Origin of the sequence: Nonomuraea polychroma (genome assembly GCF_004011505.1) — a bacterium.
In the GTDB taxonomy this organism is placed as follows: domain Bacteria; phylum Actinomycetota; class Actinomycetes; order Streptosporangiales; family Streptosporangiaceae; genus Nonomuraea; species Nonomuraea polychroma.
In genome coordinates this window covers 2683221-2798563 of sequence record NZ_SAUN01000001.1, presented here as the reverse complement: position 1 = coordinate 2798563, position 115343 = coordinate 2683221, and the positions used below count along the sequence as shown (strand labels likewise).

The following is a 115343-nucleotide window of genomic DNA, read 5'->3' as shown; positions in this document are numbered from 1 at the left end:
TGTCGCTCGCCGCATGCGGTACGTCGCAGTCCGCCACCAGCACGGCGGCCGAAGGAGCCGACACGGTGCTCAAGGTGGGCGCCAGCCCCGTGCCCCACGCCGAGATCCTCAACTACGTCAAGGAGAATCTGGCGCCGGCCGCCGGCCTGAAGCTGGAGGTCGTCGAGTTCACCGACTACGTCCAGCCGAACGTGCAGCTCGACGAGGGCCAGCTGACCGCGAACTTCTTCCAGCACAAGCCGTACCTGGACGACTTCAACTCCTCCAAGGGCACCGAGCTGAGCTTCGTCACCCCGGTCCACCTGGAGCCGCTCGGCGTGTACTCCAAGAAGATCACCGCGCTGTCCGCGCTGGCGAGCGGCGCCACCGTGGCCGTGCCCAACGACGCCACGAACCTCGGCCGCGCGCTCAAGCTGCTCGCCGACCACGGCCTCGTCACGCTCAAGGACGGCGCGGGCACCGCGGCGACCGAGCGCGACGTGGTAGAGAACCCGAAGAACCTGCAGTTCAAGCCGCTGGAGGCGGCGCAGCTGCCGCGGTCGCTCGACGACGTGGACGCCGCGGTGATCAACGGCAACTACGCCATCGAGGCCGGGCTCAAGCCCGCCACCCAGGCTCTGGCCCTGGAGAAGACCGAGAGCAACCCGTACGTCAACGGGCTCGTCGTCAAGACCGGCCACGAGAAGGACGCGAACATCGTCACCCTCGGCAAGCTGCTGCAGGACCAGAAGGTCAAGGACTTCATCAAGCAGAAGTACGCGGGTTCCGTGATCGCCGCGGAATGATATTGAAAACGCGCCGCCGAAACAGGAATAATCTCTTATCACACTGGTTCAGGCGTCAAGTGAATTGCAAGTGCGGCGCAATTAGGCGGACGTAGGAATGCCGGGTCAGCAAAACCTCTCCCGAGGAGGACCCAAAGTGCGATTCGTTTCACGAATCCTGCTCGGCGTCACCGCCGCCACGTTGGTGGCGATCGGCGCACCGGTCGCCGCCAACGCCACCACCACGTCGGCATCATCCGCCGCGAGCTCGTACGACGCGGCGTGGGGACCCTATTACTCCGGCGATCACAAGGCCAAGGCCTACGGCCACGTGAGCGTCGAGAAGAAGGCGTTCAAGTTCTGGTACTGGAAGTGGATCACCGTCAAGAAGGAGATCTGCTGGAAGGACAAGAAGGGCGACAAGCACTGCAAGTGGGTGGAGAAGAAGGTCAAGAAGCGCTTCTGGGAGTGGCGCCACGACCACTTCTTCAAGGTCCACAGCACGCTCCACAACGCCAAGTGGTGGGGCAAGAAGAAGTGCGCGTGGGAAACGTTCAAGGTCGTGAACAAGAACGGCTCGGCGTACTTCAAGAGCTTCCGCAACTGCTCGAAGCACCCGCAGGAGTTCACCTTCTACGGTAAGAACGCCGCGCACATCTACGTGGACGTGAGCCGGGGCAACCGGCACCAGCCGACCGGCTACCACTCCGGCTGGAAGGACGTCTACCACGCGGCGGCCTGACCGCCCCCTTCTCGGAGCCGCGGCCTCAAGGGCGAGGTCGCGGCTTCCGTGCTGCCGGTCGGCCGAATAGTGTTCGGATCATGTATCCGGGAGCCATCGCAGCAGTCAGCCCAGACAAGCCCGCTGTGATCATGGCGGGCTCCGGACGGATCATCACCCACCGCGAGCTGGACGAGGAGTCCAACCGCCTGGCCCACCTGTTCCGCGCGGCCGGGCTGCGCCCGGGCGACCACATCGCCTTCATGCTGCCCAACCATCCCCTCTTCCTGGCCGTCGCCTGGGCGGCGCACCGTTCGGGCCTCTACTACACGCCGATCAACTCCCGGCTGCGGACCGACGAGGTGGCGTACATCATCGGCAACTGCGGCGCGCGGGCGTTCATCTCGAGCGCGGACCTGGCCGGCGTCGCCACCTCGATCACCGCCACCACGCCCCGGGTCGAGCTGCGTCTCATGATGGACGGCACGGCCGACGGGTTCGACTCGTACGAGGAGGCGGTCGCCAAGCAGCCGAGCAGCCCGATCGACGACGAGTGCACCGGCGCGGACATGCTCTACTCCTCCGGCACCACCGGCCGGCCCAAGGGCGTCAAGGTGACCGCCACGCACGGCCCGCTCACCGAGCCCGGCATGCTGTTCAAGCTCATCCAGGCGTTGTTCGCGCCGTCGGCGGACAGCGTCTACCTCTCGCCGGCGCCGCTCTACCACGCCGCCCCGCTGCGGTACTGCCTGACGTTCCAGCGCTTCGGCGCCACCGTGGTGGTGATGGAGCGCTTCGACCCCGAGCGGTATCTGCAGGCGGTCGAGCGGTACCAGGTGACGCACTCGCAGCTCGTGCCCACGATGTTCATCAAGATGCTCAAACTGCCGGAAGAGATTCGGACAAAATACGATATTTCATCGCTCCAGCATGCGATCCATGCCGCCGCTCCCTGCCCCGTCCCCGTCAAGGAGCAGATGATCGACTGGTGGGGGCCGATCATCCACGAGTACTACGCGGGCACCGAGGGCAACGGCTTCCTCTACGTCAACGCACAGGACTGGCTGCGGCACAAGGGCACGGTCGGCCGCTCCCTCCTCGGCGTCGTGCACATCCTCGACGAGGACGGCGACGACCTGCCGCCGGGCGAGCACGGCACGGTCTACTTCGAGAACGGCGGCACGTTCGAATACCACGGCGACCCGGACAAGACCCGCGCCGCACGCGACCCGCAGGGCCGCGGCTGGACCACGCTGGGCGACATCGGCTACCTGGACGACGAGGGTTTCCTGTATCTCACCGACCGCCGCTCGTACATGATCATTTCCGGCGGGGTGAACATCTACCCGCAGGAGGCCGAGAACGTGTTGTCGGTGCACCCGAATGTGGCCGACGTGGCGGTGTTCGGGGTGCCGGACGAGGAGATGGGCGAGCAGGTCAAGGCCGTGGTCGAGCCGATGTCCATGGACGAGGCGGGGCCGGAGCTGGAGGCGGAGCTGATCGCGTACTGCCGCGAGCGCCTGGCCCACTACAAGTGCCCCAAGTCCGTGGACTTCCGCGCGGAGCTGCCCCGCCACCCGACGGGCAAGCTCTATAAGCGGCTGCTCAGGGACGAATACTGGCCGGCCCGTACGTAGGCATGCCGCTGCCCGCCGCACCTGGTGGGGTGGGGCGGGCAGCGGGTGCCACGGTCACGCCGCGGCGGTGGCGACCTGCGCCGGGGCGAGCGCGAGGTCCAGGACCTCGCGCACGTCGCTGACCGGGTGGATGGTCAGCTCGTCGCGGACCTCCGCGGGCACGTCGTCCAGGTCCGGCTCGTTGCGGGCCGGGATGAGGACGGTGGTGATGCCCGCCCGGTGCGCGGCCAGCAGCTTCTGCTTGACGCCGCCGATCGGCAGGACCCGCCCGGTCAGGGAGATCTCGCCGGTCATGGCCACGTCGCTGCGGACCAGCCGCCCGGACAGGAGCGAGGCCAGCGCGGTCGTCAGCGTCACGCCAGCTGACGGCCCGTCCTTGGGCACGGCGCCCGCCGGGAAGTGCACATGCACGGAGCGGTCCTTCAGCGCGGTGACCGGCAGCTCCAGCTCCGCGCCGTGCGAGCGCAGGTACGACAGCGCGATCCGGGCCGACTCCTTCATCACGTCGCCCAGCTGGCCGGTCAGCGTGAGCCCGGTCTCGCCGGTCTCCGGGTCGGCCAGCGACGCCTCGACGTAGAGCACGTCACCCCCGGCCCCGGTGACCGCCAGGCCCGTGGCCACGCCCGGCACCGAGGTGCGCTGCGAGGTCTCGGGCAACGAGGACTCGGGCACGAACCGCGGCCGGCCGAGGTAGCCGACCAGGTCGCCCTCGCCGACGGTGACGGGCAGCTCGTCATTGGCCGCCACCTTGCGCAGGATCCTGGCCACCGCGCGCTCCAGCGAGCGCACGCCGGCCTCGCGGGTGTACTCGGCGGCCAGCTTGCGCAGCGCGCCGTCCTCGACGCTCACCTCCTCGGCGCTCAGCCCGGCCAGCTCCAGCTGCCGCGGCAGCAGGTGGTCGCGGGCGATCGCGACCTTCTCGTCCTCGGTGTAGCCGTCGAGCGTGACGACCTCCATCCGGTCGAGCAGCGGCCCGGGGATGGCCTCCAGGACGTTGGCCGTGGCCAGGAAGAGCACGTCGGACAGGTCGAGCTCGACCTCGAGGTAGTGGTCGCGGAACGTGTGGTTCTGCGCCGGGTCGAGCACCTCCAGCAGGGCGGCCGTCGGGTCGCCGCGGTAGTCGGCGCCGACCTTGTCGACCTCGTCGAGCAGGACGACCGGGTTCATCGAACCGGCCTCGCGGATGGCGCGGACGATGCGGCCGGGCAGCGCGCCGACGTAGGTGCGCCGGTGGCCGCGGATCTCCGCCTCGTCGCGGACGCCGCCGAGCGCGACGCGGACGAACTTGCGGCCCATCGCGCGCGCCACGGATTCGCCCAGCGAGGTCTTGCCGACCCCGGGAGGACCGGCGAGGGCGAGCACGGCGCCGCTGCGGCGGCCGCCCACCACGCCGAGCCCCTTGTCCTGGCGGCGCTTGCGCACGGCCAGGTGCTCGATGATGCGGTCCTTGACGTCGGACAGACCGGTGTGGTCGGCGTCGAGCACAGTCCGCGCGCCGGTGATGTCGTAGTTGTCCTCGGTCCGCGTGTTCCAGGGGATGTCGAGGACGGTGTCGAGCCAGGTGCGGATCCAGCCGGTCTCGGGCGACTGGTCGGAGGTCCGCTCCAGCTTGTCGACCTCCTTGAGCGCGGCCTCGCGCACCTTCTCAGGCAGGTCGGCGGCCTCGACGCGGGCCCGGTAGTCCTCTTCCTCGGTCTCGGTGTCGCCGTTGAGCTCCTTGAGCTCCTTGCGCACGGCGGCGAGCTGCTGGCGCAGCAGGAACTCGCGCTGCTGCTTCTCCATGCCCTCCTGGACGTCCTTGCGGATCGTCTCGGCGACGTCGAGCTCGGCCAGGTGCTCGCGGGACCACTCGATCAGCTTGGCCAGCCGGTCGGCCGGGTCGGCGGCTTCGAGCAGCTCCACCTTCTGCGCCGTGGTGAGCCAAGGGGTGTAGCCGGAGCTGTCGGCCAGCAGCGACGGGTCCTCGATCTGGTTGACCTGGTCGACCACCTGCCATGCGCCGCGCTTCTGCAGGATCGTGGTGGCCAGGGCCTTGTACTCCTTGGCCAGCTCATGCGCGCGCTCCCCGGCGGGGACGGTGTCGATCGTGTCGGCCGCGACCCACAGCGCGGCACCGGGGCCGGTGGTGCCGATGCCCACGCGGACGCGGTTGACGCCGCGGACCACCGCGGCGGGCTCGCCACCGGGCAGCCTCCCGACCTGCTCCACAACGGCCTGCACGCCGATCGGGCCGTAACGGCCGTCGATCCGGGGAACGAGGAGGACCCGCGGCTTGTTGCCACCGGATGCACGGGCCGCGTCTATGGCTGCGCGCACCTCGGAGTCGGACAGGTCCAGCGGGACCACCATGCCCGGCAGGACGACCTCGTCGTCCAGCGGCAGGACCGGGAGGGTCAAGCTCTCACTCATGCGAACTCCAAAGGGTTGAGTTATACCGACTCAATTCATTGGAGCCTCACATTGTTCCCTTCCTTGTTGATGTTCGCTCACGGCGATCGTAATCATGTAAGCGATACCTAAAGGTGATACCTGGGATCAGACCTTGGTCTGACGCCATCGAGGGGTCGCGATCGTAAGCTTGAGCAGGTGATCTCCGTCCAAGCTGGGCGCGCCCCCGGCCGGCGGTGGCAGGCGGATGGCCGAGCTGACCGAGCGCGAGACGGAGGTGCTCACGCTGGTCGCGCAGGCGCTGCCCAACCAGGAGATCGCGGAGAAGTTGTTCGTGGCGGAGCAGACGGTCAAGACGCATGTCGGGCGAGTGCTCATGAAACTGGGGCTGCGTGACCGGGCCCAGGCGATCGTGTTCGCCTACGAGAGCGGGCTGGTGCGTCCTGGGGAGTGAGCGCCGTACAGTCGGTTGATGGACCCGGTTGAGCTCTTCCATCAGGTGGCGGCGACCGTTCCCGCCTACAGGGCCTTTCTGGCGGAGCACGCCATCGATCCCGCCGAAGTCACGACATTTCAAGACTTCGAGCGGTTGCCGATGACCACGAAGGACTCCTACACCCTCCGCCACCCCCTGCCGGACCTCTGCAGGAACGGTGAGATCGGCGACATGATCGCGGTGTCGTCGGGCTCGACAGGCGAGCCGTCGTTCTGGCCGCGCTCGGCGGCGGACGAGCGCGTGATCGCCGCCCGGTTCGAGGAGGTCTTCCGCGACTCGTTCGCCGCCCGGGAGCGCCGGACGCTGGCCGTGGTCTGCTTCGCGCTCGGCACCTGGGTGGGCGGCCTGTTCACCGTCAACTGCTGCCGCCACCTGGCCGAACGCGGCTACCCCATCACCGTGGTCGCGCCCGGCACGGACCGCAGGGAGATCGCGCGCGTGCTGCCGGAGCTGGCCCCGTACTTCGACCAGGTGGTGCTCCTGGGCTACCCGCCGTTCCTGAAGAACGTCATCGACACCGAGCACCTGCCCTGGGCCGCCTGGAACATCAAACTCGTCACGGCGGGCGAGGTGTTCAGCGAGCAGTGGCGCACGCTGGTCGCCGAGCGGGCCGGGATCGCCGACCCGGTACGCGGCATCGCCTCCCTGTACGGCACCGCCGACGCGGGCGTGCTGGGCAACGAGACCGCGCTGTCCGTCGAGATCCGCCGCTTCCTGTCGGACCGCCCGGACACGGCGAGGGCGCTGTTCGGGGAGTCGCGGCTGCCGACGCTCGTCCAGTACGACCCGGAGGTGCGCTTCTTCGAGGAGCACGAGGGCACGCTGCTCTTCTCGGGCGACAACGGCATTCCGCTCATCCGCTACCACATCGCCGACGAGGGCGGCGTGATCCCGTACGAGCGCCTGCTGGACTTCGTCCGGCGGCACGGCTTCGAGCCGACCGTGCCGGGCCCGGAGCGGCCCTTCGTGTACGTGTTCGGCCGCAGTCATTTCACGGTCTCGTACTACGGCGCGAACGTCTTTCCCGAGAACATCGCGGTCGGCCTGGAGCAGCCCGAGGTCGCCGGCTGGGTGACGGGCAAGTTCGTGATGGAGGTGGTGGAGGACGCCGGCCGCGACCGGCATCTGACGGTGACGGTGGAGCTGATGCCGGGCGAGAAGCCCTCGGACGAGACGGCGCAGGCCGTGGGCGCGTCGATCCTGGCCCAGCTGCTGCGGCTGAACAGCGAGTTCGCCGCCTACGTGCCGCCGGCCCAGCAGATGCCCTTCATCCGCCTCCGCGAGGCCGGCGACCCGGAGTACTTCCCCCCGGGCGCCAAACACCGCTACGCCCGCTGACCGCGTTCGGGTACCTCTCGCCCCCTCCTCCCCAAGTCCAGCGGATGGAGGGGACGCAGGCAGTCAGCCCTTCCCGGGCCCGCGCCGCCTCCCCCTTCTCCCGAAGGACCCGCATCCGAGTACGGCGGGTGGCGAGGAGGGGGTGTGGCGCTGAGGTTCATCGCCCACGACCCGGCAGTGATGCGGCACGTGTCGCATCGGGTGGCGGTGATAGATCAGGAGGCGGCCTGCCATGACACGGAACGCCCGGCATGACCTCGGTCCCCCTCCAGTACGACGGGGAAGTTCAGACCTCACGGTGACGCGAACGAACGGCCACGCTCCGTAATGTCGCGGCATGCTCAGACGGCTTGCACTCGTGGGACTCCTGACGGCCGGCACGTTCCTCGTGTGGCCGGGGCAGCCCGGCGGACGGTTGGTGAGGACCTACGGGGATCTCGTCACGGCCGACCGGGTGGCGGTCATCGTGCCCGGCGCCGACACCACGGTGGCGACGTTCGACGACAGCACGAGGCGGCCGGGCGGCGCGGCGCGGGCGCTGCTGGCGGAGGCGGCCCGGCTGGCGCCCGGGGAGCGACTGGCGGTGGTGGCCTGGCTCGGCTACGACTCTCCCCCGACGTTGAGCCTCGGCGCGGTCACCCACGCCGCGGCGGACGAGGGCGCCGTCGAGCTACGCCGCACGGTCGCCGCTCTCCGCACTCGCACGTCCGCCCCGATCGTGCTGCTGTGCCACAGCTACGGCTCGGTGTTGTGCGCCAAAGCCGCCGCTCCCGGCTTACCGGTCAGCGACCTGGCCATCTTCGGCAGCCCGGGTCTCGACGTCTCCTCGGCCGCCGCCCTGGGGCCGCGCGTATGGGCAGGGCTCGGCGACAACGACTGGATCCGGTTCATCCCGAAGACCAAGCTCGGCCCGCTCGGCTTCGGCACCGACCCCATGAGCCCCGGCTTCGGCGCCCGCGCCTTCGAGGCAGGCGCCGGCGGGCACAGCGACTACTTCGCCCCCAACACCCTGTCCCTGCGCAACCTGGCGCTGATCGCCCTCGGCCACCCCGGCCGCGTGACCTCTTGACGTGTCGTTTTCGGGGTAAAGAAGAAGGGAGGCGAGCTTTGATGACAGGCTGTCGTCAAAAGCTTGACGCACCACGGCGATGTTTGTGACACTTTGTCATGAAACACCAGCGCGAGTTGAGGTGGGTTGTGACGACGCCGTTCTCCGAGATCTTGAGGAACGCCACTTGGGGCGACCACCAGTCTGCCGAGTCCGAAGGCTATCTGGCGGCGCTGATGGGCGGCCGGCTGAGCGAGCACGAATACGGCGAGATGGTGGCCCAGCACTACTTCGCGTACGTCGCGCTCGACGGGGTGTCGCGCGGACTCGCCGACCACCCGGTGGCCGGCAGCTTCGTGTTCCCCGAGCTCTACCGGGAGCCGTCGCTGGAGCGCGACCTGACGACGATCTACGGTCCCGCCTGGCGCGACCGGATCACCCCGTCCAAGTCCACCCGCACCCTGGTCGCGCGCATCCATCAGGTGTCCGACTGGCCCGGCGGCTACATCGCCCACCACTACACCCGCTACCTGGGCGACCTGTCCGGCGGCCAGTTCATCCGCATGGAGCTGCAGAAGATCTACGGGTACGGAACGGGCGGCGGCGTCGACTTCTACCGCTTCGAGGAGCTGGGCAGCCTGCCGCGCTTCAAGAACGAATACCGCGCCCGCCTGGACGCCCTGGACCTGGACGAGCGGGAGCGACAGAGGATCATCGGCGAGGTCAAGCTCGCGTACCAGCTGAACGCCGAGGTGCTGGCGGAACTCCAGCACGTCGTCAAGACCGCCGCCTGATCAGGCGCGGTAAGGGTCCCGCAAGGGCGTGACCCGCTCGGCGAAGTCGGCCTTCAGCGCGGCCATCCGAGGGCCGGCCTCGTAGTAGCGGCCCTTCGTCTCGCCGTACGGCTGGAGCCAGCCTTTGGCGGCCAGGTCCCGGAGGTCGCGGGCGGCCTGTCCCTGACTGAGGCCCTCGTCGGATTGATACCTGCTGCGGCGCAGGCGCCTGCTCACAAACGCCTCGTAGAGCGCGGAGACGCAGCGTGTGTTGAGCCCGTCGGCGTCGACCTGCTCCTCCAGCAGCATCCAGATCTCGCCGGCCTCGGTGAGACGCTGGCGCACCCGCTGCGCCTGCATGTGGTGCGCTCTCAGACAGAAGCGCACCCAGTCGAGGGTGTCGCCGTGAGGGCTCCACCGCTGGCGTCCGACCGCGCCGAGCACGTCGTAGTACTCAAAGGTGGTGCGCTGCTCGCCGAGCCATTCCTCAATGGAGGAAAACTCAGGCGTCAGGATCCGGTCCCGGCCGAGGACCAAGGTCTGCAGAGCACGCGACATCCGGCCGTTTCCATCGCGCCACGGATGGATCTTTACGAGATTGAAGTGGGCCATGGCGGCCCGCACATAGCTCGGCGCCTCCAGCTCCCCCTCGTTGAGCCAGAGGACCAGCTCGTCCAGAAGCCCTTCGACCAGTTCGGCATCCGGTCCCTCGTAGACGACTTGCCCTGTCCCCGAATCCCGGACATAGATGCCTCCTGGCCGTATCACACCAGGAGTTTTGTTGCGGTGGTGGCCGATCATCATGAAGTTGAGTGCGTTGAGCAGACCCACGTCATAACGGAACACGGAAGCGCGCGACAGCATCCCGATATAGGTCAGCGCCTGCTGGTAGCCTGCGATTTCCTTCGCTACATTGGCGGATGCGTCAAGGGGCTCCTCGCCGGCCATGATCGACTGAATGTCCTCAACGCTCGCCTTATAGCCCTCGATGGAGTTCGAGCCCTGGATCGCCCGTGCCTGGAGTTGCCTGCGGAGCTGGCCGTCCCACCGGTGCGTTTCCGCGAGGCGGTATTTGAGGTCTTGCCGCATGTCCTCGATTTCGGCCAGCACCGTCTTGTCGGGCGTCTGGAGGGCGGGAGTGCCGTAGAGCATGGAACCCATGGAACCCATGGAAGCATGAATCAATCATCCACGCAAGCGAACGAATGATTTGACCATCTATGCCCGCTTTGGTCGCAACGGGTGGATGGCCGCGGACCGCAGCAGCGCCGTGCCGCTGTCGGCGAACAGGCCCACCTGGGCCGAGCCGGGCTCGGCGAAGATCTGTTCGGTGAAGACGATCTGACCGCGGTCGGAGAAGACCTCGACGCAGGAGGCGTCCACGATGACTGTCAGGCGCAGGCCGTCCCCGGAACGGCGCACGCCGTCCGCGGAACTACGCACGCCGTCTGTGGAACTACGCACGCCGTCCGCGGAAAGCGGGGCGGCGTGCCTGCCGCTGGGCGTCCCCTCCACGAACGCCTCGCCACGGACGATGTCGTACCCGATGCGCACTCCCTCGTGGATCACGAGCCCGAACCGCTCCGCCGTACCCGGCGCGAACTCCGCCGTGATCTCCAGCGCCCCCTCGGGGACGGAGCGGAACAGGACGCCCGGCGGGATGTCCAGGCCGGCGACGTGGATCGAGTCGGGCGAGCGCAACGCCTGGAGGGCGGCCACGGGCCGCTGGACCAGGCACGGGCGGCCGCCGATGTCCTCCAGCAGGAGCTCGCGCGGCAGACTCTGCGCACCACGCCACGGGTCGGTGGGGTGGGTGGCGGCGTCGGCCCAGTTGCTCATCCAGCCGATCCAGCGGCGCCGCCCGTCTGGGGTGTTGTTCCAGGAGAGCGCGGCATAGAAGTCACGGCCGTGGTCCACCCAGGCGGCGGGCCAGTCGCTGGTGAAGGTGACGCCGTCGAAGCGGCCGACGAAATACTGCACGCCGGAGCCGCCGGCCGGACCGCCGGGATTGAGGCTGACGACCAGCACCCACCTGCCGTCCAGCTCGAACAGGTCGGGCACTTCCCAGATGCCGTCCACGGATCCGGCGGGTCCGAAGTCGCTCAGCCAGGTCCAGGAGAGCAGGTCGTCGGAACGGTAAAAGCTCACCTTCCACTCCAGGGCCAGCACGACGGCCATGACCCAGTAACCCCCTTGGCCGTACCAGAAGACCTTGGGGTCACGGAATTCCTTCGAGCCGATGTCGAGGACGGGATTGCCCGGGTGGCGGGTCCACGTCCTGCCCCGGTCGGTGCTGCGGGCCAGCGATTGCGCCTGCAGCCCCGACGCGGGGTGGTAGCTGGTGTAGACGGCGACCATGGTCCCGTCATGGTCGATCACGGCGCTCCCGGAGAAGACGTGCTCGTCATCGGTGGCCTCGATCGCGACGCCGAGTTCCTCCCAGTGGACCAGGTCGGTGCTGACGGCGTGTCCCCACGACATGTTCCCCCAGTCGTTCCCGTACGGGTTGTACTGGTAGAAGAGGTGGTATTCGCCGTCGTGCCAGACCAGGCCGTTGGGGTCGTTCATCCAGTTGCGCGCGGGCGTGTAGTGCAGCTGCGGCCGGTACGGCGCGCAGGGTCGCACCCCCTGTTGGGGGGGCAGGTGCATGAATCCTCCTTGGGAGATGTCAACCACGCGTCTCGAGGGTCTCTATGGTCTCGAAGATCGCGGGGCGTAGTGGCCAGGCCGTCAGCTCGCGCACGGTCGTCGTGCCGTGGGTGACGAGGGTGACCCCGAGGGCGTCGGGTCTTGTGGGGTAGGACCGGGTGGTGATGCTGCGTCGCTCGTCGGCGTAGGCCTCGACCATCGAGCGGTCGACGAAGACGCGCAGGCGCAGCCGCCCGTTCTCGAGCGCGAGCGGGCCTTGGCGGTCGCCGGTGCCGAAGGACTGGCGGGCGGCGTCGTAGAACAGGGTGGTGGCTTCGGCGCCGTCCGGGCTCCGCCGTACCTGGAGCTCGATGCGGGCGTCGGCGGCGAGGTCGGCCTCCAGGTAGACCTCCAGGAGGTCGCCGCTGACCTCCCCGGTGAACGCCGGTCCGCGAAGGACGGCCAGCTCGGCGACGGGCGCGATGCGCTGGTCGCCGTCGTCGCCGAGGGTCAGCTCCAGCGGCAGGCCGGCGTTGTGCGCCCAGCCCGCCGCCTCTTGCTCGGCATCGGTGCGGCGGTCCTGGGCGATGCTCCACACCAGGGTCCGCCCCTTCGCGTCGACGGTCCCGGTGGCGCCGGTGAAGTGGGCGCCGTAGTCGAAGTGGCGCGGGTCGGGGTGGTCAGGAGTCCAGGTCATGGACGTCGGGTCCCAGACGCCGATCCAGTACCACGCGTACGTGAGCCAGTGCGGGCTCTCGCCGCGCCACCACGGGCTGACCATGAAGACGTGCTTGCCCGAGTCGCCGAGCGGGAGCAGCAGGGGCAGCTCCCACATGATGCCGGTCTCCGGGAGCCGTTCGGCGTCACCGACGGCGAAGGGGCCCTCGAAGGTCCAGGCGGTGAGGTCTCCGGAGGAGTAGAGGAGAGCGGTCCCGCCCTGCTCGTGCTCGGCGCCGACCAGCATGAACCACCGCTCGCGGTCCTTCCACACGAACGGGTCCCGGAATTCGGTGTGCCCGTCGGGCGCGTCCAGGACGGGCTCGGCCGTCCAGTGCACGAGGTCGGCGGAACGTGCCAGGCCGATCGACTGCTTGCCGCCGTTCCCCGCGGTGAAGAACAGCACCGGGTTGCCATCGGCGTCCACGCTCGCGCTGCCCGACCAGACGCCGTCGGGGGCGATCTTCACGTCCTCCGGGGTGAGGGCGTCGGGCAGGTGCCGCCAGTCGACGAGGTCGGTGCTGACCGCGTGGCCCCAGCGGATGCGGTCCCACCGCGGGGCGTACGGATTGCGCTGGTAGAAGAGGTGGTGCAGGCCGTCGTGGTGGAAGGCGGCGTGCGGCTCGTTCATCCAGTTGGCCGGCGGCATGAAGTGGTAGGCCGGCCGATGGGTGTCCACTACTGGCCCTTCCGGTAGCGGTCGAGCGCGGTCTGGTAGATCTCGACCATCCGCTTGAGCCCGATCTGGTCGAGCTGGGCCACGTAGGCGTCCCACTCCGTCTCCACGCCGCCCTTCACGATCGCGCTGCCGCCGCGACGCGCCGTCCATCTTGGCCGCCTCGTGCAGCGACGGGTCCACGCCCGCCAGCGCCGCCAGGTAGACGACCATCTGGAAGCCGGCCTCCTGCCACAGGCTGGAGGCGACGTAGACCGGGCGGAACCACTCCGCTTCGCCCATGAAGAAGATCGGCTCGCCGCCCAGCAGCACGATGACGTTGTTCACCAGCCCGGTGCGCGGCGCGAGGAAGACGTACAGCATGCCGACCACGACCACGGTGGAGATGAACGTCGGGGCGTACAGCACGGTTTGGGTGAAGCGCTTGAACCGCTCACTCGGTAGCTGGTTGACCAGCAGCGCCAGCAGGATCGGCACCGGGAAGACGATCGCCAGGTTGAACAGCGCCAACAGCACGGTGTTGGTGAAGACATCCCAGAACTGGAAGGAGTTGAAGAACCTGGCGAAGTGCTTGAACCCCACCCACGAGCTCCCGAGGAAGCCCGCGTCCGGCCGGTAGTCGCGGAAGGCGATCTGCACGCCGTACATCGGCCAGTACTTGAAGACCGCGAAGTACGCCAGCACCGGTGCCAGCAGCACGTACAGCTGCCACGACCGCCGCACCCGCGTCCACACCCCGAGCTTTCGGGGCTGTGCTCTCTGCCGTACGGCAGGCCGCGGGGTCGCCGTGAGGGTCACCGCGGCACCGTCACCGAGTCGCGGACGACCAGCGGGCAGGGCATGAGCTTGTGCTCGCGCTCGTCGCCCTCGGCCCTCGTCAGCAGGCGGGATGCCGCCCACGCGCCCATCTCGTAGTGCGGCAGGGCCACGGTGGTCAGCCCCGGCTCAAGCGCGTCGGCGATGTACTCCTGGTCGTCGAAACCGACGATCGACACCTCGTCCGGCACGGCGAGCCCCAGGTGGCGGGCGGCCCGGTAAGCCCCCATCGCCACGCGGTCGTTGTAGCAGAACAGCGCGGTCGGCCGGTCGGGCCGTGACAGCAGCTCCCGCGCCGTCCACTGCCCGGTGTGGACGTCTCCGGCCGCCCCGCGCATCACCAGCGACGGTTCGAAGTGCTCGCCGAGCGTGTCCCGGAACCCCTCCAGCCGCTGGTGGGCGGCCGGTATGTCCTCATCGACCGTGCAGAACCCGATCCGGGTGTGCCCGGCGGCCATCAGGTGCTCCACCGCGGCCCGCGCGCCGCCGCGCTCGTCGGGGACCACCCAGTCGAAGTCCCCCTCGACGGGCCGCCCGTCCAGCACGATCAGCGGCAGTCCTTCGGGGATCTCCGGCAGCTCGATCTCGCGGTGGTACATCGAGGCGTAGATCAGCGCATCGACATTGCGCTGGACCAGTGCCTGCACCGCGCTCTGCTCCATCTCGGCGTGGCCGCCCGTGTCGATGAGCAGCAGCAGGCAACCCTGCTCCCACGCCGCCTCCTGGGCGCCCTTGAGCATCCGGCCCGCGAACGGCGTGCTGGCCACCATGTCCGACAGCAGGCCGATGGAGTTGGTCTGGCGGGTACGCAGACTGCGGGCGAGCAGGTTGGGCGCGTAGCCGAGCTCGGCCGCCGCGCGCCGGACGCGCTCGCCGATGGCCGGCTTGACCCGTCCGGCGTCCCTGCCGTTCATGACGAGCGACACGGTGGAGACCGACACGCCCGCTCTCGTCGCCACGTCCTTCAGCGTCGCCACCAGCCGCACTCCCCACGTCAAACGATTTACGTAGAACGATTGACGTGATTGTGAAGCAGAGATTTCTCCGGTGTCGAGAGGGAGGCATCGGACGTGACCGGACCGTTACAACGGGCGGCTGACCCGCGATGTGAGGATCGGGAGACCCGGGGGAATCAGCCCGGCTGCGCCTACCATGGTCCTATGCCCCGCATCTCGGCCGCCACGATCGGCGAGCATCGCGCCCAGACGCGTGACCGCATCCTGCAGGCCGTCTCGCGGCTGTCGCGCGTGCAGGGCATCGACGCCATCTCCATGACGGACGTGGCCGGGGAGGCCGGGATCACCCGGACGGTGCTGTACAACTACTTTCCGGACAAGGCGGCGTTGCTGCTGGCCTTCACCGAGCGGGTGACCCACTACTTCATCGACAGCTACGAGCGGGAGTTGCCGGAGGACGCCTCGCCTGCGGATCGGTTGCGGGCCTTCGTGCGGCTGCAGCTGGCCGGGTTGCTGGCGCATCCCCATCCGGGGGCGGCCGATCTCAGTGCGGCACTGGGGCCGGATGCCTACCAGCAGCTGGCCGAGCACGTCGCGCCCATGCAGCGCATTCTCGTGGAGATTCTGGAGAGCGGCATCGCGTCGGGCGACTTCCGGGTGGCCGACGTCCCGGCCACCGCCCGCATGGTCCTGGCCGTCATAGGGGCCGAGCGGGTGCCGCTCATCAGCGGGGCCGTCACGGTGGAGGCGGCGCAGGCGCTGGTGTGCGAGTTCGTGTTGCGGGCGCTCGGCAGTCGATCCGCCGCCTGACCGCTTCTGCCGCCCCGGCAGCCTGACCGCGTCAGGCACGATGACACCATGGGGCCCATGACATCGGGCCCCAAAGAGCTCCACAACGGCGACCACCTGGAGCTGAAGTCGGCGAGCGGCCGGTGGGTGTTGCTGGCGACCGTGCTCGGGTCCGGGCTCGCGCTGCTCGACAGCACCGTGGTCAACGTCGCGCTGCCCTTTCTGGGCGGGGAGCTCGACGCGGGCATGGACGGCCTGCAGTGGACGATCAACGCTTACACGCTCACCCTCGCCGGGCTGATCCTCCTGGGCGGGTCCCTCGGCGACCGCTACGGCCGGCGGAGGGTCTTCCTCGTCGGCACGGTGTGGTTCGCCGTGGCGTCCGCGTTGTGCGGTCTGGCGCCGAACATCGAGGTCCTCATCGCGGCCCGGGCCCTGCAGGGCATCGGCGGGGCGCTGCTGACTCCGGGGTCGCTGGCGATCATCCAGGCGTCGTTCGTGCGGCACGACCGGCCGCGGGCGGTCGGGGCGTGGTCGGGGCTCGGCGGGGTGGCCGCCGCGATCGGGCCGCTGCTCGGCGGGTGGCTGGTGCAGACGGCGGGGTGGCGCTGGGCGTTCCTCATCAACCTGCCGTTCGCGCTGGTGGTGGTGCTCGTCACGCTGCGGCACGTGCCCGAGAGCAGGGACGAGCAGGCGGTGGGGCGCTTCGACGTGCTGGGCTCGGTGCTGGCGGCCCTGGCGCTGGCCGGCATCACGTACGGGCTGATCGAGCAGGCCGCGGCGGTGCCGCTGATCGCGGGGCTCGCGCTGGGGGCGGCGTTCGTGGCGGTGGAGATCCGGCGCTCGCCCGACGCGCTGGTGCCTGTCGGGATCTTCAGGAATCACGTGTTCACGGCGGTCAACGTGGTGACGCTGATCATGTACGCGGCCATGGGCGTGGTGTTCTTCCTGCTGGTCGTGCAGTTGCAGGTGGTGTCCGGGTTCTCGCCCATCGCGGCGGGCCTGGCGATGCTGCCGACGACGATCCTGATGATCCTGCTGTCGGCCAGGGCGGGCGAGATCGCCAAGCGGTACGGGCCGCGCGTGCCGATGACGATCGGGATCCTGATCGCGGGCTGCGGGTTCCTCTGGATGAGCACGATCGGTCCGGGCGCCTCCTACCCGCTGCAGGTCCTGCCTGCGGCGTCCGTCTTCGGGCTGGGGCTGGCGGCGGCGGTGGCGCCGCTGACGGCGACCGTCCTGGCCACGGCCGACGAGCGGTACGCGGGCACCGCCAGCGGCGTCAACAACGCGGTCGCCCGCACCGGCAGCCTGCTCGCCGTGGCGGCGGTGCCGCCGCTGGTGGGGCTGGTGGGCGACGCGTTCAGGAATCCGCCGGTGTTCGACGCCGGGTTCCGGATGGCGATGCTGATCAGCGCCGGGATGATGGTGGTGGCGGCCCTGATCACGTTCTTCACGATCAGACAGAACGTCCTGGCGGCCGAGGACTAGAAGGTGAACGCCTGACTGCGGACGCTGTTGTCGAAGTTCGACAGGAGCAGCTCGGGCTCGCCGACCGAGCGGATGCCGGGGAGTCTGGTGAGCAGCTCGCGGAACATCGTCCGCATCTCCTGCCTGGCCAGGTTCGCGCCGAGGCAGAAGTGCGGTCCGGGGCCGCCGAAGCCGACGTGCGGCTTCGTGTCGCGGGTGATGTCGAACGTGTCCGGGTCCGGGAAGACCGACTCGTCCCGGTTGGCGGAGCCGTAGAACAACACAACCTTGTCGCCCTTCTTCAGCTCCAGGCCGCGCAGCGAACAGTCCTCGGTGACCGTGCGGCGGAACTGCATGATGGGCGAGACGTAGCGGACCATCTCCTCGATGGCCGCGTTGATGTGCGTGTCGAAGTCGCTCATGAGCAGCTCGCGCTGCGCCGGGTTGTCGGTGAGGAGCTTGATGCCGTGCGCCATCGTGTTGCGGGCGGTCTCGTTGCCCGCGACCAGCAGCAGCGCGAAGAACGAGCCGAGCTCCTTGTCGGTCAGCTTCTCCCCGTCGGGGTTGGCGTTGACCAGGAGCGAGACGAGGTCGCCCTTGGGGTTGGCGACGCGTTCGTGGCCGAGCTTGATGACCATGCGCTGCAACGCCAGCAGGGCCAGCATGTTCTGGCCGGCCATCTGGACGCTGCGGGCCAGGCTGGGGCGTACGCCGGTGTAGGCGGTGGAGATGTCGACGTGCTGGTGGACCTTGGCCCGCAGCTCCTGCGGGATGTCCAGCATGTCGCAGATGACGTGGATCGGCAGGCGGGCGGCGACCTGGGTGACGAAGTCGCGCGGGCCCTCCTTGACGACGTCGTCGACGATGCGGGCGCAGGCGTCCTCGATGTCGCTCTGCAGATTGGCCAGCATCTTCGGGCTGAACGAGCGGGTGACGATGCGTCGCAGGCGGGCGTGGCGCGGATCGTCCATGTTGACCATCGACTCGCCGAACACCTGCTTCACCCAGCTGGGCGGCTCCGGGTTGGTGACCGCCGGCTCGCTGGAGAAGATCTTGGCGTTGCGGCTGGCCTCGACCACGTCCGCGTGGCGTACGAGCGCGTAGAAGCCCTTGCCCGAGCGCAGGAGCGGCACCTTCTTCTCCGGGAAGAACACCGGATGCTCTAATTGCCGGAGCCGGGCGAACGCCTCATTCCGCTCTTTGAGCGGCCTGCGCCAGAAATCCAGATCAGCGAGGTCGATGTCCACCCGTCTATCCTGGCACGTTCCCACGGCGTTAAAGCCTGGTTCGTGCGCGGCGGACATACCTGTAGGTATGAATGCGCTGCTCGCTGCCTGCCTGGTTCTCCCCCTCGCGTCCGGCGCCACTCCCGCCGCCCGCTCGTGCGGCGGGCACCCTCTCGACTTCGACGGCGACAGCCGCCCCGACCTCGCCGTGGCCGCCCCGTACGACGACCGCAGGGCCGGTTCGGTGACCGTGATGTACGGGTCGGGAAAGACGGTGAAGCTCGCCCAGGACGGCGCGGAGCCGGGCGACTCGTTCGGGTCGGCGCTGGCCGTCGGCGACTTCAACGGCGACAGGTGCTCCGACCTGGCCGTCGGGGTGTCGGAGGAGTTCGCCGGGGAGCGGGTGCACCTCGGCGACGGCAACGGGGTCGTTCAGCTCTTCAACGGGTCCGTCGGCGGTCTGGTCAAGGGCAAGGAGCTGGCGCTCGCGAAGCCGTCCAGCGACCGGTTCGGGGCCTCGCTGGCCGCCGGGGACCTCGACGGGGACGGGCGGGACGAGCTCGTCGTGGGCGCGCCCAGCCACCGGTCGGGCGGCGCCGTGACGGTGTACTGGATGAAGGGCCGCAAGCCGTACCAGATCACGCAGAAGACGCCGTGGGTGCGGCAGGCGGCGAACGTGACCGACCAGTGGGGCGCCGCGCTCGCGACCGGGGACTTCGACGGGGACGGCCGCGACGAGCTGGCCGTCGGGGCGCCTGCCGACAGCGTCACGCTGGACGGGCAGGGGTCGGTGACGGTGATCGACGTACGGGGCAAGCGGGCGCGGCAGCTCACCCAGAGCAGCCCGGGGATCAAGGGCGTCTCGGAGAAGTGGGACGGGTTCGGGGCGGCGCTGGCCACCGGGGACTTCAACGGCGACGGCAAGGCCGACCTGGCCATCGGCGTCCCCGGCGAGGGCATCACCAAGAACCAGCGCGCCCTGGACTACGGTGACGGCACCGTCGACGTCCTCTACGGCTCCCGCAACGGGCTGCGGACCGACAAGACCGAGGCCTGGTCGCAGAACACCCTCGACGGCAAGCCGCGCTACTACGACCGGTTCGGCGCGTCGCTGGCCGCCGGGGACTTCAACGGCGACGGCCGGGACGAGCTGGCCATCGGCGTACCCGGCGAGCGGGCGGTCCAGGTGCTGGCCGGGCGGTCCTCCGGCGGGCTCACCAGGGTCGGGAACCTGCTGATCAAGGGCAAGGGGCGGGACTTCGGCGCGTCGCTGGCCGCGCTGCCGCTGGGCGAGCGCTACCGGCCGCTGGAGAAGCGCCGGCCGCTGTACGGACTGGTGGTGGCGGCGCCGGACCAGGGGCTGGTCATGTACGCGCCGGGTTCCCGGAAGCCGGGCCTGCGGCTGGGCAAGGTCCGCCAGCTCAGCAAGGGCGCCGGCCTGTACGGCTACGCCTTCGGCTGAGGAGCCGGGAAGGCGGCTCAGTCTGGTGAGCCGGCGCCGACGGGCAGGATGACCCGGAACAGGGCGCCCTTGCCCGGCTCCGACTCGGCTGTGACGATCCCCCCGTGCGCCTCGACCAGGGTCGCCGCGATGGACAACCCCAGGCCCGACCCGCCCGCGCTGCGCGCCGGGTCGGCGCGGTAGAACCGCTCGAACACCCGCTCCGCCACCTCCGGCGGGAACCCGGGCCCTTCGTCGGCCACCTCCACCACGGCCTGGTCGCCGTCCACGCCGACCCGCACCTGGAACGCCGTGCCGGGCGGGGTGTGCGTGAGCACGTTCGGGCGGCCACGACGTGGCGAAGGTGGTGAGGACGGGAGTGCGTGGGGACCAGTACGTCGAGATCACCTCGGGCCTGGGCGAGAGCGACCAGGTGGTCATGGCGGACAGCACGACGGGCGAGTTCCCGGACGGCACCTGGCCCGGTGCCTGACCCCGGCCTGACCGGCGCAACTGGCCCGGTGCCTGACCCCCGCCTGACCGGCGCAACTGGCCCAGCACCCCCCACACGCCGACCCGCCGAAGGGCAGGCCCGCCAAACGCGGCCACGCAGGCGCGCCGCACGATGCCTGGACACCGCGCCCGGACATCCGTCGGCGAGCATGCTTCACCGCTCGTCACCGACGCGCCTCAAGGCGAGGCGACGCGAGGCAACGCGTCCCGATGGGAGGCGGGGGTGGGTTGAGGGGATCTTCAGGTGGTTCTCAGCGGACGTTCAGCCGACGCGGGGCGCGCCTGCCTGGCCGGCCGCCGCCGCGCCGGTGAGGGCGGGGATGGTGAAGCGGTGGGCGGTCTTGGCCTTGGCTCCGCGGCGCGAGATGTAGTCCAGCGTCCGGAAGTCGACGGACAGGTCGTCGCGGGTCAGGCGGGCCATCAGGTAGCCGCGGCGCTGGTCGATGTAGGAAATGTGGGGATTCTCCTGGAGGGCCTCCCCGATCCACGTCCGGTCCCGGTACCCGTCGCCGTCGCTCGCGATCGACGACGCCACCAGTTCCCTCGCCACCACCGGCGAGTCCGGGTCGTCGAAGTCCGTCTTGAGCTCGGCCAGATGGTGCATGTGCGCGTCCCCCGTCAGCACCACCGGGTTGGACGTGCGCGCCAGCGATTCCAGCAGCCGGGTGCGCTCGGCCGCGTACCCGTCCCACGAGTCCAGGTTGACCTCGCGCCCCGGCCCGATCTTGTAGTCGCGGTGCGTCATCATGATCTGCTGGCCGAGCAGGTTCCAGCGGGTGGTGGAGCCGCGCAGCCCGTCCTCCAGCCACCGCCACTGGCCGGCGCCGAGCAGCGTGCGCCGGTCCTCGAGCCGGTCGTCGCACCCGGCCCGCACACCGTCCAGGCACGCCTGGTCGTCGCGGAACTGCCGGGTGTCGAGCAGGTGGAAGCGGGCCAGCGTGCCCCAGGAGATGCGCCGGTTCACCTTCAGCACCGCCCCCTGGAGGCTGGCGCGGCGCAGCGGCATGTTCTCGTAGTATGCGCGGAACGCCTCCGCCCGCATCCGGGCGAACCCGGGCGTCTCCCTGCTGGAGACCGGCCCGGCCCAGTTGTTCTCCACCTCGTGGTCGTCGAAGGCGACCAGCCACGGCGCCGTCGCGTGCGCGGCCTGGAGGTCGTGGTCGCTCTTGTACTGGGCGTGCCGGAGCCGGTAGTCGGCGAGCGTCTGGCACTTGCCGGGCGTGTGGGTACGGACGCGGCCGGCCAGCGCCGTGTAGCCGCTGGGGCCGTACTCGTACATGTAGTCGCCGAGGAACACCACCAGATCCGGCTCCTGCTCGGCGAGGCGGCGGTAGGCGGTGTAGTAGCCGTGCTCGTAGTGCGCGCACGCGGCCACCGCGAACGTGAGCGGCGTCGTCTCCCCGGTCGGCGTCGTCCTGGTGCGGCCGGCGGGCGAGACGCGGCCCTCGCTCCTGAACCGGTAGAAGTAGTCGCGCCCCGGCTCCAGGCCCTGCAGCTCGACGTGCACGCTGTGGGCGTCGCGGGCCCGGGCGGTGGCCGTTCCGGACTTGACGATCGTGGAGAAGCGTTCGTCGGCCGCGACCTGCCAGTCCACCTCCACGTCGCGGGCCGGCATGCCGCCGCGGCCGTCGCCGCTCAGCGGGTCGACGGCCAGCCGCGTCCACAGGACGAAGCCGTCGGACGAGGGGTCCCCGGAGGCCACGCCGAGCGTGAACGGGTCCGATCTGAGTGTCCTGGCCGAGGCCGGGGAGGTGAAGGTCTGGGTCGTGAGAAGGCCGGCTGTCGCCGCTGTCAGGAAGGCTCTGCGGTCCACGTTTCCAGGTATGTCCGGCCGCGCTGACCCCGCCGTGACTGCGGAGTCAAGGGCGGGTGAACAGCATCAGTCGTCCTGTTCGCGAAGTTCCTCCAGGAGATAACCCACCGCCCGCGACACCTTGGATCACAAAGCTGACATTTCGCCGTGGAATCAGCGGGCGGCCTCCCGGATGTCGGGCAACGTTTCGCGCAGCGTCGCAGCATCGGTGAAGTGCACGCCGCGCATGCCCGCGCGTTCGGCGCCCTCGACGTTCTCCAGGCGGTCGTCAATGAAGACGATCTCCGAGGGGGCGGCGCCGAGCGCGCGGGCCATCTCGTCGAAGATCTCCCGGTCGGGCTTGACCAGGCCCATCCTGCCGCTGTAGAAGCGGTGGCCGATGGCGGCGATCCAGGGCAGCTCGTCCAGACCGTCGCCGATGCAGACGGGCGCGTTGGACAGCAGCGCGACGTCGTGGCCGAACTCGATGAGGTCATCGAGCAGGGCGACCGTGCCCTCGTTGGGATGGGCCCAGCTGGCCACGTCCATGGCGACCAGACGGGCGACCTCGGCGTGGGTGGCGCTCCTGCCGATCACCGCGGACCAGTAGGCGTGCGGGGACAGGCCGCGGTCGAACTCCAGCCGATGCTCCCAATAGCTCTGCTGGAACGCCTCGGGATCGGCGTCCACCGCATGGGCCATGGCCACGGCGTCGGACTCGGGCTGGGGCAGCGACAGGACACCGCCGTAGTCGAAGACAATCCACGTCATGCCAAGAATGGTCGCAGATGCGGGTTCAGCGCCGGGCAGCCCAGATACTTCTCCGCGGTGTGAAAGTCGATCCAGTCGAGGTTGACCAGCTCTTCGACGTCCACGCCGGCGAAGCTGCCGCGCAGGTCGGGCGGGATGGCGGCGATGTCGTCCTTGTCGGCGATGTTCACCCAGCGCCGCACTCCGGGCGGACGCTCGCCCCGGCCGTTGATGGGGGCCGGCAGCAGGCGTTCGAAGACGACGTTGCGCATGCCGAGCGGGCTGCCGAGGGTGATCAGCAGGTCGATCCGGAGGCCAGGGTCGGCCCACAGGGCCTCGTACGTGACGACGCTGCCGAGCGAGTGCGCGATGACCACCTTGGGCCGGTTCCTGCGGATGGTGTCGGCCACGACCTGCCGGCACTTCTCGCGTTTGACCTGGTCGGTCAGGTACGCCGCCACCTCCGGCGCGAACAGCTGGGCGAACGCCGCCGACCTGCCGTCGAGCCTGGTGAGCAGCCAGCCGGTGAACGTCTTGAGCGCGCCGGTGATGTGCTCGCCCATGCCCAGGTTCTTCGCCCACTCCACGAGGACCTGCTGGGCGGAGGTCTCCATGGCGGCGATCGAGCGCGGGGCGTCCTTGCCGTCGTGCAGGTGGTGGGAGAAGTACGCGATCTCGCTGAAGTAGGCCCCCGTCTCTCCCCCGAGCGCCGTGTGCAGGTAGCGGTCCCATTTGAGGCGCATGGCCTGCGCCGCGCCCGCCGCGGACCGGCCGGCCTCCACGTAGTAGGTGTACTTGCCGATCCCGTGCACGCCGACGATGACCGTCACCTTGCCTCCTCACGCTCTCCTCGTCTCCTCGCGCGATGCTGGCACACGCCGCTTGCATCCGGCCATCACACGCGGCCGAGGCACGGAAATGCCGTTGCGTACGGCATACGACGCACAGATACGGTGACACTCACCTACATGAGGCGTATCTCTCGACAGGAGCCCCGCGCATGTCCCGCCCGCTGGTCGTCAACGACTCGGTCGTCATCCCCGACGCCGAGCTCGTCTGGCGTTTCTCCCGTTCGTCAGGCCCGGGCGGCCAGGGCGTCAACACCACCGACAGCCGCGTGGAGCTGATCTTCGACGTCGCGGCGAGCACGGCGCTGCCGCCCTCGCTGAAGGCCAGGGCGCTCGACCGGCTGGGCTCCGGCACGATCACGATCGCCGCGTCGGAGTACCGTTCCCAGCTCAGGAACCGGGAGGCGGCCGCGCACCGCCTGGCGCAGCGGCTGCGTGAAGCCATCGCCCCGCCGCCCAAGCGCCGTCGCCCGACCAAGCCGAGCCGGGGCGCCGTCGAACGCCGCATGGCCGCCAAGAAACACCGCGCCGACCTCAAACGCCTACGCCGGGACCCCTGACGCCGTCATACGACGTCGGAGCGAGCGCGGGGGGCGGATCAGAGCAGGAGCGCGGGCTCCATCACCTCGGCCGGGCACAGCTGGGCGATCACGGCGCGGACCTGACCACGCAGGGCCGGATCGGTGAGGCGGCCCTGCTTGTCGAAGTGCGGGCAGTCAGGCGAGATCACCAGCTCCGCGCCCATCACGACGGCCCCACCCGCCTGGAGCCGCTTGTACAACTCCGCCTGCGCCCACATGGCCCCGCAGGCCCGCGCGCTCGCGCTCATCACCGCCACGTGCTTGCCGGTCAGCGCGTCCCTGGCGGACATCCAGTCGAGAGCGTGGATCAGCTCGGCAGGCAACAAGCTGTGCTCGGGAGCGGTCATGAGCACCGCGTCCGACGCGGCGAGCAGACCAAGAAGATGCCGGACGGGCGCGGGCACCGGCCCGGGCGCGTACGGCGGCATCTCGCCCAGTCCCGGCCACACCTGGAAGCCGACGCCCTCGGGCAGCTCGCCGCCCGCCGCTTCCAGCAATCTGTTGATAAAGGACCCCTCGTGGAGGCCGGCGGCGATCCCGATGATTTTCACCCTCTGCTCCCAAGGGGTTCCGGTGTTACCGGGAACCTGCCCGATGCCGTGGATGTCCAAGACCATCTCCGGGTCAAGAACGGTACGGCCGCTCCTCGCCGGAGTCCCTGGGACGGCGGAAGATGAGCGCGAGCACACGCAGCACGAGAATGGCGGAGATCATCAGCAGGTTGTAGCCGATGAGCTGGTACAACGACGTGCCAGTCAGCACCTGCGGCCCGCCGCCGGCGCCGAGCAGCATGACGGCCATCAGGCCGGCCGTGGCGCCGAGGACGGTGAGCAGCACCTGGTGGAGCAGGCCGGTGACGTAGCGGCGGTCGCGTTCGTCGGCCAGGAGCCGGACGTTCATGCCGAATCTGCCGTGCTCCGCCGCGCTGGCGATGCGCTCCACGCGGCGGGGCAGGCGGCGCAGCATCGGCACCAGCGCGGCCAGCTCGTGGGTGAGCGACTCCTTGACGGTGTGCGGGGCGACCTGCTCGGCCAGGTGGCGGCCGGCGAACGCGCGGGCCTCGCCGATCAGGTCGAAGCCGGGCGACAGGCGCACCAGCGTGCCCTCCAGGGTGGCCAGCGCCCGGAACACGGCGGCCACCTCGGGCGGAATCGACAACCCGTACGCTGAGACGATCTTGAACAGGTCGGTGAACATCTGCATGCTGTCCATGCCGGGCGCCAGGTGCCTGGCCATGAACTGGCCGAGCGCGCGTTCCAGCGCGGCCTCGTCGATGTCCTCCGGCCTGGGCACCACCTCCAGCAGCGCGTCGGTGACGCCGAGCGGGTCCTGCCGGTTCATGGCGAGCAGGAAACGTTGCAACGCCGAGCGTACTGAGGCGTCGAGCCGGCCGACGGAGCCGAAGTCGAGCAGGCCGAGCGTGCCGTCGTCGAGCAGCATGAGGTTGCCGGGATGCGGGTCGGCGTGGAAGACGCCGTCGACGAGGATCTGCCTGAGCAGGCAGCCCAGCAGGTCGCGGGCCAGTCTGGGGCCGTCTTCCGCGGCGGCCGCGGTGACCGGCTTGCCGGGCAGGCGCCGCATGACCAGGATCCGTTCGGTGCACAGGGCCGGGAACGGGTCCGGGCAGGTGACCTCACCGCCTGCGGTGGCGGCGACGGCGGCCATGTTGGCGGCCTCGATGCGGAAGTCGAGCTCTTCGCGGATGGCCGTGGCGAACCCCTCGGCCAGGTCGCGCAGGCCCAGCGAGCGTCCCCATCGGGTCCTGGCCTCCAGCGTGGCCGCCAGCCGCCGGACGATGTCGAGGTCCTTGGCGACCACGGCGTCGATGCCGGGCCGCCGTACCTTGACGACGACGCTCTCCCCGGTGTGCAGCCGGGCGGTGTGCGCCTGCCCGATCGAGGCCGTGGCCAGCGGCGTCCGGTCGAACTCGGCGAAGACCCGCTCGACCGGGCCGCCCAGGTCCTCGGCGAGCACCGGCTCGATCCGCTCCCACGGCGCGGGTGCGACCTGATCCTGTAGCCGCCCCAGCTCGTCGACGAACTCGGCGGGCAGCACGTCGCGCCGGGTGGACAGGATCTGGCCGAGCTTGACGAACGTGACGCCGCCCTCGTCGAGCGCCTCGCGCAGCGACCTGGCCAGCCGTACCTTGCCGGAGCGGTCCTCCAGGCGCTCGCCCCGTCCCCGCAGGTACGGGCCGAGGCCGTGCTTGATGGCGATCCTGGTGATCTGCGAGTACCGCCTGGCCCGCGACAGCCGGCCGCGTGCCGAGCGCAGCAACTCGAGTGGCCCCGGCAGCGAGCCAGGCGGGATGAGCGCCTCGGCCAGCACCAGGAGCACCATCGGGATGAGCACCATGCACATCAGGACGAGGAGCAGGATGCCCAGCGCCGCCACGTCGGGCGGCCGTTCCTCACCCGTGACGCCCAGTGCGGTCACCAGAGGCGTGAGCACCGGCTGCGCCAGCCCGAACGCGACCAGCGCCGCCACGAACGTGCGTACCACGCCGAACCTCACGCCCAGCAGCCGCTGCGCCGCCATGGCCAGCAAGATGATCGTCAGTACCGCTAAGAGCCCGATGAACAGCTGGGTGAGAAGATCCATGGGCCCCGATCATGGCACGGGGCCGCCATGACCACGTCATCGCGGCCCGGTCGCGTCATGCCTCTTACCTCGCCGCGGCGGCGCGGGCCTTGCGCTCCTCCCGGCGCTCGACGAACCTGGCGGCCGTCGTCTCGGCCTTGGCCAGGAACGCGGCCAGCTCCTCCCGCGCCTTCTCACCCTCGGGGCCCAGGTCGCGCTTGTCGAACACCGACCACTGCCGCAGCACCGGCATGAGCACGTCGTCCAGGTGCAGACGCAGGTCGTAGATGCCCTCGTGCGCGATGATCATGGCCTTGCGGGCGAAGCCGTCGATGTTGGAGCCCGGCATCTGGAACGTGGTCACGACATCGGTCACCGCGCGCATGGTCTGGCTCGGGTCCAGCTCGAAGGCCGCCTTGAGCAGGTTGCGATAGAAGAGCATGTGCAGGTTCTCGTCGGCGGCGATCCTGGCGAGCAGCCGCTCGCAACCCTCGTCGCCGGAGGCCCGGCCGGTGTTGCGGTGCGAGATGCGGGTGGCCAGCTCCTGGAAGGAGACGTACGCGAGCTGCTGCAGCATGGTGCCGTAATCGGTGATGAAGCCGTTCTCCATGTGCTGCATGCGAGCCCGCTCCAGCGCCACGGGATCGACGGCGCGGGTGACGGTCAAATAGTCGCGGATGGCGGTGCCGTGCCGGTCCTCCTCCGCTGTCCAGCGGTGCACCCACGTGCCCCACGCGCCGTCACGGCCGAACGTGGTGGCGATCTCATGGTGGTAGCTGGGGAGGTTGTCCTCCGTCAGGAGGTTGACGATGAGCGACACGCGGGCCGCCTCAGGGATCTTCGAGTCGCTCTCCTGCCACGCCTCGCCCCCGTAGATGCCGTCGAAATCACGGCCTTCGCTCCACGGGACGTACTCGTGGGGGAACCACTCCTTGGCCATCGTGTGGTGGCGGTCAAGCTCCACCGCGACGACGGGCTCGAGCTCGTGCAGCAGCTCCGTCTGAGTCATCGCCATAAAGATCTTCTCCTTCAGGTTACGGCACCGTAGGTTAGGCTACCCGAAGGACATACCGAGCGATTAACGGCATCCGTCCCGATTTAGCAGCCGATCGAGCTTGATGCCCAGATCCAGCATCTCGGAACGCACGGAGCCGAACTCGTGGGCCCCGCGACCTCGGTCTGTTCGGCGGCGACGTCCTCGCCCAGCTCGGCCCAGGCGGTCCCCGGTTTGCGTCACCATGCGGTTGCAATCAGTAGCGATGGTAATCAGTGACCCAGTGTGGCGGGTTCCGTTTCACCCATGAATCGACAAAGCCCCCGGCCCACCGCGGACCGAGGGCTCCGCGACACCTACGCCCCGATCTTGTCCAGGACCCGATCCAGCTTGGCGTCAAGCGTCGAGACCTTGGAGTCGAGCGTCGAGACCTTGGAGTCGAGGGTCGAGACCTTGGAGTCGAGGTCCGATACATCCGAGCGAATGGCCGAGATCTCGGCGTCGACGGCGGTGAACCGCTCGTTCATCTCCTTCTGGACGCCCGTGATGTCGACCCTCACCTCCGTGATGCGACCCTGCATCCTCGCAAGGTCGACCTTCACCACGCCCATGTCGCCCTTGATCTCCGAGACGTCGAGCTGCATGGCCTCCTGTCGCCGTCGCACGTCCCAAATCAGATCCGCGTGATTGTCCAGCTCCATAGAGTGGCGTGTCACTACACCCCTCCTCCCCGCGATCACCTCTAGATCGCCTACGCGGACCTTCAAGTCCTCGATCTCGCTCTGTACGTTCACGCGTCCCTCCCGTAGGGTCACCGGAAGGGACCTGGCTACTTACTCTAGCCGGGTCCCACTTTCTGTCAGCACATGATTGCAGAGAGTGCGCGGACGCGTCGGCCGCGTGTAAGGCCCTCGGGAGCGGTTTTCTTACACCCGGTCTTCGATCTCCCACAGGTGGTCGATGACATGCCAGGCGATCCGCCTGAGGGCATACCGGGGCGGCCACTTGGCCGTCTGGGGCGGGGCCCACGGCCGGGAGAGGACCTCGGCCAGCTCGGCGCGCATGGCGTCACGGTCGGCGGTCGACGTGAAGGGCTTGTGGCGGACGCCGACCATGCGGGCGTAGCCTCGCTCGGCCTCCACCACGTGGTCCACGATCTTGGTACGGTCCCGCCCGCCCCCGCGCGGGCCCTTGCGGAGCTCCTCCGGCGAGGCCGCGGCGACCTCGTCGAACAACTCCCAGGCGGCCTTCATCAGGGCGACGCCGCGCGCGGCCTCCTCGGCAGGAAGCGGCTCCTGGTCCAGGTCGGGCACCGCGTACGGCACGCCGAAGTCGCTCGTGGGGCTCCCGGGCACCCGGGCCACCACCACCGGGTCGCCCGGTTCGAAGGGCACGCCGGCGCGCTCGGCCACGACGCGGTAGCGGGGCACGTATTCCATGAGGCGCTCGATGGCCGCCTCCTCGCCCTTGGCGATCCGGCACCAGCCGGGCCAGTCGAGCGAGCAGGCGAACACCTTCTTGGGGCCGATCTCCAGGTACAAGCGGGTCATGACAGGTCAGCTTCCCATTCATACCTGTCAGGAGGGGTCAGGTTCAGATGAGGTCAATCAGGTCGGCCACCGAGTCGACGACGAGCGAGGGCCGGTAGGGGTAGCGGTCGACCTCGTCGCGCCGGGTGACGCCCGTGAGGACGAGGATGGTGTAGAGCCCGGCCTCCATGCCGGAGACGATGTCGGTGTCCATGCGGTCGCCGATCATCGCGGTGGTCTCGCTGTGGGCCTCGATGTCGTTGAGCGCGCTGCGCATCATGCGGGGATTGGGCTTGCCGACGAAGTAGGGGGCGACGCCGGTGGCCTTGGTGATGAGGGCGGCCACGGCGCCGCAGGCCGGCAGGGAGCCCTCGGTGGAGGGGCCGATGGGGTCGGGGTTGGTGGCGATGAAACGAGCGCCGCCCTCGATGAGGCGGATGGCTCGGGTGATCTGGGTGAAGCTGTAGGTCCGGGTCTCGCCGAGCACCACATAGTCGGGGTCGAGGTCGGTGAGGATGTAGCCGACCTCGTGCAGGGCCGTGGTCAGCCCGGCCTCGCCGATCACGTACGCGGACCCGCCGGGCCGCTGGTCGTCGAGGAACTGGGCGGTGGCCAGCGCGGAGGTCCAGATGGACGCGGCGGGCACCTCCAGGCCGGCCCCGGCCAGGCGCACCGACAGGTCGCGCTGGGTGTAGATGGAGTTGTTGGTGAGAACCCTGAACTTCTTGCCGGATTCGCTGAGCCGTTTGATGAATTCGTCCGCACCGGGAACCGGCCGTCCCTCGTGGACGAGAACGCCGTCCATGTCGGACAACCAGGAGTCGATCCGCTTACGCTGAGTCACGCGGCCATCGTATCGAGCGCGCCTTGTCGACTTCCGTGCTGGTAGGTGAACAATGTTCCTCATGTCGTTCACTGAATCCGCGCTGGACATGCGGGACGAGCTGGTCCACCTCAGGCACTCCCTCCACACCACTCCCGAGCTGGGCCTGCACCTTCCCCGGACCCAGGAGAAGGTGCTGGCGGCGCTGGACGGCCTGCCGCTGGAGATCAAGACAGGCACGGCGCTCAGCTCGGTGACCGCCGTGCTGCGGGGCGGCCGGCCGGGCCCTGCGGTGCTGCTGCGCGGGGACATGGACGCGCTGCCCGTGACGGAGAAGAACGACCTGCCGTACGTCTCCCAGCTGCCCGGCCAGATGCACGCGTGCGGGCACGACCTGCACACCGCGATGCTGGCGGGGGCGGCGCACCTGCTGAGCGCCCGGCGCGACGAGCTGGCCGGCGATGTGATCTTCATGTTCCAGCCGGGTGAGGAGGGGCACGAGGGCGCCAAGTACATGATCAACGAGGGCGTGCTGGAGGCGGCGGGCGCGCGCCCGGTCGCGGCGTACGGCATGCACGTCGTGTCGGCGATGTTGCCCAACGGGCTGTTCGCGTCGCGTCCTGGGCCGATCATGGCGGCGGCGGACACGTTCCTCGTGACGGTGAAGGGGCGCGGCGGGCACGGCTCGACGCCGCACCGTGCGCTGGACCCGATCCAGGCGGGGTGCGAGATGGTCACGGCGCTGCAGTCGATGGTGACCAGGACGTTCGACGTGTTCGACCCGGTGGTGGTGACGGTCGGGAGCTTCCACGGCGGGTCGGCGGACAACGTGATCCCGGACGAGGCCAGGTTCGAGGCCACGGTGCGCACGTTCAGCCAGGACAACCGGACGCTGATCAAGCGCAGGCTGGTGGAGGTCGTGCAGGGCATCGCGGCGGCGCACGGGCTGGAGGTCGAGGCGTCGTTCGGGATGGGCTACCCGGTCACGGTGAACGACCAGAGCGAGGCCGAGTTCGCGGGGAGGACGGCGGACGAGTTGTTCGGCCCCGGCCGCTATTTCGTCTCGCCGCAGCCGATCATGGGGTCGGAGGACTTCTCGTACGTGCTGGAGGAGGTGCCCGGGGCGTTCGTCTTCCTGGGTGCGTGCCCACCGGACCGGGACCCGGCCACGGCGCCGTACAACCACTCCCCCGAAGCCGTGTTCGACGACGCGGTGCTGCCGGACGGCGCCGCGCTCTACGCCTCGCTCGCTTACTCGCGTCTCAGCTCGTGAAAGCGTGGGTGGTGGGCGAGCCGGGGCCGATGGCCTCCGGGCCGCTGGCGCTGGTCGAGCGGGACGTTCCCGAGCCAGGGCCGGACGAGGTGCTGGTACGGGTGGAGGCGTGCGGCGTGTGCCGTACCGACCTGCACCTGGCGGAGGGCGACCTCCAGCCGCGCCGGCCGCTCACCACCCCAGGACACCAGGCGGTCGGCCGGGTCGTGGGCACCGGGCAGCGGGTCGGCGTGGCCTGGCTCCGCTCCACCTGCGGAAAGTGCCGGTATTGCGCCAGGGGGATGGAGAACCTCTGCCCGCACTCGAGCTATACGGGGTGGGACGCCGACGGCGGGTTCGCCGAATACCTGACGGCCCCCGCGGACTACGTCTACGCCCTGCCGGACGACGTGCCCGCCGAACGGCTGGCGCCGCTGCTGTGCGCGGGGATCATCGGCTACCGGGCACTGGCACGCTGCGACCTGCCGGCGGGCGGGCGCCTCGGCATCTACGGGTTCGGGGCGTCGGCGCACCTGACCGCGCAGGCGGCCATCGCGCAGGGCGCCACCGTGCACGCGGTGACGAGGTCGGCCGCCTCCCGTGCGCTGGCTCTGGAGCTGGGCGCGGCCTCGGCCGGTGACCGGCCGCCTGAGCCGCTGGACTCGGCCATCCTGTTCGCGCCGGTGGGCGACCTGGTGCCGCCCGCGCTGGAGGCGCTCGACCGCGGCGGGACGCTCGCGATCGCCGGGATCCACCTGACCGACGTCCCGGTGCTGAACTACGACCGGCACCTGTTCCAGGAGCGCACCCTGCGCAGTGTCACCGCCAACACCAGGGCCGACGGGCGGGCCTATTTGGAGCTCGCTCTGGCGCATCCGCCGCGCGTGAAAATCGCGCCCTACGCCTTCGACACAGCCGCCCAGGCGCTCACCGATCTGGCGAACGACCAGGTCAACGGGGCTGCCGTGCTTGTCATCCGCTGAAGTTTTACTTGACGGCGCTTAGCTTCAGTCCGCACACTGATGAAGGAAAGTTACATTAGCCTCACAACATCTGGAGATTATTGACGCAGATGTGGGGCGCTCGTAGTGTCCGGGTCATCCCTAGATCCTCAACAGGTCCGACATCCCCCGGAGCGGCAAATGAAGCGACTGGCAGCGGTAGTGGCGTTGCTGGGCCTTGCCACCGCGACAGCGGCGTGCAGCGGCGGTTCAACCAACAATTCCAGCGGCTCAGGCGGCGGTGGCGGCCTCTTCACCACGGTCGACGTGCTCAAGCCAGGCCTCGATGCCAGCGGCCCCGCGAACCCGTGGGCGCCGAAGGGCAACTCTTTCCTGGGCTACAACGCGATGAAGCTCGGCTGGGTTAAGAACCATCTTACCGACCCCAACCAGTTCTACCCGGGCATCGCGGCGAAGTGGGACATCGCGCCCGACAACTCCTCGATCACCCTTCACCTGCAGCCGAACGGCAAGTGGTCCGACGGCAAGCCCATCACCGCCGAGGACGTCAAGCTGTCCTTGGGCATCGCCTACACGACCGGCAGCACCGCGTTCGCGGTCACGCCGGGCGCGGCCGGTGCGGCGGCCGACATCCAGGTCGTCGACGACAAGACCGTCAAGATCACCCAGGACATGAGCAACCCCAGCGCGAAGTTCGCCCGGGGCGTCATGGACAGCTTCGTCGTCCCCGCGCATGTGTGGAGCAGCGTGCTGCCCGCCGACTTCTGGGACAAGCTCAAGGCCTCCAAGGGCACCGGCGACGCGGCCGACAAGGCTCGCGAGGAGATCCTCGCCATCGGCCAGAAGGTCCTCGCCTTCGCTCCGCCGAAGGACGTCTCCGCCGGCCCGTTCGTGCTGGAGCGGGTCAACCCCGGCGAGGCGCTGCTGCTGAAGAACAAGAACTTCTACAACGCCACGAACATCGTTCCTGACCAGGTCAAGTTCCTCAACTACAGCGGCAACGAGCAGATCTGGAACTACCTGAGCGCCGGCAAGCTCGACCAGGCAGGCTTCACCGCCATGCCCAGCGACGTGATGAACCGGATCAAGCAGGCGCCCGGCTCCAACGTCATCAGGGGCTTCTCGCCGGTGGCCGTCGGCATGGCGTTCAACCAGTCGAAGAAGCCGTACGACAACGTGCACGTGCGCCGCGGCCTGGCGTACCTGATCGACCGCGAGCAGGTCACCAAGGTGGCCTCGCCCGAGGGCGGCACCCCGGCCGTGACGACCTCCGGCATCCACCAGAAGCCGGCCCAGGAGTGGATCGGCTCGGAGCTGGCCGCCCTGGAGCCGTACAAGCACGACGTGGCCAAGGCGGAGGCGGAGTTCAAGCAGGCCGGCCTGCAGAAGAAGGACGGCAAGTGGACGCTGGCCGACGGCTCGCCGTGGAAGGTCACCATGACCGCGCCCGCGCCGTTCTCCGACTGGATCTCCGCGCAGGAGAACATCAAGAGCCAGCTGGTCGCGAACGGCGTCGACGCCGAGGTCGTGACCGTCGCGGACTACCCCGTCTACCTGGAGGAGATCGCAGCAGGCAAGTATGACGTCGGCTTCTGGCTGATGGCGCTCGGCCCCGCGCCGTACGACATCTTCCAGCGCCTCTATGGCGCCTCCAACGGCTGGACCAACGTCGCCGGCAAGGTCGCGCACAGCGCGCCGGGCAAGGGCGGCAACTGGATGGGCAGCGCAGAGGAGATCGACGTCGAGGGCGTCGGCAAGGTCAACCCCGGTGAGCTGACCGCCAAGCTGAACGCGGTCTCCGCCGAGGAGGCCAAGCCCATCATGGCGCAGCTCGCCAAGACAGCCAATCAGGACCTCCCGGCGATCCAGCTGTGGGACTACGTGAACACGCAGTTCACCAACACCACGCGGTTCGGCGGCTGGCCTGAGCAGGACAGCGACGTGCTGCGCCTCCCCGCGGGGGTGTGGATGCAGCTCGGCATGGTCAAGAAGAAGCAGTAATACATGATTGCTATCGCACGCAGGCTCGCGGGCCATCTGGCCCGCGGGGTCGTCATGATCCTGGTCGTCGCCACGATCAGTTTCTTCATCGTCAGGAGCATCCCCGGCGACCCCGTCGCCGCGCACACGCAGAAACTGATCGAGCAGGGCATGTCGCCCGAGGCGGCCGAGCAGGCCACGCGTGTGCTGTACGGGTTCCAGCCGAAGGGCTCCCTCTGGGCGCAGTACGGCGACTACATCTCGGGGCTGTTCACGTTCGACCTCGGCCAGTCCGTCACCCACGCCGGCGCGCCGGTCACGGACGTGCTGGCCGAGGCGGCCAAGTGGACCGTTCTACCGGTGCTGGCCGGGACGCTGCTGAGCTTCCTCGTCGGCATCATCATGGGCGTCTACGCGGCCATCAAGCGCAGCGGCAAGCTCGGCGACGTGCTGGCGATCTCCGGATCGCTGCTGCACGGCGTGCCCCAGTACGTGCTGGGGCTGCTGCTGGGCGCGATCTTCGCCACGCTCATCCCGATCCTGCCGAGCGACGGGCCCGTGGACATCCTCTTCGAGCCCGGGTTCAACGCCGGCTACATCGGCTCGCTGGCCGAGCACGCGGTGCTGCCGGTGGCGACGTACGCGCTGTCGGCGTACGGCGGCTGGATCCTGGCGATGAAGTCAAGCGTCGTCACGGTGCTCGGCGACGACTTCATCCTGGCCGCCGAGCTGCGCGGGATGAAGCGGTCGATCATCTTCAGGTACATCGCGCGCAACGCGATCCTGCCGCTGTTCACGATCCTGGCGTTGTCGCTGGGTCTGCTGCTGGGCGGCGCGGTGTTCATCGAGCGCATCTTCAACTATCCGGGGCTCGGCAAGCTGCTGCTCGACAGCATCACGATGCGCGACTACGCGCTGATGGGCGGGGCGTTCCTGCTGATCACGGTCGCGATCATCGTGGCGAACATCCTCGCTGACCTGTTCTACAGCGTGATCGACCCGCGGGTGCGCAGCGGGGAGGAGGTGTCGGCATGAGTGTTCTCCTGGAGAGCTCATCCACCAGCGCCGCGATGCGCCGCAACTTCTGGCGGGGCGTCTGGCGGGTCATGAAGCGCAAGCCCAGCCGCCTGGTGGGCGCGGCGCTCATGATCGGGTTCGTGTTCATGGGCGTGTTCGGGCCGATGTTCTACCCGAACCCGCTGCCCGGCGACCCCGACCAGATCACCAGGCCGCCGAGCTGGGAGCACTGGCTCGGCACCGACGACCAGGGCAGGGACGTCATCGCGCTGGTGGTGACCGGGTCGCGGTACGTGCTGCTCGCGGCGCTCGTGACCGCCGTCATCACGGTGGTCGTGGGCACCGGGATCGGGCTGTTCTCCGGCTTCAAGCGGGGCCGCTGGGACACGGTTCTCATGCGGCTGACCGACATGAAGCTGACCATTCCCGGCCTGCCGCTGCTGCTGGTGCTGTCCACCGTGTGGAAGTTCAGCAGCGCCGTGCAGATGGGCCTGGTGCTGGGGCTGCTCAGCTGGGGCGGCGTGGCGCGGGCGGTGCGGTCGCAGACGTTGTCGCTGCGCGAGCGCGGCTTCATCGAGGCGGCGCGCGGGCTCGGGCTGTCCACCTCGCACATCGTGGGCAAGGAGCTGCTGCCGAGCATGGCGCCGTACATCGCGATGAACATGCTGATCGCGATCACCGGCGGCGTGTACTCGCAGGTCGGCCTGTTCTTCCTGGGCGTGCTGCCCTACGAGTCGAACAACTGGGGCCAGATGCTCAACACGGCCGTGTTCCGCTCCGGCGCGCTGACCGTGCCGAGCGCGCTCGGCTTCCTGCTCGGGCCGCTGCTGGCGATCCTGCTGTTGACGCTGGCCATCGTGCTCGTGGTCGACGCCATGGACGAGATCTTCAACCCCCGGCTGCGCGAGGAGTAGAACACGTGACCCAGCGAAGCGAGGGCACCATTAGACACAGCGCTCTTAGTCAGGAGGCCGAAGGCCGCCTGGCCAAACAAGCGCCGGGAGTGCGCGTCGACGGCCTCACGGTCGTCTACAAGACCCCCGCGGGCGAGCTGCCCGCCGTCAGGGACGTGACGCTGACGCTCGAGCCCGGCACCATCACCGGCATCGTCGGCGAGTCCGGCTCCGGCAAGTCCACGCTGGCGTTGTCGCTGCTGAACGCGGTGCAGCCGCCGGGCAGGATCGCGGCGGGCAGCGTCGACATCGACGGGCTCGGCGACGTGGTCGCGCTGCGCGGCGAGGACCTGCGCAAGGCGCGCGGCAAGCACGTCGGGTACGTCTTCCAGGCCGCCCAGAACTCCCTCAACCCGCTCAAGACGGTCGGCAAGCAGCTGCTCGACCTGGGCCGCTCGCACGGGGTGGACGACCTGCGCGGCCTGGTGCGCGAGGCCAAGGAGCTGCTCGGCCGGATGGGGCTGGACGGGGCCAGGGTGCTCGACTCGCACCAGCACGAGCTGTCCGGCGGCATGCGCCAGCGGGTCGGCATCATGCTGGCGCTGGTGCTCAACGCCCACCTGGTGGTGCTGGACGAGCCGACGACCGCGCTCGACATGATCACGCAGGCCAATATCCTGAAGATCGTGCGCGAGGTGCACGCCGAGCGTGGCCTGACCACCCTGGTGATCACGCACGACATCGGCGTGGTGGCGGAGGTCGCCGACCGGCTGGCCGTCATGTACGGCGGCCGCCTGGTCGAGCAGGGCCCCACGAGGCAGGTGCTCGGCGCGCCGCGGCACCCGTACACCAGAGGGCTGATCAAGGCCATTCCACGGCTCGTCGGCGACATCGACGAGGCACAGGCGTTGCCGGGACGGCCGCCGACGCTGGCGACCGTGCCGAAGGAGGGTTGCGTGTTCAGAGAGCGCTGCCCGCTGCGCATGGACGTCTGCGACACCGTGGACCCGGCGGCGCTGTCCGACGGGCCGCGAGTCGTGGCCTGCCATGCCGTGAACGTGAAGGAGCACGCGTGATCACCGGGACCGGCATCGTCAAGACGTTCAAGCAGCGGGGCAAGGTGCTCGGCGCGCGGGAGGTCCAGGCGCTGCGCGGCGTCGACTTCGCGATTCCGAAGGGCGGCGCGGCGTCGTTCATCGGCGAGTCCGGGTGTGGCAAGACCACGCTGGGGCGGATCATCGCGGGGCTGGAGACGTACGACGGGGGCGAGATGGTCATCGACGGCGTCGCGATGTCGTCGTTGAAGCCCAAGCACCGGCAGCCGCACTTCCGCAAGATCCAGATGATCCACCAGGACCCGTACTCGGCGCTGAACCCGACGAGGACGATCCACCAGACCCTGTACGCGCCGCTGAGCCTGCGGGCCGGCCAGACCGGACGGTCCTCGTCATGGATCGAGGAGCGGGCGGCCGAGGTGCTGACGCTGGTGGGCCTGGACCCGGGCTCCGTGCTGGCGCGTTACCCGCACCAGCTGTCCGGCGGCATGCGGCAGCGCGTCGTCATCGCGCGGGCGCTGACCGTGGACCCGGAGATGCTGGTCGCCGACGAGGCCGTCTCGATGATCGACGTGTCGCTGCGGCTGGGCATCCTGGCGCTGCTGAAGGACCTGCGTGAGCGGCTCGGCGTGAGCGTGCTGTTCATCACGCACGACGTGGCCACGGCCCGCTACATCGGCGACGACGGCGAGCTGTACGTGATCTATCGTGGGCAGGTGGTGGAGCGCGGCACGGTGGACACGGTCATCGCCGATCCCGTGCACCCCTACACGCAGGCGCTGCTGTCGGCCATCCCGGTGCTGCACGGCCTGGAGCAGCCGGGCGAGCAGCCGGTGATGCCGCTGGAGACGCTGGACGACAGCCAGGCCGACGAGGGCTGCCTGTTCGTCCGCCGCTGCCCGTTCCGGGGCGAGCGGTGCACGAGCGAGCGGCCGCTGCTGCAGCTGACAGAGGGGGTGCCGCAGGAGCACGCGTGCTTCTACCCCGAGCGCCGCAGCGTCATCGCCCGCCCGATGAGCGAGGTGTGATGACGTCTGCACAGCTCGCCGAGGCGGCGACGATCGCCGAGGCCGCGCTGACGCTGGACACCGGGGAGGGCGCGGCCCTCGTGGCGCGGCTGTCGCGGCCGCCGGCCGACCGGCGGTGGACGGCGCTGACCGTGGACGGCGGCGTCGTGATGGCGTCCCTGTCGTCCGAGGACCCCGGCGTCGGCCACCTCGACCTGCTGGCGGTGCACCCGTCGGCGCAGGGACAGGGGCGCGGCCGGGCGCTGGTGCTGGCAGCCGAGGAATGGTTGCGCGACCAGGGCGCGCGGCAGGCCCGCTGGGCCGGGAACCCGCCGTGCTACGCCTGGCCCGGCATCGACGTGCGCTACACCGCCGCCGCCTGCCTGGCCGAGAGCCTCGGCTACGAGCGCTACCACGTGGCCTGGAACATGACGGCCGACCTGACCGGCGACCTGTCCGTCGAGGAGGACCTGCCGCGCCTGGAGAAGGCGGGGGTGGCCGTGCGCGCGGCCGGCGAGGACCGGGAGCGGGTCGCCGCGTTCGTCGCCGAGCACTGGAACGAGCGGTGGGCGTGGGAGGCGGCCAACGCGGCCGGCCTGCACTACGCCGAGCGCGACGGCACGATCATCGCCTTCGCCGCCTGGGGGGCCCGGCCGGCCTGGTTCGGGCCGATGGGGACCGCGCCGGCCGCTCGCGGGCTCGGCCTCGGCCGGGTGCTGCTGCGCAGGTGCCTGGCCGAGCAGCGGGCCGCGGGCCAGGCCAGCGCGCAGATCGGCTGGGTCGGGCCGCTGCGCTTCTACTCGCGTGCCGTGGGCGCGCGGGCCGAGCGCGTCTTCTGGCTCTACCGGCGCGACCTGGTGTGATGTCACGCATAGAGCAGCCGTCCCGCCGGGCATCCGGGCGGCGGGCACAGGTCGCGGGGGTCCTCACCGGCCTTCAGGCGGCTCGTCAGCGTGCCGGAGCCCCACAGGTCGTCGAGGAACTCCAGCAGGCCGAAGTCGTCCGGGTAGAGCGTGCGGGCCACGTGCAGCATGGACAGGCCCGTCAGCACCGGCCGGAACGCATCCCGGTCGTGCACGTGCACCTGCACCCCGCGTACGGGGATCCCGGCGTGCTTGTGGAACATCGGGGTGAACCACACCTCCCGGAACCGCACGCCGGGCAGGCCGAGCGCATTGAGCTCGGAGGCGAAGCGCGCGTCGGCGTAGGGAGCTCCGACCAGCTCGAACGGCCTGGTCGTGCCGCGCCCCTCGGAGAAGTTCGTCCCTTCGAACAGGCCGGTCCCCGGGTAGACGAGCGCGGTGTCCAGGGTCGGCATGTTGACCGACGGCATCACCCACGGCAGGCCGGTCTCGGCGTAGGCCATGTCGCGCCGCCAGCCCTCCATCTCCACCACGGTCAGGTCCAGGTCGAACCCGAACAGCAGGGCCAGCTCACCGGCCGTCCTGCCGTGCCGGATCGGCAGCGGGAACCTGCCCACGAAGCTCGCGAACGCCGGATCGGGCAGGGGGCCCTCGGTAACGTTCCCGCCGAGCGGGTTGGGCCGGTCCAGCACCACGAACCGCAGCCCCAGCCGGGCGGCCGACGCCATCATGTCGTACATCGTCCAGACGTAGGTGTAGAACCGCGTCCCCACGTCGGCGATGTCGAAGACCAGCGTGTCCACGCCGGCGGCAGCCACCACCCTGTCCAGTGCCTCGCCCGACAGCTTGTGGGTGTCGTGCACCGGCAGGCCGGTCCTCTCGTCCACCGTGTCGGCCTCGCTCCCGTCCGCCTGGGCGGTGCCGCGCAGGCCGTGTTCGGGTCCGAACATGGCGGTCAGCCGCAGCCCCGCGGCCAGCAGCGCGTCCGGCGTCGGGGTCAGGTCGGGCAGGACTCCGGTGGGATTGGTGACAAGGCCGAGGCGGGCCCCTCCCGCGAGCGCGGGATCCGCCGACAGCCGTTCGACTCCGGTACGCACATAGGCCATGAGGCCATTGTGCTGAAATATATTTACAAGAGAGAAGATGAGGGTGGAAATTAGCGTCATGATTGATCCGCTACGCGAGCTGTCCACCGAGCAGAGCGATCCCCGCTACAGCCAGATCGACCGGCTGCCGACGGAGCAGATCGCCCGACTGATGAACCAGGCCGACGCCGCCGTGCCCGCGGCCGTCGCGGTGGCCATCCCTTCCATCTCGGGCGCCATCGACGCGATCTCCGCCAGGATGGCCGAGGGCGGCCGGCTCCTCTACGTCGGCGCGGGCACCTCGGGGCGGCTCGCCGTGCTGGACGCCAGCGAGTGCCCGCCCACCTTCGGCACCGACCCCTCGCTGGTGCAGGGCATCATCGCGGGCGGACCCGACGCGCTCACCCGGTCCGTCGAGGGCGCGGAGGACGACGCCGAGGCCGGTGCCGCCGCCTTGAACGACCTGGCGGTCGGCCCGCTGGACTCGGTGGTGGGTGTGTCCGCCAGCGGGCGGGCCCCTTTCGTGCTGGGCGCGCTGGCCGAGGCGGCCGTCCGCGGCGCGCTCACCGTGAGCCTGTCGTGCAACGAGGGCGCGCCGCTGTCGGCCGCCGCCGAGCACGCGATCGAGGTGGTCGTCGGGCCTGAGGTGGTGACCGGGTCGACGCGGCTGAAGGCCGGCACGGCCCAGAAGCTCGTGCTGAACATGATCTCCACGATCTGCATGGTCAAGCTCGGCCGCACGTACGGCAACCAGATGGTCGAGATGTCGGCCATGAACAGCAAGCTCGCCGGGCGGGCGCTGCGCATGGTCAGCGACATCACCGGAGCCGACGACGAGACGGCCGGCGCGGCGCTGGACGCGGCGGGCGGGCAGACCAAGGTCGCGGTGCTGATGATCCAGCACGGGCTCGACGCGGACGCGGCCCGGGCGCTGCTGACCTCGCACGGCGAGCGGCTCAGCGACGCGCTGAGCGGCTGAGGGGTCTCACCAGCGGGGGCAACGGGGCTTGTAGGGGGTACGGGGATGTCCGATCGACCGGGCCGCGGGCAGCGGCGGGGAGAACCTGCCCGGTCGCCGGACCGGCTGGGGGCGATCCTGGACGATGCGGTGCCGCGGGTCTGCTCGGCGGCGGTCGCGCTGATCGCCGTGGACGGCGCCGTGGCCGCCGCGGCCGCGACCGGCGCGCTCGTACGCTGCACCGACGCCGACGGCACCCTGGCCGCCGACCGCCCGCCCGCACGCCGCGACTCGATCTTCGACCTGGCCTCGGTCAGCAAACTCTTCACCACGGCCGTGCTGCTCTCCCTGGCCGAGGAGGGCCGCATCGCCCTGGACGAGCCGGCCGCCGCCTGGATTCCCGGGCTGGACCGGCGCATCACGCTCCGCCGGCTGCTCACCCACACGGCGGGCCTGACCCCGACCCGCCGCATCGACCTGGAGCTGCCCGCCGCGGACCCGGCCGAGCGCATGGCCGCACTGCTGACCACGCCGATCACCCACCCCGTCGGCGGCCCTTACCTCTACAGCGACGTCGGCATGATCATGGCCGGCCGGCTGGCCGAGCTGGCCGGCGGCGCGCCCCTCGACGTGCTCGTGCGCTCCCGCGTCACCGGCGTGCTGGGCCTGGCCGACACGGGCTACCGGCCGGGCGCGCAGGCGCGCGTCGCCGCCACGGAATGGAAGCGCGAGCGCCCGGGGCCCGGCTGCGTGCGCGGCGAGGTGCACGACGAGACGGCGTACGCGCTGGGCGGCGTGGCGGGCCACGCCGGGGTGTTCGCCACGGCGGACGACCTGCTGGCCTTCGGTGAGACGCTGCGGCTGGGCGGCGGGCCGGTGCTGCGGCCGGAGAGCGTGGCCGAGATGGTGCGCGACCAGGGCGCCGAGGGCGCCGCGTTCCGCCACGGGCTGGGCGTGCGGATCGGCGACCCGGCCATCACGGGCCCGCTGGGCGGGGGCGCGTACGGCCATTCGGGCTTCACCGGCACCTCGCTCCTCATCGACCCGGCGCGCCGGGTCACCGTGGTGCTGCTGACCAACGCCGTGCATCCGGTGCGGGGCCGCGACGGCATCCGCGAGCTGCGGCACTCCGTCGCCGCCGAGGCGCTGCGCCTGGCATAGCGTGGAGGTATGGCTGTCCATCTCAACCACACCATCGTGCCGGCCAAGGACAGAGACGAGACCGCCGCCTTCCTCGTCGACGTGCTCGGCCTGGACCCGGCGCCGGTCTACGGCCCGTTCCGCGTGGTCTCGCTCGACAACGACGTCTCGCTGGACGTGGTCCAGACCGACGCCCCGGTGCCCTCGCAGCACTACGCGTTCCTCGTGAGCGACGAGGAGTTCGACCAGATCCGGAGACGGATCCAGGAGCGCGGCCTCACGTACTGGGCCGACCCGTTCCACCAGGAGCCGGGGCGGATCAACACCAACGACGGAGGCCGCGGCCTCTACTGGTCCGACCCGAACGGCCACAACCTGGAGATCATCACGGTCCCGTACGGCGGCGGCTAGTCCGCTTCCCGCGCACCACCTCACCACCCGGCCGCCCCCTCCAAGGGGCCCGCACCGACGTGCGGCTCGCCTTCGCTCTCCAGGGAGCCCTGCACCGACTTGCGGGCCCCCTCCTCCCTCCAAAGGGACCCGCGCCGACGTGCGGGGGTGTGCCCGCAGCCGTGGGATGACGCAAACCGCGGCTACGGCGCCAGCGCCTCCAGTGCCTCCTCGGCGCGGCGCATGGCCTCCTTCGGGTCCGCGGTGACGATCTCGTGGTCGAAGTTGAGGTCGTGGAAGACGTCCGTCACACCACGGGCGGCCAGCTCCTCCACGTCCCGCCTGATCTTGTCGTACGGCCCCGTCAGCGGACGCTCCCCGCCGTCCCTGACCTGGGTGACGCCGCGGCACACAAACCTGAACGCACCCGCGTCCCGCCCCGACTCCGCCAGCGCCGACTTGATCAGCTCCACCCGCCCGGCGATGGCCGTCAGGTCCTCCCTGCTGGAGCTCACCCACCCGTCGGCCAGCCGCGCGGCGCGGCGCAGCGCCACCTCGGCGGTGCCGCCGAGCAGGATCGGCGGCGGCCCCGGCACGGGCTTGGGGTCGAGGTGCGCCGGCGGCACCCGGTAGAACTCGCCCTGGTGCTCGACCACGTCATCCGTCCACGCCCGGCGCAGCACCTCGACGAACTCCTCGCCCCTGCGCCCCCGCCGCTCGAAGCCCACGCCCGACGCCTCGAACTCCTCCGGCAACCAGCCGAGCCCGATCCCGGCCGTGAGCCGGCCGCCGGACAGCGTCTGCAGCGTGGCCAGTTGCTTGGCGAGCAGCACCGGCTGCACGTACGCGTTGATCACCGCCACGGCGAGCCCGATGCGGCCGGTCACGCCTGACAGGTGGGCCAGCGTGACGAGCGGGTCATGAACGCTGCGGTAGGTCGGCCCCATGCGGTGCCCGACCGGGTACAGCAGCCGCTGGAACGTCCAGAGCTCGTGGTAGCCGAGCTCCTCGGCCCGCACGGCGATGCGGCGCATGTTGTCCGGCGTGGCCCAGGGCCCTGACAGGGGTACGGCGAAACCGATTCTCATGCACCCTAGTCTGTACGAGTGGGTCTGGAGGAGGAGCTGGCGGGCATAGCCGCCAGGTACGGCGGCGCGGGAACGCCCGTGTTGCATCCGACGCGTACGGACGTCGTCGTGTTACGCAGGGGCGAGGTCGTGGTCAAGGCCCATTCCGCCCGCGACGACGCCGACGCGCTCCGCATCCGGCTGCGGGCCGCCGCCTCGGCCGCGGTCAGCGGCGTCATGCTGGCCCCGCTCCACCCCGAGGTGTTGTCGGCCGGCGGGCGCGCGGTGACGGTCTGGCCCGCGGGCAACCCCGTCTCGCAGGACGACCCGGACTCGGCGCCGTGGGAGGAAGGCGCCAGGCTGCTGGCCGCGCTGCACGCCATCCCCCTCACGTTCCTGCCGCCGCTGCCCGCCGCCGGAGGGCCCGCACGGGCCGCCCGCGCGGTGGACCGCATGACCGGTGACGGGCCCGTCGAGCAGCTCATCAGACGGGCGTTCAAGGAGCTGCCGGAGTCGACGCCGGCGCCCGGGCTGCTGACGCACGGTGACTGGCACCTGGGGCAGCTCGTCTGCCGCGACCGCTGGCTGCTCATCGACGTGGACGACCTCGGCGTCGGCGACCCGGCGTGGGACCTCGCCAGACCGGCCGCCTGGTACGCCGCGGGGCTGCTGGATCCGGCGGTGTGGGAACGGTTCCTCGGCGCGTACCTGGCGTCCGGGGGGCCCGCGCTCGGCCGGGGGGACGACCCGTGGCAGCGGCTCGACGTGCCGGCCAGGGCGCTCACCGTGCAGCTGGCCGCCGTGGCCGTCGTCAACGCCGAGCGGGACGGGCGGGAACTCGATGAGGTCGAACACTCGTTAGTCGAGTCGTGCAACAGAATCGTCCGAGCGTGGCGGGGTTGCGCGCGGTAGGTTTCATCCTGGAAGCCCCGATGCCAAGGAGAGCGACTTAGATGCAGTGCCCTAAGTGCCGCGGGAATATGCGGACCTATGAGCGCAACGGCGTCCACATCGAGCAGTGCGACAACTGCCGCGGGATCTTTCTCGACTACGGCGAGCTGGAGACGCTGACCCGGATGGAGACGCAATACCACGCGGCTCCCCCGCCGCCCGCCCCCGGGCCCGGGCCGGCCTGGGGCGCGCCGCACGGTGGCGGCTACCACCACGGCCACCACCGGCAGCGCAGCTGGGTGGGCATGCTGTTCTCGACCTGATCCGATCGCCGAGCTGATCGATCGCCGAGGGCCGCGCACGGCAGCGTGCGCGGCCCTCGGCGCACTCAGCCGGGGAAGTCGTCCGGGTCCACGGGGGCTGTGCGGGCGTTGCCGCCCGAAATGGCGTGCAGCGTGATCCGCCAGTCGTGCCAGCGGATCTGCGTGGCGGTGAAGGTGGTCTTGAACGTCACCGACTTCTGGAACCGCTCGAAGCTGCAGTCCCGGGTGAACGCCTTGTTCTTGCCGTCCCAGTCCACCCCGTGCGTGAAGAAGATCTTGTAGCTGCCGTCACGCACGCCCCGGACCTTGAACTTCGCCTTCTTGCGCACGTAAATGCTGAACGCCTTGCTGCCGCCCCGCACCACGGTGACCACGGCGTCGCGCGGCGCGCCGTTGTCGATCTCCAGCGAGCTGCGGCCGTTGAGCGTGCTGCCCTTGCGGACGAACGCGCCGTTGCTCAGCCGCCTGGTCTGCTTGCGCGCGGCCTTCACGTCGACGATGTCGGCCGGGTAGTCGCCGGCGCTCTGCAGGGCCTCGCCCGCCTCGTCGAGCGCGGCCAGCTTGTCGTCGAGGTCGGTGAGCACGGCCGACGACGTGCACAGATCCCTGGCGCCGACCTTGCCCTCCGTGCTCCCCAGCTCGGTGGCGAAGTCCCGCAGGCTGGCCACGTACGCGTCGTGCTGGGCGCGTACGGCGTCGGGCGGGGCGAGCGCGGCCAGCGCGTCGGCGGCCCCGCTCAGCGCCTCCTCGGCCCGCGCCACCCGCTGGTCGAGCGCCTTGACCCCGCGCGCGCTCGCCATGCCCTTGATCGCGGCCGTCATGGACTTGTGCCTGCTGCCGAGCTCCGCCTTGTACGCCTCGGGGGTCAACGCGGTGGGGCTCGGGGTGCTGCTCGTCGTCCCGCCGGTCCCGGCGTCGCCCTGGCCGCCGGCGACGCCGCTGACCCTCGGCTCGCCGCCTTCCGGCGTCGGCACGGCAGGGGAACACGCGGTGAGGGTAAGTGTCGCTAATGCGAGAACGCACGAGATCAACCGGGGTGCAGCCACCTGCCACACTATCGCCCGGTTGCTCCCTGCACGTCAATTACGATTCCGTCAGGCCAACCTCCCTGTCCTGGCGCAGCCGGCGGGTGATGCCGATCGTCTCCAGGAACGGCAGGTCGTGGCTGGCCACGATGAGCGCCCCCCGGTACGCCGCCAATGCCTGCGCCAGCTGGCGGACGCTCGGCATGTCGAGGTTGTTGGTCGGCTCGTCGAGCAGGAGCAGCTGCGGCGGCGGCTCGGCGGACAGCAGCGCGGCGAGCGTGGCGCGGAACCGCTCGCCGCCGGACAGCGTGCCGACGGCCTGGTTGACCCGCTCGCCCCTGAACAGGAACCGCGCCAGGCGGGCGCGCACCTCGTTGACCGAGGCGGACGGCGCCACGGCGCGCACGTTGTCCATCACGCTCAGCGCGTCGTCCAGCAGGTCGAGCCGCTGCGGCAGGTAGCGGACCGGCACGTGGGCGCCGCGCTCGACGATCCGCTTGAGCAGCGTGGTCTTGCCGGAGCCGTTCGGCCCGAGCAGCGCGATCCGCTCCGGGCCGCGAATGACCAGCGTCTCCAGCACCGTCACCTCGGGCTGCCCTTCCCCTGCCCGATCCTCCTGGGGACCGCCGAGGGCCAGGGTGAGGACGGTGCGGCCGGCCGGGACCTCGGTGCCCGGCAACTGGATGCGGATCTCCGCGTCGTCACGCACCACCTGCTCGGCCTCGCTCAGCCGCTCACGGGCCTCCTCCAGCTTCTCCAGGTGCAGGTTGCGCTGCTTGCCCGCGGTCACCTGGGCCTTCCGCTTGAGCCCGTTGGCGACGATCTTCGGCGCCTTGTTGTTGGCTGCCGCCTTCTTCCCGGCCCGGATGTTCCTGTCGATCCTGATCCTGGCCTCGACCAGCTCGCGTTGCTGCCGTCGCACCTCGCCCTCGGCGGTGCGCACGGTGCGCAGGGCGGCCTCCTGCTCGGCCGCGACCTGCTCCTCGTAGTCGTCGAGGTTGCCGCCGTACATGCGCATGACGCCCTCGCGCAGCTCGGCGACCTGGTCGACGAGCCCGAGCAGGGTGCGGTCGTGGCTGACCACCACCAGCACGCCCGGCCAGGCGGACACGGCGGCGTAGAGCCGCTCGCGCGCCTCGAGGTCGAGGTTGTTGGTGGGCTCGTCGAGCAGCAGCACGTCGGGCCGCTTCAGCAGCTGGGCGGCGAGCGCGACCATGATGGTCTCGCCGCCGGACAACGTGCCGACGGTGCGGTCCAGCCCGATGTGGGCCAGGCCGAGCCGGTCGAGCTCGGCCTGCGCGCGTTCCTCGACGTCCCAGTCGTCCCCGATCGCGGCGAAGTGCTCCTCGGCGACGTCGCCGCTCTCGATGGCGTGCAGCGCGGCCCGCTTGCCGCTGATCTCCAGCAGGTCGGAGACGGTACGGGCGGCCGCGAGCGGCACGTTCTGCGGCAGGTATCCCACCAGGCCGGACACGGAGACCGACCCGGACTGCGGGACCAGCTCATGAGCGATGATCTTCAAGAGGGTGGACTTGCCCGACCCGTTGACCCCGATGAGCCCGGTCCGGCCGGCCGGGAAGGCGGCGTCGAGCCCGTCAAGGACCTTGGTGCCGTCGGGCCAGCCGAAGGAGACGTGGTCGACGACAATAGAAAAAGACATAAGGCGGTTCCCATCACAAAAGTCGAAATTTCGTGACTTGGCGGGAATCACCGCAGATGCGCGCAACGCACAGGAACTCGTACAGGAGAGTCCACGACAGGAGGGCGAGGAGGTCGCCAGAGGTCCAGGTGTGCGCGCAATGCCCACGACAGGGCGGAACGGCGCGGTGCCCGCGACCTCAGATCCTCAAATCAACTGCCCTCACGGATCGGGGATAAGACGCTTGCCAGCGTAGGCGACCTCCCGATCATCTGGCAACCCGGCGCGCCCGGTGCGCCGCCACGTTGACCCTGTTCGCGCAGGCCAGCGAGCAGAACCGGCGCCGTCCGTTACGCGAGGTGTCGACGTAGACGACGGCGCAGCCCTCCCGGTCGCAGCGCCCCAGGCGGCCGCCGCCGGCGAACGACATGCACATGGCCAGACCGCCGGCGGTGGTGTCCTTGGCCCTGGAGACGATGTCGGCGTCCGGCGAGTAGAAGTGCAGGTGAGGCTCGCGGCCGTCGTGGGCGCTGACGTACGGCTTCGACGCGGTGACGTCGAGCAGGTCGTTGATCAGCTTGATCTGCACATCCTGGCCGGCCTCGCCGAACACCGGGTCGAGCCGGCGCGCCCACGCCCGCAGCTCCTGGGCCTGCGCGGCCGTGACGGCGCCCCGCAGGAGCCGGTGCTCGGTCAGCATCGCCTCGACCGCGGGCGGGCTGAAGTCGGTCGCGTTGACCAGTGCCGCCGCGAGCGCCGCCCCGTTCCCGCCGTAAGCGTTGAAATGCATAAGGCCATTACAGCATGTTGGAACCATGCACTCCGGACACCTGCACGACCCCCTCGCCCTGACCGTCGTCTCCTCGCACCGCACCTCCGAGGGCCTGATCTCCTACCTGCGCTGCGCCTGCGGCGCCTGGGAGGTGCGCACGCCCGGAACGGTGGCCATGGTGCGACCCCGTCTGTTCCCGGCCATCGACTGAGACGGTCTTGTCGTCCTAAAGTCTGGTCAACACTTCCCAGGAGGCCAGGCATGTCCAGCATTCCCGCCCTGCTACGCGACCGGATCGCGGCCACCCCAGACGCCGAGGCGTACCGAGTGCCCAGCGCCGGCGGCTGGGAATCGATGTCGTGGCGGGAGGTGGGTGATCGGGTCCGCGGACTGGCGCTGGGCCTCGCGAAACTGGGCGCCGGGCCCGGCAAGCGCGTGTCCATCCTGTGCTCGACCCGGCTCGAATGGATCCTCACCGACCTCGCCGTGCTGGCGACCGGCGCGGCCACGACCACGATCTACCCGTCCAACACGGCCGCCGAGTCGGCCTTCGTCATCACCGACTCCGGCAGCACGATCGTCATCGCCGAGAACGACGACCAGGTCGCCAAGCTCCGCTCGGTGCAGAAGGAGCTGCCGGACGTCACGCACGTGGTCGTCATCGACGGCTCCCCGAGCGACGACGGCTGGGTGGTCACGCTCGAGTCGGTGAGCACCGGCGAAGGGGACTACGACGCGATGGTGGACGCCATCGCCGAGGACGACCTCGCCACCCTCATCTACACCTCCGGCACCACCGGCCGGCCCAAGGGCGTGGAGCTGACCCACGACAACTGGCTCTACACCGGCGAGGCGGTCGCCAAGCTCAACCTCATCTCCCCGGATGACCTGCACTTCCTGTGGCTGCCGCTGTCGCACTCGTTCGGCAAGCTGCTCGAGGTCGTGATGATCCACATCGGGGTGCCGACGGCGATCGACGGCCGCCTCGACAAGATCGCCGAGAACCTCGGCGTGGTCAAGCCGACGATCATGGCGGCCGCGCCGCGGATCTTCGAGAAGATCCACAACACGGTGACCGCGACCGTGCGGCGCGAGGGCGGCGCCAAGCTGAAGATCTTCAACTGGGCGCGCGCGACCGGCATCAGAGTCGCCCGGGCCCGCCAGGCCGGCGCGACCATCCCGCTCACCACCCGTGTCGAGTACGCCCTGGCAGACCGCCTGGTCTTCGCCAAGCTCCGCGACCGGTTCGGCGGCCGGATCCGCTACTTCATCTCCGGCGCCGCCCCGCTGTCCATGGAGATGGCCGAGTTCTTCGACGCGGCCGGCCTGACGATCCTCGAGGGTTACGGCCTGACCGAGTCGTCGGCGGGCAGCTTCCTCAACCGGCCGGAGTCGGCGAAGTTCGGCACGGTGGGCCCGCCGCTGCCCGGCACCGAGGTCCGCATCGCCGACGACGGCGAGATCCTCATCGGCGGACGCGGCATCATGCGCGGCTACCACGGCCTGCCGAAGGAGACGGCCGAGGCGCTGGAGGACGGCTGGCTGCACACCGGCGACATCGGCGAACTCGACGCCGAGGGACGGCTGCGCATCACCGACCGCAAGAAAGAGCTGATCAAGACCTCCGGCGGCAAGTACGTCGCGCCCACATACCTCGAGGGCAAGATCAAGGCGACCTGCCCGTACGTGTCGCACGTGTTCGTGCACGGCGACCGGCGCAACTACGTCACGGCGCTGGTCACGCTGGACATGGACGTGGTCAAGCCGTGGGCGCAGGCCGAGGGCCTGCCGGAGGACCCGCGCGAGCTGCGCGAGCATCCGCGCATGCGCGAGGAGGTCCAGAAGGCCGTCGACCAGGTCAACGCCGAGCAGGCCAGCTACGCCACGGTCAAGAAGTTCGCGATCCTGGCCGACGACTTCGCGGTGGAGACGGGCGAGCTGACGCCCAGCCTCAAGATCAAGCGCAAGGCGGTCGAGGAGCGTTACGGCGAGACGCTGGACTCCTTCTACGAGGGCTAGGGCGGGTGGGCGGGGAGCCGGACGGCCCCCGCTCACGCTCGCGCGCATAGGGTTCCAGTCGTGATCTCGCATCTCCCGGTACGCCCGCGGCACTGCGATGCGCAGGCGATGATGCACGCCACCCGCTACTACGAGTACTTCGAGGACGCCTTCCTCGACTGGCTCGCCGCCAGGGGCGGTTACGACCGGCTCCGGCGGGAGGGCGCCGACCTGGTCGTCAAGGCGAGCGGCTGCGAGCACCACTCCCCCGCCCGCCTCGGCGACGTGCTGGCGGTGGAGAGCACGCCCGCCAGGGTCGGCACGACGTCCCTCACGATGACGTTCACGATGCGGCGCGCGGAGGACGAGCTGGTGGCCGTCGGCACGATCACGTACGTGTGCGTCCGCGACGGCCGGGCGGCCCCCTTGCCCGCGATGCTCACCCGTCCCTCCATAGAAGGGCCGGGCCTCGGGGCCGGGAGCGATCAGGCCTGAGCGGTGACGGGCGCTGTCCGAGCCCATGCGGCTGGACACCGCGCGGGCGCGAACGCATCAGAAGCGGAGCCAGCCGACCCGGCCGTGCCAGGTGCCGCCGGCCGCCAGGTGGTCGGCGATCCCCCGTTCCAGGCTCGTGCGGCGGGGCAACGCGGCCGGGTTTGCGGCGTCGGCGCCGAACACGAACCCCAGCGTGTCGGCGTCGTCGAGCCTGTGTAACAGGTGGAAGCGCCGCTGGAAGGCCACGATGTTGGAGCCGGCCGGCAGGTAGCGGGCGAGCTGGTCGTCCAGGAGCCACGACGCGCACACCATGACGTGCCGGCGCTCCTGCGGGAAATGCCGCGGGAAGAAGGTCCTGGCCCGTGCGAACGACGCGTCGCACGCCTCCGGTGTCAGCGGGCCGTGGAAGTCGGGGATGTGCACGCCCAGCGCCGGGCCGCCGGGCCCCACGGGCAGCCCGGCCGCACGCACCGCCGTCCCGGTCCTCGTGCCCAGCCGGCAGCGGTTGAACTGGAGCCGGCCCAGCTCGAACAGCAGGCCCCTGGCGTGCAGCATGAACCACTGGGGCGCGTTCAGCCCGCCCGTGCCGTGCCGCTTGCGGTGCACGGCCATGTTGCGCCCCAGGTCGGCGAACGTCGCCCAGGACACCTCCTCCGGGACGCCCAGCTCGCGGTGGTAGCGCCGGGTGTGCGGGAGGGTGGCGAGGAAGACGTACACGTAGAAGTACGGGCCCAGCTCGGGCAGCGGCCGGAACGGCGGCGGGTCGTCCAGGCTGCCCATCGTGGACACCAGCGAGTGCGCGCACCGCTCGGCCAGCCACCACTCAGGGGTGCCCGGCTGCGGGCGGGCCGCGAGGACGGCGTTGACGTCCTCGTGCGGCACGGTGAGCCTGAGCAGCTCCGACGGCAGATCGTCGGGGAAGGCGAGGTCGAAGCCGCCCAGGGGTTCAAGGTGCGCGAGCCAGTCCGGGTGGTCGCGCAGGAGGGCCTTGGCGTCCATCGGGTCAGCTTAGCCGGGCCATGTGGGGCTGGTCAGGGGCGCTTGAAGGCGGACAGCAGGCGATCGGCCGCGAGCGACGGCGTCAGCTCGCCCGCGAGGACCTCGCGTTCGATCTCCTCCCTGATCGCCGCCACCGCGGGGTCGTTGCGCAGCTCGGACAGCAGCCGCTCGCGGACGAGGGTCCACGTCCAGCCGACTTGCTGGGCGCGGCGCTTGGCGGGCAGGTCGAGCGACTCCCGGTGGGCCATGACCTGACGCCACAGGCGCTCCAGGCCGTCGCCGGTGAGGCCGCTGCAGGTGAGCACCGGCGGCGGGGTGGAGTCCGAGCGCAGCATGCGCAGCGCGCCCGCCAGCTCGCGCGCGGCCTTCCTGGCCGGCAGCGCGTACTCGCCGTCGGCCTTGTTGACCGCGATCACGTCGGCCAGCTCCAGCACGCCCTTTTTGATGCCCTGCAGCTGGTCGCCGGTGCGGGCCAGGGTGAGCAGCAGGAACGTGTCCACCATGTCGGCCACCGCGGTCTCGGACTGCCCGACGCCTACGGTCTCGACCAGGACGACGTCGAAGCCGGCCGCCTCGACCACGACCATGGCCTCCCTGGTCGCCTTGGTGACGCCGCCGAGGGTGCCCGAGGTGGGTGAGGGACGGATGAAGGCGGCCGGGTCCACCGCCAGGCGGGCCATGCGCGTCTTGTCGCCCAGGATGCTGCCGCCCGTCCTGCTGGAGGACGGGTCCACGGCCAGCACGGCGACCTTGCGCCCCTGCCCGGTCAGGAGCGTGCCGAGGGAGTCGATGAACGTGGACTTGCCCACGCCGGGCACCCCAGAGACGCCGACCCGGCACGCGTGGCCGGTGAGCGGCATGAGCTCGACGAGCAGGCGCTGGGCCAGGGCCATGTGGTCGGGCCTGGTCGACTCGACCAGGGTGATCGCGCGGGCGATCCACGTACGCGAGCCTGCCCGTACGCCCTCGGCGTAGTCCTCCAGCGCGTGCACCCGATTAACCCCTTTCTCCTGTTTGATCAGCCTAACTTCTGACAAGTCTTGACATTTGCCAGTAGGGTGCTGGAGTTCTCTTCTCAGCCGTCACAGGAGTCACTCCCCTCATGCCCAACGTCGAACCCCTGCGCGACGGCGACCCGGCGGCTGTGGGACCTTACCGGTTGGTCGGACGGCTCGGCGCGGGGGGCCACGGTGTCGTTTACCTTGGCCAAGCCCGCAACGGGACCCCCGTCGCCGTCAAGGTGCTGCGTGAAGGGCCGGCCGGGAAGGAACGCCTCGCCGCGGCGATCGCCGCGGCGCGCGAGGTCGAGCCGTTCTGCCTGGCGCGGGTGCTCGACGGATCCACCGATGGGCGGCCGTACATCGTCTCCGAGTACGTCGAGGGCCGCTCTCTGCAGCAGGCGGCGCCGCTCGCCGGGACGGAGCTGCGGCGGCTGGCCGTGGCGACCGCGACCGCGCTGGACGCCATCCACCAGGCCGGCGTGCTGCACCTGGACTTCAAGCCACCGAACGTGCTGATCGAGCCCGACGGGGCGCGGGTCGTCGACTTCGGCATCGCCGGGGCGCTCGGGGCGGGGATGAGCGCGACCGGCAACGTCGTGGGCACGCCCGCGTACATGGCGCCGGAGCAGCTGGCCGGGAAGGCCGCGGGGGCGCCGGCGGACGTGTTCGCGTGGGCGTCGGTGGCGGTGTTCGCGGCCACGGGGGTGCCGCCGTTCGGGGACGACTCGCTGCCGGCCGTCGCCAACCGCATCCTGCGTGACGAGCCGCGGATCGATGAGCTTGGGCCGCCGTTGCGCGACGTCGTGGCCGCCTGCCTGGCCAAGGATCCCGCCGCCCGGCCCACGATGCGTGACGTGCTGCTGCGGCTGATCGGCGGCGAACGGCCGGACCAGCCGCGCCGCCATCCGGCCCGCACCCCCGCCAACGACGACTACGCGACCCCGGCCAGCCCCGCCCGCGCCACCCCGCCCGCCTCCCACGGCGAGGCCGCATCCGGCACGGCCGCCCGCCTCGACCCCGCCTCTGGCCCGCGCACCGCTCCTGTGTCGAGAGCCGACTCGGCGCACCCTGGCCGGGCATCACGGGCTGACTCGGCGCACCCTGGCCGGGCATCACGGGCTGACTCGGCGCACCCTGGCCGGGCATCACGGGCTGACTCGGCGCACCCTCGCCGGCCGTCGCAGCACGACCCGGCGCACCCCGGCCGGGAGCTGCATGACGACCCGGCAGAAGCCGCCGCACCGCACCACGGCGCGGGCCCGCACCAGCCCTCCGCAACGTACGCGACCCAGCCGCTGTCGGCCCCGGTGGACGTGCCCCTGGCCGCCCGCGAGTTCCCCGCCGCCGGACAGGCGACCGGCGGGCAGCCTGGCATCACGCACCACACCGCCGGACACACGACAGGCGGGAACTCCAGCGTCGCCCACCACGCCACCGGACACACGTCCGGCGCGAACTCCAGCGTCGCCCACCACGCCACCGGACTCACGACCGGCGGAAACTCCAGCGCCACGCACCATGGCATCGGCGGGCACGCTGTCGAAGGCGCTCATCCGGCCGCGGGACATGTGGCCGTCGGCGGATACCAGGGCGGGAGCGGGGACGCCGCCGACGCCGGGTATCCGGGCGGTGTCGCGTATGCGGCCGACCACGGGCGCTCGGGCGCGGCGGCGGGCGAGCCCGAGCCGGTCGGCGGGGCCGCGGCGCAACACTCGGCGCTCGTCGACATCCTCGTCGCGGGCCGGCCCGGCACCAGCGGCAAGGCGCCGAAACGGCCCGCGCGGCGACGGTTGAAGACCGTGATGATCGCGGGCGTCTCCGGCGTGTCCGTCCTGGCCCTGGCCGCCGCCATCGTGTGGCTGACCCCGACGACCCCCACGCCCAAGGCCGACGGAGCTCGCACCGTGCCCAGCACCGCCGGCGCGCCCACCTCCGACGCGTCGCCCACCCCCACCAGGACGCCACGCTCTCAGCGCACCCGCACCGCCAGACCGACCCCGCAGACCGATGGCACCCCCAGCATCGTGCCCACAGACGGGCCCACTGACGGGCCGTCCGCCGAGACGACGCCCGCCGCCGTCACCGGCCGGCTCAGGGTCGTCTACCTGCGGGCGGGCGGCACGCTCGACGGCGACTGCTGGGCCGGCGGCGAGGTGACGCTGCAGGCGCTGGTCGCGCGGACGGGCGACCCGTTGACATTCAGGTACGCCTGGCTCATCGACGGCGTCCCCGTCGCCCGCTCCTCCGCGATCATCTCCGAGAACGGGCGGCGTTACCTGACCTCCCCGCGCAACCTCACGGGCACGGCAGGGGCGACCCACCGCGTCACGTTGCGGATCACCTCTCCCGTCCCCATGCAGCGGTCCATCTCGGTCACGCTGTGTGACGACGTCTGAGCTCCTCCAGCAGGTCGAGCGCGGCGTCGGCGATCACGGTGCCCGGCGGGAAGATCGCGGCGGCGCCGGCGGCCCGCAGCTCGTCGTGATCGCCCGGCGGGATGACCCCGCCCACGACGATCATGATGTCGGCGGCGTCGAGGTCGGCCAGCGCCTGACGCAGCGCGGGCACCAGCGTGAGATGCCCGGCGGCCAGCGACGAGACGCCGACGATGTGCACGTCGGCCTCGACCGCCTGCCTCGCGACCTCTTCGGGGGTCTGGAACAGCGGGCCGACGTCCACGTCGAAGCCCAGGTCGGCGAAGGCGGTGGCGATCACCTTCTGGCCGCGGTCGTGGCCGTCCTGGCCCATCTTGGCCACCAGGATGCGGGGGCGGCGGCCCTCGGCCCGCTCGAAGTCCGCGCAGGCCTGGCGGGCGCGTTCGATGTTGGCGGCGTGGCCGGACTCGTCGCGATACACCCCTGAGATGGTACGGACCTGCTCGGCGTGCCGGCCGAACACCCGCTCGAGCGCGTCGGAGATCTCGCCCACCGTGGCCTTGGCCCGGGCGGCGTCCACGGCCAGCTTGAGCAGGTTGTTGTCCAGGCCGGGCGCCGGGTTGTCGGCGGCCTTGGTGAGCGCGTCGAGCGCGTGCCGCACGGCGACGTCGTCGCGTTCGGCCCGGAGCCTGGCCAGCTTCTCCAGCTGCTGGGCGCGGACGGCGCTGTTGTCGACCTTGAGAACCTCGATGGCCTCATCGCTCTCGGCGCGGTATTTGTTCACGCCGATCACCGGCTGCCGCCCCGAGTCGATGCGGGCCTGCGTGCGGGCCGCCGCCTCCTCGATGCGGAGCTTGGGCAGCCCGGCCTCGATGGCTCTGGCCATGCCGCCGGCGGCCTCGACCTCCTGGATGTGGTCCCAGGCGCGCTCGGCCAGGTCGTGAGTGAGGCGTTCGACGTAGTAGGAGCCTCCCCAGGGGTCGATCGGGCGCGTGGTGCCGGACTCCTGCTGCAGGAGGAGCTGGGTGTTGCGGGCGATCCGGGCGGAGAAGTCGGTGGGCAGCGCCAGGGCCTCGTCGAGGGCGTTGGTGTGCAGGGACTGGGTGTGGCCCTGGGTGGCGGCCATGGCCTCGACGCAGGTGCGGACGACGTTGGTGAAGACGTCCTGCGCGGTCAGCGACCAGCCGGAGGTCTGACTGTGCGTACGCAGGCTCAGCGACTTCGGGTTCTTCGCGCCGAACCCGGAGACGAGCTTCGCCCACAACAACCGGGCGGCCCGCAGCTTGGCGACCTCCATGAAGAAGTTCATGCCGATGCACCAGAAGAACGACAACCTCGGCGCGAACCTGTCGACGTCCATCCCGGCCGCGACCCCGGCCCGCAGGTATTCGACGCCGTCGGCCAGCGTGTACGCCAGCTCCAGGTCGCACGTCGCCCCGGCCTCCTGGATGTGGTAGCCGGAGATGCTGATCGAGTTGAACTTCGGCATCTTCTCGCTGGTGTAGGCGAAGATGTCGGAGATGATCCGCATCGACGGCGCCGGCGGGTAGATGTAGGTGTTGCGGACCATGAACTCCTTGAGGATGTCGTTCTGGATGGTCCCGGCGAGCTGCTCCGGCGGCACACCCTGTTCCTCGGCGGCCACGATGTACAGCGCCAGCACCGGCAGCACGGCGCCGTTCATGGTCATCGACACCGACATCCTGTCGAGGGGGATCCCGTCGAACAGCTGCCGCATGTCATAGATCGAGTCGATCGCCACCCCGGCCATGCCCACGTCGCCGGCCACGCGCGGGTGGTCGGAGTCGTATCCGCGGTGCGTGGCCAGGTCGAAGGCCACCGACAGGCCCTTCTGGCCGGCCGCGAGGTTGCGGCGGTAGAAGGCGTTGGAGTCCTCGGCCGTGGAGAAGCCGGCGTACTGGCGGATGGTCCACGGCTGGTTGACGTACATGGTGGGGTACGGTCCGCGCAGGTACGGAGCCGCGCCGGGATACGTACGCAGGAAGTCCAGGCCTTCGAGGTCCTGAGCCGTGTAGACCGGCTTGACGGCGATGCCCTCAGGCGTCTCCCAGACCTCGCCCTCGGCCTTCGGCTCCTGCCCCTGCTGATCGGGCAGGGGGTTGAGCGGGATGCCGGAGAAGTCCGGGATCATCGGGTCACCTCCAGGTCGTCGAAGGTCGTGCGCAGCACCTGCAGCGCGTCGCAGCCCGCGTAGACGTTGGCGTCCACACCGTCGTACTGCCCCTTGCCCGCCAGCCACACCTTCCTCGCCCCCGCTTTGCGCAGCGCGGCGGCCACGGCGGCGGCGTGCTGGGCGTACAGCTTGTCGCTGGAGCACAGGCAGGCGACGGTGGTGCCGGAGACGGCGAAGGCGGTGGCGATCTGCTCGGGGTCGGCGCCGGGGCCCGCGGTCTCGGTGGCCAGGCCGCCCGCCTGGAACAGGTTCGCGGCGAACGCGGCCCGCGCGGTGTGGGCGGCGACGGGGCCGATGGTGGCGAGGAACACCGTGGGCCGCTCAGGCTGGGCGTCGGCGAGATCCCGCAACGCCTCGAACTCCTCGGCGTAACGCACCTTCGGCAACCCGCCCTCTCCCGGTGCGGTCAGGGGCATGGGGGACGGGGGGCGGCGGAGTGGCTGCTCACCCAGGTTCGGGAACTCGCTGACCCCGGTGATCGGGAAGCGGCGGTGGGCGACGTCGTCGGCGCGGCGGTCCCGGGTGGCGGCGATGCGCTCCGCGACCAGCCCGGCGGCCGCGTCGATCCCGCCCGCGGCCTCGATCTCCTGGAACCACGCCCACGCCCGGTCGGCCAGGTCGGCCGTGCGGCGCTCGACGTACCAGGATCCGCCCGCCGGATCGATCACCCGCCCGACCCCCGACTCCTCCAGCAGCAGCGACTGCGTGTTGCGGGCGATGCGGCGCGAGAACGCGTCCGGCAGCCCGAGAGCGGCGTCGAACGGCTGCACAGTGACCGCCTCGGCCCCGCCCACCCCGGCAGCGAAGCAGGCGAGCGTGGTACGCAGCATGTTCACCCAGGGATCGCGGGCGGTCATCATGGCCAAGCTGGTCACCGCATGTTGCCGCTGCGCCCCGTGCGCGGCCGCGCCGCAGACCTCGGCGACCCTGGCCCACAACCGGCGGGCGGCCCGCAGCTTCGCGACGGTGGCGAACTGGTCGGCGGTGGCGGCGTACCGGAACTCGATCTGCCCTAGCGCTTGCTCAACAGAGAGACCGGCCCCAGTGAGTGTCCGTAGCTCCGCGACGCCCCGCGCGATCGAACACCCAAGCTCCTCGGCGTCGCTGCCGCCCGCGTCGTGGTACGGCGTGGCGTCCACGGTGACGGCCCGCAGCCCGGCGGAGCTCGGGAACTCGGCGACGCACCGCAGCGCCAGCTCCGCCCCCACGGCCCCCGAGGCCCCCAGGTTGCCGCTGACCGCGGTGCCGCGTGCCGCGGCCAGCCGGAACAGCGCCTCGGCGGCCTCGCGCGCCAGCCCTCCGGCCTCCAGCACGACGGGGGCCAGGTCGAGGTAGACGCCGGCGAGCACGGTCTCCAGCGCGCCGACCGGGATCGCGCCGTCCCCGACGACCAGCCACAACGACGTGACGCCGTTCTCGAGGTCGGCCTGCACCGCCTCGGGATCGGGCACGGCGTGGCGCTGCCGCACGTCCCAGCCGGAGACCGTCCGCGACCCGCGCACGTATGGTGCCGCCCCGGGCAGCCCCGGATCCCCCGGCAGGTCGTCCATGTCGTAGAGGGGCGCCACTGTCAGCCCGTCATACGTGGCGTGCGACAGGGCCTCCTCCGGCGAGCTTGCCTCGACCCCGGACTTGCGCAGCACCTCCATCGCGAGCGCCCGCCAGTCGTCCCGGGTCGTGGGCTCGAACCCCGATGCGAGTTCCATGATTCGGATAGTAGGCGCAACGCCGCGTCACCAGAAACCCCGGGTCACCCCTGTCAAGGGGCGGGGGCCTCCCACGCCAGCCGCCACGTGACCGGCCCTACGATCCCGTCGTCCTCGATCCCCTGCCGGCGCTGGAACCTGCGGCACACCTCGCGCGAGCCGGGACCGTACGCGCCGTCCACGGCCAGCTCGAAGCCCCGCGTACGCATCTGCCGCTGCCAGGTCCGCACGTCCTCCCCGCGCATCACCGGGGGATACCTCAGCAGCCGCCCGGGAAAGGGCGGCGCGACCGGGCCGGGCCGCGGCGGCGCGGTCCCGCCGGGCCGGGGTGCGCCCCGCCGCACCCAGGCATAGAGGGGGTCGCCGGGGCAGTCGGTGGCGTAGCCGTCGCGGTGCCCTTTGACCTCCTTGCCCGCGTGGCCGTGGTCGCGTACGTGCTGAACGGCGTCGAGTATCGCGTGCAGGAGCCCGTCGGGCGGTTGTACAAGCCCCGCGTTGCCCACCAACCCGAGCACGGCGTAGTGGCCGGCGTTGAGTCCCGGGCCGTTGGCGGCGGGTAAGTGGTGCAGCCCGCGCCCCTCGAACACTTTCATGTGCGGACAAGCCACATACGAATAACCGAGATCGATCCAGCCGTTGCCGTCCATGTGGTGGGCCTGTATCGACCGCACCAGCGACACGCACCCGTCGTGGTCGGACACGATGCCCGGATTGACCCGGCCGCCCGTGTAGTGGACCTTCACGCCCTTGGTCGAGTCAAGCGCGGTGTAGTCGCCGCGCGGCGCACGGGCGTTCCAGTCGCGCCGTAACACCAGGTCAATGGCCACGGTGATCTCCGAGAGAGTCGTCGGGGACACCGAGCGTAACGCGGGCGAAGCGGGCAGGGTCGGGAGATCGGAGAATTCGTTCTAAGGCCTGATTACTCGCTTGTCCGTGACAATCGCCGTAATCAGGTCGTGTGGCGTCACGTCGAAGGCGGGGTTCAGCGCGGGTGTCCCCTCGGGCGCCACCCGTACGCCGCCGAAGGACACGACCTCGTCAGCGGCCCTGTCCTCGATCGTGATGTGATCTCCGGAGGGCGTGCTCTGGTCGATCGTGGACTCGGGCGCCACCACGATGAACGGCACCCCGGCGCGTTCCGCGCCGAGCGCGAGCGCGTACGAGCCGATCTTGTTGGCGGTGTCGCCGTTGGCGGCGATGCGGTCCGCGCCGATGAGCACCGCGTCCACCTCGCCCTTGGCCAGCAGGTACGGTCCCGCCGAGTCGGCGATGAGCCGGTGCGGCGCTCCCATCCTGGCCAGCTCCCAGGTCGTCAGTCTGGCGCCCTGCAGCAGGGGCCGGGTCTCGAGCGCCAGCACCTCGGCCAGCCGTCCGCGCTCGTGCAGCGTCTGCACGACGCCGAGCGCGGTGCCGCGTTCGACGGCGGCGAGGCCGCCCGTGTTGCACACGGTCATGATCCGCAGCCGGTCGCCTTCGAGCAGGTCGGCACCCCGCTCCCCCATGGCCTTGCAGGCGGCGATGTCGTCGTCGCGCACGCGCAGGGCGGCGGCCAGCACCGCCTCGCGGCCCTCGGGCAGGTGGGCGGCGGCACGGTCGACGCCCCAGGCGAGGTTGACGGCGGTGGGCCGGGCGGCGCGGAGCCTGGCGATCTGCTCCGGGTCGCCGTCGGCCAGCACGACGCCGAGCGCGCCGGCCACGCCGAGCGCGGGCGCGCCCCGCACGGCCAGCCGCTGGATGGCGTCGACGAGCTCGTCCACGGTGTGGATGCGGAGCATCACGCATTTGTCGGGCAGCAGCGTCTGGTCCACGAGCTCGACGGCGCCGTCAACCCAGTCAATGGTCCTCACGAGGAAAACGGTAATACGCTCAGCGCTCGGCCAGGACGATCACCGAGTCGCGCTCGCCCAGGACGATGGGCTCCGACTTGCTCGGGTTGAGCACGATGCCGTAGTGCGGCGGGTCGTTGCGGGCGGCCGCGTTGCGGTAGCCGATGGCCGTCTCGCCCCTGCGCCGGGCGGCCTCCACGACCGTGGAGAACGTCACCTTCGTCCCTGTCTTGACGTACGAGGAGGCCGGGCGCGGGTAGATCTCCGACCCGCGCGAGTCGAAGAGATAGCCGAACACGTCCGCCAGGTGCCGGTTCTCGGCCAGCTGTGCGAGCAGCAGGCCGATGACGGTGTCGCTGATCACGATGTCGTCGGCCTCGGTGACCTCGGCCAGGGCGCGGTTGTTCTCGTCGTGCATCTCGCTGACGATCGAGTAGTGCTCGCCGAGCGTGCTCTGCATATCGCGGAGCTGCAGCAGGGTCATGAGCGTGCGCGTGTCGGAGTGGTGGGGGTCGAAGCGGTCGTCGGACAGCACGATGACGTGCTGGAAGAGGCCGACGCCGAGCGACTCGAGCGCGAACCTGTCGGTGGTGTCGCAGTCCTTGACGTTCACGGTGAGGTTGAGCAGTCCGGCCAGGCCGGTGCCGGCCTTGGGGTGGTCGGCGGCGATCTCCAGGACGGAGCCGGGGGCGACGTACCCGTCGAGGTAGCGGACGATCTGCTCCGCCCGGCCGTTCCAGTTGAGCAGGAGCGTGCGCTCGGGCTCGGGAGCCGGGCTCGCCGCCTCGACAATGGCGGCCTCGTCCAGGGACGGCTTGCCGGCGGCCAGGCGCACGTGGGAGTCGTCGTGCGCGATGACGATGACCTCGTCGTCGGCGTTGATGACGATGTCGGAGGACGGGTTCAGCACCACGCCGGACGGCCGGCGCAGGCCGATGACGGAGGCGGTCTGGTACGCGTGCAGCGCCTCCCCGTACGTGACGCCGACGAGCTTCTTCGGCGTGCGCAGGTAGATCTCGCCGCCGTCGAAGTTCAGCAGGTCCATGCAGACCACGGACATGCCGGACTGGCGCGAGGACTGCACGATCAGCCGGGAGGCGGTGTCGTCGGAGTCCACCAGGTGCACGTCCGGGCCGCCGGCCAGGCGGGCGGCGGCGATGTTGCGGCTGGAGGCGAGTCCGGCGACCACCGGCGGGTGCGCGCCGGAACGCTTGGCCAGCGCGAGCAGGATCTTGATCACGTGCGCGTCCGGGTCCTCGCCCTCGGGCGAGAGCACGACCACGGACCGGGCCTTGCCCAGGTTCATCAGCGCGAGGTCGCGCGGCTCGGTGGGCCGTCCGGTGCGGCACACCAGGCGGGTCCCGCCCAGGTCGCCGACGTGCTCGCGGATGGCCTCCTCCATCTCGAGTTTGTCACGTTCCGCCAGCACGGCGATCACCGAGCGCTTCTGGCTGGCGTGGGCCTTGACCAGCTCCCCCACGATCGTGAACATCTGGTCCGACCAGCCGAGCACCACCGTGTGGCCGGACTCGACGATCCGCGAGCGGCCCCTGCGCAGGCGGTCCACCTTCTGCTTGAGCCCGTTCGACAGCAGGCCGACGAGCATGCTGACGATGAACAGGCCGCCGAGCGAGCCGGCGAACATCACGGCCATGTACGCGAGCGAGCCCTTGTCGCTGGCCACCTTGCTCGGGGTGAGGGCGTGCATGAGAGCGATCCAAAGCACCTCCCCGGCGTGGCCCACGCCTTGCGGCTCGCCCGGGGCGAGCCAGAGGGTGAGCGCCGCCACGACCACGATGAGCCCCACCGACACCACCGCGAGCCAGCCGATGAGCGAGGCGGTGCCCTTGGACATCGTGTTGTCGAACCAGTACCGCGCCCGTTCGCGCAACGTGACCTTCGACACTTTCCCCGATACCTCCGTGAAAGGAGTGATTTGACCCAACGCACCAAAGTACCGGGCGATCTTGGCCTGCGCAGGGTGACTGGTAACAGATCGGCCATAGTGCGTCCCGGCCCCGCGTCGCGGACCGGTACGCTCAGCGAGAACCACCGCCAAAACCCTTCGACATCGGACCTGGAGGCCTAGATCATTGACGGTATGTCTGTGATTAGGGAGGTGCCGTTCCCCAGCCCGGACTCCTCTGAGCTCCCCATGAACATCTGGATCGACGACGCCGACTCCGCCATCGACGTGATCGACGCGCTGGCGCTGTCGCCGTTCGCGACCGGCGCCCAGCCCTGGTCCCGTCTGGCAAACCTGGAGCGCGTGCGCCCGGACGCGCCGCTCAGCCCGCCCAGCGGCCGCGTGCTGCGCACGGCGCGCGTCGACGACGGCTCGGAGTCGCGGCTGATCAGCGGCGACGGCTGGACCCTGCGGGTCGTGCGCCACCGCAACCGGACCGCGATGGTCAGCGTGACGGCGGTGACCGAGGAGCTGGCCAAGTCCGTGCTCGAGCAGAGCATCGACGGCGCGGAAGAGTCGGTGCCCGAGGCCGACCACGTCGAGATGGGCTTCTGGTGGCGTGGCACGCACGGCGGCACCCGCTCGGAGAAGCCGATCACCGCGCAGACGTGGTCCGACATCAGCGCCAACTACCCCGGCAAGGTGCGCCCGGCCATCGACAAGCTGATGGCGGTCACCCCCGGCGACGTCAGCGGCCGCCTCATCCTCCTGCACGGCCAGCCGGGCACCGGCAAGACCACGCTGCTGCGCACGCTGGCCAAGCAGTGGCACGATTGGTGCCAGGTGGACTGCGTGCTCGACCCGGAGCGGCTGTTCGACGAGCCCGGCTATCTCATGGAGGTGGCGGTCGGCTATGACTCCGACGACGAGGAGACGCAGCGCTGGCGGCTGCTCGTCCTGGAGGACTGCGACGAGCTGATCAGCGCGGGCGCCAAGGCGCAGGCGGGTCAGGGCCTGTCGCGCCTGCTCAACCTGACCGACGGCCTGCTCGGGCAGGGTCGCGACGTGCTGGTGGCCATCACCACCAACGAGGACCTGGCCCGGCTCCACCCCGCGGTCATCCGCCCGGGCCGCTGCCTGGCGCAGCTCGAGGTCGGCCCGCTCAGCAGGGACGAGGCCGTCGCCTGGCTCGGCACGTCCGAGGGCGTGGGCCCGTCGGGGGCGACGCTCGCGGAGCTCTACGCCATCCGCTCCGGCCGCGCGATCACCCCCGCCACGAGCGACGAGTCCACGGGGCTCTACCTCTAGGTCAAGTAGGTGTGGAGGCGCCGCGCCTCGCGTACGACGTTGTTCGACGCGCGGAGTGCGGCGACCTCCGCCACGCACGGCACCGGCCCTCGCGCCCCGGCCCACCGTGCCGCGCGCAGCGCGAAGGCGAGCGCCTGCGCGTGCCGCGCGTGCGGCCGCTCCCCCGGTCCGGGCAAGAAGACCGGCAGAAACCCCGTCATGACGCGCCACACCTCCCGGTGTGCTCCGAGCGCGGCGGCGCTCTCCAGCGTCTCGAACACCGGCCCCGGCTTGAACCACGTCCTGCGCAGCAACAACGCCAGCTGCCGCCCGAGCTGTTCGGCGTCCAGCTCGCCGCGGGCCGCCATCTCGACCACCGGCCGGGTCCGGTCCTCCGGCGACCTGCCCGCGGACCGGTCGGCCACGAAGTACGCCTGCACGAGCGCGAGCGCCTCGCCGGCGGGCCCACCGGCCAGCGCCTGGGCGCGTGCCTGCGACGGCCGGACCGGGACGGGCCACTGGTAGAGCAGCTGCGGCAGGAAGTGCAGCGCGACGACCTCCCGATCGGACGGCATCATGGACGGCCACCACGCCAGGTACCCGCCGTGGCCCTCCTTGGGCCGCGGGGCGGGGGCGGCGAGCAGCCCGTCGTCCGGCGCCGGCCCCGCTTGGATCCGCGGCATCAGGATGGGGCTGGGCCCGCGGACCGGCTCGCGATCGTCGAGGTATTCGGCCGGCTCCTCCCAGCGCGCGCTGTACGACCAGCCGACTTCGGTGACCGGCTCCGGGCGCCCACCGCCCATCCAGCGTGCCACCACCCGCCCCGCCTCGGAGGTGAGCCGCCTCGCCCGGGCCACCACCTCGGGCGGGATGGCGCGCGGCAGCCGCAGCAGCGCCTGCCGCAGGTCGGCGGGCATGGCCTCGGCGCCGCAGCGCTCGTAGCCCTCCAGCCGCCGGACCAGCTCGGCCGGGTCCAGGTGTCCGGTGGACTGGGTGGGCTCGGCCAGCAGATACGGCGGCAGGCTCCCCGCCCGCAACCCGTCGTGGACCTCGGCCCAGCGCCGCAACAGGAACAGGTGAGGCGCCGAGACCGCGGCGGCCGACGGCAGCCGTGCCGCCACCGGCTTCCCCATGACACCGCCCCTGGGCGACCCGGCACCGCCTGCCGGCGGCGGCTCGGCGCCGGTCCTCTGCGGCCGTTCCTGGAGGAGCCGGACGATCTCACCGGCCCACTGCCGGATGTCGGTCCACGGACCTCGGTCCGCCTCTTGCGGCACCGCATCGCCCGCCAGTCCCGCCACGAGCCCGGCCCGGTCAAGGGCGTGCAGCCGCACGACACCGGCCAGCCACAACTCGGCCGCCTCCCACCCGTCGCCGTGCGGTGCCGGCCCCAGCTCGGCGACCGAGCCGACCGGCGGCGGGAACGGCCCGGCCTGCCGTGGCTCGGGCAGCGGCACAGGCGTGAACCCCTCCTCCTCCCCCGCCTCCCCGCCGAACACGGCCGCCAGCGTCTCCCCCAGGTCCTGCGGCAGCAGCCCGACCGCGTCCCTGAGGGCCTCGGCGCCCGCGGGACCGAACCGTTTGGCGTGCTTGATGGCCAGCCGCACCGCCCTGCCCTGCACGTCGCCGGACGGGCAGGCGAACGCGTACGCCAGCGCGGGCGCCAGCTCGTCCAGCTCGCCGTCCGACGTCCGGGCCAGCTCGTCGAACCAGGCGAGCCCGGCCGTCACCAGCTTGCGCTCGGGCCGGGACAGCAGCGCACGCACCGCCTCGGTCGCCTCGCCGGCGTCCAGCCCGCCGGCCCCGCGCAGGCACCGCAACGCCGGCTCCGCGACCGGTCCTGGCGCGGCGGCCAGCACCCGCATGTAGTCGCGGGCGCGCTTGCTCACCTCGCCGTGCGCAGGGTCGAGCAGCTCGTGCAGGTGAACGAAGAACCGCAGGTCGGCAGCGGTACCGCCGCGCAGGAACCGCCGCAGGCACCCGTCGATCAGCAGGTCACGCCCGATCATGCCGTCCTGCGCGAGCGCCGTGAGCGCGCTCAGCCAGGCGCCCGACCCGGCCGGCCCGGCACGCTCGCGACCGGCAGCCACACCAGGGCGCTCGTCGCGCAGCGCGCGGCCGACGCCCTCGGCCTCGAACAGCCGGGGCAGGAGGTGGTCGAGCAGCGGGTCCGCGCGCAGCTCGGCCGCGGTCGGGGGACGGCTCACCCAGGCGACCACGAGCGGATCGTGCTCCGGCGGGGCCACGCCCGTGTGGCGCAGCATGGCCAGCGCGAGCGCGCCCACGTCGCCGGCGCCGCCGCCGCGCCCGCTGCGCAGTCTCAGGGTGGCGCGTGCGGCGAAGTCGGCCTGCCAGGCCGGCGGGCGGGCCGACAACACGCGCACCAGGAGCGCCGTGACGTCGTCCGCCCTGCTCCCCCGGCCCTGGAAGTCGCGGCGGTTGAGCCAGGCGACCACGGCCGCCGCCCCGCCGATCACGCCCGCACCCGCGACCCGCATCGCGTCGATCCAGCCGTCGTCGCGCCCGGCCGCCGCGGCGATGTGCGCGGGCAGCCCGGCTGCGACGGCACGGCGGCCGGGCCGGTCGAGGGCGAGCACGCACGCGGCGACCCGCTCGGGATCGCCGAGGTCGACGGCCGCCGCCACCGCCTCCCACGGCGTGTCGCCGCTCGTCATACGGTCACCTCGACGTCCACGCGGGCCGCGATCCTGGCCGCCAGCACGTGCTTGCACGGCCCGCGCGAGCCCCGGTGGTCGAACCACCAGGGGCACGTGCACGTGCCCGCCTCGACGCGCACCCGCCGCACCCCGCCGTCGGTCGTCACCTCGGCCGAGTCGCCCTCCAGCCGCACGGCCCCCGACTCCACCAGTGCGCGGGCCGCCGTCAACCGCGGGTTGAGCTGGGCCACCTGCTCCCTGTCGTACGGCAGCTCCCGGTGGAAGTGCGCCGCCTCGTGCAGGTCGTAGCCGACCCGGCCGGCACTGCCGAGCTGGGTGAGCGCGGCGCGTACCCGCTCGATCGTCAGCCCGGAGCGGTCGGCGAGCAGGCCCAGCTCGACCGTGGGCTCGAAGTTGAGCAGCATGCCCACGACGTCGGCGTCCCCTGCGGCCTCGTCGGTGGCCAGGTCGGCGAGCACCGCGCCCTCGCCGGAGAAGCCGCGCCACGGCTCGGGCGAGACGGCGAGGGTGTAGCGCATCCCGGGCAGCTCCAGCTCCCACGCGCCGCTCGTGGAGGAGCCGTCGGCCGGGCCGTACACGCGCAGTTTCTTGGCGAAGCGCAGCAGCGGCATCAGCGTGGCCACCCTCCCGGTGCCCGACAGGCAGACGCCGCCGGGCGCGGGGCCGGAGGAGACGCGCAGGTCGCGGCCCGACGGGACGGCCCAGACGGTGGAACGGGCGCCGCGCGGCAACGAGCGCAGGAAGCGCACGGCGTGCGGCCCGGCCAGCTCGGCCCGCAGGTCGAACCCGGCCGCGATCACCTGCACCTCGGCGAACCCGCGCAGCCACCGCGTCGGCAGCGGCACCTTCTTCTCCACGACGGCGCCGTCGAGCGTGGTGACGGTGAGCTCGTCGGGCCCGACGCCCAGGTGGAGCGGGTCCCGGCCGCCGACCCTGGCCAGGGCCTCGCGCAGCGGGCCGTTGACGTCGACGTTGGTGGTGCCCCGGTCGAGCACGTCGCCGTCGAGCTCCAAGACGTCGAGCCGGGCGTAGACGCCGCCGCAGGCCGAGAACGACTCGAACCTGAGCCGGTCGCCGTCGCACGTCACCACCGGGTCGCGGGTCCAGCCGGGGCGGGGCTGGTGGTAGCGGGTGAGCGCCACGTCGGCGACGGCCAGTAACCCGGCCGCGGCGGGCGCGGCGTGGGACAGCAGCCCGCTGAAGAACCTGGGGTGGGTCTGCGGGCCGGATAACGCCGTGCCGCCCGAGGTCGAGAGGCCGAGCTTGCCATCGGTCAGCGTGGAGGGGCCGGCGTAGGAGTATGCCTGTACCGCTTGAGTCATGCCCCGAACCATAGAGATCTTCACCGACACAATCCGGCTGGTACGTAAACCATCCGATGTGCGACACGAGGTGCGAAACCACAATTGGGCTGGTGCTCACCGTCGATCTGGCCCGTGTCTCCTTCACCCGCTTCGCCGTGCCCGTCGCGGCGGAGGACGTGTGGACGAGCGACGAATGTGAGATCGGCTTTCCCGCCACCCAGCTCGTGCCCTCGTGGACGGCGCGTACGGCGCCGGGCGCGTGGATCGAGGTCGCGCTTCGGGCCAGGGCCGCGTCAGGGGCCCGTACCAAGTGGTACGTGATGGGGCGCTGGTCCGAAGCCGGCGATCCGCGGATGTCGGTGCCCGGGCAGGGCGACGTGGACGGGGACGTGGCGGTGGACACGTTCGTGGCCAGGCGGCCGGTGGTGGCGTACCAGGTGCGGGTCACCCGGCATGGTGCGGGAGCCCTGGTCACCGGGCTCGGTGTGATGGCCTCGGCCCTGCCCCGGCACCCCGTGACGCCCAGCGACCCCCTTGCGGCGGAGGCCGTGGAACTGGCGGTGCCGCGTCATTCGCAGCACGTGCACGCGGGGCATCATCCGCGCTTCGACGGCGGCGGCGTCAACTGGTGCAGCCCGGCGTCGGTGGCCATGGTGCTCGGCTATTGGGGCCGCGGCCCCGAACCCGGCGAACTCGACTGGGTGGGGGCGGACGACCCGGCGCCGATCGTGGATCACGCGGCCATGGGCACGTACGACGTGAGCTACCAGGGCACCGGGAACTGGCCGTTCAACGTGGCGTACGCGGGCCGGTACGGGCTGGCGGGGTTCGTGACGCGGCTGCGGTCGGCGGCGGAGCTGGAGTCGTTCGTGCGGGCCGGGATCCCGGTGATCACGTCGCAGTCGTTCAAGAGTCACGAGTTGCCCGGCTCCTGCTACTCCACCAACGGGCACATCCTGGTGGTGGTCGGCTTCACGGCCGGGGGCGACGTGATCGTGAACGATCCGGCCGCGCCGCGCGACGACGAGGTCCGGCGGGTCTACCCGCGGGCGGCGTACGAGAATGTGTGGCTCAGGAGCTCCGGCAGCGGCGGCATCGCGTACGTGCTGCACCCGCCCGGGCATCCCCTTCCTCCCTGTACCGACGGCAATTGGTGAGTTCGTGGTGAGCATTCGACCGATCGACGTGGCCCGGACCGACGGCAGGCCCCTGTGGGTGGAGGCGGTGGCCACGCCTGCCGGTGTGGAGGCCTGGTGGGACGAGCCGCGCCCGCACGAGGGCGGCAGGCGGTGCGTGGTGCGCCGGCTGCCGGATGGCACCCGTACCGACGTGCTGCCCCCGGGGTATAACGCGCGCAACCGGGTGATCGAGTACGGCGGCCGCTCCTGGCGGCCCCTGCCGGGCGGCGGCCTGGTCTTCACGAACTGGTCCGACCAGCGCCTGTACCGGCTCGACGGCGGCTCCCCACCCGTGCCGATCACTCCCGAGGGCCCCTCGCGCTATGCCGACCTCTACCTCCCTCCCGGCAGGGACGAGGTCTGGGCCGTCCGGGAGACCGACGACGTACGAGACCTGGTGGCGGTGCCGCTGGACGGCGGACCGGTCAGAGTGATCGTCAAAGCTCACCATTTCCTGATCAATCCCCGCATTTCGCCTGAGGGGCAAAAGATCGCCTGGATCGGCTGGGACCACCCGAACATGCCCTGGGACGGCACCGACCTGTGCGTGGCCCCGCTGCGCGCGGACGGCACGGCAGGCGAGCACCGCGTGGTCGCCGGCGGTCCGCGGGAGTCGGTGACGCAGGCCGAGTGGCGCGACGAGGACTCCCTGTACGCCGCGACCGACCCCACCGGCTGGTGGAACATCCACCTCATCCCCGTGGACGGATCCCCTGGCCACAACCTCACACCGATGGAGCTGGAGTTCGGCGACGCGGCCTGGAAGCCGGGACTGACGTACTTCGCCGTCGCGGAGGACGGCAGGCTGGCCGTGGTCTACGGCACGGGCGACGGCCGCCGCCTCGGCGTGCTCGATCCGGACACCGGTGAGCTGCGGGAGATCGGCGGCGCGGCGACCCACTGGTCCGCGACCGTGTCGGTGGCGGGCGGCCGGGTGGCGGCCGTGCAGGCGACGCCGTACACGCCGATGGAGGTGGCGCTGGTCGGCCTCGATGGGGGCGGCCACGAGATCGTGTCGGCCGGCAAGGCGTTGCCGGACCGCGACCTGCTGCCCACGCCGGAGGCCGTGACGATCGAGGGTGTGCACGCGCATCTCTACCCGCCGTCAGGGGTGCGGGGCCCCGGCCCGTACGTGATCTTCGTGCACGGCGGGCCCACCACGCACCTGCCGATGGTGCTCGATCTGGAGATCGCGTACTTCACCAGCCGCGGCATCGGCGTCGCCGTGGTCAACTACGGCGGCTCGACCGGATACGGCCGCGCCTACCGGGAGCGGCTGCGCCACCAGTGGGGCGTCGTGGACGTGAACGACTGCGCCAAGGTGGCCCGCGGCCTGGTCGAGCTGGGCCGCGCCGACGCCGCCAAGCTGGCCGTCCGCGGCGGCAGCGCGGGCGGCTGGACCACGGTGGCGGCGCTCGTGCACAGCGACGTGTTCGCGGGCGGAGTCGCCCACTACGCGATCACGGACCCGGAGAGCTGGGCGGCCGAGACGCACGACTTCGAGTCTCGCTACCTGGACGGCCTGGTGGGGCCGCTGCCCGAGACGCGGCAGCGCTACATCGAGCGCTCGCCGCTGCTGAACGCGGCCCGCGCGTCCGGCCCGTGCCTCATGCTGCACGGCCTGGAGGACGCGATCGTGGACGTCGCGCAGGCGGAGCGTTTCACCGCCGAATTGGACAAACATGGCAAAGAGTGGGCACTGTTGACCTTCCCCGGCGAGCAGCACGGCTGGCGCAGGGAGGAGACTATCGTCGCGGCGCTTGAGGCCGAGCTGGCCTTCTACGGGCTGATCTTCGGGATGGAGACGCCCGAGGTGCCGCTGCTGAAGTTGAAGGGGAGAGCGTGAAGAGCGTCGCCGAGATCTGCTCGGATCTGATCAGGTTCGACACCACCAATCCGGGATCGGGCGAGCGCCCGGCCGCTGAATACGTGGCCACGCTGCTGTCCGACGCGGGCCTGGAGCCGGTCGTGTTCGAGTCCGCGCCGAAGCGGACCACGGTCGTGGCCAGGATCGACGGCGACTCCCCCGACGCGCTGCTCATCCACGGCCACCTGGACGTGGTGCCGGCCGACCCGGCCGAGTGGAAGATGCACCCCTTCTCCGGGGAGATCGCGGACGGCTGCGTGTACGGCCGGGGCGCGGTCGACATGAAGGGCTCGTGCGCGATGACGCTCGCGACCGTGATCGACCTGGCCACCCAGGGGGTGCGGCCCAAGCGGGACCTGGTGGTGGCGTTCCTGGCCGACGAGGAGGCGACCGGCGACTACGGCTCGCGGCACGCGGTGACCGAGCACCGGGACCTGTTCGACGGCGTGAGCGAGGCGATCAGCGAGTCCGGCGGCTTCAGCGTGGCCTCCGGCGATCACCGGGTCTACCCGATCGCCGTGGGCGAGCGCGGGACCGCGTGGATGAAGCTCACCGCGCACGGCGTGGCCGGGCACGGCTCGCGTCCCCCGGTGGACAACCCGGTCGCCACGCTGGTGCACGCGCTGTCGCGGGTGGCCTCGTACCAGTGGCCGGTACGCCTGACGCCGTCGGTCGCCGCGCTGATCCAGAGCCTGTCGGAGATCACCGGCCAGCCGATCGACCTGGACCGGCTGGACGCGGAGGCCGCCCGGCTCGGGCCGCTCGGGAGCCTGTTCAAGAGCCAGATCCGCAATTCGGCGAACCCGACGATGCTGGACGCGGGCTACAAGGTCAACGTGGTGCCCTCGACGGCGGAGGCGCACGTGGACGGGCGTTTCATGCCCGGGCTGCAGGAGGAGTTCCTCGCGACGATCGACGAGCTGCTCGGGCCGAAGATCACCCGCGAGTTCGTCAACCTGGAGGACGCGCCCGCCGCACCGTACCCGTCGGCGTTCTTCGAGGAGCTGGCCGGGGCGCTGGAGGCCGAGGATCCGTTCGCCAAGCCCGTGCCGTATGTGATGAGCGGCGGCACTGACGCCAAGTCGTTCGCCAGGATCGGCATCAAGGGGTACGGTTTCGCGCCGCTCATGCTCCGGCCGGACCTCGACTACTTCGGCATGTTCCACGGCAAGGACGAGCGGGTGCCGGTGGAAGGCCTGGAGTTCGGCACCCGCGTCCTCACCCGTCTCCTGACCTGAATCTATGGAACAAAGCATTCCGTTCTGATAGAGTGAGAGTCTCCACGAAAGGGGCTCTCCAATGAGCGATCACGTGATCTCCAGCGGCTGGGACGTCCTGGACGCCTCCCACGAGGCGCTGCGCACGACCGTCCGCGCCGTCCCCGCCGACGGCTGGCACCTGCCCACGCCCTGCGCGGGCTGGACCGTCGCCCAGGTCTTCCAGCACGCCGTCGGCGACCAGATCGGCTTCGCCGCCGCGCTGACCGGCGAGCCCGGCCCCGACTTCAACCCGTTCGACCCGTCGGGCGAGATGGAGGGGGTGGACCCGGCGGCGTTCCTGGAGGACGCCCTGGCACGATCGGCCAAGGCGTGGGCGGGCGTCGACCGCAACGCCGCCGAGGTGCCCACGCCCGTGCCGCCCCACAAGATGTCCCCGTGGTCCGGCTCGGCGGCGTGCGGTCTTGACGCCGCCGTCCACGCCTGGGACATCGCCCTGGCGACGGGCCGGCCGTCGCCGCTCACGCCCGAGCTGGCCCGCCCCCTCCTCAAGGTCGCCAGGGAGATCGTCGAGCCGCTGCGCGCCTGGGGCGCGTACGCCGCCGCCCTGGCCCCCGCGCAGGGCGACGACGACGTGGCGGCCCTCCTGCGCTACCTCGGCCGGGACCCTCGCTGGAGCGCCTCTTAGGAGAACTTGGTCTTCGGCCGCTCCTGCAGCTCGCCGTCCACGTAGATGTCGAGCTTCTCGTTGTAGAACGCGATCAGCCCGGCGACCCGCTCGCTCTCCGGCAGCGGCGTCCGGTACGACCACGCGAGGTCCTTCTTGCCGTTCACCGACCAGTACTCGGCCGTGCCCTTGTACGGGCAGTGGGTGACGGTGTCGGTGGGCTCGAGCAGGTCGAGCCGTACGTCCGGCTTGGGCAGGTAGTAGCGGGCGGGCAGCCCCGTCTCGAAGAGGATGCGCGCGTGGCGCGAGTCGGCCACGGTGACACCGTCGACCTCCACCCGCACGTGCCGCGAACTGGGCAGGATGTCCACCCGCGTGTACGGGTCGCGCGGGTGGAAGTAGACCTGCTCGTCCTCCTCGAACCAGGCGTCCATGGCGTCCCACTCGAACCGCACATGGCCCCGGATCTCCTCCAGCGGCGAGTCAGGGTAGGCCAGCGCCGCGTCGACGGCCTCCGCCGTGCCGGAGGTGACCGTGTGGACGACGGCGTCACCCCTGCTCGGGGAGTGCTTTGTGGCCCCGGTCGCCTTGAGCGCGGCCTCGTCCACGTCCGCGAGCGGGAAGTAGTAGGTGGGGTAGTACGGGACTTCCCACACCAGGAGAGCGGAGGTGGTGTCGGCCACCACCCGGCCGCCCAGGTAGGTCCGCACGCGCTTGGCCGTCCGCTCGACGCGTACCCGGCCGCGATTCCCAGCATCCATGCAGGCGGCAACCCCGAAGGCCGCGCGCCTATTCCAGCCGCCCGAAGACCGCCGGCGTCGCCCGCGCCCTATCCAAACCCGAAGACCGCCGGCGTCGCCCGCGCCCTATCCAAGCCCGAACGCCGCCAGCGTCCCCCACGTCGTCACCGTGCCGACCACCACGCCGGCGAGGACCTGCGCCCACGTGTGATGCGCGAGCCGCACCCTGGCCCAGCACACCAGCCCCACGACGGCGCCTCCGGCGATCGCGGTCGGCACGGCGGGCAGCACGTGGGCGAGCACCACGACCGTGCCCGCGGACACGGCGGCGTGAAAGGAGATCTTCCACCGCAACGTGACCGGCACCGTGACCCCGAGCGCCGCCAGCATCGCCGTCACGGTCGCCACGAGCAACGTCGGCGCCCCCATCACGACGAGCAACGCCAACGCCACCAGGACAGCCGCGACCGCGGCCAGCAACGGCCGGGTCCGCCGCGCCCGATCCACGATGTGATGCGAATCCAGCCGCCCGGACCGCACCCCGAGCGCGATCACCGTCGCCGGCACCCCGCCGCAGAACGCCGACGCCACCATCCCCCACACCGCCCCGCGCCACCCTTGGGCGAGCAGTCCCACGACGGGCGGCATGAGGATCACCAGCACCTGCGGCGCCAGCAGGTTGGTCACCCGTTTGGCCACGATGTCGGCAGTCATGGCACGAAAGATTACGCGATCATGTGGCCTTCCCCGCGCACGGGCTTCTCCCGGCAACACGCCTCGGCTCATCGAGGATTGGGCCCAGCGCGACTGCAGGCGGCGGACGAGCGCCCTTCGAGCGGGTAACGGCCTTCGGGCGCCGTACGCGCCGCGGTGGGAGCGCTCAGAAGAGGGTGAGCGGCTCGTTCGGCATCGGGTCGGGCAGCAGCTCCAGTTCGGGCAGGCGGGCGCGGACCTCGTCGTGGAAGCGGCGGGCCAGCGTCAGCGCGTCGGCGTTGTCCGGTGTGTGGATGAAGACGGTCGGGGACCGGCCTTCGCGTAGCCAGTCGCAGACCGTGTCCAGCCACGGCCGCCAGCCCTCCACCGTACGGTCCGTGGCGTCGCGTCCCAGGTAGCGGACGATCGGGTGGCCGGTCAGTGCCCGCGAGCGGCGCGGCACCCGCGGTTTCTTGGTCCACGCGTCGCGTTCGGCGTCGCTGGCCGGCCGGTCGGCGAAGAGCGCGGTGGTGTCGAACGGGACCCACTCGGCGTCGACGGTGGCCAGGACCCGCTCCAAGAGCCGTTCCGCGCGCTCCTCCTCGAAGAACGCCCGGTGCCGGACCTCCACCGCATACCGGTGGTTCCGAGGGAGGCTGCGCAGGAACGCCGCCAGCGCACCCAGGTCGGCGGGGCCGAACGAGCCCGGCAGCTGCACCCACAGGGCGTGCGTCCGCGGGCCGAGCGGCTCCATGGCCTCCAGGAAGGCGCGCAGCTGGTCGTCGGTGCCGGTCAGGCGGTGCTCGTGGGTGATGGGCTTGGGAAGTTTGATGACGAAGCGGAAGTCCGGGCCGGTCTGGGCGGCCCATGACTCCACGGTCGCCCTCGTCGGCGTCGCGTAGAACGTCGTGTTGCCCTCCACCGCGTTGCACCAGGTCGCGTACGCGCGCAGGCGCTCACCGGGCGGGAGCGGGCCGGGCAGGAACCGGCCCTGCCACGACGCGTGCGTCCACATCGCGCATCCCACATGAAGCCGCATGAACGCGACGCTATCGGAGGTCCCGCCCGGACGGCACGCCGCGCGGGAGACGTAAGGTTGGCCCCATGGGCATGGTCGGGACGGTTGGGCTGGTGTTGCACCCGCAGCGCGACTCCAGGAAGGCGATAGACACCATCCTGCGCTGGGCGGCGGGCAAGGGCGCCACGGTGCTGGGACTACCTGAGGAAGTGGGGCGGATCGACTGCACCGCCGTGGCCGTGGACGCCGACGCCCTCGTCGAGCGGGCCGATCTGCTGGTCGGGCTCGGCGGCGACGGGACGATGCTGCGCACCATGCGGCTGCTCGCCGGGCGGCCGACGCCCATACTCGGGGTCAACCTGGGCCGGCTCGGGTTCCTCGCGGAGATCGACGTGGACGAGTTGGCCGACACGCTGTCGGCCATCGACGGGCACCGCTACACGGTCGAGCCGCGCATGGCGATCAGGAGCCGGGTCGGGGGCGTGGAGGTGACCGCCTTCAACGACATCGCGCTCGTACGGATCCCCGGGGAAGGGCTGGCGGCCGTGTCCGTCACCCCGGCGGGCAGCGATTTCGTGCGGTACGCCGCGGACGCGGTGATCGTGGCGACCTCCACCGGCTCGACCGCCTACAGCTTCTCCGCCGGAGGGCCCATCGTGTCGCCCCGGGTGGAGGCCATCCTGGTGGTGCCGGCCGCGGCGCACTCGGCGTTCAACCGGGCCCTGGTGCTGCCCGCGGACGAGGACGTCACGCTGGAGGTGCTGCCCAGCAGCGGGCGGCTGGCGGTCGAGGTGGACGGGGCCGTGGTCAGGCACCTGTGCCCCGGCGACCAGATCACGGTGAGCGCGTGGCCGGGCGCGGCCAAGGTGGTCAGGGTCGGCACCACGTTCTACGAGCGGGCGCGGCGCAAGCTGCGGGTGGACGGCAGCACCGAAGCGTATTCCTAGGCGCCCGCCCGGCAGGCGCCGGACGCGGCGACGTCCCCTACGCGCCCGGGCGGCGGCGATGACGTGCGGGCGGCGGCCGGTCGGCGGCATCGCCTTGCCTGGCCCGCTCGGCGGGGCGCGTGGCGGGATGCCCGGGCGGGCTCTCTGGAGCGCCGGGACGGATCGAAGCCGGGGTGAAGAAGCCGCCTTCCGGGATCGGGGTGTCGCGGGGGCGGTCCGGGCCGGTCTCACGGCGATCGCCTGGGTCTGAGAAGAAGTCGTCCCGATCGTCGTCGTCCTGACGGCTGAAGAAGTCGTCGGCCACGTCGTCGTCCCCGCGGCTGAAGAAGTCCTCGGGCCCGTCTGGGCGGCCGGAGACGCCTTCGCGCCTGCCCCGGCGGATGGAGACGCCTTCGCGCCTGTCCCGGCGGCTGGGGAGGCCTTCGCGGCGGCTGGAGAGCTCCTCGTCCCCGTCACGGGAAGACTCCGGCGTGGCGTGGCGAGCGGCGGTCAGGGCCGCCAGGGCGGTGGTGATGGGGACGGCCGAGATGAGGCCGAGCGTGCCGACCACGCTGCGGACGATCTCCTGCATGATCACCGGTGTCGTCAGCACGTCCCCCAAGGGCTGGGAGCCGATGCTGAACAGCAGCAGCAACGGCAGCGACGCCCCCGCGTACGCCAGAATGATGGTGTTGATCACCGATGCGATGTGCGCCCGCCCGATGCGGCCGGCCGCCCGGTAGAGGCGCGCGAACCCGTACGAGGGGTTGGCCTGCGCCAGTTCGGCCACCGTCACCGCCTGCGTGACCGTGACGTCGTCCAGCACCCCGAGCGCGCCGATGATGATCCCGGCCAGCAGGAGTCCCTGCGTGTCGATCGACACGCTCATGCCCAGCATCAGCGAGCTGTCGTCGGTGATGCCGTTGAGCTTGGCGAACCCCAGCGCCCCGTACGACAGCACGCCGGTCAGCGCGAGAGCGGCCAGCGTGCCCAGCACGGCCACGGAGGTGGACGGTGAGAAGCCGTGCGTCAGGTAGAGCACGATCAGCATGATCGCGGCCGACCCGACGATGGCCACCAGCATGGGCGGCTTGCCCTCGAGGATGCCGGGGATGACGAACGTCAGCAGCAGCACGAACGTGACCGCCAGCCCCACGAGCGCGGTGAGCCCGCGCCAGCGGCCGAAGGCGATCACCGCCAGCGCGAACGCCGCCCCGAGCAACCACAGCGGCAACGCCCGGTCGTGGTCGGAGATCTGGTAGGCGCCGTCCGCGTCGCGCAGCAGGATCACGTCGTCGCCCGGGGCGAACCGCTGCGCCCCGGGGCCGGTGGGCAGGCGGAGCGCGACGTCCTTGCCGACGTCTGGCCCGTCCCCGACCGTGACGGTCGCGTTGCCGCAGGTGGCGGGGTCCGGCTTGGGAGCGCCTTCCGTGACGGCCGGGCAGGGTTTGAGCGTGACGCTGGTGACCGTCCCGGTGAGCCGCTCGACGCTGGACTGCGGCGGCGTGCCGGTGTCGTGCCGGCCGTCCGGCCAGAGCCACAGCAGGCCCGCCAGCGTGACGATCGCCAGCGGCACCAGCGCGGCCAGGGTGGCCATGAGCGTGCGCCGCGAGTTGGGGACGGCGGTGCCGTGCGCGTGATTGGCGCCCATCGACGTGTAGGTCCTCCTCGGCTGACGACTAGTGACAGTACTGCACGGCGGGGGTCAGGGTAGGCGTAAAGCATGGCATGGCTGGTCGGCACCTCAGGGTGGCAGTACAAGGACTGGCGGGGGGTGCTGTATCCGCAGGGCCTGCCGCAGCGGCTCTGGCTGGAGGCGTACGCGCGGGAGTTCCCGACCGTCGAGAGCAACAACGCCTTCTACCGGCTGCCCAGCCCGGAGACGTTCGCCGCCTGGCGGGAGCGCACGCCGGACGGGTTCGTGATGGCGGTCAAGGCCAGCCGGTACCTCACCCACATCAAGCGGCTGGACGAGCCGGAGGAGCCGGTCCAGCGGCTGATGGGCGCCGCCGCGGCGCTGAAGGAGAAGCTCGGCCCGATCCTGCTGCAACTGCCGCCGACGCTCAGGGCCGAACCGGGCAGGCTCGACAGATGCCTGGCGTGCTTCCCGCGCGACGTGCGGGTGGCCGTGGAGCCGCGGCACACGTCCTGGTGGACCGACGAGGTCCGTGACGTGATGAGCGCCCATGGGGCCGCCCTGTGCTGGGCGGACCGGCTGGGCCGCCCGCAGAACCCGCTCTGGCGCACAGCGGACTGGGGGTACGTGCGCATGCACCACGGGCGGGGCCGGGGCGGCGTCGAGTACGGCGAGACCTCCCTGCGCACCTGGGCCGGGCGGGTGCGGGAGGCCGGCTGGGAGGACGTCTGCGTGTACTTCAACAACGACCTCGGAGGGGCCGCGGTGCGGAACGCGCGACGATTCGCCCGACTGGTCTAGGGCACGATCTCCACGGCGTTCACGAGGAGGGACTGGTCATAGGGCGGGCGGCAGGGCTCGCCCCTGGCCTCGAGCGTCAGCTCCACGGCCAGTCGCACCTCGGCCGCCCCGGCCTCCGGGAAGAGCGGCAGGCATCGCTCGCCGGCCAGCAGGGTGCGGCGGCCGATCGAAGTCGTCAGCAGCGACAGCTCCTCGTACGTGGCGGGCTCGGCCAGGCGCAACATCCAGGCGCCTGATCGGGTCCGGCTGCGGGCGCCCGCCAGGGCGTAGTAGTCGAGCACACTCTCGTTGGCCGAGAGGACCGCCCGCATGGTGAAACGACGGCCCTCTATCGTGAACACCTCCGCCGTCGGCGCCTTGTAGATCGAATGCACGTACCCGATCATGAAGCCGCCGGAGACGGGCAGGCCGTTCACGGTGAGGCGCCCGGCGCCGCCGCCGGAGCCGAGCGCCATCACCGTCGCGACCGCGAGCAGCAGCCTGATCAGGCCTTTTCCTTGTAGTAGCGGGCCGCGCCCGGGTGCAGCTCGACCGGGGTGACCTCCTGGCCGAGCTTCACGTCGAGCTTCTTGGCCTCCGGGTGCACGGCCGACAACTCGGTCTTCTTCTCGAACAGGGTCTTGGTGATGTCGTACGCGAGTTGCTCGCTCATCTTGTCGGGCACGAGCAGCACGTTGCCGATGCCGACGGTCTTGACCGTGCCGTCCAGCTTGTAGACGGACATGTCGACGTCGAGGGAGACGTACTGCTGCCCGTACGTCGACTGCATCTTCGCCAGGACGTCGGACGTGTCGAGCATCTTCATGTCCGGCTTGCTCGTGGCCAGGTCGGTGATGCCGGCCGTGGGCAGGCCGCCGACCCAGAAGAAGGCGTCGATGGTGCCGTCCTTGGCGGCCTGCACCGACTCGTTGATCGACAGCTGCTGCTTGGTGATGTCGGTGTCGGGGTTCAGTCCGGCCGCCTCCAGCATGCGCCGGGCCACGACCTGGGTGCCGGAGTTGGCCGGGCCGAGTGAGACGCGCTTGCCCTTCAGGTCGGCCACCTTGGTCGCCTCGACGCCGGGGGCGACCACGACGTGCGCGTAGTTGTCGTAGATGCGGGCGATCGCCTTGATCGGCTGCTTGGCGGTGAAGGTGTCCTTGCCGTTGACCGCGTCGGCCGCGGTGTCCATCTGGGAGAAGCCGATGTCGGCCTTGCCGCCGGCCAGCAGCTTGATGTTCTCGACCGAGGCCGAGGTGACCGACGCGGTGGCCTGGGTGTTGGCGATGTTCGCCGACAGCTGCTTGGCCAGGCCGCCGCCGTACACGTAGTAGACGCCCGTCGTGCCGCCGGTGGCGATCGACAGCCGGTTGCCCGACCCGCCGGCGCCTCCGCCGCCGCAGCCCGCCACGGTAAGGACGGCTGCGGCGACTATCGCAATGGTCCGCTTCACGCTGGGTCCCTTCTGCTTCTTCTGAGGAGGTGCACGCCGGCGGCCACGGCCAGCACGGCCAGGCCAGCGGCGATGGGGACGGGCTCGAGGAACAGCAGCAGCACCGCGGCCACCGCCGCCATCAGCCGCTCGGGCACGCCGGTCAGCCCGCCCGTGGCCATGGCGAGCGCGGCGACCGCGACCGCCGACACCGCGGCCATCAGCAGCACGGTCCCGATCGGCCCCTGCCCGAGCAGGGCCTGGCCGTTCGGCGTCAGCACGAACGCGAACGGCACCAGGAACGCCGGCAGTGTGTACCGCCAGGTCATCATCATCGTCCGGTACGTGTTGCCGCCCGTGATCGCGGCCGCCGCGACCGCCGACAGCGCGGTGGGCGGGCTCACCTCCGACAACACCGCGTAGTAGAAGACGAACATGTACGCCTCGGCCTGGCTGACGCCGAGCGTGGTGAGCGCCGGGCCGATGATCACGGCGGCGATGATGAAGCTCGCGGTCACCGGCACGGCCAGGCCCAGCAGCATGACGGCGAGGCCGGACATGATCGTGGTGAGGAGCAGGTTGCCGGCGGCGAAGTCCACGATGATCGCGCTCAGGTTCAGCCCGAGGCCGGTCTGGGTGATGACGCCGACGATGATGCCCGCCGCCGCGCAGACGGCGGTCACGGGCAGAACCTCCAGCGTGCCCTTCGCCAGGGCCTGCCCGACGCGCTTGGGCGTCATCCGGTGCCGGGGGTCGAGGAACGACAGCGCGAACGCCACCGCCGTGGCGATCACCACCGACTGGAAGGCCGACCGGTCCAGCGCCATCAGCACGATGATGAGGATGAGCGAGCTGAAGTGGTAGCCGAAGCGCAGCAGCAGCTTGCCGGCCTTGGGCGCGTCCACCTGCACGGCGTGGGTGCCGAAGCGGCGCGAGTCGATCTCGATCGCCAGGAAGATGCCGAGGTAGTAGAGGATCGTGGGGATCGTCGCGTACAGGAGCACCTCGAGGTAGCTGACCCGGAGGTACTCGGCGATGATGAACGCGGCGGCGCCCAGCGTGGGCGGCGACAGGATCGCGCCGATGCCGCCGGCCGCCAGGATGCCGCCGGCCGGCTCCTTCGGGTAGCCGGCCCGGCGCAGCACCGGCCAGGCCACGCTGCCCAGGCTGACCGTGGTCGCCACGCCTGAGCCGGAGACCGTGCCGAGCAGGAAGCCCGCCGTGGTGACGGTGCGGCCGGGGGCGGAGCGGGAGTTGCGGAAGGCGGCGAAGCTCAGGTCGATGAAGAAGCGGCTCGCGCCCGAGAAGTCGAGCACGGCGCCGTAGATCGTGAAGAGGATGATGTAACTGGCGGCCACCTGCATCGGCACGCCGAAGAAGCCTTCGGTGCCGGTGTAGAGCTGCGACACGATCTGGCCGAGGTCGAAGCCGCGATGCCCGATGGTCCAGTCAATCGGCAGATATGAGCCGTAGTAGGCATAAATCAGGAAGATGAGGCAGATGATGGTCAGGGCCCAGCCGACGGTCCGCCGTACCGCCTCCAGCAGCAGCACCGTCAGCGCCAGGCCCGCCACGATGTCGAGGGGCGTCAGCGCCGCGCCCGACCCCCGATCGCGGAACGCGTCGATGTCGGCCAGCGGATAGACCAGCACGGCCAGCGCGGCGGCGGCCAGCAGCCAGTCGGCGACGCTGGGCCGCTCTTTCGAGCTCCGGCGTCGTTTTCCATCGGGGTGAGCCGCCGCCCGTGACACCCCGGCCAGCGGGTCGGGCTCGCCCTCGCCCTGCGGCGGGACCGGCCGCCCGTCCACCGTGGCCCCGGCCGGCGGACCGGCCTCATCGACGGAAGCGACCTTGGCCGGGTCGCGGCGCAGCCTCCTGGCCCATGACGACAGCACCGATCGGAGGCCTTGGCGGCGCAGCCTGCTCACCCACGACGACAGCCCCGATCGGTAGCACAGGAACACCAGCGGCAACGCCACCGCCAGGAACGTCATCCGATGTTCGAGCGCCTCGACCGGCCGGAACACCACGACGAGCGAGTAGACCGACAACAACCCGCCCACGATCCACACGCCGAGCCGGAGCGCCCCGCCCAGTTCCCGCGCCGGGCGCTCCTGCTCGTGGGCGGAGACCAGTTCGGCCTCACGATCGCTCAGCTGGGTCACGACGTCCTCCCCGACACGCGTTGCAGGGACTTTACGAGCCCCTTACGTGATCAGGGAAGGCCTCGTTACCTTTTTGATTTCCGCCCGTCAGATGAACGGTCGCGAATCTGCGGCCAAACGCTCGATGGGCACCTCGCCCGCCTGGCTCCCGTCGCGCAGCCGCACCGCCGCCTGCCCGCTCGCCACTTCGCGCGGCCCCACCACGAGCTGGTACGGCACCAGCCGGTGCGCCCTGATCCTGGCCCCGAGGCTGCCCCGGTCGGCGGGCGCGAGCTCGGCGCGCAGCCCGGCGGCCAGGCAGCGGCGCAGCAGGTCCTCGGCGGCCGGCAGCTCGGCGTCGGACAGCGGCAGCACCACCGCCTGCACGGGCGCCAGCCACGCGGGGAACGCGCCGCCGTGCACCTCGATGAGGTGCGCGACCAGGCGTTCCAGGCCGCCGACGACACTGCGGTGCACCATGGCGGGACGGTGACCGCCGACGTAGCGCAGGTCGAAACGCTCGGGCATGTACAGGTCCACCTGGACGGTCGACAGGGTGTTCTCCCGTCCGGCCGGGTCGGCGATCTGGATGTCGATCTTCGGCCCGTAGAAGGCGCTCTCGCCGCGCTCCTCGTCGTAGGCCTGGCCGCGTTCCTTGAGCACCTCGCGCAGGATGGCCTCGGAGGCCGCCCACATCTCCGGGTCGTCGACGTACTTGTCGCCGTCGCCGCGCAGCGACAGCCTGTAGCGCGCGGCCCGGATGCCGAGTTGCGCGTGCGCGGCCTCGATCAGGTCGAGCGCGGCCGACACCTCGGCGGCGGCCTGCTCCGGCGGGCAGAACACGTGGCCGTCGTTGAGCTGGATGGACCGCACCCTGGTCAGCCCGCCGAGGACGCCGGACAACTCGGAGCGGTACTGGCCGCCCAGCTCGGCCAGGCGCAGCGGCAGCTCGCGCTTACTTCGCTGCCGCGAGCGGTAGATGAGCGCGTGGTGCGGGCACAGGCTGGGGCGCAGCACGAACTCCTCGCCGCCCACGTTCATGGGCGGGAACATGTCGTCGGCGTAGTGCGCCCAATGACCCGAGCGTTCGTACAGCTCGCGTTTGCCCAGCACGGGCGAGTTGACGTGCAGGTAGCCGTTGCGGCGCTCCAGCTCGTGGACGTAGTCCTCGATGGCCTTGCGCATCGCCGCGCCGGCGGGCAGCCAGTAGGGCAGGCCGGAGCCGATCATCGGATCGGTGTCGAAGATGCCGAGCTCGCGGCCGAGCCTGCGGTGGTCGTTCATGATGATCCTTTCCAGGGAAAGGGCGAACGACCAGCTCCCGGGCGTTCGCCCGGGAAGCATGGAGTCAGCGCGCCGGGACGAGGTCCGGCGTCGTCGTGGCGAAGACAAAGGCGCGCTGCATGCTGATCATCTTAACATCCGGAAGCATCTGAAAAAAAGTTTCAAGAAGACCTCAAGGTTTGGCAAATGATATAAAGGACGCCGTGGCCGAGATCACCCTGGACGTCTGCCAATTGCAGGCGTTCGCCGAGGTCGGCTATCAGGTGGCGGGCGGCGGCGACGCGCACGGGGCGATGGCCGCGCTGCGCCGGGTGATCCCGCTGGACGCGTATGAGTTCGTCGCCTTCGATCCCGCCACGGGCCGGCACCACAGCGTCGTCTCCGACGGCCACCGGCGCATCGACCGGGACGCCGCCGAGGAATACGCCGGGCTGGACGCGTACCGCAGAGCCATGGCGACCCGCGCGCCCGTGAGCATGCCCGAGCCGGACACCGAACGCTATTTCCGGCGTCACCTGGCCCCCTACGGCTGGCGGGCCGGCCTGACCGCGCCGCTGTTCCTGCGCGAGGGCCGCTACACGGGGCTGCTGCACCTCGCGTCCAGGGAGGCGTTCCCGCACCTCACCGGGGCCCTCGTGGCGGCGGTGAGCCCGATGCTGGCCCACGTGACCGACCTGACGAGGTGCGTGATCGACCCGGTGGGGCTGCCGCCCGACTTCCGCGCGGTCGCCTTCGACCGGCTCGGAACGCGCCGCGAGGTGCCCGGGCGGGAGACGTCGGCCGCGTTGTGGGACGAGCCGGCGATGGCCGCGTACGCCAGGGCGTTCATCGACTCGCGTGAGCTCACCAGGCACGGCCTCTGGCTGGACGACGGCGGGCACTGGCACGAGTTACGGCTGCTCCGGGCGGGCGTCGGGTTCCAGGGGGCGTTACAGGGCGTGGTCGCCGCCGAGCGGCCGTGCGCGCTGCCGTACGAGCTGACCGGCAGGGAGGTGGACGTCCTCACGCGGGTCGCGGCAGGCGACTCCAACCCGCAGATCGCCGCCGCGCTCGTGCTCAGCGTCCGCACGGTCACCACGCACCTGGAGCACATCTTCGCCAAGCTCGGCTGCGACAGCCGCACCCGCCTCACCACCAAGGCCCTCGCCGAGGGCCTGTGCCGCCTGGACGTGTAGGGAGCGTGTCCGAGGCGCCCGACTCAGTCGATGACCGCGGTGGCTTCGACCTCGACCAGGAGATCGGGTTCTCCCAGTGCCGCGACGCCCAGCAGCGTGATCGGCTTGACCGGGTCGATCCCCAATTTCGCGGCTGCCCGAGCGACCCCCTCTCCCAGCAGCGGCATCTTGTCGGGAGTCCAGTCGACGACGTAAATGGTCAGCTTCGCCACGTCATCGAAGGACCCACCGGCCTCGGCCAGGGCAGTGCCGATATTGAGGTAGGCCTGCTCGATCTGAGCAGCCAGATCCCCCTCCCCGACTCGTCCGCCCTCGGCATCGCGGGCCACCTGGCCCGCCAGGAACACCAGCTTCGACCCGGTGGCGATCGACATCTGGCGGTAGACATCGGGCTTCGGCAGCCCATCGGGGTTGACCAGCGTCACGGGCATATCCGCTCCTTTGGCATCAGCGCAGGCGAGTACGGCAATCACCGAAACCATAGCAATGTTATGTAATGTGGCGCCATGGCGAGAACGAAAGACCCGGCGGTCCGTTCCCTGCTGATCGACCGGGCCGCACAGATGCTCAGCGCCCGGCAGCCGGTCACGCTCCGCTCGCTGGTCGCCGGAACCGGCGTCTCGACGATGGCCGTCTACACCTACTTCGGTGGCATGGACGGTCTGTGGAAAGCGATGCGTCAGGAAGGGTTCACCCGCCTGGCGGCCAAGCTCGACGCGGTGTCACCGTCCCCGGATGCCGTGCGGGATCTGGCCGCCCTCGGCGCCGCCTACCTGTCCAACGCGCTGGCCGATCCCGATCTCTACCGGGTCATGTTCGACGCCGGTTTCGAGCTCGAGGACACCGCTGCCGCGGATGAAACACTGCACCATCTCGTCCGGGCCATCGAACGGGCCACCGCAGCCGGCCGCTTTCGCGACGACGTCGACCCGCTGGAGCTGGCCACGCAGAGCTGGACCATCGGCCATGGACTGGCATCACTGGTCGCCACCGGCCCCTTGCCCCGTCAAGCGCTCGCCCATGGCGTGCCATTGCTGACCGCCCTCTTCATCAACGCAGGCGACAACCCCGACCAGTGCCATCGGTCAGTCGAACGCGGTTGGCACCTCCTGATGTCCGACCACCGCCCTTGAATCCACCGGCACGGTGTCAACGGATCTCTGGAGGGACGGCAGCCTAGACGGCCACGGCCGGGACGTCGGCGCGCAGCAGTTCGAACCACACCGTCGTCGAGCCGCTCTCCCGCGTGAATCCCCAGCGGTGGCTGATCGCCTCGATCAGCGGCAGGCCGCGCCCGCTCGTGGACTGCGTGCTGGTACGGCATACGCACGGCGGTCCGTCGGAGCCCGCGTCCGACACGCACACCCGTACCGCCGACTCCGAGTGGGTCACGGCCACGGTGAACCAGCCGCCCGAGCCGGATCTGGTGTGCAGGATCGCGTTCGTGGCCAGCTCGCTGGTGAGCAGCACGACGTCGTCATAGAGCGGATGATCGCGCCCGAGCGCGGCCGTCACGATCCCCCTGGCCCTGGACACCTGGGACGGAATCCCCGGCAACCGGACCATGAGATCGCGCGAACCGAGCGGATCACCCCCGTTGGCACGGTGAAAGTCCAGTGCCACGGCGACCTCCCCCATAGTCGGGCCCCTAACCTCAGGCTGCGTTATGGGACGCGCCGGTGGCTGCCGGAAGGTATCGCGAAAAGGTAGGAATGCCCTTTCCCAAGGTCGCCTGCACGACCGCCGACGGCGACCGAGTACGCTGCGATCGACGAGTCGTCTAGGCCCGTGGGGGAGATCATCGAGGCCCGTGGGGCAGCGGAGGAGGTCGCGTGAGCAGCCTGGAGGCGGTCTGGGTGCAGCCGTACGACAGGCCGGGGGCGGCGGTCGTCACCGGGGTCTTCGACATCCTGCACGTGGGACACGTGCGTTACCTCGGCGCGGTGGCGGCCCGCGGCCTGCCGCTCGTCGTCGGCGTCGAGGACGACCCGCGCGTGCGCGCCTGGAAGGGGCCCAGCCGGCCGCTCAACCCTTCGGCGGAGCGCGCCGAGGTCCTGGCCGCGCTCCGCTTCGTCACCGGCGTCTTCATCGTGACGGGCCCGCCCGAGGCCCACGGCCCCGAGGACTACATCGACCTGCTCGCCCCGATGCACCCGGGCGCGCTGGCGCACACGGCGGGCGACCCGCACGCGGGCGCCCGCGCGGCCGCGGCGGCGATCCTGGGAGCCGAGTGCTGGGAGATGAGCGCCATCCCGGGCCGCTCCACCACCCGCATCGTGAACGCCGCCGGCAAACCCTGAGCTACCCGTATTTCTCCACAGAACAGAACGAGCTTCCAGGGCACCATGGGGACGCCGCTCAGCCGGTGAGATATTTCCTCATGCGTGAAGGAGCACACGTCGTGACCCATCCCTCGGCGGCGACGACGCACTACGAAACCCTCGCCGACATCGAAGCCGCGGCCCTGGAGTCATTGCCGCTTGACGTGCACGACTATCTCGAGGGCGGCGCCGGCGAGGAGTGGACGTTACGCAGGAACCGGGAGGCGTTCGCCGAGTGGGGCTTCGCTCCTCGGCTCATGAGCAGCCGGCAGGCCCCCGGCCTCCGGACGACCTTCATGGGCGTGCCGCTCGGCATACCCATCCTGACCGGGCCGTTCGGCGTCGACACCCTGTTCCATCCGGAAGGCCAGAAGGCCGTGGCCCGCGCCGCCGCCCGCTCCGGCACCTCCGGGATGGCCCCTGAAGGGGGCTCATACTCCTACGCCGAGGTACGGCGTGCGGCCCCCGGCGGGATGGCCTTCGGGCAACTCCATCCCGTCGGGCCCGAGGACGCCTTCACCCGCCGCCTGAAGCACTTCGAGGGCTGCGGCTTCCGCGCGCTGGTGGTCACGTGCGACACCCCGACGGCCGGCTGGCGGGAGCGCAATCGCCGCAACGGGTACACGCCTCCGCACGCCGTCACCGGCGGCAACTTCGCCGGCGACGAAGGCACGGGTGACGCCTTCGCCGACCTCTTCGGCGGCTCCGGACCCGCCTGGACGTGGGAGAAGCTGCGCCGGCTCATGAGCGGGACGAGCCTGCCCTGGATGGCCAAGGGCATCACCACGGTCCCCGATGCCGAGGCCGCCATCGCCGCCGGAGCGAGCGCGATCGGCGTGTCCAACCATGGAGGCCGACAGCTCGACGGCCTCCCGGCAGCGCTGGACGCGCTTCCCGAGATCGCCGGCGCGGTGGGCGACCGCGCCCACATCGCCTTCGACAGCGGGGTCCGGCGCGGCTCCGACGTGGTCAAGGCGCTCGCGCTCGGCGCGGACGTCGTCGTGCTCGGCCGCCTGGCCGTCTACGGTCTGATCGCCGGCGGCGAAGCAGGAGTGGCACGGGTGCTCGACCTTCTTCGGCAGGAAGTGGTGAACATCCTGACCCTGCTGGGCTGCGCCGGCCTCAACGATCTTGACCGGGGCTTTCTGCGTCGCCACTGACCGCCTCCCACGCTGGGGAGAGGCACGGCAGACGGGCCGAGCCTCATGCGGCGAGGACCTTCGCCAGGGCCTCGGCGAGGTGGGTGGCGCCGGAGGGGTCGTCCATGAGCATGGACTGGCGGACCCAGAGCACCTCGCGGGAGGCGGCCTCGGCGGCCGGGCAGGGCTCCGCGCGGGCGCCTGCCTCGGTCAGGGCCGGCATCGTGCCGAGCGGCGGATAGCCGCCGTCGAGCGGCACGCCCTCCGCCTCCATGGCCTCCAGCAGGAACGACCGGTCGAACGGCACGTGGAGGCGCAGCATGAGCAGGTGCCGCGAGTCGCGCGTGGCGCCCGGCGGCGGTGGGACCACCGTCACCGGCGGGTCCCCACCGTCGTCACCGGCGGGCACGCGGATCGCCGCCAGTTCGCGCTCGACGGCCGCGGCGAAGGCGTTCCTGCGGTCGATCTCCTCGTCGAGCCGGTCCAGCCAGGGCAGCAGGAGCGCGGCCTGGATCTCGGTCAGTCGCAGGTTCCAGCCGACGCTGGGATGGCCGTACCAGGCGCCGTCCAGCGTGCGGCCCAGGTTGCAGACCGACCAGATGGCCGCGTGGACGGCCTCGTCGCGGCAGACGATCAGGCCGCCCTCGCCCGCCGTCATGGCCTTGCTGGATTGGAAGCTGTAGACGCCGGCGTCCCCGAGCCCGCCGATGGGGCGGCCTCGGTACGTGGCGCCGTGTGCTTGGGCCGCGTCCTCCACCACGGCCAGGCTGTGCCGTGCGGCGACCGCGTTCAGAGCGTCCATGTCCGCGGGGCTGCCGGCCAGGTGCACCGGCATGATCGCGGCCGTGCGGGGCGTGACGGCCGCCTCCGCGGCAGACGCGGACAGGTGCAGATCGACCGGGTCGACGTCGGCGATCACCGGTGTGGCGCCGGCGAGCAGGACGGCCGTGGCGCTGGCGACGAACGTGTACGCCGGGACGATCACCTCGTCGCCGGCCCCGACGCCCAGGCCGCGCAGCGCGGCGAACAGGCCGAGCGTGGCGTTGCCGACGGCGACGCCGTACGCGACGCCGGAGCGGCGCGCGAACGCGGCGGTCAGGTCCGCGCAGGCCGAGCCGCCCTGGGTGGCGCCCCAGCGGCCGCTCTCCAGCACGGCGGTGACGAGCTCGCGCTGGGCCGCGTCCAGCGGTGGCGGCCACGACGGCCAGGGGGCGGTGCGTACGGGAGTGCCGCCATGGAGGGCGAGCGTCGCCCGCCGTTCGGCGTCGAGTGTCATGGGAGGCGTCCTTCCGTGGTGCCGCGGTCGGTGGAGCGGGTCGTTTCCAGCACGCGGGCGAGGTTGCCGCCCTGGATGAGGGCACGGTCGGCGTCGTCGAGCGGGGCGAGGGCGACGCGGCCGAAGCCGATCCGCAGGTCGAGGAAGCAGGCGTCGGAACCGTAGACGACGCGGTCGGCGCCGACCTGGGCGGCGAGGCGGGCGATCCATCGTCCGGTCATCTTGGAGCCACAGATCTCCAGGTAGACGTTGGGGTGGTCGCGGATCAGCCCGGCGGCGCGGGCGAAGCCGTACGGCCAGAGCCCGGCGTGTCCGAGCAGCAGCGGTACGCCGGGATGCCGGCGCGCCACGGTGACGAACCGGTCAGGGTCGCTCCACGGCGAGTCCGTCTGGCCGTGGGCGAGCACGGGCAGGCCGAGCTCCCAGACGGGGTCGTAGCGGCGGTCGTCGAGGGGACACTGGTGCACGTCCGGGTGGATCTTGACGCCCCAGACGCCCTGATCGGTGAGCCGGTTGCGCTGGTGAGGGTTGTAGACCTGCCACACGCCGAACCGGCCGGGGTGCCGCTCGGCGGCGGCGAACGCCAGCCGGTTCCCCTCCTCGGCACTGGGGCCGACGGCGAGCAGGTGGCTGATGCCGATCGCGTCGATGCCGAGGCGGTCCATCAGGGCGACCATGCCGTCGGCCGACGGGTCGGGGATGAGGAAGTCGGGCCACGGGCCGAGGTGGCCGTGCGCGTCGAGGATCACAGCAGGCTCCCTCCCGATGCGATCAGGGCGACGTCGGCCTCCGGCAGGTCCAGGTGGTCGAGGAGGAAGCGGGGGCCGCAGTCGTCCATGACCGGGGCGCCGGTGCCGAACACCAGCCGTTCGGCCCCGAAGTGCCCGGCCAGCCACTCGACGCCGCGCTGGGTGTTGACGGTGCCGATCTCCAGCCACAGGTTCGGGATCGCGGTCATCAGCTCGGCGATCGCGCGCAGCCGCCGGTAGCCGGGGTTGAGCAGCAGGATGCGCTGCTCGGGCAGCTCTCTGGCGAGGGCGAGCAGGTGCCCGGGCGAGGTCTCCTCGAAGTCGACGGCCGCCGTGACGCCGAGCGCCGCCAGCCAGCGCAGGGCCGTCGGCCCGGTCAGCTCGAAGCGGTGCCGGTTCGGGCAGAGCCTGACCATGGGCACGTCCCAGTCCGGCACCGGCTCGAAGGACTCGGGCAGCAGCACGGGCACCGGCACGAGCCGGGGGTCGTGGAGGTCGAGCAGCGCCTCGTTCCCGGCGCGGACGTCGGAGTGGATGGCGAGGGTGTGGGTCACGTAGGCCTGGTGGATGCCCAGCCGGTCCATCTCCGGCCGCGGGTCCTCCGGCAGGTCGTCGAAGGGTACGGGGCCGATGAGCCGGTGGGCGTCCACGACGAGATCCGTCATCGGCTTTGCGGCGGGGTGACGGTGAGGAGCGGGCAGCGCGGGTCGAGGTCGATCCTGGCCAGATGCCGGCCGCTCAGGGCCCAGGCCTTCCATGAGCCGGGCTCGAAGTGCAGCTGCGGGTTGGTGTACCAGTCGTCGCCGAGGCCGGTGGCCAGGTGCGTGGCCTGGTCGCTCAGCTCGTAGGCGTTGCCGCCGCCGAAGAACGTGCTGACGAACACCTTGCCGCGGTGCGTGGTCAGCTCGCCGTACCCGGACAGGGTGCCCTGGTGCTTGACTGTCCTGGTGGCCAGGTCCAGGGCGATCCAGGCGCCGGAGTCGCGCTTGTAGACGCCGTAGAGCAGGCCGCCGTGCACCTTGATGTCCTGGAAGGTACGGAAGCCGGGGACCGGGTCCACCTGCCATGACACGGTACGGGTTCGGAGGTCGAAGGCCGCGACGGACGCCGAGGTCTTCACCGGCGTGACACCGCCGCCGCCGAGCACGTCGCCGCCGAGGTACACGATGCCGTTGCGGGCGTCCAGCGACAGGCTCATCAGGCTCTGGCCGGGGATGACGCCCTTGTAGACGTCGATCGCGCCGGTGTCGGGGTCCACGATCGACAGGGCGCCTTCGAGCTTGCCGCCGAGGGGGGCGGAGGCGACCAGCAGCTTGTCGGTCACCGGGTCGTACTCGATGTCCCAGGGGCGCTGCTGGCCGTGTCCGAGGTAGCCGAGCCCGCGGATCTCGTCGGTGCGGAGGTCGATGGAGATGATCTGACCGCTCGGGTAGATGGCGGCGTAGATCTTGTTTCCGCGCCGCACGAGGTCCTTGGGCTCGCCCGGGACGCGGAACCTGCGCTTCTGACCGGTACGCAGGTCGCGGACGTCCATGAAGAAGTGGCCGCCGACGTAGACGGCCCGGCCGGGCACCAGCAGCATGCTCTGGGGCCGCTCGGGGCCGCTCGGCAGGCCGGCCTCGATCAGGTCGGTGAACCGGGACTCGCCGGTCCGCAGGTCCAGCGACCACATGCCGCCGCTGCCGGAGAAGCCGATCAGGGTGCCGTCGCCCGCGAGCGCGAGCCGCCTGGTCTCGTCGTCCTGCGACGGCGGGTCGGCGATCTTGGCGGGCGCGGCGTCGCCGGTGCGGTAGCGGTGGACGGCGCCGTCGGGGCGGGAGGTGCCGTAGACCGTGCCGTCGGCGGCCACGGTGAGCGCGTCGAGGCTGCCCGCGGCGAGGGGGACATGCCGTGCGTCCGTCCCGTCCTTGCGCACGTCGATGAGCGTCTGGCCGCTGACCGCGAGGATCCGGTCGCCGTGCTCGGCGACCACCCCGATGCCGGCCGGGCCCTGGGCCAGCTCCTTGACGGCGCCCGTCGTGCGGTCGATCGCAACGAGCTTGCCCTTGTCGAGCAGGCCCGCGTAGACGTTCCGGGCGTCGGCCGCCACCGTCCTGACGTACCGCTCGCCGGTGGCGAGCACCCCGAAGTCGCGTACCGCGCCGGTGGCGGGGACGTACTCCCTGACCCGGCCGTCCGGATAGGTGCCCGCGTAGAGGGTGCCGTCGGGGGCCGCGGCCAGCGCCCAGATGTAGCCGCCGTTCCTGCCGAAGGAGGCCAGGCGCGCCACCTCGCCGGTAGCCGGGTCGAAGCGGTAGAGGTCCGGGACGGGGTACGTGCCGACGTAGACCTTGCCGCCCGATACGGCCGTGGCCCAGCCGCCCTCCGGTTCCCCGGCCGCGGGGCCGTCGGGCAGGCGCACGCTCCTGACGACCTCCCGGGTGGCCAGGTCGATCTCGGCCAGCACAGGAGGCTTCTGGCCGCGCGTGACGACGTAGGCCTTGTCCTTGTGGACCGCGGCGCCCACGATGGCGCCGGTCACCGACGCCGGCCCGAACGTCTCCACGCGCGGCCCGGCACACGAGGCCGCCTCTCGCGGGGTGGCCGCTTGGGCCGGGAGCACCGGCAAGAGCAGGGTGGCGGCCAGGGCCGCGGAGACCGCGAGGGGTTTACGCGGCATGGCCGCACCTCCACAAGAGCGTGTTGCCCAATTTTGGCCCAGACCGTAATGTGCTGAGCTGGATAAGTCAATGGAGGCGGTTGTGACGGCGTTCGACGCGAGCAGTCTTGTCGGCGGGCTCGAGGTGACCCTCGACGTGGATGTGCTGGTCGGCGCCTATCCCGACCGTGACGGCCCGCCGGGCACGCCCCGGGCGGTGCTGGACACGCTGGCCGCACACCGCATCCGGGCGGGCGCGGTCGCGTCTCTGCGGGCCGCGCTGTTCGACATGCGGTCAGGCAATGACGAGGTCCTGGCCCTGGCCACGAGCGACGGCACCGGGACCGCCTCCGGCCGCGACCCGGCGGTCGTCCCGGTGGGGACCGTGGATCTGCGCGACCCCATCGGGGCCGTACGCGAGATCGACCGGCTCGCCGAGCTGGGCGTGCAGGCCGTCAGGCTCTTCCCCGACGAGCAGGGCGTCGAGGCGGGCTTCCCCTCGGTCCGCCACGTCGCCAGGAAGGCGGCCGGGCTCGGCCTCGTCGTGCTGACCGGCGGGGACGTGCGGCGCTTCTGGCAGCCGTTCTCCGGCCTGGACGCCACGGTCGTCTTCCTCGACACGCACTTCTACCACCTGGGCGACTTCCTCGTGGTCGCCGCCGACGAGCCGGGCTTCCACACCTCGACCCGCCTGCTCAACTCCCCCGACGCGCTGGAGACCGTGCCGGCGGACCGGCTCCTGTACGGCTCGCGCACCCCCCACTACGAGCCGGTCGTGCCGCTGCTGCGCCTGGCGACGAGCGGGCTGAAGCCGGACGAGATCGCCGCCGTGGCGGGCGGCAACGCGAGGAGGCTGCTCGGATGATCATCGACGTGCACGCGCACTGGGGCCCGTGGTTCTTCACCATGGACGTCGCCGGAGCCAACTTGTCCGCCATGGACCGCTTCGGCATCGACCTGTCCATCGTCTCGGCCACCGAAGCGGTGATCTACGACGCCCCGGCGGGCAACCGGGCCTTGGCCGCCTGGCTGGACACCCAGGACCGCCACCTCGGATATGTCACCATCAATCCCCGCCGACCGGCCGACGCCGAGCGGGACCTGCGCGCATACCTGCCCACCGGCAAGTTCGTCGGCGTCAAGATCCACACCGACTACACACGATCGCCCGCCTCCTCGCCCCAGATGCGGGAGGCGCTGGCCATGGTCGCGGAGGCGGGCGTGCCCGCGCTGGTTCACACCTGGGGCGCCACGGTGCTGGACCTGGCACAGAGCTGCCTCGACACGCCCGGCCTGCGGGTCATCGCGGGGCACATGGGCGCCGACGCCTTCCCTTACGCCATCGAGGCCGCGAACGCCTGCGACCGCCTCTACCTGGAGCCCTGCTACTCCCACGCGCCCACCGGCCGCATCGCGCAGGTGGCGGCCGCCGTGGACCGCACGCGGCTGCTCTTCGGCACCGACTCGACCCTCATCGACCCGGCCTCGGCGTTCGGAGCGGTGGCGGCGGCGGGTCTCGACCCGGAGACGGCCGAGCTGGTCGCGTGGCGGAACGCCGCCCAGCTTTTCGATCTGGACATTACGGCCTAGGCCGTTATAGCGTTCGGCCAGTCTTCCCGAGGAGTGACCAGCCGCATGATCCCCCGCCGCCGTTTCCTCCAAGCCGCAGCCGCCTCCGCAGCCGCCGCGACCCTCCCGGCCACCCCCGCGATGGCCGCCACCCGCGAGCCGGAAGGCACGATCACCGACCTCGGCCCAGCCAGCGTCGCCAGCCCTCTGGGCAACGCCGAGTTCGTCGGCGACGTGCTCTACATGGGCTCGCGCGGCCTGGCGCCCAACGTCGTGGGCGCCTGGGACCTGGCCCAGGACAAGGTCACGGCCCACTTCGAGATCACCACCGGAGTGGGCATCTGGGCGATGTGCAAGGTGGGCACCGACGTCTACGTCGGCACCCACTCCCGATCGGACCTCTACAAGATCGACACACTGACGGGCGCCACGACCAGGCTCGCGCAATACCCCGACCCGTACATCTGGACCATGGCGGCCTCCCCCGACGGCAAGGTCTACATGGGCATGTCGCAGCCCGGGCGCGTGGTGGAGTACGACCCCGCCACCGGCGTCAGCCGCGACCTGGGCCAGCCCGCCCCAGGCGAGGCGTACGTCCGCAGCATCCAGGCCGACGCCACCCACGTCTACGCCGGCGTCGGCACCAACGCCCACCTCGTCGCGATCGACCGGCAGACCGGGGAGAAGCGCGAGCTGCTGCCCGCCGAGGTGGCCGACCGCGATTGGGTGTCCAGCATGTCGATCAGCGACACGCACGTGGCGGGCGGGATGAACTCGCTGGCGGAGCTGATCGTGCTGGAGAAGGCGGACCCGGCCGCGTACAAGGTGGTCAAGGCCACGGCGCCGGGCGAGAAGTACATCGTCTCGGTGCTGATCCACGACGGCTGGGTCTACTTCGCCGGCCGCCCCTCCGGGACCCTCTACCGCTACCGGATCGCGACCGGCACGTACGAGGTGCTCGGCGTGCCGTTCCCGGAGGCGGCCACCGTCCGCATCCTGGAGCACCAGGGAAAGATCTACGGTATCCAGGATCCCGGCGTCTTCGTCTACGACCCGGCCACCGGCACCATCGACTACGTCAGCCACGTGCAGAAGGGCTTCCGGGCCGCCCCGGAGGAGCCGATGTCGGTGCACTGCGACGGCGAACGCGTCTACGTCGGCGGCAAGGGCGGCTGCGACATTCACGACCTGGCCACCCGCCAGGTCACCAGGCTGGCCATCGCCGGCGAGCCCAAGACCATCATGACCGCCGGCGACACCACGTACCTCGGCATCTACACCCAGGCCGCCCTCTACTCCCACCGCGCCGGCGACCCCGAGGCCAAACTGCTCTTCCGCACCGGCCACAACCAGGACCGGCCGAAGGACCTGTGCCACGACAAGCTGACCGGGCTGATCGTGATGTCCACCCAGCCCGAGCCCGGACACCCGAACGGCGCGCTCGACGTGTACGACCCGCGGACCGGCAAGCTCGACACCTACCGGCCGATCGTCGAGCGGCAGACCGTGTTCTCGCTGACGGCCCGGCTGGGCACCGTCTACATGGGCACCAGCACGCAGGAGGGCCTCGGCGCCCCGCCGGTCACGACCACGGCCAAGCTGGCGGCCTTCGACCTGCGCACGCGGAAGGTGCGGTGGGAGATCGAGCCGGTGGCCGGCGCGAAAGCCGTCACGAGCCTGAAGCACACGCCGCTCGCCCTGTACGGGATCACCGACGGCGGCGTCCTGTTCGAGTACGACCTGCGCCGGCGCGAGGTCACCCGCACGCTGCAGGTGTGCGACCGGGGCGGCGACCTCGTGCTGGCCGGCCTCCATGCGTACACCAGCGACGAGGACGCCGTCTACAAGATCGACCTGGTCCGCTTCACGTCCCGCACGCTCGTGGACGGGCTGGCGAGCGACTGGTTCGGCGGCGGCTCCCGGCTCAACATCGACCCGTCCCGCGAGAGCCTTTACTGTCTCAAGGGCCGCAACCTCATCCGCATCGCCATCTGACGGTCACGAGGCGGCCGCCAGGACCCCGGCGTGCTCGCCCTCGGGGAGAGCGGGGCCGTACGGGTCGCAGGCGTGGGACCCGGGGATGAGGCCTTCCGCGGCGGCCAGCCAGAACATGCGCTGCACGTATCCCTCCATCGGCGCCGTGAACGTGGCCGCCGCCAGCCGGTCCAGCCGTGCGGACGCCTTCTCGAAACCGCGCAGGTCGTCGCCCTCGAACGCGCGCATCACGGCCGCAGTCGTCTCCACCGACGCGGCCGCGATGCCCACCAGCGCCGCCTGGGCGCCCCACAGGAGCGAGGGGCCGAACATGCGGTCCTCGCCGGTGATGGCCAGCCTGCCGGCCTCGCGGGTGAGGGCGATCGTCTCCTGGCATCCCATCGCGTCCGACAACAGCGCCGTCTTGAGCCCGGCGACCCCGGGGAGATCCAGGATGCGGCGGAGTGTGGCGGGCGGGCAGGGGGTCGTGTACAGGTCGAAGGCGATCATCGGCAGCCCGGTGGCCGCCCACACCGCCTCGTGCAGCGCCACCCGATCCCCCGGCGACGGAAACACCAGCACCCCGTCGGCCCCCAGCTCAGCCGCCGCCCGCGCATCCGCCACCGCCGCCTGCTCGCCCGCCCCCGGCTTCCGCCGCTCGCCGACGCGGCGCGCGGCGGCGCCGGCCGCTGCGGTGGCGGGTGCTGCGGTGGCGGGTGGCTGGACAGTGCCGCCCGTTGCGGTAGCGGCCGGCTGGGCGCCGACCCTTGGGGCGGATGGCTGGGCGGCGTCGCCGGTGGTGGCGGGTGGTGGGGTGCCGCCGATGCCGACGATGACCGGGACGCCCGTGCGGCGGGCGCGGGCGATCAGGCCGGCGCGGACGTCCGTGGGCAGGAAGGGCCCACGGCCGGTGTGGGCGAGGACGGCCAGGGCGTCGGCGCCCGTGGCGACCAGCCGCCGGAAGTACGCCTCCGCGACGTCGAGGTCCACCTCCCCCGCCCGCGTCATCGGCGTCAGCGCGGCGGCGACCAGGGCCCCGCGCAGACGGTCGCGCAGCCGGGCGGCCCTCGGATCGATCGGCGTGCTCATCATGGCTCCCCTCACCGGACATTCCGGGCGACAAGCGTAAGCCGTTCAGCTCCGGGGCCGGGAGCCGGTCACTTCAGGCCGGTCATCGCGATGCTGTTGACCAGATAACGCTGCAGCAGGAAGAACACCAGCAGACACGGCACCGCCGAGATCGCCGCGGAGGACATCAGCATCGACCACTGCAGCTCCTCCGTCTTGAGCACCGTCAGCCCCACGGTCAGCGTCCGCGTGGCGTCGCTCTGCGAGATCACCAGAGGCCACAGGAAGTCGTTCCAGTGCCACAGGAAGACGAACACCCCCAACGTGGCCAGGATCGGCTTGGTCAGCGGCACCACGATCGTCCAGTAGACGCGCAGCTCCGAGGCGCCGTCCACCTTGGCGGCGTCGAACAGCTCGTCCGGCAGGCCCAGGATGAACTGGCGCATGAGGAAGACCGCCTGCGAGTTGGCCAGCGTCGGAACGATCAGCCCCCAGAAGGTGTCGGCGCCGCCGAAGTCGGACACGAGCACGTACAGCGGGATGAGCGTCGCCTGGAACGGCACCATCATCGTGGCGAGGAACGTCCACAACATGGTGTCCCGTCCGGGAAACCGTTTCTTGGCGAACGCGTAGCCGGCCATCGACGCGGTGAGCAGGATGATCACCACGGAGACGGCCGAGTAGATCAGCGAGTTGAGCGTCCACTCGACGAACCCGGAGGCGTTCAGGACCTGCATGATGTTGTCGAAGGTGAGCGAGTCCGGCCACTGGACGGGCACGGTCGGCTCGCCCCTGGGCGAGAGCGCCACGATCACCATGGCGATGAACGGGCCCAGGGTCAGCAGCGACATGACCGCGAGCAGCGCGTAGAGCGCCCACCTCGTGCCGTGCCGGCGGGGGGTGGCGCCCTGCCGGACCCGGGTGGCGGCCGGGCGCGTGGCCGTCATCGTCATCAGGTGTTCTCCTTGCCGACGAAGCGGCGCTGGATCAGCGAGACGACCAGCACGACGGCGAAGAGCACCATCCCCCACGTGGCCGCGTAGCCGAACTCCCAGAACCTGAAGCCGCGTTCGAAGATGCCGTAGATGAGCGTGTAACTGGCCTTGGCGGGCCCGCCGCCGGTCATCACGTAGATCGTGTCGAAGACCTGGAAGGAGGCGATCGTCTCGATCACCAGCACGAAGAAGAGCGCGGGCTTGAGCAGGGGCAGCGTGATGCCGCGGAAGCGCTGCCAGGGGCCGGCGCCGTCGACCTTGGCGGCCTCCAGGTACGAGCCGGGGATGGCCTTCAGCCCGGCCAGCAGGATCAGCATCGAGTAGCCGAAGCCTTTCCAGCAGGAGACGAGGGCCAGGGCGGGCAGCACCAGCTCCGCCCGTTCCATGAAGGCGACGGGCCCCAGGTCGAGCTTGGCCAGCACGCCGTTGATCAGGCCGTCGAACTCGTAGATCCAGCGCCAGATGATGCCGGCGAACACGAAGCTGGTCACGTACGGCAGGAAGAGCATGCCGCGGAACAGCCCGCGCAGGAAGACGATCGAGTTGAGCAGCAGCGCCGTGCCGAGCGAGACGGCCATGACCAGCGGCACGTAGATGACGGTGTACACCATCGTGGCCCGCAGGCTGGACCAGAAGTTCGGGTCGTTCACGAGCCGCGTGTAGTTGTCGGCGCCGATGAAGCTCCACTCTCCGCCGATGTTCCAGTTCGTCAGGCTCATGCCCGCCGCCCCGAGTGTGGGGAAGATCCTGAAGATCAGGAACAGCACGAGCATCGGGAGGACGAACAGCAGTCCCGTGACCGGATCACGCAGGCGATGGCGCACCGGGTCTCACACCTTTCCGAGAAGACGGGCCTCCCCTGGAGGAGGCCCGGATCGTGTCAGCCGCCGGTGGCCAGCAGCTCGTTGCCCTCCTTGGCGGCGGCGTCCAGTGCTGTCTTGGCGTCCTCCTTGCCGATCAGCGCCGCCTGGATGTGGGCCGAGATCATCGCCATGACCTGACGGGCCTTGGGGTGGGCGTCGCCGGGGAAGGCGTACTGCAGCGACTTGGCGAACTCCTTGGAGGTCGCCGACTGGTCGGGGATCGTCACGTCGGTCCGCGCGGAGAAGAAGCCGGACTCCTTGGCCAGCGGCCCGGCCACCTCGGGAGAGGCGACGTAGGCGGCGAACTTCTTGGCCGCGTCCTTGCTCTCGGAGTGCTTGGCCAGGACGAGGCCGCCGGGGATGCCGAACGCGACCCGCTTGGTGCCTTCCAGCGGCAGGCCGATGCCCACGTTCTCGGCGCCGATGGCGGCGCCGAGCTGCTCGGCGTTGAGTGCCGTGGCCGCGTGGTACATCGCGGTCTTGCCGGCGGCGAGCGCGCCGCCCTCGACGTCGTTGCTCTTGCTGGCGGTGTTCTCGGGCAGGCCGCCGACCGCCTTCAGGTCGAGCAGGAACTGCAGGCTGTCGATGCCCTGCTGGCTGTTGACGGTCACGCTCTTGCCGTCGGGCGAGAACACCGAGCCGCCGTTGGCCCACAGGATGGGGTAGAAGCTCTGGTTGAGCGAGACCTCGGGCTTGCCGGGGTAGTCGAGGATGGCCACCTTCTTGGCGGCCAGCTTGGGTGCGGCCTCCTTCAGCTCGGCCAGCGTCTCCGGCACCTTGGTGACGCCCGCGTCGGCGAAGAGCTTCTTGTTGTAGATGGGGGCCGTGATCGTCTGGTAGATGGGGACGCCGTAGAGCTTGCCGCTCACCGTCAGCGCGGTGAGCGCGTTGGGCAGGTAGGCGGCCTTGTCGGCGGCGATCACGTCGTCCACGGGCTCCAGTGTGCCCTGCTGGGCGTACTGCGGGATCTGGTCCGGGCCGAGCACGACCAGGTCGAAGCCCTTCCTGGAGGCCAGTGCCGTGGTGATCTTCTCCTGGCGGCCGTCCCAGGGCTGCTGGTCGATCTTGACGTCGATCGCGGGGTTCTTGGCCTCGAAGTCCTTCTCGACCTTGTCCCAGAAGGCCTTGTGCTTGGCCTGGTCGGCGATCACGGGGTACATCCAGAGGGTCAGCGTGCTCTTGTCCGAGCCCGAGCCACCGGATCCGCATCCGGCGATCACGACGCTCAGGGCGGCCGCGATGCCGGCTGCCGCTACGTTTCTCATCGGCGGCCTTCCTTTCCTGAATACCGGTCCTGACCGAAACCTAGTGATCGGGGTGGGTCCGGTCAATGCCTGATACATGAACGTAACTACGCTCTGGCGGGATAGTTCGCGATGGCGTCGGCGATGACCTTGACGTGCTCGGACGTGTAGTGCTCGTTCCAGTCGATGATCAGGAGCGTGCTGCCCACCAGGCGTTCGGCCTCCGGACAAGGGGCGGGACGGTAGCCCTCCAGGGGATAGCGGGAGGCGCCGTACACGGGCCGCCCCCACAGCGGGGCCTGGTTGAGGGGCTCCTTCAGATAACCGGGCCGCGCCGGGATCCCGGCCGCGCTCAGGTGCGCCGCCAGCTCGGGCGCGCCGCCCCCGGGCAGCACGAGCGGGAACAACCACCAGGCGTGCCCGTCCGGCCGGGGCAGCCCGATCTCGGCCTCGGATCCGTCCGGCCGGGCCAGCCACATCGTGACCCCGTCACTTCGGCCCATCCTGCGCAGCGCCTCGGTGAGCTCCACGGCGGTGCGGCGCCTGGACTCCACGATCCCCGGCAGTTTCGCGAGCTGGGCCCTGGCCACCGCCGCCTGCAGCTCGGTCATCCGGTAGTTCAGGCCCAGGCTCTCGTGGGAGCGGCCCGCGGCCCGGTCCCATCCCTTGTCCGTGAACAGCCGCATGCGCCTGGCCAGTTCGTCGTCGCTCGTGATGGTCAGCCCGCCGTCGCCGCAGGTGATGTGCTTCCACTGCTGCAGGCTCAAGGTCCCCACGTGGCCGGCCGTGCCCGCGTACCGGCCGCCGGGCAACTCTGTCAGCCAGGCCTGGGCGCAGTCCTCGATGAGCGTGAGACCGTGCGCGTCCGCCAGGGCGCGCAGCTCGCCGATCCGGGCGGGCGCGCCGAACAGGTGCACCGCCATGATCGCGCGGGTGCGCGGCCCGATGAGCGCGGCCACGGCGTCCGGATCGAGGTTTCCGTCGGACGGGTCGACGTCGGCGAAGACAGGAACGGCGTTCTGCGCCAAGATGGGGGCCACGGTCCCGAAGTCCGTGATCGGCGTCGTGATGATCTCGTCACCGGGATCCGGCGCCGCCGCCACGACCGACAGGTGGAGGGCCGCGGTGCCGGACGAGCACGCGATCGCGTGGCGGGAGCCGTAAAGCTCCGCGACCTCGCGTTCGAGCGCCCGCGCCTCGGTCCCCCACACGGAGTTGAGCATGCCGGAGCGGATGACCCGGTCCAGCGCCGCCACCTCCTCGTCGCCGAGCGTGCGGCCTGCGGGTTCGGCCATGTTGGGAAAGTGCAGGGTCACCAGATAGCCTTTCGGTCTAGACCGTAAAAATGGGGAAGGAGGCGCGGGTGGGTATCGTCATCGGAGTCGTCGGCCCGCACGATCTGGTCGACGACGTCGCCGCCACCTGCGAGGAGCAGCCCGGCGTGAGCACGCTCCGGCTCGACTACGACCACGAGTCGCAGGCTCCGGCCATCGTCGAGGCCCATGCCGGCGCGGTCGAGGGCTGGCTGTTCACCGGCATCGTGCCGTACATGCTGGCCCGCGGCGCCGACGTGCTCACCCGCCCCGCCGTGTTCGTCGACTACTCGGGCGCGACCCTGCTCAGCGCCCTGGTGCGGCTTCAGCGCGAGGGCCACGACATCACGCGGCTGTCGATCGACACCATCTCCCCCGCCGACGTCACGGCCACGTTCGTGGAGGCCGGGCTGCCCACCGACCGCCTGCGTACGCTCGGCTACCGTCCGGAGACGACCTCCAAGAAGATCGTCTCCTTCCACCGCCGCGACCCGGACCACCCGGTGATCACCTGCCTGAGCTCGGTGCACGAGGCGCTGCGCGGCGAGATGCACGTGCTGCGCCTGGCGCCGTCGGAGCACTCGGTCCGGGTGGCGCTGCGCCAGCTCCTGCTGACCGCCGAAGGCCAGGCTCAGGAGGACGCGCAGATCGCGCTCGGCCTGGTGGAGGTGGACGGCGACGAAGGCCTGCTGCGCGAGGCCGCCGCTCTGGGCGGCACGCTGGCCGCCTTCCGCGGCGGCACGCACCTGCTGGTGACCACCCGCGGCCCGCTCTTCGACGCCACCGGCGGCTTCACCGGGCTTCCCATGCTGGCGCGGCTGGCCGTTCACAGCAGCGTGGCGCGGGTGGGTTTCGGCCTCGGGCGCAGCGCCGCCGAGGCCGAGAGCCTGGCCCGCCGGGCGCTGGCCAGGGCCAGGCGCATCGGGGACGTGGCCGCCGTGCTGTCCTTGCGGGCCGACACCGACATCGTGCTGGAGTCGGTGGTCAGCATGCCGTCCGGGGAGCAGAACCTGTCGGTGCTCGCGCGGCGCGTCGGACTGTCGGTGCCGACCCTGGAGAAGCTGCTGGAGGCCCGCGACGCGGCCGGCGGCGAGGCGCTGACCACCCGGGAGATCGCCGAACGGCTCGCCGTCCAGCAGCGCACCGCCCGGCGGATGTTGCACCGGCTGGAGCTCGCCGGGCTGGCCGAACGTACCGGCAACCTGACCAGCGGCTCCAGCGGCCGTCCCCTCACCCTCTACCGCCTCACCCTCTGACCCGCGCCTCTAGGCCAGCCATCGGTCCAGCCCCTCGGCCACGAAGTCGTCGTCACGAAGCCACGGGTAGGCGGCCCAGATGCGGTCGATCTCCGCGAGCTGCCCCGGCGACAACTCCTCCTCCGGGTCGAGGCACCAGCGGCCCGCCAGCAGCCCCTGGCGGCGCAGCACCTCGTGGATGCCGGGGATGCAGCCGCGGAAGCCGTTCGCCGAGTCGAAGATGGCCGCGTTGGCGTCGGTGAGGTGACCGTCGAGGCCGAGCAGCCGGCGTACCGCCGCGTCGTCCCCCGCCCGGGCCATCGTGGCCTCCTCCAGCAGCTCCACCGCCCGTCGCACCCAGACCGCCCACTGGCCGAGCAGGCCGCCGACGAACTCCACCTCCACCTGCCGCCCGTCCACGACCACCCGGTGCGAGGTGATGAGATCGGCCAGGATGTGGTCGTCGTTGCCCGTGTAGAGCGCCACCTCGCCCGCCCGGCCCGCCCGTACGACGCCGTGCAGCACGTCCAGGGTGCGGTATCGGTCGAACGGCGCGACCTTGACGCCCACCACGGACTCGATCGACGCCAGCCTCGTCCAGAACTCGCGCGACAGCGGGCGCCCGCCCACCGCGGGCTGCAGGTAGAAGCCGATCACCGGCAGCACGTCGCCCACGGCCCGCGCCCGCTCGATCAGCCCGTCCTCGTCGAGCTCCCGGTTCGGGCTGAGCAGCACCATGTGATAGCCGAGCGACCTGGCCAGCTCGGCCTCCGCCACCGCCTGCTCGGTGGACCCGGTCGCACCGGCCACCAGCACCACCTCGCGGTCGGACTCCCTGGCCGTGCCGGCGGCCAGTTCGAGCACGGGCGCCAGCAGGCCGGTGCCGTGGATGGCGAACTGCGTGGTGTGCACGCCCACCGCCAGGCCGCCCGCGCCGGCCTCGACGTAGTAGCGCGTCAGCGCGCGCTGGCGGCGTTCGTCCAGCTTCCTGTCCTCGCTGAGGGCCAGGGGATGCGCCGGGATCACCAAGCCGCGCCTGAACAGGTCGCGCACAGACGTCTGAGCCTGTGGAGCCGTGCTGAGCACGTGAGGTCCCCCTTTGTCGTGAGAAGTGAGCACGCGGATCAGAAACGCCCGTCGCGGCGTTCGAACTTGGTGGGCTTGCCCAGCAGCGGCCCGCCGTCGGCGACCCAGCGCGCCGTGTGCTCGATGAGCTCGGCGGGGGTCAGCTCGGGGTAGCCGAACAGGCGGTGGCAGCGGGAGGCGTTCGACAGCAGCGCCGTCGGCGCCTCCTCGCCGGTGAACACCGGCTCCTTGCCGAGCGCCGCGCCGAGCGCCCGCGCCGCCTGCCGGACCGAGATCAGCTCGGGGCCCGTGACGTTGAGCACGTACGGCGGCACGTCGGCGAGCAGCAGCGACCGGAGCGCGACCTCGTTGGCGTAGCCCTGCCAGACCACGTTCACCTGGCCCGTCGTCAGGTCTACGGGCTCTCCGGCGAGCACCTTCTGGGCGAGGTCGACGAGGACGCCGTAGCGGAGCTCGACCGCGTAGTTGAGGCGGATGAGCGACATGGGCGTGCGGTTCTTCTCGGCGAAGTGCGTCAGGACGCGCTCCCTGCCCAGGCAGCTCATCGCGTAGTCGCCCACGGGTCCGGTGGGCGAGTCCTCGGTGCTGCCGCCGCTGGTGACGGGGACGAGGGGGTAGACGTTCCCGGTGGACAGCGCGGCGATCCTGCTGCCGGCGAACCGGTCGGCGACGCGGCCGGGCAGGTAGGCGTTGGTGAACCAGGTGGCGTGCTCGCGGCCTTGCGTGCCGAACTTGGCGCCCACCAGGAAGACCACGTTGGGCGCGTCCGGCAGCTCGCGCAGCGCCTGCTCGTCGGCGACGTCGGCGGCGACCACGGTGGCGCCTTCGTCCTGGAGAGCCGCGGCCAGGCCCGGCTCGGAGAAGCGGGACACCGCGATGACCCGCCGCTCGCCCCGGGTCGCGTTGAGGGCCAGGCGCACGAGGCTCGGACCGAGCTTGCCGCCGGCGCCCAGGATCATGATGTCGCCGTCGAGCTTGCCCAGATCGTCGACGAGCCCAGGACTCGGCCGTGCCAGCCGCTCCTCGAGTTCCGCTGTCGTCCGCACGCGGTCTCCTCCATCCGTGATTTACGGTCCAGACCGTAACCTTGGCGGACTTCGCCTGTCAACGGGGCGGGGCCGCTCAGGCGCTCTTCTCGCGGGCGGAGACGAGCACATCGAGGACGGCTCTCGTCTCCTCCCACGGCACCGGACTCGGCGCACCGCCCACCATCGCGAGGAACGCCTCGATCGTCCCTTCGTACCCGAGACCTGCCATCGGATCGTCGCCACCCTCGATCACGATCGTCTCGGTGGCGTCGCGTGTATGCACCGTGACGCTGTAGGACTCGGACGCGGAGACACCAAGGATCTCGACCGTCCCGGTGATGCCGTCATCCCAGCGCAACGCCATCACTCCGGTGTCCTCCGACCGGAGCGTCGTGTAATGCCGCCGCGCCCCCGCCGCCCCCACCAGGCGTACGTCGGGACCGAGCAGCGCCACCAGCAGTTCCACTCCGTGGATCCCCATGGTGACCATCGTTCCGCCGCCCTGGCCCGGTGTGTCCTGCCAGGCGTTGTAGCCGGTCGCCCAGATGCCCACGTCATGCCGTACGGTCGCGCGCACCGCCAGCACCTCGCCCCGCTCGACCCGCGCTCCCGCGAAGGCCGGCGCGAACCGGAGCACCGAGCTGGACAACACACGGTCGTGGATCGGCAGGCGATCGAGCTGCTCCAACTGGGCCCGGGCGGCGGCGGCGGGCTTGTTCACGAAGCAGGCCACGCCCGTCTCCAGCACCTTGGCCAGCGCCTGCGGCACCTGGGGGTTGGGCACGGTCAGCACCACACCGTCGAGCCGGCCCGCCAGCATCTCCTCCAGGCTGCCGGCCACCTTCGCCTGCGGATGCTCATCGGTGAACCTCCGCAGCCGCTCCGGATCCTGCTCCCACACGACGAGCTCGGCGTGGCGGGCCAGGGTGCGGGCGTCGGTGTAGGGGTGGCTGGTGGCGAGCCCGGCGAGAGCGATGCGCACGGTTTGTCCTCCGTGTCCGGCAGCGGCTGTGAGAAACGCAGCCATCATGACAGTTCGGCCCGCCACCGGCCGCCATGCGGACCTGCGCAGCCCGCTGGTGGCGGCGTTGTGGAGTCTGACGGACGAGCGCCGGAGCCGTGAGCGGACCGCCTATCCGGAGAAGTATTCCGGCGGGAGGGTCACGTCGGCGACGCGCAGGCGGTCGCGCCCACGGCGGCGGCGTGCCTGACCTTCCCTGTTCCCGCCGGCGGTGGCCGAGATGTGCACGATGCAGCCGCGCTCGTCACGGGCGTCAGCGTCCAGATCGTCCAGCCAGCGCCCGCCCTCGGCCAGATACCGGAAGCAGATGCTGGCACCTTGCGGCAGAGTGACGACCGCGGTGTGGGTGCCATGCTCGGTACGCCGCATCGGATGGGCGTAGGGATCCCAATGGTTGAAGTCGCCCACGACCGAGACACGCCCGGGGATGTCGGCGGGCAGCGTGAAGGTGACGTCGACCAGCCCATCCGCGGTCGGCTCATCCTGTCGGATCACAGCGGTCTCCTCCTCGCACGGTGATGACGTCCGCCCGGTTCGGCCCGCGCCCCGAGCCCATCGCGGTACGGGACAGCGAGCCAGGGCGGAGCCGACACGGCCTTTGTGCAGTGCACGCCGCCGCATGTGCCGGGGCAATGCGCCACGACGTCGGACAAGCACCTTTTGAACGGCACTTGCCGGTCACCTTGCCCAGCGTCCCCTTCCCCGGCCTGCCGTCGGCCGTGACGGAACTCCTCGCCGACGCTAAGCGAGCACGGCGCGGACGTACTCGCCGATCGGCTGCGTGGGGCGGCCGATGAGCTCCCGGAGCGTGCCCGGGGTGTGGGCGAGCCAGCCACGGGAGATGTTGACGTCCACGTCGGCCAGCACCCCCGCCATCGGCGCCGGCACGCCGGCGCCGGCCAGGACGCCCGCGTAGTCGTCCTTCGACAGGTTCTGGTAGGCGATCTCCTTGCCGGTGACCGCGGAGATCTCGGCGGCCAGCTCGGCAAGGGTCCAGGCGGTGTCGCCGGTCAGCTCGTAGACCTTGCCCTCGTGGCCGTCACCGGCCAGCACGGCGGCCGCGCCGGCGGCGTAGTCGGCGCGCGAGGCCGAGGCGATCCGGCCGTCGCCGGCGGCGCCGTACAGGGCGCCGAGCTGGGGAGCCATCGTGATCGACTGCGCGTAGTTCTCGTGGTACCAGTTGTTGCGCACGATCGTGTACGCCACCCCGGACGCCTTGATGTACGCCTCGGTCGCCTTGTGGTCGGCGGCGAGGGCCGTCTCGGTGATGTCGGCGCTGGGCGCGCTGGTGTAGGCGAGCGCGGCCCCGGCCTCCTTGGCCGCGTCCACGATCGCCGCGTGCTGCTGCGCCCGGTTGACGTCCACGCCCGAGATGAGCAGCACCTTGGTGGCGCCGCGCAGCGCGTCCTTCAGCGTCTCCGGCCGGTCGTAGTCGGCTTCCCGCACCTCGACGCCGAGATCGGCGGCCTTCTCCGGGGTACGCGCCGCGGCGACGATCCGCTCGGCGGGAACGCGCTTCTTCAGCTCCTCGATCACCAGCCGGCCCAGGTGTCCGCTGGCCCCTGTTACCACGATCATGATTACTCTCCTCTAGTACCTGCAGTTCGGTTAGCACTTTCTACCAGAAAGTGCTGCGAGCGCGTAAGGTGGCCCCCATGGAGGACGAGTTCGAGAACCTGGTGGCCGACGTCTTCTCGCGCAGGTGCACCTCACGCACGGTGCTGGAGACGATCACCGGCCGCTGGGCGATCCTGGCGCTGGCGGCCCTGTACGAAGGGCCTTACCGGTTCAACGCGCTACGCCGTCGCGTCGACGGCGTCAGCGAGAAGATGTTGTCCCAGACCCTCCAGGCCCTGGAACGCGACGGCATGGTGCTCCGGGAGGCCGAGCACACGATCCCGCCCAGGGTCGAATACAGCCTCACCACGCTCGGCCGCGAGGCCGCCGAGCACCTGATCCCGCTGATCTCCTGGGTGGAGGGCCGCATGCCCGACGTCATGTCGGCCCGCGAGACCTACCAGGGACGCTAGCCCTGCGGTTCTGGCCGCCTTCGCCGGGGCACAGCGGCCCCGGACGACGAGGTCAGAGCATGTTCATGATGGGTCTCGGCGTTTCCGGCACGGCCTGGCCGTCGATGTCATCCGCCTCCGCCGGCGTGAGCAGACGCGCGTCCCGCAGGAGCATGAGGGATTCTCGCCACGCTTTCCTGGCCTCGTCGTGTCTGCCCAGGTCGTGAAGGGTGGTGCCGAGCCACCAGCGGGACACCGCCTCCCCCAGGCGATAGCCGGATTCGCGGAGCATCTTGACGGCGAGCTCATAGCTCTCCACCGCTTCGGTGAGGCGGCCGGCGTGGCGGTAGGCGTCACCGAGCGTGTCGCGCGCCGTGCCCTCGCCCATGAGCGACACGCGCTCTCGTGAGAACAGGTCCACAACAGCTCTTGCTTCCGCGACCGCTTCGTCCATCCGGCCTTGACGGTAGTAGACGTGCACGCGGTTGTTGCGGATCGTGGCCTCGGCGCCGAGCTGTTCGCTTCCCTCGGCGAACGTCAGCGCGAGCCCGAGGTGGCTGAGGGCGGCGTCCAGGCGTCCCACCAGCGTGTTGGTGACACCGAGGGTGTTGAGCGCGCCTATTTTCCGCCGGGGCAGCCCGGCGCGGTCCCAGGCGGCGAGCGCCCGCTCCAGCTCGGAGATCGCGTCATCGTAGCGGCCCTGGTCGCGGTGGACCCAGCCGAGGAAGCTGCGTATCTGTGCCTTGCCTGCCCGGTCGGCGCAGCGTCCGGCCGCCTCGATGGCGGCCTTGTAGATGCCGATCAGTTGCGTGTGCCACCCCTGGTAGCAGAAGGGCCAGTGGAGGCGGATGGCGAGTGCGACGGCGGTCTGCGGGTCGGGACCGTCGAGAGCCTGTTGCGCGACCGCGAGAAGGTTGTCCCGTTCTTCCCCGACCCACCGGCTGGCCTCCTCTGCGCTCGTGAGGGCGACGCCGGGCTGGTCCGCCTTTCTGCCGAGAAGGACCTGACTCGCGGGGTGGAGGCACGAACCGGCGGTCGTGGCCGTGGCCAGGTAATGGTGCAGGGCACGGTGGACGGCGGCGGCGCGGTCGGGTTCGGGGAGCTCACGGGCGGCCTGTTCGCGCGTGTACAAGCGGATGAGGTCGTGGAGCCGGTATCGGCTGGGGCCTGCCGATTCGAGGAGGCGGGCGTTGCGGAGGCGGTCGAGGGCCGCCTCGGCACGGTGCTCCGGCCAGCCGGTGAGCGCGGCGGTGGCCGCCGGGGTGTGGGTGGGCGTGTCGAGCAGGCCGAGCATCGTCAGGACGCGAGCCGCGTCCTGACCGGCGGGTTCCTCGCGCAGGTGCTGGTGGCTGACCGCGATGCCGGCGCGCACGGCCAGGTCGGCGTACTGGAGCGTGTCGAGACGGCGCGTGGCGTCCGCCAGCCGCTCGGCGAGGTCGGCCAGCGCCCAGTCAGGACGGGACGCCAGCCGCGCGCCCGCGATGCGAACGGCGAGCGGCAACCCACCACAGAGCCGGATGATCCGCTCTGCGGCCCCCGGCTCGGCCTGGACACGGGCCGGTCCCGCGATGCGTGCGAGCAGCGTGACCGCTTCGGCGTCGGTAAGCCCGGCGAGGTGCAGGTGGTGGGCGTTGTCCAGACTGCCGAGGACATCGCGGCTGGTGACGACGACGGCGCAGTCTGCTCCTGCCGGGATCAGCGGGCGCACCTGCGCGGCGTCGAGCGCGTTGTCGAGGATGACGAGCAGGTTGCACGCCGCGGTGAGCGAACGATAGCGAGCCGCGGCCTCGTCCGGCTCCGCCGGTACGGCGGTGCCGTCGAGCCCCAGCGAGCGCAGCAGCTGCCTCAGCGCCTCGATCGAGGAGAGCGGCGGGAGCCCCGCGGTGGCGCCGTGCAGATTGACGTAGACGACTCCGTCGGTGAACCGGTCGGCGACGGCGTGCGCGGCGTGGACGGCCAGCGCGGACTTGCCGATGCCGCCGGGACCGTCGATGGCGGCCACGGCCGGAACCCCCTGAGCCGGTCGGGCGAGCACGTCACGCAGCCAGGCGACCTCTTCGGTCCGGGCGGTGAACGCCCGCGTGTCGGCGGGCAGTTCGGCCGGCGCGACCGGCTCCCCGAGCACGGTCTCCTGTGCGGGCGTGGCGAGGTCGAGCACGGGATCCCTGCTCAGTACGGCGCCATGCAGTTTGCGTAGTTCAGCTCCCGGCTCGATGCCCAGTTCGGCGACGGCGACGCGCCGGCCCTCCTGATAGACCTCCAGCGCTTCAGAGGGGCGAGCCGCCCGATACAGCGCCAGCATGAGCTGAGCGCGTGGGCGCTCCCGCAACGGGTTGGCCTCGACGTGGGGCACGAGGTCGGGCACCACCGCGTGGTGACGGCCGGTGGCCAGACGCAGGTCGACGTGGTCCTCGAAGGCGGCCAGGCGTTCCTCCTCCAGCCGGGTGGATTCGATCTGGGCCCACGGGGCGGTCACCTCGGCCAGCGCGGTCCCCCGCCACAGGGCCAGGGCCTGCCGGAACAGGCTGTCCGCCGCGGCTGCCGCCCCGTGTGCCCTGGCGGTACGCGCCCGCCGGACCAGGCGGATGAACAGGTGGGCGTCAATGTTGTCGCGGGGCAGGGTGAGCACATATCCGCCGGGGACGGTCTCGATGATCTCGCCGCCCACGTGGGGCGCGAGCAGTTCCCGGAGCTTCGACACCACGATGTGGAGCTGCTTGTCGGCCGTCGCCGCCCAAGTCCCCGCCCACACGTCGGTGACGAGTTGTTGCGCGGTGACCGGCAGACCGGCACTGACCGCGAGCCTGGCCAGCACCCCGATGCGCCGCTGACCGGCCAGCCGCAGCGGCTCCCCGCCGGCGACCACCTGCCATGGGCCGAGAATCTTGATCTCCAGCTCCATCGGGAGCGCTCCCGTCGTTCACCGAACATGCGAGTGTGACGACATACATTGAGCATGTCTCCGGTATATCCCCGGTATGTTTTCTCGCCCGGCAGCCCTGCTCCGTCGACGGCCTCAGCCCTGAACCCGCTCTGTCGTGCGACGCACTATCGCGGGACCGTTCTGGGGAGCGAGTGAGCCGGCCGGACCGCGTTACGACGTCCGGTTGGCCGTAAGGTGGGGCCGCCTTCCAGGCGGCGGCGATATCGGCGTGAACGCTCGCCTGCCCTCTTGAGGCGTCGCGACGGCCTGTGTCGTCAAGCCTGCCGCCGACACGGCGGAGCGCTCCATCGTGCGGCACCTGCGCCAGAAGAGCCGGGAGAGGGCGTCGGGGAGACCCTGCGCGGCGGCCGCGGTGCGGGGGTCGGCGGTCGCCTGCCGGGCGATGGCGAGGATGTTGTGGCGTTCGTCCACGACCCAGCGGTTCGCCTCTGCGAGGGTGGCGAAGGCGAGGCCGGGCCGGTCGGCCTTGGGACTGTCCGTGCCGGGGTCGATCAGGGCGCAGGCGTTCGTGAGCGTGGCCAGGTAGTGATGGAACGCGCGGCGGGTGGCAGTGACGCGCGCGGATTCGGGCACGTGGCGGGCGGCCTGTTCGCGGGCATAGAGGCGGATCAGATCGTGCATCCGGTAGTGACCGGGCTCCGCGGATTCGAGGAGGCGGGCGTCCAGGAGCCGGTTGAGCGCGGCTTGCGCGCGGTGTTCCGGCCAGTCGGTGAGAGCGGACGCGGCAGCCGCCGTGTGGGTGGGGGTTTCCAGGAGCCCGAGCAGGAGGAACGCGTGCGCGGCGTCGTGACCTGCGGGCTCTTCCGGGAGGTGCTGGAGGCTGACCGCGATGCTGGAGCGGATCGCCAGGTCGGCGTGTTCGAGGGCATCGAGGCGGCGGGTCGGGTCGGTGAGGCGATCGGCCAGGCCGGACAGCGCCCGATCGGGCCGGGCGGCCAGGCGTGCCACCGCGATGCGCAGTGCCAGGGGCAGGCCACCGCACTGCCGTACGATCCGCTGCGCGGCTTCCGGCTCGGCGCTCACGCGGCGGGGATCGGTCATACGGGCGAACAGCGCGGTGGCGTCGGCGTGGTCGAGCCCGGCCAGGTGCAGATGGCTCGAGTGGTCGAGAGAGGCCATGACCTGGCGGCTGGTGACGATGACCGCGCAGGCGGGCCCGGCCGGGATGAGAGGCCTGACCTGGCCGGTGTCGAGCGCGTCGTCGAGAACGACGAGCAGGTTGCGCGTCGAGGTGAGAGAGCGGTAGCGGGCGACGGCCTCCTCCAGGGTGGACGGTATGGCGGCGCCGTCAAGCCCGAGCGAGCGCAGCAACCGGCTGAGGGCATCGAACGGCGACAGCGGCCGGAGCCCGGCGGTGGCGGCGCGCAGATCGACGTAGAGGACCCCGTCGGCGAAGCGGTCGGCGATGGCGTGCGCGACGTGGACGGCCAGCGCCGATTTGCCGGTCCCTCCGGGGCCGTGTATCGCGGCGACGGCGGGACGTTCGGGCACGGTGTCGGTGAGCGTTCTGCGTAGCCAGGCGATTTCCGTGGCGCGGGCGGTGAACACCTGGCTGTCGGCGGGCAGTTCGTTCGGGACGGCGGGCCTGGTGAGTGTGGTTCGCTGGGCCGGGGAGGCAAGGTCGAGCGCGGGCTCCCGCCGCAGCACCGCCTGCTGCAGCCGGCGCAACGCCGCTCCCGGTTCGATGCCCAGCTCATCGACCATGACGCGGCGCGTCTCCTGGTACACCGTGAGGGCGTCGGACGATCGGGAGGCCCGGTACAACGCCAGCATCAGCTGGGCGCGAGGACGCTCCCGCAGCGGGTGAGCCTCGGTATGGGCGCTGAGCACCGGCACCACCGCGTGGTGGTCACCGGCCGCCAGGCGTAGGTCGATGTGGTCCTCCAGCGCGGCCAGGCGCTCTTCTTCCAAACGGGCGGACTCGACCTGCGCCCATGGGGCCCTCATGCCGGCCAGCGCGTTGCCCCGCCACAGTGCCAGAGCCCGCTGGAACAGCTTGTCCGCCGCCGCGATCTCGCGCCGGGCGTGCGCGGCACGTGCCTGCGCGACCAGGAGCGTGAACAGGTGGGCGTCGATGCTCTCGCGGGGCAGATTCAGCTGGTACCCGCCGGCGACGGTCATGATGATGTCGTCGCCTTGGTGGGGTGAGAGGAGGCCGCGAAGCTTCGACACCACGATGTGCAGCTGCTTGCCTGCCGTGGTCGCTGTGCTCTGGCCCCACACCTGGGCGAGAAGCCGGCCCGCGGGGACCGGCCGGCCGACGCTCAATGCCAGATTGGCCAGGACCCCGACCCGCCGCTCACCGGTCAGTGTCGCCGGCTCACCGTTCGCCGTGATCTCCCATGGCCCCAGAATCTTGATCTCCAGTCCCATCAGGAATGTCCCCGTCCTGTCGGATGCAACGCCTGGAGCGCCGATCCCGACGATCATGATGGTCTGCCGCGCGTGGACCACGCCTCCGGCTGGAACCGCGTCATCGCCCGGCGGCGGCGCGCTCTACGCCAACGCCGCCGGCCCCACGTCGAAGTGCTGGTGCGTGTCTCCCGCCGGAGGGAACATCGCCGGCCGGTATGACCGGGCCGGCGGCTGACTCAGCGACAGGCAAGACAGGAAGCTTCCCCCACGGCTTTCGCATGCGTTCCCGGGCAAGGGATACCCACCGCTCCATCGCGGAGGGCATCCGCGCGGCTTGGCCGCGACTGACCGCCACTCTATGAAGGCACGGGGTGCTCTGGTGTCCGGCGAATGCCCTACAACGAGGTCACCGTTTGGTTGAGCTCGGCGAGCGTGATGAGCCCGTCGTCGAGGGCGCGGCCGACGAGCTCGCTCTTGGTCCGGGCGGCCCGTCCCACGTTGGCGTACTTCACCCGTACGCGCGCGATGTAGGTGTCCACGGTCTTGACGGTGATGTTGAGCTTGACGGCGACGAGCTCCTTCGAGGAGGACACGAACCAGGCCCGCAGCACCTCGGTTTCGCGCTGGGACAGGCGGGGCCGGCCGGGGGCGTCGTCGGCGACGAGCGCGCCGGACAGCGACGGCCCGGTGTAGGGCTCGCCCCGCGCCGCCGCCCGGATGGCGGGCACCAGGTGCTCGGGTCCTTCGCGCTTGGTCAGGTAGGCGAGCGCGCCGAGGTCGACGCACTTGATCGCGGTCGCGTCGTCGGTGTGCTGCGAGTACACGATCACCCGCCTGCCGTTGTCGACCAGCCTGCGGAGCTCACCGAAGTCCGGTCTGCGCGGCACCAGCTCCAAATCGAAGATCACCACGTCGGCGGCGGCGCCGGGTCCGGTCCAGACGTCGGCGAGCCGGTCCCCGGCATCGATGAGATCGATCGGCGGCGCGGCTTCGGAGCACCAGGCGCGCACACCGGCGGCAATGGCCGCATGATCATCGACGATCACCGCGGTGATCAGCTCGTCGGCTGCGGAGCCGGGTGCGGAGTCGGCTGCCATCGGACCTCCATCCAGACCGTGTCGTCGTACGTCAATGTCTCGACCCGTACGCCGGGTGTCGCCGGGCTCGGCACGTCCACCTCGCCGCAGTCCGCGACCGCGCTGACCGACACCAGGTCCGCACTGCCCACGACGGTGACCCGCGCCCGGGAGGCGGCGGTGGCCAGCACGATGAGCACGGCCTCGGTGAGATCGCGTCGAACGGCCACGGGCAGTGCGGGCCAGTGGCCACGCGCGTCCAGCTCCACCACGACGCCTTTGCGGTCCGCCACGTCGATGC

The 115343-nt window shown here is 71.0% G+C and carries 101 protein-coding genes and 1 pseudogene (2 of these 102 cut by a window edge); 44 read left to right on the top strand and 58 right to left on the bottom strand.

The window, feature by feature from the left end:
• The 3 genes from EDD27_RS12350 to EDD27_RS12340 all read left to right on the top strand — a co-directional run.
• On the top strand, window positions 1–785 hold the 3' portion of the coding sequence (locus EDD27_RS12350; protein ID WP_127932546.1) for a MetQ/NlpA family ABC transporter substrate-binding protein. The gene continues 40 nt to the left of window position 1, outside the view; the window shows 785 of its 825 coding nt (coding positions 41–825); the start codon falls outside the window, past its left edge; the stop codon is at window positions 783–785.
• A gap of 136 nt (window positions 786–921) precedes the next feature.
• Window positions 922–1506: a hypothetical protein gene (locus EDD27_RS12345; RefSeq protein WP_127932545.1), complete on the top strand. Its 585-nt coding sequence runs from the start codon at window positions 922–924 to the stop codon at window positions 1504–1506.
• Between the two features lie 80 nt (window positions 1507–1586).
• Window positions 1587–3122: an acyl-CoA synthetase gene (locus EDD27_RS12340; protein ID WP_127932544.1), complete on the top strand. Its 1536-nt coding sequence runs from the start codon at window positions 1587–1589 to the stop codon at window positions 3120–3122.
• Window positions 3123–3176: 54 nt separating this feature from the next.
• Here the strand turns inward: EDD27_RS12340 and lon are convergent, their stop codons facing one another.
• Window positions 3177–5531 (bottom strand): endopeptidase La, encoded by a 2355-nt coding sequence (gene lon / locus EDD27_RS12335; protein WP_127932543.1) that lies wholly within the window; start codon window positions 5529–5531, stop codon window positions 3177–3179.
• A gap of 205 nt (window positions 5532–5736) precedes the next feature.
• Here lon and EDD27_RS12330 point away from each other — a divergent pair.
• The 4 genes and pseudogenes from EDD27_RS12330 to EDD27_RS12315 form a co-directional block, all read left to right on the top strand.
• Window positions 5737–5964 (top strand): annotated as a pseudogene (locus EDD27_RS12330) (response regulator transcription factor); the annotation flags it as partial.
• An 18-nt stretch (window positions 5965–5982) separates the two neighbouring features.
• Complete coding sequence (locus EDD27_RS12325) at window positions 5983–7344, top strand: phenylacetate--CoA ligase family protein (RefSeq protein WP_127932542.1); 1362 nt, start codon at window positions 5983–5985, stop codon at window positions 7342–7344.
• A 337-nt stretch (window positions 7345–7681) separates the two neighbouring features.
• Window positions 7682–8413 carry an alpha/beta hydrolase gene (locus EDD27_RS12320; protein WP_127932541.1) on the top strand — a complete coding sequence of 244 codons (732 nt, stop codon included), beginning with the start codon at window positions 7682–7684 and terminating at the stop codon, window positions 8411–8413.
• Window positions 8414–8541: 128 nt separating this feature from the next.
• The gene (locus EDD27_RS12315) at window positions 8542–9186 is read left to right on the top strand and encodes a biliverdin-producing heme oxygenase (protein ID WP_421915129.1); all 645 of its coding nucleotides are present in this window, start codon (window positions 8542–8544) and stop codon (window positions 9184–9186) included.
• Here EDD27_RS12315 and EDD27_RS12310 read toward each other — a convergent pair whose 3' ends face one another.
• From EDD27_RS12310 to EDD27_RS12295, 4 genes are read right to left on the bottom strand one after another with little or no spacing between them, the layout of a single operon-like run.
• Entirely contained in the window at window positions 9187–10326 is a 1140-nt protein-coding gene (locus EDD27_RS12310) for a Fic family protein (protein ID WP_241563994.1), read from the bottom strand. It lies immediately after the preceding gene.
• Window positions 10327–10383: 57 nt separating this feature from the next.
• Complete coding sequence (locus EDD27_RS12305) at window positions 10384–11814, bottom strand: glycoside hydrolase family 32 protein (protein ID WP_127932539.1); 1431 nt, start codon at window positions 11812–11814, stop codon at window positions 10384–10386.
• 19 nt (window positions 11815–11833) lie between these two features.
• Window positions 11834–13984: a GH32 C-terminal domain-containing protein gene (locus tag EDD27_RS12300; protein ID WP_127932538.1), complete on the bottom strand. Its 2151-nt coding sequence runs from the start codon at window positions 13982–13984 to the stop codon at window positions 11834–11836.
• Window positions 13981–14979, bottom strand: a complete 999-nt coding sequence (locus EDD27_RS12295) for a LacI family DNA-binding transcriptional regulator (protein WP_127932537.1) — start codon at window positions 14977–14979, stop codon at window positions 13981–13983. Before EDD27_RS12295 ends, EDD27_RS12300 begins: the two co-directional genes overlap by 4 nt.
• A gap of 183 nt (window positions 14980–15162) precedes the next feature.
• Between EDD27_RS12295 and EDD27_RS12290 the strand changes: the two genes are divergently transcribed.
• Window positions 15163–15768 (top strand): TetR/AcrR family transcriptional regulator, encoded by a 606-nt coding sequence (locus tag EDD27_RS12290; RefSeq protein WP_127932536.1) that lies wholly within the window; start codon window positions 15163–15165, stop codon window positions 15766–15768.
• A gap of 57 nt (window positions 15769–15825) precedes the next feature.
• On the top strand, window positions 15826–17238 hold the full coding sequence (locus EDD27_RS12285; protein ID WP_127932535.1) for an MFS transporter: 1413 nt from the start codon (window positions 15826–15828) through the stop codon (window positions 17236–17238).
• Here the strand turns inward: EDD27_RS12285 and EDD27_RS12280 are convergent.
• Window positions 17235–18464 carry a cytochrome P450 gene (locus EDD27_RS12280; protein WP_127932534.1) on the bottom strand — a complete coding sequence of 410 codons (1230 nt, stop codon included), beginning with the start codon at window positions 18462–18464 and terminating at the stop codon, window positions 17235–17237. The genes EDD27_RS12285 and EDD27_RS12280 overlap by 4 nt on opposite strands.
• Window positions 18465–18531: 67 nt before the next feature.
• On the opposite strand from EDD27_RS12280, the gene EDD27_RS12275 reads away from it, so the two are divergent.
• Window positions 18532–19905: an FG-GAP-like repeat-containing protein gene (locus EDD27_RS12275; protein ID WP_127932533.1), complete on the top strand. Its 1374-nt coding sequence runs from the start codon at window positions 18532–18534 to the stop codon at window positions 19903–19905.
• 17 nt (window positions 19906–19922) lie between these two features.
• On the opposite strand, the gene EDD27_RS12270 is transcribed toward EDD27_RS12275, so the two are convergent.
• The 4 genes from EDD27_RS12270 to EDD27_RS12255 all read right to left on the bottom strand — a co-directional run bounded on the left by EDD27_RS12270 (window position 19923) and on the right by EDD27_RS12255 (window position 23769).
• The gene (locus tag EDD27_RS12270; RefSeq protein WP_127932532.1) at window positions 19923–20222 is read right to left on the bottom strand and encodes a sensor histidine kinase; all 300 of its coding nucleotides are present in this window, start codon (window positions 20220–20222) and stop codon (window positions 19923–19925) included.
• A 437-nt stretch (window positions 20223–20659) separates the two neighbouring features.
• Entirely contained in the window at window positions 20660–22210 is a 1551-nt protein-coding gene (locus EDD27_RS12265) for an alkaline phosphatase D family protein (RefSeq protein WP_127932531.1), read from the bottom strand.
• A 153-nt stretch (window positions 22211–22363) separates the two neighbouring features.
• A complete protein-coding gene (locus EDD27_RS12260) occupies window positions 22364–22960 on the bottom strand; it encodes an HAD family hydrolase (RefSeq protein WP_127932530.1) in 597 nt (198 codons plus the stop codon).
• On the bottom strand, window positions 22957–23769 hold the full coding sequence (locus EDD27_RS12255; protein ID WP_127932529.1) for a hypothetical protein: 813 nt from the start codon (window positions 23767–23769) through the stop codon (window positions 22957–22959). Before EDD27_RS12255 ends, EDD27_RS12260 begins: the two co-directional genes overlap by 4 nt.
• A gap of 170 nt (window positions 23770–23939) precedes the next feature.
• Between EDD27_RS12255 and arfB the strand changes: the two genes are divergently transcribed.
• Window positions 23940–24347: an alternative ribosome rescue aminoacyl-tRNA hydrolase ArfB gene (arfB, locus tag EDD27_RS12250; protein ID WP_127932528.1), complete on the top strand. Its 408-nt coding sequence runs from the start codon at window positions 23940–23942 to the stop codon at window positions 24345–24347.
• A 38-nt stretch (window positions 24348–24385) separates the two neighbouring features.
• Here the strand turns inward: arfB and EDD27_RS12245 are convergent, their stop codons facing one another.
• The 6 genes from EDD27_RS12245 to EDD27_RS12220 all read right to left on the bottom strand — a co-directional run bounded on the left by EDD27_RS12245 (window position 24386) and on the right by EDD27_RS12220 (window position 30315).
• Window positions 24386–24919, bottom strand: coding sequence for an NADPH-dependent FMN reductase (locus tag EDD27_RS12245; RefSeq protein WP_164903586.1), 534 nt, complete (start codon window positions 24917–24919; stop codon window positions 24386–24388).
• Between the two features lie 73 nt (window positions 24920–24992).
• Entirely contained in the window at window positions 24993–26969 is a 1977-nt protein-coding gene (locus tag EDD27_RS12240; RefSeq protein ID WP_127932526.1) for an ABC1 kinase family protein, read from the bottom strand.
• Window positions 26970–27033: 64 nt separating this feature from the next.
• Window positions 27034–27963: an acyl-ACP desaturase gene (locus EDD27_RS12235; RefSeq protein WP_127932525.1), complete on the bottom strand. Its 930-nt coding sequence runs from the start codon at window positions 27961–27963 to the stop codon at window positions 27034–27036.
• A gap of 335 nt (window positions 27964–28298) precedes the next feature.
• Window positions 28299–28736, bottom strand: coding sequence for a hypothetical protein (locus EDD27_RS12230; RefSeq protein WP_127932524.1), 438 nt, complete (start codon window positions 28734–28736; stop codon window positions 28299–28301).
• Window positions 28737–28868: 132 nt separating this feature from the next.
• Window positions 28869–29492 (bottom strand): hypothetical protein, encoded by a 624-nt coding sequence (locus EDD27_RS12225; RefSeq protein ID WP_127932523.1) that lies wholly within the window; start codon window positions 29490–29492, stop codon window positions 28869–28871.
• A 43-nt stretch (window positions 29493–29535) separates the two neighbouring features.
• Window positions 29536–30315: an HAD-IIA family hydrolase gene (locus tag EDD27_RS12220; RefSeq protein WP_127932522.1), complete on the bottom strand. Its 780-nt coding sequence runs from the start codon at window positions 30313–30315 to the stop codon at window positions 29536–29538.
• A gap of 61 nt (window positions 30316–30376) precedes the next feature.
• Between EDD27_RS12220 and EDD27_RS12215 the strand changes: the two genes are divergently transcribed.
• From EDD27_RS12215 to EDD27_RS12180, 8 genes are all read left to right on the top strand, one after another.
• Complete coding sequence (locus EDD27_RS12215) at window positions 30377–31567, top strand: M20 metallopeptidase family protein (RefSeq protein ID WP_127932521.1); 1191 nt, start codon at window positions 30377–30379, stop codon at window positions 31565–31567.
• Window positions 31564–32529 (top strand): zinc-dependent alcohol dehydrogenase family protein, encoded by a 966-nt coding sequence (locus EDD27_RS12210; RefSeq protein WP_164903585.1) that lies wholly within the window; start codon window positions 31564–31566, stop codon window positions 32527–32529. The genes EDD27_RS12215 and EDD27_RS12210 overlap by 4 nt, the downstream gene beginning before the upstream one ends.
• Before the next feature lie 159 nt (window positions 32530–32688).
• Complete coding sequence (locus EDD27_RS12205) at window positions 32689–34509, top strand: ABC transporter substrate-binding protein (RefSeq protein ID WP_127932520.1); 1821 nt, start codon at window positions 32689–32691, stop codon at window positions 34507–34509.
• A 3-nt stretch (window positions 34510–34512) separates the two neighbouring features.
• Window positions 34513–35523, top strand: a complete 1011-nt coding sequence (locus EDD27_RS12200) for an ABC transporter permease (RefSeq protein WP_127932519.1) — start codon at window positions 34513–34515, stop codon at window positions 35521–35523.
• A complete protein-coding gene (locus EDD27_RS12195; protein ID WP_127932518.1) occupies window positions 35520–36419 on the top strand; it encodes an ABC transporter permease in 900 nt (299 codons plus the stop codon). Before EDD27_RS12200 ends, EDD27_RS12195 begins: the two co-directional genes overlap by 4 nt.
• Window positions 36420–36424: 5 nt before the next feature.
• Complete coding sequence (locus EDD27_RS12190) at window positions 36425–37474, top strand: ABC transporter ATP-binding protein (protein ID WP_241563993.1); 1050 nt, start codon at window positions 36425–36427, stop codon at window positions 37472–37474.
• Complete coding sequence (locus EDD27_RS12185) at window positions 37471–38481, top strand: ABC transporter ATP-binding protein (RefSeq protein ID WP_127932517.1); 1011 nt, start codon at window positions 37471–37473, stop codon at window positions 38479–38481. Before EDD27_RS12190 ends, EDD27_RS12185 begins: the two co-directional genes overlap by 4 nt.
• A complete protein-coding gene (locus EDD27_RS12180) occupies window positions 38481–39323 on the top strand; it encodes a GNAT family N-acetyltransferase (protein ID WP_127932516.1) in 843 nt (280 codons plus the stop codon). The genes EDD27_RS12185 and EDD27_RS12180 overlap by 1 nt, the downstream gene beginning before the upstream one ends.
• A gap of 2 nt (window positions 39324–39325) precedes the next feature.
• On the opposite strand, the gene EDD27_RS12175 is transcribed toward EDD27_RS12180, so the two are convergent.
• Complete coding sequence (locus tag EDD27_RS12175; RefSeq protein WP_127932515.1) at window positions 39326–40429, bottom strand: exo-beta-N-acetylmuramidase NamZ family protein; 1104 nt, start codon at window positions 40427–40429, stop codon at window positions 39326–39328.
• Window positions 40430–40487: 58 nt separating this feature from the next.
• On the opposite strand from EDD27_RS12175, the gene murQ reads away from it, so the two are divergent.
• Genes murQ through EDD27_RS12160 form a run of 3 tightly spaced genes read left to right on the top strand, consistent with a single transcriptional unit; the run spans window position 40488 to window position 42917 of the window.
• Window positions 40488–41387, top strand: coding sequence for an N-acetylmuramic acid 6-phosphate etherase (gene murQ / locus EDD27_RS12170; RefSeq protein WP_127932514.1), 900 nt, complete (start codon window positions 40488–40490; stop codon window positions 41385–41387).
• Between the two features lie 45 nt (window positions 41388–41432).
• Entirely contained in the window at window positions 41433–42527 is a 1095-nt protein-coding gene (locus EDD27_RS12165; protein ID WP_241563992.1) for a serine hydrolase domain-containing protein, read from the top strand.
• Window positions 42528–42536: 9 nt separating this feature from the next.
• A complete protein-coding gene (locus EDD27_RS12160; RefSeq protein ID WP_127932513.1) occupies window positions 42537–42917 on the top strand; it encodes a VOC family protein in 381 nt (126 codons plus the stop codon).
• Window positions 42918–43099: 182 nt separating this feature from the next.
• Here the strand turns inward: EDD27_RS12160 and EDD27_RS12155 are convergent, their stop codons facing one another.
• Window positions 43100–43984 (bottom strand): TIGR03619 family F420-dependent LLM class oxidoreductase, encoded by an 885-nt coding sequence (locus EDD27_RS12155; RefSeq protein ID WP_127932512.1) that lies wholly within the window; start codon window positions 43982–43984, stop codon window positions 43100–43102.
• Between the two features lie 18 nt (window positions 43985–44002).
• Between EDD27_RS12155 and EDD27_RS12150 the strand changes: the two genes are divergently transcribed.
• Window positions 44003–44875 (top strand): phosphotransferase, encoded by an 873-nt coding sequence (locus EDD27_RS12150; protein ID WP_127932511.1) that lies wholly within the window; start codon window positions 44003–44005, stop codon window positions 44873–44875.
• A gap of 41 nt (window positions 44876–44916) precedes the next feature.
• Window positions 44917–45177 (top strand): TFIIB-type zinc ribbon-containing protein, encoded by a 261-nt coding sequence (locus EDD27_RS12145; protein ID WP_127932510.1) that lies wholly within the window; start codon window positions 44917–44919, stop codon window positions 45175–45177.
• A gap of 65 nt (window positions 45178–45242) precedes the next feature.
• Here EDD27_RS12145 and EDD27_RS12140 read toward each other — a convergent pair whose 3' ends face one another.
• The 3 genes from EDD27_RS12140 to EDD27_RS12130 form a co-directional block, all read right to left on the bottom strand.
• Window positions 45243–46151: a hypothetical protein gene (locus EDD27_RS12140; RefSeq protein WP_127932509.1), complete on the bottom strand. Its 909-nt coding sequence runs from the start codon at window positions 46149–46151 to the stop codon at window positions 45243–45245.
• 109 nt (window positions 46152–46260) lie between these two features.
• Complete coding sequence (locus EDD27_RS12135) at window positions 46261–47862, bottom strand: ABC-F family ATP-binding cassette domain-containing protein (protein WP_127932508.1); 1602 nt, start codon at window positions 47860–47862, stop codon at window positions 46261–46263.
• 247 nt (window positions 47863–48109) lie between these two features.
• Window positions 48110–48631 carry a CGNR zinc finger domain-containing protein gene (locus EDD27_RS12130; RefSeq protein ID WP_127932507.1) on the bottom strand — a complete coding sequence of 174 codons (522 nt, stop codon included), beginning with the start codon at window positions 48629–48631 and terminating at the stop codon, window positions 48110–48112.
• Window positions 48632–48656: 25 nt separating this feature from the next.
• Between EDD27_RS12130 and EDD27_RS54110 the strand changes: the two genes are divergently transcribed.
• From EDD27_RS54110 to EDD27_RS12120, 3 genes are read left to right on the top strand one after another with little or no spacing between them, the layout of a single operon-like run.
• Window positions 48657–48824, top strand: a complete 168-nt coding sequence (locus EDD27_RS54110; protein WP_164903584.1) for a hypothetical protein — start codon at window positions 48657–48659, stop codon at window positions 48822–48824.
• Between the two features lie 50 nt (window positions 48825–48874).
• Window positions 48875–50632: an AMP-dependent synthetase/ligase gene (locus tag EDD27_RS12125; RefSeq protein WP_127932506.1), complete on the top strand. Its 1758-nt coding sequence runs from the start codon at window positions 48875–48877 to the stop codon at window positions 50630–50632.
• Between the two features lie 60 nt (window positions 50633–50692).
• Window positions 50693–51106 carry an acyl-CoA thioesterase gene (locus EDD27_RS12120; protein WP_127932505.1) on the top strand — a complete coding sequence of 138 codons (414 nt, stop codon included), beginning with the start codon at window positions 50693–50695 and terminating at the stop codon, window positions 51104–51106.
• A 57-nt stretch (window positions 51107–51163) separates the two neighbouring features.
• Here EDD27_RS12120 and EDD27_RS12115 read toward each other — a convergent pair whose 3' ends face one another.
• Together EDD27_RS12115 and meaB are read right to left on the bottom strand one after the other, a co-directional pair.
• Complete coding sequence (locus EDD27_RS12115; RefSeq protein WP_164903583.1) at window positions 51164–52105, bottom strand: acyltransferase domain-containing protein; 942 nt, start codon at window positions 52103–52105, stop codon at window positions 51164–51166.
• Window positions 52106–52137: 32 nt separating this feature from the next.
• A complete protein-coding gene (gene meaB / locus EDD27_RS12110; protein WP_127932504.1) occupies window positions 52138–53097 on the bottom strand; it encodes a methylmalonyl Co-A mutase-associated GTPase MeaB in 960 nt (319 codons plus the stop codon).
• A gap of 110 nt (window positions 53098–53207) precedes the next feature.
• Between meaB and EDD27_RS12105 the strand changes: the two genes are divergently transcribed.
• The gene (locus EDD27_RS12105; protein WP_127932503.1) at window positions 53208–55502 is read left to right on the top strand and encodes a serine/threonine-protein kinase; all 2295 of its coding nucleotides are present in this window, start codon (window positions 53208–53210) and stop codon (window positions 55500–55502) included.
• Here the strand turns inward: EDD27_RS12105 and scpA are convergent.
• The 5 genes from scpA to EDD27_RS12080 form a co-directional block, all read right to left on the bottom strand.
• Entirely contained in the window at window positions 55480–57633 is a 2154-nt protein-coding gene (gene scpA / locus EDD27_RS12100) for a methylmalonyl-CoA mutase (protein ID WP_127932502.1), read from the bottom strand. The genes EDD27_RS12105 and scpA overlap by 23 nt on opposite strands.
• Entirely contained in the window at window positions 57630–59381 is a 1752-nt protein-coding gene (locus EDD27_RS12095; RefSeq protein ID WP_127932501.1) for a methylmalonyl-CoA mutase subunit beta, read from the bottom strand. The genes scpA and EDD27_RS12095 overlap by 4 nt, the downstream gene beginning before the upstream one ends.
• A gap of 53 nt (window positions 59382–59434) precedes the next feature.
• Window positions 59435–60208, bottom strand: coding sequence for a peptidoglycan recognition protein family protein (locus tag EDD27_RS12090; RefSeq protein WP_127932500.1), 774 nt, complete (start codon window positions 60206–60208; stop codon window positions 59435–59437).
• Between the two features lie 81 nt (window positions 60209–60289).
• Complete coding sequence (mtnA, locus tag EDD27_RS12085; RefSeq protein ID WP_127932499.1) at window positions 60290–61228, bottom strand: S-methyl-5-thioribose-1-phosphate isomerase; 939 nt, start codon at window positions 61226–61228, stop codon at window positions 60290–60292.
• A gap of 19 nt (window positions 61229–61247) precedes the next feature.
• The gene (locus tag EDD27_RS12080) at window positions 61248–63113 is read right to left on the bottom strand and encodes a CASTOR/POLLUX-related putative ion channel (protein ID WP_127932498.1); all 1866 of its coding nucleotides are present in this window, start codon (window positions 63111–63113) and stop codon (window positions 61248–61250) included.
• A gap of 195 nt (window positions 63114–63308) precedes the next feature.
• Here EDD27_RS12080 and EDD27_RS12075 point away from each other — a divergent pair, with 195 nt between their 5' ends.
• Window positions 63309–64421, top strand: coding sequence for a DUF5925 domain-containing protein (locus EDD27_RS12075; protein ID WP_127932497.1), 1113 nt, complete (start codon window positions 63309–63311; stop codon window positions 64419–64421).
• On the opposite strand, the gene EDD27_RS12070 is transcribed toward EDD27_RS12075, so the two are convergent.
• Complete coding sequence (locus EDD27_RS12070) at window positions 64418–67075, bottom strand: DUF6493 family protein (RefSeq protein ID WP_127932496.1); 2658 nt, start codon at window positions 67073–67075, stop codon at window positions 64418–64420. The genes EDD27_RS12075 and EDD27_RS12070 overlap by 4 nt on opposite strands.
• The gene (locus EDD27_RS12065; protein ID WP_164903582.1) at window positions 67072–68400 is read right to left on the bottom strand and encodes an SWIM zinc finger family protein; all 1329 of its coding nucleotides are present in this window, start codon (window positions 68398–68400) and stop codon (window positions 67072–67074) included. The genes EDD27_RS12070 and EDD27_RS12065 overlap by 4 nt, the downstream gene beginning before the upstream one ends.
• 92 nt (window positions 68401–68492) lie before the next feature.
• Here EDD27_RS12065 and EDD27_RS12060 point away from each other — a divergent pair, with 92 nt between their 5' ends.
• From EDD27_RS12060 to EDD27_RS12045, 4 genes are all read left to right on the top strand, one after another.
• Window positions 68493–69539: a C39 family peptidase gene (locus tag EDD27_RS12060; RefSeq protein WP_241563990.1), complete on the top strand. Its 1047-nt coding sequence runs from the start codon at window positions 68493–68495 to the stop codon at window positions 69537–69539.
• Between the two features lie 7 nt (window positions 69540–69546).
• A complete protein-coding gene (locus tag EDD27_RS12055; RefSeq protein ID WP_241563989.1) occupies window positions 69547–71406 on the top strand; it encodes a dipeptidyl-peptidase 5 in 1860 nt (619 codons plus the stop codon).
• Window positions 71403–72665: a M20/M25/M40 family metallo-hydrolase gene (locus EDD27_RS12050; RefSeq protein ID WP_127932494.1), complete on the top strand. Its 1263-nt coding sequence runs from the start codon at window positions 71403–71405 to the stop codon at window positions 72663–72665. The genes EDD27_RS12055 and EDD27_RS12050 overlap by 4 nt, the downstream gene beginning before the upstream one ends.
• Before the next feature lie 61 nt (window positions 72666–72726).
• Window positions 72727–73332 (top strand): TIGR03086 family metal-binding protein, encoded by a 606-nt coding sequence (locus tag EDD27_RS12045; RefSeq protein WP_127932493.1) that lies wholly within the window; start codon window positions 72727–72729, stop codon window positions 73330–73332.
• Here the strand turns inward: EDD27_RS12045 and EDD27_RS12040 are convergent.
• The 3 genes from EDD27_RS12040 to EDD27_RS12030 all read right to left on the bottom strand — a co-directional run bounded on the left by EDD27_RS12040 (window position 73329) and on the right by EDD27_RS12030 (window position 75783).
• The gene (locus tag EDD27_RS12040) at window positions 73329–74072 is read right to left on the bottom strand and encodes a DUF427 domain-containing protein (RefSeq protein ID WP_127932492.1); all 744 of its coding nucleotides are present in this window, start codon (window positions 74070–74072) and stop codon (window positions 73329–73331) included. The genes EDD27_RS12045 and EDD27_RS12040 overlap by 4 nt on opposite strands.
• Window positions 74073–74177: 105 nt before the next feature.
• Entirely contained in the window at window positions 74178–74765 is a 588-nt protein-coding gene (locus EDD27_RS12035; RefSeq protein ID WP_127932491.1) for a hypothetical protein, read from the bottom strand.
• A gap of 166 nt (window positions 74766–74931) precedes the next feature.
• Window positions 74932–75783 (bottom strand): DUF72 domain-containing protein, encoded by an 852-nt coding sequence (locus tag EDD27_RS12030; RefSeq protein WP_127932490.1) that lies wholly within the window; start codon window positions 75781–75783, stop codon window positions 74932–74934.
• 65 nt (window positions 75784–75848) lie between these two features.
• Between EDD27_RS12030 and EDD27_RS12025 the strand changes: the two genes are divergently transcribed.
• Entirely contained in the window at window positions 75849–76709 is an 861-nt protein-coding gene (locus EDD27_RS12025; RefSeq protein WP_127932489.1) for an NAD(+)/NADH kinase, read from the top strand.
• 37 nt (window positions 76710–76746) lie between these two features.
• Here EDD27_RS12025 and EDD27_RS12020 read toward each other — a convergent pair whose 3' ends face one another.
• Window positions 76747–78339 (bottom strand): YibE/F family protein, encoded by a 1593-nt coding sequence (locus EDD27_RS12020; protein WP_127932488.1) that lies wholly within the window; start codon window positions 78337–78339, stop codon window positions 76747–76749.
• A 72-nt stretch (window positions 78340–78411) separates the two neighbouring features.
• Here EDD27_RS12020 and EDD27_RS12015 point away from each other — a divergent pair, with 72 nt between their 5' ends.
• Window positions 78412–79125: a DUF72 domain-containing protein gene (locus tag EDD27_RS12015; protein ID WP_127932487.1), complete on the top strand. Its 714-nt coding sequence runs from the start codon at window positions 78412–78414 to the stop codon at window positions 79123–79125.
• Here the strand turns inward: EDD27_RS12015 and EDD27_RS12010 are convergent.
• The 4 genes from EDD27_RS12010 to thrS form a co-directional block, all read right to left on the bottom strand.
• Window positions 79122–79583 carry a DUF1850 domain-containing protein gene (locus tag EDD27_RS12010; RefSeq protein WP_164903581.1) on the bottom strand — a complete coding sequence of 154 codons (462 nt, stop codon included), beginning with the start codon at window positions 79581–79583 and terminating at the stop codon, window positions 79122–79124. The two genes, EDD27_RS12015 and EDD27_RS12010, sit on opposite strands and share 4 nt — an antisense overlap.
• A gap of 26 nt (window positions 79584–79609) precedes the next feature.
• Complete coding sequence (locus tag EDD27_RS12005; RefSeq protein WP_127932485.1) at window positions 79610–80557, bottom strand: TAXI family TRAP transporter solute-binding subunit; 948 nt, start codon at window positions 80555–80557, stop codon at window positions 79610–79612.
• The gene (locus EDD27_RS12000) at window positions 80554–82701 is read right to left on the bottom strand and encodes a TRAP transporter permease (protein ID WP_206641372.1); all 2148 of its coding nucleotides are present in this window, start codon (window positions 82699–82701) and stop codon (window positions 80554–80556) included. Before EDD27_RS12000 ends, EDD27_RS12005 begins: the two co-directional genes overlap by 4 nt.
• An 87-nt stretch (window positions 82702–82788) precedes the next feature.
• Complete coding sequence (thrS, locus tag EDD27_RS11995; RefSeq protein ID WP_127932484.1) at window positions 82789–84024, bottom strand: threonine--tRNA ligase; 1236 nt, start codon at window positions 84022–84024, stop codon at window positions 82789–82791.
• Window positions 84025–84167: 143 nt separating this feature from the next.
• On the opposite strand from thrS, the gene EDD27_RS11990 reads away from it, so the two are divergent.
• Window positions 84168–85139 (top strand): helix-turn-helix transcriptional regulator, encoded by a 972-nt coding sequence (locus EDD27_RS11990; RefSeq protein WP_127932483.1) that lies wholly within the window; start codon window positions 84168–84170, stop codon window positions 85137–85139.
• Between the two features lie 23 nt (window positions 85140–85162).
• Here the strand turns inward: EDD27_RS11990 and EDD27_RS11985 are convergent, their stop codons facing one another.
• On the bottom strand, window positions 85163–85570 hold the full coding sequence (locus EDD27_RS11985; RefSeq protein WP_127932482.1) for a RidA family protein: 408 nt from the start codon (window positions 85568–85570) through the stop codon (window positions 85163–85165).
• Between the two features lie 75 nt (window positions 85571–85645).
• Between EDD27_RS11985 and EDD27_RS11980 the strand changes: the two genes are divergently transcribed.
• Complete coding sequence (locus EDD27_RS11980; protein WP_127932481.1) at window positions 85646–86272, top strand: TetR/AcrR family transcriptional regulator; 627 nt, start codon at window positions 85646–85648, stop codon at window positions 86270–86272.
• Between the two features lie 43 nt (window positions 86273–86315).
• Here the strand turns inward: EDD27_RS11980 and EDD27_RS11975 are convergent, their stop codons facing one another.
• Entirely contained in the window at window positions 86316–86762 is a 447-nt protein-coding gene (locus tag EDD27_RS11975; RefSeq protein WP_241563987.1) for an ATP-binding protein, read from the bottom strand.
• 209 nt (window positions 86763–86971) lie between these two features.
• On the opposite strand from EDD27_RS11975, the gene EDD27_RS11970 reads away from it, so the two are divergent.
• Entirely contained in the window at window positions 86972–87439 is a 468-nt protein-coding gene (locus tag EDD27_RS11970) for an adenylyltransferase/cytidyltransferase family protein (protein WP_127932479.1), read from the top strand.
• Between the two features lie 101 nt (window positions 87440–87540).
• Window positions 87541–88620, top strand: coding sequence for an alpha-hydroxy acid oxidase (locus EDD27_RS11965; protein WP_206641371.1), 1080 nt, complete (start codon window positions 87541–87543; stop codon window positions 88618–88620).
• Window positions 88621–88663: 43 nt separating this feature from the next.
• On the opposite strand, the gene EDD27_RS11960 is transcribed toward EDD27_RS11965, so the two are convergent.
• From EDD27_RS11960 to EDD27_RS11945, 4 genes are read right to left on the bottom strand one after another with little or no spacing between them, the layout of a single operon-like run.
• Window positions 88664–89875 (bottom strand): DegT/DnrJ/EryC1/StrS family aminotransferase, encoded by a 1212-nt coding sequence (locus EDD27_RS11960; protein WP_127932477.1) that lies wholly within the window; start codon window positions 89873–89875, stop codon window positions 88664–88666.
• Window positions 89872–90624 carry an amidohydrolase family protein gene (locus EDD27_RS11955; RefSeq protein ID WP_127932476.1) on the bottom strand — a complete coding sequence of 251 codons (753 nt, stop codon included), beginning with the start codon at window positions 90622–90624 and terminating at the stop codon, window positions 89872–89874. The genes EDD27_RS11960 and EDD27_RS11955 overlap by 4 nt, the downstream gene beginning before the upstream one ends.
• Complete coding sequence (locus tag EDD27_RS11950; RefSeq protein WP_127932475.1) at window positions 90621–91289, bottom strand: amidohydrolase family protein; 669 nt, start codon at window positions 91287–91289, stop codon at window positions 90621–90623. Before EDD27_RS11950 ends, EDD27_RS11955 begins: the two co-directional genes overlap by 4 nt.
• Complete coding sequence (locus EDD27_RS11945; protein WP_127932474.1) at window positions 91286–93283, bottom strand: NHL repeat-containing protein; 1998 nt, start codon at window positions 93281–93283, stop codon at window positions 91286–91288. Before EDD27_RS11945 ends, EDD27_RS11950 begins: the two co-directional genes overlap by 4 nt.
• Window positions 93284–93365: 82 nt before the next feature.
• On the opposite strand from EDD27_RS11945, the gene EDD27_RS11940 reads away from it, so the two are divergent.
• From EDD27_RS11940 to EDD27_RS11930, 3 genes are read left to right on the top strand one after another with little or no spacing between them, the layout of a single operon-like run.
• Window positions 93366–94127, top strand: coding sequence for an amidohydrolase family protein (locus tag EDD27_RS11940; protein WP_206641370.1), 762 nt, complete (start codon window positions 93366–93368; stop codon window positions 94125–94127).
• Window positions 94124–94852: an amidohydrolase family protein gene (locus tag EDD27_RS11935; RefSeq protein ID WP_127932473.1), complete on the top strand. Its 729-nt coding sequence runs from the start codon at window positions 94124–94126 to the stop codon at window positions 94850–94852. The genes EDD27_RS11940 and EDD27_RS11935 overlap by 4 nt, the downstream gene beginning before the upstream one ends.
• A 45-nt stretch (window positions 94853–94897) precedes the next feature.
• Window positions 94898–96826, top strand: coding sequence for a PQQ-binding-like beta-propeller repeat protein (locus EDD27_RS11930; protein ID WP_127932472.1), 1929 nt, complete (start codon window positions 94898–94900; stop codon window positions 96824–96826).
• Between the two features lie 3 nt (window positions 96827–96829).
• Here EDD27_RS11930 and EDD27_RS11925 read toward each other — a convergent pair whose 3' ends face one another.
• From EDD27_RS11925 to EDD27_RS11905, 5 genes are all read right to left on the bottom strand, one after another.
• Entirely contained in the window at window positions 96830–97894 is a 1065-nt protein-coding gene (locus EDD27_RS11925) for a dihydrodipicolinate synthase family protein (protein ID WP_127932471.1), read from the bottom strand.
• 68 nt (window positions 97895–97962) lie between these two features.
• The gene (locus EDD27_RS11920) at window positions 97963–98826 is read right to left on the bottom strand and encodes a carbohydrate ABC transporter permease (RefSeq protein WP_127932470.1); all 864 of its coding nucleotides are present in this window, start codon (window positions 98824–98826) and stop codon (window positions 97963–97965) included.
• A complete protein-coding gene (locus tag EDD27_RS11915) occupies window positions 98826–99692 on the bottom strand; it encodes a carbohydrate ABC transporter permease (protein WP_127932469.1) in 867 nt (288 codons plus the stop codon). Before EDD27_RS11915 ends, EDD27_RS11920 begins: the two co-directional genes overlap by 1 nt.
• 56 nt (window positions 99693–99748) lie before the next feature.
• Window positions 99749–100996, bottom strand: a complete 1248-nt coding sequence (locus tag EDD27_RS11910) for an ABC transporter substrate-binding protein (RefSeq protein ID WP_127932468.1) — start codon at window positions 100994–100996, stop codon at window positions 99749–99751.
• 86 nt (window positions 100997–101082) lie between these two features.
• A complete protein-coding gene (locus EDD27_RS11905) occupies window positions 101083–102270 on the bottom strand; it encodes a DegT/DnrJ/EryC1/StrS family aminotransferase (RefSeq protein WP_241563986.1) in 1188 nt (395 codons plus the stop codon).
• Window positions 102271–102338: 68 nt separating this feature from the next.
• On the opposite strand from EDD27_RS11905, the gene EDD27_RS11900 reads away from it, so the two are divergent.
• Entirely contained in the window at window positions 102339–103544 is a 1206-nt protein-coding gene (locus tag EDD27_RS11900; protein ID WP_241563985.1) for a hypothetical protein, read from the top strand.
• A 9-nt stretch (window positions 103545–103553) separates the two neighbouring features.
• On the opposite strand, the gene EDD27_RS11895 is transcribed toward EDD27_RS11900, so the two are convergent.
• The 5 genes from EDD27_RS11895 to EDD27_RS11875 form a co-directional block, all read right to left on the bottom strand.
• Complete coding sequence (locus tag EDD27_RS11895; RefSeq protein ID WP_164903580.1) at window positions 103554–104576, bottom strand: dihydrodipicolinate synthase family protein; 1023 nt, start codon at window positions 104574–104576, stop codon at window positions 103554–103556.
• Between the two features lie 71 nt (window positions 104577–104647).
• Window positions 104648–105655, bottom strand: a complete 1008-nt coding sequence (locus EDD27_RS11890) for an NAD-dependent epimerase/dehydratase family protein (RefSeq protein ID WP_127932466.1) — start codon at window positions 105653–105655, stop codon at window positions 104648–104650.
• 76 nt (window positions 105656–105731) lie between these two features.
• Entirely contained in the window at window positions 105732–106619 is an 888-nt protein-coding gene (locus tag EDD27_RS11885; protein ID WP_164903579.1) for a Gfo/Idh/MocA family protein, read from the bottom strand.
• A 150-nt stretch (window positions 106620–106769) separates the two neighbouring features.
• A complete protein-coding gene (locus EDD27_RS11880) occupies window positions 106770–107153 on the bottom strand; it encodes an isoamylase early set domain-containing protein (RefSeq protein ID WP_241563984.1) in 384 nt (127 codons plus the stop codon).
• Between the two features lie 246 nt (window positions 107154–107399).
• Window positions 107400–108236 carry an SDR family oxidoreductase gene (locus tag EDD27_RS11875; protein WP_127932463.1) on the bottom strand — a complete coding sequence of 279 codons (837 nt, stop codon included), beginning with the start codon at window positions 108234–108236 and terminating at the stop codon, window positions 107400–107402.
• Window positions 108237–108313: 77 nt separating this feature from the next.
• Here EDD27_RS11875 and EDD27_RS11870 point away from each other — a divergent pair, with 77 nt between their 5' ends.
• Window positions 108314–108688: a winged helix-turn-helix transcriptional regulator gene (locus EDD27_RS11870; protein ID WP_127932462.1), complete on the top strand. Its 375-nt coding sequence runs from the start codon at window positions 108314–108316 to the stop codon at window positions 108686–108688.
• Window positions 108689–108740: 52 nt separating this feature from the next.
• Here the strand turns inward: EDD27_RS11870 and EDD27_RS11865 are convergent, their stop codons facing one another.
• The 4 genes from EDD27_RS11865 to EDD27_RS11850 form a co-directional block, all read right to left on the bottom strand.
• A complete protein-coding gene (locus EDD27_RS11865; RefSeq protein WP_127932461.1) occupies window positions 108741–111569 on the bottom strand; it encodes an AfsR/SARP family transcriptional regulator in 2829 nt (942 codons plus the stop codon).
• 192 nt (window positions 111570–111761) lie between these two features.
• Window positions 111762–113984, bottom strand: coding sequence for an AfsR/SARP family transcriptional regulator (locus tag EDD27_RS11860; RefSeq protein WP_164903578.1), 2223 nt, complete (start codon window positions 113982–113984; stop codon window positions 111762–111764).
• Window positions 113985–114361: 377 nt separating this feature from the next.
• Window positions 114362–115063 (bottom strand): response regulator, encoded by a 702-nt coding sequence (locus EDD27_RS11855; protein WP_127932459.1) that lies wholly within the window; start codon window positions 115061–115063, stop codon window positions 114362–114364.
• Window positions 115021–115343 carry the final stretch of a hypothetical protein gene (locus EDD27_RS11850; RefSeq protein WP_127932458.1) on the bottom strand. The gene runs 811 nt beyond the window's last position, so 323 of the gene's 1134 nt are visible here — the last part of the coding sequence; its start codon lies beyond the right edge, outside the window — the gene reads right to left on this strand; the stop codon is at window positions 115021–115023. The genes EDD27_RS11855 and EDD27_RS11850 overlap by 43 nt, the downstream gene beginning before the upstream one ends.

What these genes read in the sequence shown, in the direction of transcription:
- EDD27_RS12340 (WP_127932544.1), top strand. Translation starts at nt 1,587, where the DNA reads ATGTATCCGGGAGCCATCGCAGCAGTCAGCCCAGACAAGCCCGCTGTG.
- lon (WP_127932543.1), bottom strand. Translation starts at nt 5,531, where the DNA reads ATGAGTGAGAGCTTGACCCTCCCGGTCCTGCCGCTGGACGACGAGGTC.
- EDD27_RS12325 (WP_127932542.1), top strand. Translation starts at nt 5,983, where the DNA reads ATGGACCCGGTTGAGCTCTTCCATCAGGTGGCGGCGACCGTTCCCGCC.
- EDD27_RS12320 (WP_127932541.1), top strand. Translation starts at nt 7,682, where the DNA reads ATGCTCAGACGGCTTGCACTCGTGGGACTCCTGACGGCCGGCACGTTC.
- EDD27_RS12310 (WP_241563994.1), bottom strand. Translation starts at nt 10,326, where the DNA reads ATGGGTTCCATGCTCTACGGCACTCCCGCCCTCCAGACGCCCGACAAG.
- EDD27_RS12305 (WP_127932539.1), bottom strand. Translation starts at nt 11,814, where the DNA reads ATGCACCTGCCCCCCCAACAGGGGGTGCGACCCTGCGCGCCGTACCGG.
- EDD27_RS12290 (WP_127932536.1), top strand. Translation starts at nt 15,163, where the DNA reads ATGCCCCGCATCTCGGCCGCCACGATCGGCGAGCATCGCGCCCAGACG.
- EDD27_RS12285 (WP_127932535.1), top strand. Translation starts at nt 15,826, where the DNA reads ATGACATCGGGCCCCAAAGAGCTCCACAACGGCGACCACCTGGAGCTG.
- EDD27_RS12275 (WP_127932533.1), top strand. Translation starts at nt 18,532, where the DNA reads ATGAATGCGCTGCTCGCTGCCTGCCTGGTTCTCCCCCTCGCGTCCGGC.
- EDD27_RS12260 (WP_127932530.1), bottom strand. Translation starts at nt 22,960, where the DNA reads ATGACGTGGATTGTCTTCGACTACGGCGGTGTCCTGTCGCTGCCCCAG.
- arfB (WP_127932528.1), top strand. Translation starts at nt 23,940, where the DNA reads ATGTCCCGCCCGCTGGTCGTCAACGACTCGGTCGTCATCCCCGACGCC.
- EDD27_RS12240 (WP_127932526.1), bottom strand. Translation starts at nt 26,969, where the DNA reads ATGGATCTTCTCACCCAGCTGTTCATCGGGCTCTTAGCGGTACTGACG.
- EDD27_RS12235 (WP_127932525.1), bottom strand. Translation starts at nt 27,963, where the DNA reads ATGGCGATGACTCAGACGGAGCTGCTGCACGAGCTCGAGCCCGTCGTC.
- EDD27_RS12225 (WP_127932523.1), bottom strand. Translation starts at nt 29,492, where the DNA reads ATGACCCGCTTGTACCTGGAGATCGGCCCCAAGAAGGTGTTCGCCTGC.
- EDD27_RS12215 (WP_127932521.1), top strand. Translation starts at nt 30,377, where the DNA reads ATGTCGTTCACTGAATCCGCGCTGGACATGCGGGACGAGCTGGTCCAC.
- EDD27_RS12205 (WP_127932520.1), top strand. Translation starts at nt 32,689, where the DNA reads ATGAAGCGACTGGCAGCGGTAGTGGCGTTGCTGGGCCTTGCCACCGCG.
- EDD27_RS12200 (WP_127932519.1), top strand. Translation starts at nt 34,513, where the DNA reads ATGATTGCTATCGCACGCAGGCTCGCGGGCCATCTGGCCCGCGGGGTC.
- EDD27_RS12195 (WP_127932518.1), top strand. Translation starts at nt 35,520, where the DNA reads ATGAGTGTTCTCCTGGAGAGCTCATCCACCAGCGCCGCGATGCGCCGC.
- EDD27_RS12180 (WP_127932516.1), top strand. Translation starts at nt 38,481, where the DNA reads ATGACGTCTGCACAGCTCGCCGAGGCGGCGACGATCGCCGAGGCCGCG.
- EDD27_RS12175 (WP_127932515.1), bottom strand. Translation starts at nt 40,429, where the DNA reads ATGGCCTATGTGCGTACCGGAGTCGAACGGCTGTCGGCGGATCCCGCG.
- murQ (WP_127932514.1), top strand. Translation starts at nt 40,488, where the DNA reads ATGATTGATCCGCTACGCGAGCTGTCCACCGAGCAGAGCGATCCCCGC.
- EDD27_RS12165 (WP_241563992.1), top strand. Translation starts at nt 41,433, where the DNA reads ATGTCCGATCGACCGGGCCGCGGGCAGCGGCGGGGAGAACCTGCCCGG.
- EDD27_RS12160 (WP_127932513.1), top strand. Translation starts at nt 42,537, where the DNA reads ATGGCTGTCCATCTCAACCACACCATCGTGCCGGCCAAGGACAGAGAC.
- EDD27_RS12155 (WP_127932512.1), bottom strand. Translation starts at nt 43,984, where the DNA reads ATGAGAATCGGTTTCGCCGTACCCCTGTCAGGGCCCTGGGCCACGCCG.
- EDD27_RS12145 (WP_127932510.1), top strand. Translation starts at nt 44,917, where the DNA reads ATGCAGTGCCCTAAGTGCCGCGGGAATATGCGGACCTATGAGCGCAAC.
- EDD27_RS12135 (WP_127932508.1), bottom strand. Translation starts at nt 47,862, where the DNA reads ATGTCTTTTTCTATTGTCGTCGACCACGTCTCCTTCGGCTGGCCCGAC.
- EDD27_RS12130 (WP_127932507.1), bottom strand. Translation starts at nt 48,631, where the DNA reads ATGCATTTCAACGCTTACGGCGGGAACGGGGCGGCGCTCGCGGCGGCA.
- EDD27_RS54110 (WP_164903584.1), top strand. Translation starts at nt 48,657, where the DNA reads ATGCACTCCGGACACCTGCACGACCCCCTCGCCCTGACCGTCGTCTCC.
- EDD27_RS12125 (WP_127932506.1), top strand. Translation starts at nt 48,875, where the DNA reads ATGTCCAGCATTCCCGCCCTGCTACGCGACCGGATCGCGGCCACCCCA.
- EDD27_RS12115 (WP_164903583.1), bottom strand. Translation starts at nt 52,105, where the DNA reads ATGGACGCCAAGGCCCTCCTGCGCGACCACCCGGACTGGCTCGCGCAC.
- EDD27_RS12105 (WP_127932503.1), top strand. Translation starts at nt 53,208, where the DNA reads ATGCCCAACGTCGAACCCCTGCGCGACGGCGACCCGGCGGCTGTGGGA.
- scpA (WP_127932502.1), bottom strand. Translation starts at nt 57,633, where the DNA reads ATGATCCCGGACTTCTCCGGCATCCCGCTCAACCCCCTGCCCGATCAG.
- EDD27_RS12095 (WP_127932501.1), bottom strand. Translation starts at nt 59,381, where the DNA reads ATGGAACTCGCATCGGGGTTCGAGCCCACGACCCGGGACGACTGGCGG.
- EDD27_RS12075 (WP_127932497.1), top strand. Translation starts at nt 63,309, where the DNA reads ATGTCTGTGATTAGGGAGGTGCCGTTCCCCAGCCCGGACTCCTCTGAG.
- EDD27_RS12070 (WP_127932496.1), bottom strand. Translation starts at nt 67,075, where the DNA reads ATGACGAGCGGCGACACGCCGTGGGAGGCGGTGGCGGCGGCCGTCGAC.
- EDD27_RS12065 (WP_164903582.1), bottom strand. Translation starts at nt 68,400, where the DNA reads ATGACTCAAGCGGTACAGGCATACTCCTACGCCGGCCCCTCCACGCTG.
- EDD27_RS12045 (WP_127932493.1), top strand. Translation starts at nt 72,727, where the DNA reads ATGAGCGATCACGTGATCTCCAGCGGCTGGGACGTCCTGGACGCCTCC.
- EDD27_RS12040 (WP_127932492.1), bottom strand. Translation starts at nt 74,072, where the DNA reads ATGGATGCTGGGAATCGCGGCCGGGTACGCGTCGAGCGGACGGCCAAG.
- EDD27_RS12035 (WP_127932491.1), bottom strand. Translation starts at nt 74,765, where the DNA reads ATGACTGCCGACATCGTGGCCAAACGGGTGACCAACCTGCTGGCGCCG.
- EDD27_RS12030 (WP_127932490.1), bottom strand. Translation starts at nt 75,783, where the DNA reads ATGCGGCTTCATGTGGGATGCGCGATGTGGACGCACGCGTCGTGGCAG.
- EDD27_RS12025 (WP_127932489.1), top strand. Translation starts at nt 75,849, where the DNA reads ATGGGCATGGTCGGGACGGTTGGGCTGGTGTTGCACCCGCAGCGCGAC.
- EDD27_RS12020 (WP_127932488.1), bottom strand. Translation starts at nt 78,339, where the DNA reads ATGGGCGCCAATCACGCGCACGGCACCGCCGTCCCCAACTCGCGGCGC.
- EDD27_RS12015 (WP_127932487.1), top strand. Translation starts at nt 78,412, where the DNA reads ATGGCATGGCTGGTCGGCACCTCAGGGTGGCAGTACAAGGACTGGCGG.
- thrS (WP_127932484.1), bottom strand. Translation starts at nt 84,024, where the DNA reads ATGCTTCCCGGGCGAACGCCCGGGAGCTGGTCGTTCGCCCTTTCCCTG.
- EDD27_RS11985 (WP_127932482.1), bottom strand. Translation starts at nt 85,570, where the DNA reads ATGCCCGTGACGCTGGTCAACCCCGATGGGCTGCCGAAGCCCGATGTC.
- EDD27_RS11980 (WP_127932481.1), top strand. Translation starts at nt 85,646, where the DNA reads ATGGCGAGAACGAAAGACCCGGCGGTCCGTTCCCTGCTGATCGACCGG.
- EDD27_RS11960 (WP_127932477.1), bottom strand. Translation starts at nt 89,875, where the DNA reads ATGACACTCGACGCCGAACGGCGGGCGACGCTCGCCCTCCATGGCGGC.
- EDD27_RS11950 (WP_127932475.1), bottom strand. Translation starts at nt 91,289, where the DNA reads ATGACGGATCTCGTCGTGGACGCCCACCGGCTCATCGGCCCCGTACCC.
- EDD27_RS11945 (WP_127932474.1), bottom strand. Translation starts at nt 93,283, where the DNA reads ATGCCGCGTAAACCCCTCGCGGTCTCCGCGGCCCTGGCCGCCACCCTG.
- EDD27_RS11935 (WP_127932473.1), top strand. Translation starts at nt 94,124, where the DNA reads ATGATCATCGACGTGCACGCGCACTGGGGCCCGTGGTTCTTCACCATG.
- EDD27_RS11930 (WP_127932472.1), top strand. Translation starts at nt 94,898, where the DNA reads ATGATCCCCCGCCGCCGTTTCCTCCAAGCCGCAGCCGCCTCCGCAGCC.
- EDD27_RS11925 (WP_127932471.1), bottom strand. Translation starts at nt 97,894, where the DNA reads ATGAGCACGCCGATCGATCCGAGGGCCGCCCGGCTGCGCGACCGTCTG.
- EDD27_RS11920 (WP_127932470.1), bottom strand. Translation starts at nt 98,826, where the DNA reads ATGACGATGACGGCCACGCGCCCGGCCGCCACCCGGGTCCGGCAGGGC.
- EDD27_RS11910 (WP_127932468.1), bottom strand. Translation starts at nt 100,996, where the DNA reads ATGAGAAACGTAGCGGCAGCCGGCATCGCGGCCGCCCTGAGCGTCGTG.
- EDD27_RS11905 (WP_241563986.1), bottom strand. Translation starts at nt 102,270, where the DNA reads ATGGCCGAACCCGCAGGCCGCACGCTCGGCGACGAGGAGGTGGCGGCG.
- EDD27_RS11875 (WP_127932463.1), bottom strand. Translation starts at nt 108,236, where the DNA reads ATGATCGTGGTAACAGGGGCCAGCGGACACCTGGGCCGGCTGGTGATC.
- EDD27_RS11870 (WP_127932462.1), top strand. Translation starts at nt 108,314, where the DNA reads ATGGAGGACGAGTTCGAGAACCTGGTGGCCGACGTCTTCTCGCGCAGG.
- EDD27_RS11865 (WP_127932461.1), bottom strand. Translation starts at nt 111,569, where the DNA reads ATGGAGCTGGAGATCAAGATTCTCGGCCCATGGCAGGTGGTCGCCGGC.
- EDD27_RS11860 (WP_164903578.1), bottom strand. Translation starts at nt 113,984, where the DNA reads ATGGGACTGGAGATCAAGATTCTGGGGCCATGGGAGATCACGGCGAAC.
- EDD27_RS11855 (WP_127932459.1), bottom strand. Translation starts at nt 115,063, where the DNA reads ATGGCAGCCGACTCCGCACCCGGCTCCGCAGCCGACGAGCTGATCACC.